General features: G+C 68.4%; 99 protein-coding genes, 1 pseudogene and 1 riboswitch (1 of these 101 only partly in view). Of the genes and pseudogenes, 31 read left to right on the top strand and 69 right to left on the bottom strand.

Annotated elements, in window-relative coordinates; genetic code table 11:
• Together ACIGHN_RS11410 and ACIGHN_RS11405 are read left to right on the top strand one after the other, a co-directional pair.
• Nucleotides 1-4,262, top strand: partial view of a PAS domain S-box protein gene (locus ACIGHN_RS11410; protein ID WP_396504446.1) — the 3' portion only. It extends 262 nt beyond the left edge of the window; 4,262 of the gene's 4,524 nt are visible here — the last part of the coding sequence; its start codon lies off the left edge, out of view; the stop codon is at nt 4,260-4,262.
• A gap of 289 nt (nt 4,263-4,551) precedes the next feature.
• Entirely contained in the window at nt 4,552-5,535 is a 984-nt protein-coding gene (locus tag ACIGHN_RS11405) for a Bug family tripartite tricarboxylate transporter substrate binding protein (RefSeq protein WP_396504445.1), read from the top strand.
• Nucleotides 5,536-5,675: 140 nt separating this feature from the next.
• On the opposite strand, the gene ACIGHN_RS11400 is transcribed toward ACIGHN_RS11405, so the two are convergent.
• The gene (locus ACIGHN_RS11400) at nt 5,676-6,545 is read right to left on the bottom strand and encodes a LysR family transcriptional regulator (RefSeq protein ID WP_396504444.1); all 870 of its coding nucleotides are present in this window, start codon (nt 6,543-6,545) and stop codon (nt 5,676-5,678) included.
• A gap of 116 nt (nt 6,546-6,661) precedes the next feature.
• On the opposite strand from ACIGHN_RS11400, the gene ACIGHN_RS11395 reads away from it, so the two are divergent.
• On the top strand, nt 6,662-7,699 hold the full coding sequence (locus ACIGHN_RS11395) for an NAD(P)H-quinone oxidoreductase (RefSeq protein ID WP_396504443.1): 1,038 nt from the start codon (nt 6,662-6,664) through the stop codon (nt 7,697-7,699).
• A 27-nt stretch (nt 7,700-7,726) separates the two neighbouring features.
• On the opposite strand, the gene ACIGHN_RS11390 is transcribed toward ACIGHN_RS11395, so the two are convergent.
• Together ACIGHN_RS11390 and ACIGHN_RS11385 are read right to left on the bottom strand one after the other, a co-directional pair.
• The gene (locus tag ACIGHN_RS11390) at nt 7,727-7,945 is read right to left on the bottom strand and encodes a hypothetical protein (RefSeq protein ID WP_396504442.1); all 219 of its coding nucleotides are present in this window, start codon (nt 7,943-7,945) and stop codon (nt 7,727-7,729) included.
• Nucleotides 7,946-8,060: 115 nt separating this feature from the next.
• The gene (locus ACIGHN_RS11385; protein WP_396504441.1) at nt 8,061-9,551 is read right to left on the bottom strand and encodes a carotenoid oxygenase family protein; all 1,491 of its coding nucleotides are present in this window, start codon (nt 9,549-9,551) and stop codon (nt 8,061-8,063) included.
• Nucleotides 9,552-9,959: 408 nt separating this feature from the next.
• Between ACIGHN_RS11385 and phnD the strand changes: the two genes are divergently transcribed.
• Nucleotides 9,960-11,006 carry a phosphate/phosphite/phosphonate ABC transporter substrate-binding protein gene (gene phnD / locus ACIGHN_RS11380; RefSeq protein WP_396504440.1) on the top strand — a complete coding sequence of 349 codons (1,047 nt, stop codon included), beginning with the start codon at nt 9,960-9,962 and terminating at the stop codon, nt 11,004-11,006.
• A gap of 131 nt (nt 11,007-11,137) precedes the next feature.
• The gene (gene serB / locus ACIGHN_RS11375) at nt 11,138-11,851 is read left to right on the top strand and encodes a phosphoserine phosphatase SerB (protein ID WP_056418443.1); all 714 of its coding nucleotides are present in this window, start codon (nt 11,138-11,140) and stop codon (nt 11,849-11,851) included.
• Between the two features lie 140 nt (nt 11,852-11,991).
• Here serB and ACIGHN_RS11370 read toward each other — a convergent pair whose 3' ends face one another.
• Complete coding sequence (locus tag ACIGHN_RS11370) at nt 11,992-12,168, bottom strand: LiaI-LiaF-like domain-containing protein (protein WP_200912439.1); 177 nt, start codon at nt 12,166-12,168, stop codon at nt 11,992-11,994.
• Between the two features lie 66 nt (nt 12,169-12,234).
• Complete coding sequence (locus tag ACIGHN_RS11365) at nt 12,235-12,468, bottom strand: DUF3820 family protein (RefSeq protein ID WP_396504584.1); 234 nt, start codon at nt 12,466-12,468, stop codon at nt 12,235-12,237.
• Between the two features lie 300 nt (nt 12,469-12,768).
• Here ACIGHN_RS11365 and ACIGHN_RS11360 point away from each other — a divergent pair, with 300 nt between their 5' ends.
• The 3 genes from ACIGHN_RS11360 to ACIGHN_RS11350 are packed head-to-tail and all read left to right on the top strand — an operon-like array spanning nt 12,769 to nt 18,025.
• Entirely contained in the window at nt 12,769-14,985 is a 2,217-nt protein-coding gene (locus tag ACIGHN_RS11360; protein WP_396504439.1) for an ATP-binding protein, read from the top strand.
• Nucleotides 14,978-15,436 carry a response regulator gene (locus tag ACIGHN_RS11355; RefSeq protein WP_056169456.1) on the top strand — a complete coding sequence of 153 codons (459 nt, stop codon included), beginning with the start codon at nt 14,978-14,980 and terminating at the stop codon, nt 15,434-15,436. The genes ACIGHN_RS11360 and ACIGHN_RS11355 overlap by 8 nt, the downstream gene beginning before the upstream one ends.
• 12 nt (nt 15,437-15,448) lie before the next feature.
• Nucleotides 15,449-18,025: a response regulator gene (locus ACIGHN_RS11350; protein ID WP_396504438.1), complete on the top strand. Its 2,577-nt coding sequence runs from the start codon at nt 15,449-15,451 to the stop codon at nt 18,023-18,025.
• Between the two features lie 48 nt (nt 18,026-18,073).
• Here the strand turns inward: ACIGHN_RS11350 and ACIGHN_RS11345 are convergent, their stop codons facing one another.
• Both ACIGHN_RS11345 and ACIGHN_RS11340 read right to left on the bottom strand, forming a co-directional pair.
• The gene (locus ACIGHN_RS11345) at nt 18,074-18,436 is read right to left on the bottom strand and encodes a translation initiation factor Sui1 (protein WP_056418447.1); all 363 of its coding nucleotides are present in this window, start codon (nt 18,434-18,436) and stop codon (nt 18,074-18,076) included.
• Nucleotides 18,433-18,900, bottom strand: a complete 468-nt coding sequence (locus ACIGHN_RS11340; RefSeq protein ID WP_056169461.1) for a DUF2721 domain-containing protein — start codon at nt 18,898-18,900, stop codon at nt 18,433-18,435. The genes ACIGHN_RS11345 and ACIGHN_RS11340 overlap by 4 nt, the downstream gene beginning before the upstream one ends.
• A 183-nt stretch (nt 18,901-19,083) precedes the next feature.
• Here ACIGHN_RS11340 and ACIGHN_RS11335 point away from each other — a divergent pair, with 183 nt between their 5' ends.
• Nucleotides 19,084-20,370, top strand: a complete 1,287-nt coding sequence (locus tag ACIGHN_RS11335; protein ID WP_396504437.1) for a DEAD/DEAH box helicase — start codon at nt 19,084-19,086, stop codon at nt 20,368-20,370.
• Nucleotides 20,371-20,474: 104 nt separating this feature from the next.
• Here the strand turns inward: ACIGHN_RS11335 and ACIGHN_RS11330 are convergent, their stop codons facing one another.
• Nucleotides 20,475-20,816, bottom strand: coding sequence for a DUF6172 family protein (locus ACIGHN_RS11330; RefSeq protein ID WP_396504436.1), 342 nt, complete (start codon nt 20,814-20,816; stop codon nt 20,475-20,477).
• A gap of 90 nt (nt 20,817-20,906) precedes the next feature.
• Between ACIGHN_RS11330 and ACIGHN_RS11325 the strand changes: the two genes are divergently transcribed.
• The gene (locus ACIGHN_RS11325) at nt 20,907-22,190 is read left to right on the top strand and encodes a diguanylate cyclase (protein WP_396504435.1); all 1,284 of its coding nucleotides are present in this window, start codon (nt 20,907-20,909) and stop codon (nt 22,188-22,190) included.
• 61 nt (nt 22,191-22,251) lie between these two features.
• Here ACIGHN_RS11325 and ACIGHN_RS11320 read toward each other — a convergent pair whose 3' ends face one another.
• Both ACIGHN_RS11320 and ACIGHN_RS11315 read right to left on the bottom strand, forming a co-directional pair.
• Nucleotides 22,252-22,455 (bottom strand): hypothetical protein, encoded by a 204-nt coding sequence (locus ACIGHN_RS11320; RefSeq protein ID WP_056170610.1) that lies wholly within the window; start codon nt 22,453-22,455, stop codon nt 22,252-22,254.
• A gap of 32 nt (nt 22,456-22,487) precedes the next feature.
• Nucleotides 22,488-24,104, bottom strand: a complete 1,617-nt coding sequence (locus ACIGHN_RS11315) for a methyl-accepting chemotaxis protein (RefSeq protein WP_396504434.1) — start codon at nt 24,102-24,104, stop codon at nt 22,488-22,490.
• 319 nt (nt 24,105-24,423) lie between these two features.
• Here ACIGHN_RS11315 and ACIGHN_RS11310 point away from each other — a divergent pair, with 319 nt between their 5' ends.
• Nucleotides 24,424-26,004, top strand: coding sequence for a CYTH and CHAD domain-containing protein (locus ACIGHN_RS11310; RefSeq protein WP_396504433.1), 1,581 nt, complete (start codon nt 24,424-24,426; stop codon nt 26,002-26,004).
• Nucleotides 26,005-26,044: 40 nt separating this feature from the next.
• Complete coding sequence (locus tag ACIGHN_RS11305; protein WP_396504432.1) at nt 26,045-26,764, top strand: 3'-5' exonuclease; 720 nt, start codon at nt 26,045-26,047, stop codon at nt 26,762-26,764.
• A gap of 147 nt (nt 26,765-26,911) precedes the next feature.
• Here ACIGHN_RS11305 and ACIGHN_RS11300 read toward each other — a convergent pair whose 3' ends face one another.
• Nucleotides 26,912-29,026 (bottom strand): FAD-dependent oxidoreductase, encoded by a 2,115-nt coding sequence (locus ACIGHN_RS11300; protein ID WP_396504431.1) that lies wholly within the window; start codon nt 29,024-29,026, stop codon nt 26,912-26,914.
• 56 nt (nt 29,027-29,082) lie between these two features.
• Here ACIGHN_RS11300 and ACIGHN_RS11295 point away from each other — a divergent pair, with 56 nt between their 5' ends.
• Entirely contained in the window at nt 29,083-29,715 is a 633-nt protein-coding gene (locus ACIGHN_RS11295) for a TetR/AcrR family transcriptional regulator (protein WP_056418464.1), read from the top strand.
• Nucleotides 29,716-29,748: 33 nt separating this feature from the next.
• On the opposite strand, the gene ACIGHN_RS11290 is transcribed toward ACIGHN_RS11295, so the two are convergent.
• Genes ACIGHN_RS11290 through ACIGHN_RS11280 form a run of 3 tightly spaced genes read right to left on the bottom strand, consistent with a single transcriptional unit; the run spans nt 29,749 to nt 31,620 of the window.
• The gene (locus tag ACIGHN_RS11290) at nt 29,749-30,150 is read right to left on the bottom strand and encodes a hypothetical protein (protein ID WP_056169476.1); all 402 of its coding nucleotides are present in this window, start codon (nt 30,148-30,150) and stop codon (nt 29,749-29,751) included.
• 52 nt (nt 30,151-30,202) lie between these two features.
• Entirely contained in the window at nt 30,203-30,430 is a 228-nt protein-coding gene (locus tag ACIGHN_RS11285) for a SlyX family protein (RefSeq protein WP_396504430.1), read from the bottom strand.
• On the bottom strand, nt 30,430-31,620 hold the full coding sequence (locus ACIGHN_RS11280) for a PLP-dependent aminotransferase family protein (RefSeq protein ID WP_396504429.1): 1,191 nt from the start codon (nt 31,618-31,620) through the stop codon (nt 30,430-30,432). Before ACIGHN_RS11280 ends, ACIGHN_RS11285 begins: the two co-directional genes overlap by 1 nt.
• Before the next feature lie 132 nt (nt 31,621-31,752).
• Between ACIGHN_RS11280 and ACIGHN_RS11275 the strand changes: the two genes are divergently transcribed.
• Complete coding sequence (locus tag ACIGHN_RS11275; RefSeq protein ID WP_396504428.1) at nt 31,753-32,229, top strand: GyrI-like domain-containing protein; 477 nt, start codon at nt 31,753-31,755, stop codon at nt 32,227-32,229.
• A 37-nt stretch (nt 32,230-32,266) separates the two neighbouring features.
• On the opposite strand, the gene ACIGHN_RS11270 is transcribed toward ACIGHN_RS11275, so the two are convergent.
• Nucleotides 32,267-33,253: a Bug family tripartite tricarboxylate transporter substrate binding protein gene (locus tag ACIGHN_RS11270; protein WP_396504427.1), complete on the bottom strand. Its 987-nt coding sequence runs from the start codon at nt 33,251-33,253 to the stop codon at nt 32,267-32,269.
• Nucleotides 33,254-33,337: 84 nt separating this feature from the next.
• Entirely contained in the window at nt 33,338-34,837 is a 1,500-nt protein-coding gene (locus tag ACIGHN_RS11265; protein WP_396504426.1) for an amidase, read from the bottom strand.
• A gap of 96 nt (nt 34,838-34,933) precedes the next feature.
• Here ACIGHN_RS11265 and ACIGHN_RS11260 point away from each other — a divergent pair, with 96 nt between their 5' ends.
• Both ACIGHN_RS11260 and nth read left to right on the top strand, forming a co-directional pair.
• The gene (locus ACIGHN_RS11260) at nt 34,934-35,896 is read left to right on the top strand and encodes a LysR family transcriptional regulator (protein WP_396504425.1); all 963 of its coding nucleotides are present in this window, start codon (nt 34,934-34,936) and stop codon (nt 35,894-35,896) included.
• Nucleotides 35,893-36,531 (top strand): endonuclease III, encoded by a 639-nt coding sequence (nth, locus tag ACIGHN_RS11255; protein ID WP_396504424.1) that lies wholly within the window; start codon nt 35,893-35,895, stop codon nt 36,529-36,531. Before ACIGHN_RS11260 ends, nth begins: the two co-directional genes overlap by 4 nt.
• A gap of 104 nt (nt 36,532-36,635) precedes the next feature.
• On the opposite strand, the gene ACIGHN_RS11250 is transcribed toward nth, so the two are convergent.
• The 6 genes from ACIGHN_RS11250 to ACIGHN_RS11225 all read right to left on the bottom strand — a co-directional run bounded on the left by ACIGHN_RS11250 (nt 36,636) and on the right by ACIGHN_RS11225 (nt 42,868).
• A complete protein-coding gene (locus ACIGHN_RS11250) occupies nt 36,636-37,385 on the bottom strand; it encodes an aspartate/glutamate racemase family protein (RefSeq protein WP_396504423.1) in 750 nt (249 codons plus the stop codon).
• 36 nt (nt 37,386-37,421) lie between these two features.
• Nucleotides 37,422-38,132 carry a GntR family transcriptional regulator gene (locus ACIGHN_RS11245; protein ID WP_056418493.1) on the bottom strand — a complete coding sequence of 237 codons (711 nt, stop codon included), beginning with the start codon at nt 38,130-38,132 and terminating at the stop codon, nt 37,422-37,424.
• Nucleotides 38,133-38,262: 130 nt separating this feature from the next.
• Nucleotides 38,263-39,156, bottom strand: coding sequence for an ABC transporter permease (locus ACIGHN_RS11240; RefSeq protein WP_056418496.1), 894 nt, complete (start codon nt 39,154-39,156; stop codon nt 38,263-38,265).
• Nucleotides 39,156-40,070, bottom strand: a complete 915-nt coding sequence (locus ACIGHN_RS11235; RefSeq protein WP_056169510.1) for an ABC transporter permease — start codon at nt 40,068-40,070, stop codon at nt 39,156-39,158. Before ACIGHN_RS11235 ends, ACIGHN_RS11240 begins: the two co-directional genes overlap by 1 nt.
• A gap of 312 nt (nt 40,071-40,382) precedes the next feature.
• Nucleotides 40,383-41,690 carry a PotD/PotF family extracellular solute-binding protein gene (locus ACIGHN_RS11230; RefSeq protein WP_396504422.1) on the bottom strand — a complete coding sequence of 436 codons (1,308 nt, stop codon included), beginning with the start codon at nt 41,688-41,690 and terminating at the stop codon, nt 40,383-40,385.
• Nucleotides 41,691-41,761: 71 nt separating this feature from the next.
• Nucleotides 41,762-42,868, bottom strand: coding sequence for an ABC transporter ATP-binding protein (locus ACIGHN_RS11225; protein WP_396504421.1), 1,107 nt, complete (start codon nt 42,866-42,868; stop codon nt 41,762-41,764).
• Between the two features lie 261 nt (nt 42,869-43,129).
• On the opposite strand from ACIGHN_RS11225, the gene ACIGHN_RS11220 reads away from it, so the two are divergent.
• Complete coding sequence (locus ACIGHN_RS11220; protein WP_235507408.1) at nt 43,130-44,263, top strand: GGDEF domain-containing protein; 1,134 nt, start codon at nt 43,130-43,132, stop codon at nt 44,261-44,263.
• A gap of 13 nt (nt 44,264-44,276) precedes the next feature.
• Here ACIGHN_RS11220 and cobT read toward each other — a convergent pair whose 3' ends face one another.
• The gene (gene cobT / locus ACIGHN_RS11215) at nt 44,277-45,341 is read right to left on the bottom strand and encodes a nicotinate-nucleotide--dimethylbenzimidazole phosphoribosyltransferase (RefSeq protein WP_396504420.1); all 1,065 of its coding nucleotides are present in this window, start codon (nt 45,339-45,341) and stop codon (nt 44,277-44,279) included.
• Here cobT and ACIGHN_RS11210 point away from each other — a divergent pair.
• On the top strand, nt 45,340-46,131 hold the full coding sequence (locus ACIGHN_RS11210; RefSeq protein WP_396504419.1) for a class I SAM-dependent methyltransferase: 792 nt from the start codon (nt 45,340-45,342) through the stop codon (nt 46,129-46,131). The two genes, cobT and ACIGHN_RS11210, sit on opposite strands and share 2 nt — an antisense overlap.
• Nucleotides 46,132-46,145: 14 nt before the next feature.
• On the opposite strand, the gene ACIGHN_RS11205 is transcribed toward ACIGHN_RS11210, so the two are convergent.
• The 19 genes from ACIGHN_RS11205 to ACIGHN_RS11115 all read right to left on the bottom strand — a co-directional run bounded on the left by ACIGHN_RS11205 (nt 46,146) and on the right by ACIGHN_RS11115 (nt 68,091).
• Complete coding sequence (locus ACIGHN_RS11205) at nt 46,146-47,657, bottom strand: cobyric acid synthase (protein WP_396504583.1); 1,512 nt, start codon at nt 47,655-47,657, stop codon at nt 46,146-46,148.
• 78 nt (nt 47,658-47,735) lie between these two features.
• Nucleotides 47,736-48,140, bottom strand: coding sequence for a DUF3037 domain-containing protein (locus tag ACIGHN_RS11200; RefSeq protein WP_396504418.1), 405 nt, complete (start codon nt 48,138-48,140; stop codon nt 47,736-47,738).
• On the bottom strand, nt 48,127-48,921 hold the full coding sequence (locus ACIGHN_RS11195; RefSeq protein ID WP_396504417.1) for a HipA family kinase: 795 nt from the start codon (nt 48,919-48,921) through the stop codon (nt 48,127-48,129). The genes ACIGHN_RS11200 and ACIGHN_RS11195 overlap by 14 nt, the downstream gene beginning before the upstream one ends.
• Before the next feature lie 13 nt (nt 48,922-48,934).
• Nucleotides 48,935-50,023: an aminotransferase class I/II-fold pyridoxal phosphate-dependent enzyme gene (locus ACIGHN_RS11190; RefSeq protein ID WP_396504416.1), complete on the bottom strand. Its 1,089-nt coding sequence runs from the start codon at nt 50,021-50,023 to the stop codon at nt 48,935-48,937.
• On the bottom strand, nt 50,020-51,030 hold the full coding sequence (gene cbiB, locus ACIGHN_RS11185; protein WP_396504415.1) for an adenosylcobinamide-phosphate synthase CbiB: 1,011 nt from the start codon (nt 51,028-51,030) through the stop codon (nt 50,020-50,022). Before cbiB ends, ACIGHN_RS11190 begins: the two co-directional genes overlap by 4 nt.
• 25 nt (nt 51,031-51,055) lie before the next feature.
• Nucleotides 51,056-51,481: a DUF1636 family protein gene (locus tag ACIGHN_RS11180; RefSeq protein ID WP_396504414.1), complete on the bottom strand. Its 426-nt coding sequence runs from the start codon at nt 51,479-51,481 to the stop codon at nt 51,056-51,058.
• Between the two features lie 4 nt (nt 51,482-51,485).
• Nucleotides 51,486-52,208, bottom strand: a complete 723-nt coding sequence (locus tag ACIGHN_RS11175) for a VWA domain-containing protein (protein ID WP_396504413.1) — start codon at nt 52,206-52,208, stop codon at nt 51,486-51,488.
• Entirely contained in the window at nt 52,187-53,281 is a 1,095-nt protein-coding gene (locus tag ACIGHN_RS11170; protein ID WP_396504412.1) for an ATP-binding protein, read from the bottom strand. The genes ACIGHN_RS11175 and ACIGHN_RS11170 overlap by 22 nt, the downstream gene beginning before the upstream one ends.
• Nucleotides 53,282-53,451: 170 nt before the next feature.
• A complete protein-coding gene (gene cobN / locus ACIGHN_RS11165; protein WP_396504411.1) occupies nt 53,452-57,267 on the bottom strand; it encodes a cobaltochelatase subunit CobN in 3,816 nt (1,271 codons plus the stop codon).
• 10 nt (nt 57,268-57,277) lie between these two features.
• Nucleotides 57,278-58,348, bottom strand: a complete 1,071-nt coding sequence (gene cobW / locus ACIGHN_RS11160; RefSeq protein WP_396504410.1) for a cobalamin biosynthesis protein CobW — start codon at nt 58,346-58,348, stop codon at nt 57,278-57,280.
• Between the two features lie 43 nt (nt 58,349-58,391).
• Entirely contained in the window at nt 58,392-59,252 is an 861-nt protein-coding gene (locus ACIGHN_RS11155) for an ABC transporter substrate-binding protein (RefSeq protein ID WP_396504409.1), read from the bottom strand.
• Between the two features lie 77 nt (nt 59,253-59,329).
• Nucleotides 59,330-59,899 (bottom strand): cob(I)yrinic acid a,c-diamide adenosyltransferase, encoded by a 570-nt coding sequence (cobO, locus tag ACIGHN_RS11150; protein WP_056169549.1) that lies wholly within the window; start codon nt 59,897-59,899, stop codon nt 59,330-59,332.
• Nucleotides 59,900-60,710: 811 nt separating this feature from the next.
• On the bottom strand, nt 60,711-61,388 hold the full coding sequence (locus ACIGHN_RS11145) for an energy-coupling factor ABC transporter permease (RefSeq protein ID WP_396504408.1): 678 nt from the start codon (nt 61,386-61,388) through the stop codon (nt 60,711-60,713).
• A 55-nt stretch (nt 61,389-61,443) separates the two neighbouring features.
• Nucleotides 61,444-62,187: an ABC transporter ATP-binding protein gene (locus ACIGHN_RS11140; protein WP_396504407.1), complete on the bottom strand. Its 744-nt coding sequence runs from the start codon at nt 62,185-62,187 to the stop codon at nt 61,444-61,446.
• A gap of 26 nt (nt 62,188-62,213) precedes the next feature.
• Nucleotides 62,214-63,227, bottom strand: a complete 1,014-nt coding sequence (locus tag ACIGHN_RS11135; protein ID WP_396504406.1) for a FecCD family ABC transporter permease — start codon at nt 63,225-63,227, stop codon at nt 62,214-62,216.
• A 20-nt stretch (nt 63,228-63,247) separates the two neighbouring features.
• Complete coding sequence (locus ACIGHN_RS11130) at nt 63,248-64,150, bottom strand: ABC transporter substrate-binding protein (RefSeq protein WP_396504405.1); 903 nt, start codon at nt 64,148-64,150, stop codon at nt 63,248-63,250.
• A complete protein-coding gene (locus ACIGHN_RS11125) occupies nt 64,147-64,767 on the bottom strand; it encodes a bifunctional adenosylcobinamide kinase/adenosylcobinamide-phosphate guanylyltransferase (RefSeq protein WP_396504404.1) in 621 nt (206 codons plus the stop codon). The genes ACIGHN_RS11130 and ACIGHN_RS11125 overlap by 4 nt, the downstream gene beginning before the upstream one ends.
• Nucleotides 64,764-66,143, bottom strand: a complete 1,380-nt coding sequence (locus ACIGHN_RS11120; protein ID WP_396504403.1) for a cobyrinate a,c-diamide synthase — start codon at nt 66,141-66,143, stop codon at nt 64,764-64,766. The genes ACIGHN_RS11125 and ACIGHN_RS11120 overlap by 4 nt, the downstream gene beginning before the upstream one ends.
• A 43-nt stretch (nt 66,144-66,186) precedes the next feature.
• Nucleotides 66,187-68,091, bottom strand: coding sequence for a TonB-dependent receptor domain-containing protein (locus ACIGHN_RS11115; protein WP_396504402.1), 1,905 nt, complete (start codon nt 68,089-68,091; stop codon nt 66,187-66,189).
• 86 nt (nt 68,092-68,177) lie between these two features.
• Nucleotides 68,178-68,413, bottom strand: a riboswitch (cobalamin riboswitch).
• 36 nt (nt 68,414-68,449) lie between these two features.
• Here ACIGHN_RS11115 and ACIGHN_RS11110 point away from each other — a divergent pair.
• From ACIGHN_RS11110 to ACIGHN_RS11100, 3 genes and pseudogenes are all read left to right on the top strand, one after another.
• Nucleotides 68,450-68,674: a hypothetical protein gene (locus tag ACIGHN_RS11110; protein ID WP_056169572.1), complete on the top strand. Its 225-nt coding sequence runs from the start codon at nt 68,450-68,452 to the stop codon at nt 68,672-68,674.
• A complete protein-coding gene (locus ACIGHN_RS11105) occupies nt 68,671-69,060 on the top strand; it encodes a cell division protein ZapA (RefSeq protein WP_056418551.1) in 390 nt (129 codons plus the stop codon). Before ACIGHN_RS11110 ends, ACIGHN_RS11105 begins: the two co-directional genes overlap by 4 nt.
• A gap of 450 nt (nt 69,061-69,510) precedes the next feature.
• Nucleotides 69,511-70,293 (top strand): annotated as a pseudogene (locus ACIGHN_RS11100) (sulfite exporter TauE/SafE family protein); the annotation flags it as partial.
• A 280-nt stretch (nt 70,294-70,573) separates the two neighbouring features.
• On the opposite strand, the gene ACIGHN_RS11095 reads toward ACIGHN_RS11100, so the two are convergent.
• The 4 genes from ACIGHN_RS11095 to hemN form a co-directional block, all read right to left on the bottom strand.
• Nucleotides 70,574-73,018, bottom strand: a complete 2,445-nt coding sequence (locus ACIGHN_RS11095; RefSeq protein WP_056169579.1) for a bifunctional diguanylate cyclase/phosphodiesterase — start codon at nt 73,016-73,018, stop codon at nt 70,574-70,576.
• Nucleotides 73,015-74,313, bottom strand: a complete 1,299-nt coding sequence (locus tag ACIGHN_RS11090; protein WP_396504401.1) for an HD-GYP domain-containing protein — start codon at nt 74,311-74,313, stop codon at nt 73,015-73,017. The genes ACIGHN_RS11095 and ACIGHN_RS11090 overlap by 4 nt, the downstream gene beginning before the upstream one ends.
• 229 nt (nt 74,314-74,542) lie before the next feature.
• On the bottom strand, nt 74,543-75,265 hold the full coding sequence (locus ACIGHN_RS11085; RefSeq protein WP_396504400.1) for a sulfite exporter TauE/SafE family protein: 723 nt from the start codon (nt 75,263-75,265) through the stop codon (nt 74,543-74,545).
• Nucleotides 75,266-75,317: 52 nt separating this feature from the next.
• Nucleotides 75,318-76,700, bottom strand: a complete 1,383-nt coding sequence (hemN, locus tag ACIGHN_RS11080; RefSeq protein WP_396504399.1) for an oxygen-independent coproporphyrinogen III oxidase — start codon at nt 76,698-76,700, stop codon at nt 75,318-75,320.
• 182 nt (nt 76,701-76,882) lie between these two features.
• Here hemN and fnr point away from each other — a divergent pair, with 182 nt between their 5' ends.
• Nucleotides 76,883-77,605, top strand: coding sequence for a fumarate/nitrate reduction transcriptional regulator Fnr (gene fnr, locus ACIGHN_RS11075; RefSeq protein WP_056169593.1), 723 nt, complete (start codon nt 76,883-76,885; stop codon nt 77,603-77,605).
• 97 nt (nt 77,606-77,702) lie between these two features.
• Here the strand turns inward: fnr and ACIGHN_RS11070 are convergent, their stop codons facing one another.
• The 9 genes from ACIGHN_RS11070 to ACIGHN_RS11030 form a co-directional block, all read right to left on the bottom strand.
• A complete protein-coding gene (locus ACIGHN_RS11070; RefSeq protein WP_056169595.1) occupies nt 77,703-77,993 on the bottom strand; it encodes a hypothetical protein in 291 nt (96 codons plus the stop codon).
• A gap of 109 nt (nt 77,994-78,102) precedes the next feature.
• On the bottom strand, nt 78,103-78,423 hold the full coding sequence (locus tag ACIGHN_RS11065; RefSeq protein WP_396504398.1) for a FixH family protein: 321 nt from the start codon (nt 78,421-78,423) through the stop codon (nt 78,103-78,105).
• Between the two features lie 40 nt (nt 78,424-78,463).
• Entirely contained in the window at nt 78,464-79,912 is a 1,449-nt protein-coding gene (ccoG, locus tag ACIGHN_RS11060) for a cytochrome c oxidase accessory protein CcoG (protein WP_056169601.1), read from the bottom strand.
• A gap of 121 nt (nt 79,913-80,033) precedes the next feature.
• Nucleotides 80,034-80,951 carry a cytochrome-c oxidase, cbb3-type subunit III gene (ccoP, locus tag ACIGHN_RS11055; protein ID WP_396504397.1) on the bottom strand — a complete coding sequence of 306 codons (918 nt, stop codon included), beginning with the start codon at nt 80,949-80,951 and terminating at the stop codon, nt 80,034-80,036.
• A 24-nt stretch (nt 80,952-80,975) separates the two neighbouring features.
• Entirely contained in the window at nt 80,976-81,113 is a 138-nt protein-coding gene (locus tag ACIGHN_RS11050; RefSeq protein WP_056169607.1) for a CcoQ/FixQ family Cbb3-type cytochrome c oxidase assembly chaperone, read from the bottom strand.
• Nucleotides 81,114-81,140: 27 nt separating this feature from the next.
• Nucleotides 81,141-81,773, bottom strand: coding sequence for a cytochrome-c oxidase, cbb3-type subunit II (ccoO, locus tag ACIGHN_RS11045; protein ID WP_056169612.1), 633 nt, complete (start codon nt 81,771-81,773; stop codon nt 81,141-81,143).
• A 17-nt stretch (nt 81,774-81,790) separates the two neighbouring features.
• A complete protein-coding gene (gene ccoN / locus ACIGHN_RS11040; protein ID WP_396504396.1) occupies nt 81,791-83,230 on the bottom strand; it encodes a cytochrome-c oxidase, cbb3-type subunit I in 1,440 nt (479 codons plus the stop codon).
• A gap of 64 nt (nt 83,231-83,294) precedes the next feature.
• Nucleotides 83,295-83,432, bottom strand: coding sequence for a cbb3-type cytochrome oxidase assembly protein CcoS (gene ccoS, locus ACIGHN_RS11035; protein ID WP_056169616.1), 138 nt, complete (start codon nt 83,430-83,432; stop codon nt 83,295-83,297).
• Entirely contained in the window at nt 83,432-85,852 is a 2,421-nt protein-coding gene (locus ACIGHN_RS11030) for a heavy metal translocating P-type ATPase (protein ID WP_396504582.1), read from the bottom strand. Before ACIGHN_RS11030 ends, ccoS begins: the two co-directional genes overlap by 1 nt.
• 107 nt (nt 85,853-85,959) lie before the next feature.
• On the opposite strand from ACIGHN_RS11030, the gene ACIGHN_RS11025 reads away from it, so the two are divergent.
• Nucleotides 85,960-86,403, top strand: a complete 444-nt coding sequence (locus ACIGHN_RS11025; protein ID WP_056169621.1) for a universal stress protein — start codon at nt 85,960-85,962, stop codon at nt 86,401-86,403.
• A gap of 83 nt (nt 86,404-86,486) precedes the next feature.
• On the opposite strand, the gene ACIGHN_RS11020 is transcribed toward ACIGHN_RS11025, so the two are convergent.
• The 6 genes from ACIGHN_RS11020 to ACIGHN_RS10995 all read right to left on the bottom strand — a co-directional run bounded on the left by ACIGHN_RS11020 (nt 86,487) and on the right by ACIGHN_RS10995 (nt 92,355).
• Nucleotides 86,487-87,218 (bottom strand): ABC transporter ATP-binding protein, encoded by a 732-nt coding sequence (locus ACIGHN_RS11020; RefSeq protein ID WP_396504395.1) that lies wholly within the window; start codon nt 87,216-87,218, stop codon nt 86,487-86,489.
• Complete coding sequence (locus ACIGHN_RS11015; protein WP_396504394.1) at nt 87,215-87,976, bottom strand: ABC transporter ATP-binding protein; 762 nt, start codon at nt 87,974-87,976, stop codon at nt 87,215-87,217. The genes ACIGHN_RS11020 and ACIGHN_RS11015 overlap by 4 nt, the downstream gene beginning before the upstream one ends.
• A complete protein-coding gene (locus ACIGHN_RS11010) occupies nt 87,973-88,854 on the bottom strand; it encodes a branched-chain amino acid ABC transporter permease (protein ID WP_056418579.1) in 882 nt (293 codons plus the stop codon). Before ACIGHN_RS11010 ends, ACIGHN_RS11015 begins: the two co-directional genes overlap by 4 nt.
• 11 nt (nt 88,855-88,865) lie before the next feature.
• Nucleotides 88,866-89,741, bottom strand: coding sequence for a branched-chain amino acid ABC transporter permease (locus ACIGHN_RS11005; protein WP_396504393.1), 876 nt, complete (start codon nt 89,739-89,741; stop codon nt 88,866-88,868).
• A 104-nt stretch (nt 89,742-89,845) separates the two neighbouring features.
• Nucleotides 89,846-91,066, bottom strand: a complete 1,221-nt coding sequence (locus ACIGHN_RS11000) for an ABC transporter substrate-binding protein (RefSeq protein ID WP_396504392.1) — start codon at nt 91,064-91,066, stop codon at nt 89,846-89,848.
• A 56-nt stretch (nt 91,067-91,122) separates the two neighbouring features.
• Nucleotides 91,123-92,355 carry an amidohydrolase family protein gene (locus ACIGHN_RS10995; RefSeq protein WP_396504391.1) on the bottom strand — a complete coding sequence of 411 codons (1,233 nt, stop codon included), beginning with the start codon at nt 92,353-92,355 and terminating at the stop codon, nt 91,123-91,125.
• Nucleotides 92,356-92,572: 217 nt separating this feature from the next.
• On the opposite strand from ACIGHN_RS10995, the gene ACIGHN_RS10990 reads away from it, so the two are divergent.
• Nucleotides 92,573-93,538 (top strand): LysR substrate-binding domain-containing protein, encoded by a 966-nt coding sequence (locus ACIGHN_RS10990; protein WP_396504390.1) that lies wholly within the window; start codon nt 92,573-92,575, stop codon nt 93,536-93,538.
• A 137-nt stretch (nt 93,539-93,675) separates the two neighbouring features.
• On the opposite strand, the gene ACIGHN_RS10985 is transcribed toward ACIGHN_RS10990, so the two are convergent.
• From ACIGHN_RS10985 to ACIGHN_RS10955, 7 genes are all read right to left on the bottom strand, one after another.
• Entirely contained in the window at nt 93,676-94,641 is a 966-nt protein-coding gene (locus ACIGHN_RS10985) for an alpha/beta hydrolase family protein (protein WP_396504389.1), read from the bottom strand.
• Nucleotides 94,642-94,836: 195 nt separating this feature from the next.
• Entirely contained in the window at nt 94,837-96,402 is a 1,566-nt protein-coding gene (locus tag ACIGHN_RS10980) for a malonyl-CoA synthase (protein ID WP_056418587.1), read from the bottom strand.
• Nucleotides 96,403-96,544: 142 nt separating this feature from the next.
• Nucleotides 96,545-97,366 carry an enoyl-CoA hydratase/isomerase family protein gene (locus ACIGHN_RS10975; protein ID WP_396504388.1) on the bottom strand — a complete coding sequence of 274 codons (822 nt, stop codon included), beginning with the start codon at nt 97,364-97,366 and terminating at the stop codon, nt 96,545-96,547.
• A gap of 270 nt (nt 97,367-97,636) precedes the next feature.
• Nucleotides 97,637-98,650: a tripartite tricarboxylate transporter substrate binding protein gene (locus tag ACIGHN_RS10970; protein WP_056169651.1), complete on the bottom strand. Its 1,014-nt coding sequence runs from the start codon at nt 98,648-98,650 to the stop codon at nt 97,637-97,639.
• 172 nt (nt 98,651-98,822) lie between these two features.
• Nucleotides 98,823-100,334 (bottom strand): malonyl-CoA decarboxylase, encoded by a 1,512-nt coding sequence (locus tag ACIGHN_RS10965; protein ID WP_396504581.1) that lies wholly within the window; start codon nt 100,332-100,334, stop codon nt 98,823-98,825.
• A complete protein-coding gene (locus ACIGHN_RS10960) occupies nt 100,334-101,002 on the bottom strand; it encodes a GntR family transcriptional regulator (protein ID WP_056169658.1) in 669 nt (222 codons plus the stop codon). Before ACIGHN_RS10960 ends, ACIGHN_RS10965 begins: the two co-directional genes overlap by 1 nt.
• A gap of 361 nt (nt 101,003-101,363) precedes the next feature.
• On the bottom strand, nt 101,364-102,281 hold the full coding sequence (locus ACIGHN_RS10955; protein WP_396504387.1) for a LysR family transcriptional regulator: 918 nt from the start codon (nt 102,279-102,281) through the stop codon (nt 101,364-101,366).
• 107 nt (nt 102,282-102,388) lie between these two features.
• Between ACIGHN_RS10955 and ACIGHN_RS10950 the strand changes: the two genes are divergently transcribed.
• Together ACIGHN_RS10950 and ACIGHN_RS10945 are read left to right on the top strand one after the other, a co-directional pair.
• Entirely contained in the window at nt 102,389-103,306 is a 918-nt protein-coding gene (locus ACIGHN_RS10950; protein ID WP_396504386.1) for a DMT family transporter, read from the top strand.
• A gap of 27 nt (nt 103,307-103,333) precedes the next feature.
• Nucleotides 103,334-103,762 carry a GNAT family N-acetyltransferase gene (locus ACIGHN_RS10945; RefSeq protein WP_396504385.1) on the top strand — a complete coding sequence of 143 codons (429 nt, stop codon included), beginning with the start codon at nt 103,334-103,336 and terminating at the stop codon, nt 103,760-103,762.
• A gap of 83 nt (nt 103,763-103,845) precedes the next feature.
• Here the strand turns inward: ACIGHN_RS10945 and lgt are convergent, their stop codons facing one another.
• Nucleotides 103,846-104,673 (bottom strand): prolipoprotein diacylglyceryl transferase, encoded by an 828-nt coding sequence (gene lgt / locus ACIGHN_RS10940; RefSeq protein ID WP_396504384.1) that lies wholly within the window; start codon nt 104,671-104,673, stop codon nt 103,846-103,848.
• A gap of 182 nt (nt 104,674-104,855) precedes the next feature.
• Here lgt and ACIGHN_RS10935 point away from each other — a divergent pair, with 182 nt between their 5' ends.
• The 5 genes from ACIGHN_RS10935 to bfr all read left to right on the top strand — a co-directional run bounded on the left by ACIGHN_RS10935 (nt 104,856) and on the right by bfr (nt 112,035).
• The gene (locus ACIGHN_RS10935; protein WP_056418606.1) at nt 104,856-105,335 is read left to right on the top strand and encodes a sigma-70 family RNA polymerase sigma factor; all 480 of its coding nucleotides are present in this window, start codon (nt 104,856-104,858) and stop codon (nt 105,333-105,335) included.
• 38 nt (nt 105,336-105,373) lie between these two features.
• Complete coding sequence (locus tag ACIGHN_RS10930; protein ID WP_396504383.1) at nt 105,374-106,345, top strand: FecR domain-containing protein; 972 nt, start codon at nt 105,374-105,376, stop codon at nt 106,343-106,345.
• 184 nt (nt 106,346-106,529) lie between these two features.
• A complete protein-coding gene (locus ACIGHN_RS10925) occupies nt 106,530-109,022 on the top strand; it encodes a TonB-dependent siderophore receptor (protein WP_396504382.1) in 2,493 nt (830 codons plus the stop codon).
• Nucleotides 109,023-109,142: 120 nt separating this feature from the next.
• Nucleotides 109,143-111,356: a TonB-dependent receptor gene (locus tag ACIGHN_RS10920; protein ID WP_396504381.1), complete on the top strand. Its 2,214-nt coding sequence runs from the start codon at nt 109,143-109,145 to the stop codon at nt 111,354-111,356.
• A gap of 211 nt (nt 111,357-111,567) precedes the next feature.
• The gene (bfr, locus tag ACIGHN_RS10915; protein WP_396504380.1) at nt 111,568-112,035 is read left to right on the top strand and encodes a bacterioferritin; all 468 of its coding nucleotides are present in this window, start codon (nt 111,568-111,570) and stop codon (nt 112,033-112,035) included.
• Nucleotides 112,036-112,566 lie beyond the last annotated feature (531 nt).

Here is a 112,566-nt window from a genome sequence, read left to right as displayed (position 1 = left end):
ACCTCGACCACAAGGCCTTCATGCGCTACAGCCAGAGCCGGGACTTCGCGCGCGAGTTCCCGGGGGCCCGCGGCTTCGGGTACATCCACAGGGTCGCCAGACAGGACGAGGCCGCCTTCGTGCGCAAGGTGCGGGCAGAAGACTGGATCGATTTCAGCGTGCACCAGTTCGAGCAGCATGCTGGCGATCTCTACGTCATCCAGTACATCGAACCCCTGGAACGCAACAATCCGGTGGTGGGGCTGGACATCGCTTCAGAGCCCTTGCGCCTGGCCACCGCTGTGACGGCCATGCGCTCCGGACAGGCCACGTTGAGCGGCCCCATCACGCTGCTGCAGGACGCGGGCACACCCTCCCGAGGCCTGCTGCTCATGCTGCCGGTCTACCGGTTTGGTGCCGCAACGGACACCACCGAAAGCCGTGAGCAGGCCCTGCGGGGTTGGGTGTACGCGCCGCTGCAGATGGACGAGGTGCTGCGCGGGCTCGATGTGGAGTCGGGGCATTTCATGCTGCGCATCCGCGACCGCCTGGCACCCGAGGGCCAGTGGCTGTACAGCAGCCATGCCGAGATGCCGGCCGAGCCAGGCATTGGAAGGCTGACCGCCCTGCCCCTGTTCGGCCGCGAGTGGGAGGTCGACATGCGGCCCACTCCCGCATTCGTTGCATCGCTCAACCTCGCACCGCCGCAACGCGAAGCGGTCATGGTCGTGCTATTGGGCCTGGCCGCGACGGCGCTGGCCATCGCCGTGCTGCACCTGGTGCACCGCTCGCGCAGCCAGTTGCTGGAACAGGCCAGGCGCGCGGCCATCGTGCAGGGGTCCGACGATGCCATCATCGTGCAGACCTTGCAGGGCATCATCACCGACTGGAACGACGGGGCCAGACGGCTCTTCGGGTACGAGCCTGACGAGGTGCTGGGCCACACCGCGCAGGAGCTGCTGGTACCCGCAGGGCGCGAGGGCGAAGACGAGTCCATGCTGGCCATGGTGGCCAAGGGGCAGCGGGTCAAGGCGTACGAGACATCGCGGCGCCATCGAGACGGCACGCTGATCGATGTCTCGGTCTCCGCCAGCCCCATCGAGGACAGCCATGGCCGCATCGTGGGCCTGGCCAAGACCTTGCGCGACGTGCGTGAAGTGCGGGCTGCAGCACTGCGGGTCATTGAACTGAACGCCACCCTGGAAGACCAGGTGCGCGAGCGCACCAGCGACCTGGAATCCGCAAGGCACGCCCTGCAAACCGTGCTGGACGCCATGCCATCCCAGATCGGCTACTGGGGCCCGGACCAGCGCAACCGGGTGGCCAACCGGGCGTATGGCGAGTGGTTCGACATGGACCCCGCCCTGGTGCCGGGCATGCACCTGCGCGAGCTGATCGGCGAGAGCATGTACGAGATGTCTGCGCCCCACGTCCAGGCGGCGCTGCGGGGCGAGGCCCGCATGTTCGAGCAGACGCGTCGCGGCAACGAAGGCGAACGCCAGCGGCACTCTCTCGTGCACTATCTGCCGGACATTGCCGAGGGCCAGGTCAAGGGCTTCTACGCCTTCGTGCACGACGTGACGGAACTCACCGAGAGCCGCCTGCAGCTCGCCGCCGTCCAGCGGGACAATGCGGCGCTGCTGGAAACCCTCAACAAGCACACCATCGTGTCTGTCGCCGACCGCTGGGGCCGCATTGTGGATGTGAACGATGCGTTTTGCCGCATTTCCGGGTTCGAGCGGGACGAGCTCATGGGGCGCAACCACCGCATCGTCAACTCCGGTACGCACGCGGCATCCTTCTGGGTCGACATGTGGCGCACCATCAGCGCGGGCCACAGTTGGCGGGCAGAGGTGTGCAACCGCTCGAAAAGCGGCGCTCTGTACTGGGTGGACAGCGTCGTGGCGCCGTTTCTGGATGCCCAGGGCCGGGTCGAAAAATACGTGTCCATCCGCACCGACATCACGGACCGCAAGCGCACCGAGATGCAGTTGCAAAGCACCCTCACGCTGCTGCGCACCGTCCTGGAGGCGTCCACACAGGTCGCGATTGTGGCCACCGATGCGCAGGGCGTGGTGACGGTGTTCAATCGCGGAGCCGAACTGCTGCTGGGGGAGCCAGCGCAGCAGATCATCGGACACCGCAATGCCTCGGATTTCGTCGAGAACGGCGATCAGGCCTCGGACCCAGGACCTGCGCCGATGCGGCAAGACCCCATGGACAGCATTGCTCCCGAAGTGAGAATGGCCCTGATCCACACCGCCAGCCAAGACCCCTTGCGCCAGTGGCGCCTGGCGCGGGCCGACGGAGGCCGGGTGCCGGTATCGCTGGCGGTGACGCGCATGGCCGATGCGACGGGCTCGTTCGTCGGGTATCTGGGCATCGCCCATGATGTGAGTACGCGCCTGGAGCAAGAGAAATCTCTGCGCATTGCCATGCAACAGGCGCGGGAGGCGAGCGACGCCAAGAGCCGCTTTCTGGCGAACATGAGCCACGAGATCCGCACCCCGATGAACGCGGTGATCGGACTGTCCTACCTGCTGGCACGCACCGCGCTCGACGGCGAGCAGCAACGCATGCTGCAGCAGGTGCAGGTGGCAGGCAAAGCCCTGCTGGCCGTCATCAACGACGTGCTCGATCTGTCCAAGATCGAAGCGGGCGAAGTGACGCTGGAGACGCTTGCGCTGGACGTGGGCCAGGTGGTGCGCGATGTGTCCGCATTGATCGAGCCCCAGGCCCAAGCCAAGGGCATTGCCTATGTGGTGGATGGCGCAGGGCCGCCCGACATCGCGCTGGAGGGCGACAGCACACGCCTGCGCCAGGTCTTGATCAACCTGTTGAGCAATGCGGTGAAGTTCACCGACCAGGGTGAAGTGCGGCTCGAGGTGCGCTTTCAAGAACTGACTGCCGACACGGTGGAAGTCCGCTTTGTGGTGAGCGATACCGGCATCGGGATCTCCGAGGAATCCAGGCAGCGGCTGTTCGCGCCTTTTGTGCAGGCGGACACGTCCACCACACGCCGGTTCGGCGGCACCGGCCTGGGCCTGTCCATCGTCAAGCAGTTGGTAGAGCTCATGGACGGGCACATCGAACTGCACAGCCAGATCGGCCAGGGCAGCCAATTCATGGTGGCGCTGCCGCTGCACCGCGCGGCAGGCAGCCAGTCCGCAACGGCACCGGACGCCCCTGTGCCTGAGGGGCAAGGACTGCGCGGCATGTCACTGCTGGTCGTGGACGACAACGAGGTGAACCAGGAGGTGGCTGCCCGCATCCTGACCAGCGAGGGTGCCCAGGTGTCTGTCGCCCGGCATGGGCAGGCGGCGCTCGACCTGCTGGCACAGCATCCGGACCGCTTCGATGCAGTGCTGATGGATGTGCACATGCCGGTGCTCGACGGCCTTGATGCCACCCGCCGGATCAGGACCTCCCTGGGCCTGCTGCAACTGCCGGTCATCGGACTGACGGCCGGAGTCTCGTCGGCCGAGCGCGAAGAGGCCCTGGTCGCGGGCATGAACGCGATTGTGGGCAAGCCGTTCGATCCGCCCATGCTGGTGAGGACCATTCGCCGCCATCTGCCGGGCCACGATGATCTGGCCGTCCAGCACGCACTGCCACCTGCCGCTGAGCCCCCCGCCGACTGGCCGCGGGTGGAGGGAGTGTCCGCGCAGCTGTCCTTTTCTCGGCTTCAAGGCTCCAGCGAGCTTCTGTGGCAAATGCTGCAACGCATTTCCGCCACGCTGGACAACCTCGCCGGGGCGCTGAACACAGCCATGCCGGAGTCCGCCACCGACGCCCGTCTAGCGGCTTCCCGGAATGCGGCCGCAGTGCTGCACGACCTCAAGGGCATGTCCGGAACGGTAGGTGCCGAGCAGATGCATGCCTTGGCCTCGCAAGCGCAAGCGTCGGCGCGCCGTGGCGACACCACAGGCATTGCTGTGCTGACGGCGCAGATGCAGGACATGGCCCGTCAGTGGGCGCTGGACCCCACGATCAGCGTGCAGCGAGATTCCACAGCTGCGCACGGCCACGCGGCGGCGCTGTCGCCTGGCACCTGGGAGCAGATCATGCACCTGCAGCATCTCCTGGCCACCCAGGATCTCGACGCTCTTGACTGGACGCGCAAGCTCGAACCCGTGCTCACCGCGCAACTGGGAACGGCGTCGCTGGCCAGCCTGCAACGCCACATGGCCGACCTCGATTTCGCCAGTGCCAGCGCCTTGCTGGCTCGCGTGGCGCCACCATCCGCAGAACCGCAGCGGGGGCTTGAGCTGTCGGCCAAATGACCCACAGCCGGCCGCACCGACATCACCCCTGCATGCTGATCGAGCCCTCTCGGCGGGACCGAGCGCTCAAAGCACTGTGAGCGCGCCCCTGGAAAGCGCTGAATGCTATAAAAACAGAAGCAACTGAAGCGTGAACAGGTCGGCGACCGACGCAATGCCAGCCTCTGGTGCAGGAATTGCTTGGGAAGAAAACCCGCGGCAAGCCCGCAAGCAGCAAAGGCTTACCTGCCCAGCAGCGGCTTCACCTACTTCCCTACCGCCTCTTTGGTTCATCTTCTGGGAGTTGTTCATGCAATTTCGGCGTCTCATTCCGGCCCTGGCCTGCACCTTCCTTGCGGCCCTGTGCACCACCGCACCTGCCATCGCGCAGGGCGCCTACCCCGACCGCCCGGTCAAGGTCATCGTGGCCCTGCCCGCCGGCGGCAGCGCCGACATGATCGCGCGCGTGGTCACGCAGAAGATGGCGGCCGAGCTGGGCCAGCCATTCGTGGTGGACAACAAGGCCGGGGCATCCGGCCAGATCGGCACGCCGCTGGTCTCGCGCGCCGCGCCCGACGGCTACACGCTGATGGTCTCGCCCGCGTCCTTCCTCACCACCAACAAGAGCATCTTCAAGACCCTGCCCTACGACCCCGAGGCGGACTTCGTCCCCATCACCAAGTTCGTGAATCAGCCCATGGTGCTGGTGGTCAAGGACAAGCAGAAATTCCCCACCGTCGCCGCGGTGATCGCTGCGGCCAAGGCGGCGCCCGGCAAGCTCACCTACGCCTCGTCCGGCGACGGCAGCCCGCAGCACCTGGCGGGGCTGATGTTCACCACCCGCACCGGCACCGACCTGCTGCACGTGCCCTACAAGGGCGGCGCCCCGGCCATCAACGACGCCCTGGCGGGCACGGTGGACATGTTGTTTGCAGTGCTGCCCGAGGCCTTGCCGCACATCCAGTCCGGCAAGCTGCATGCACTGGGCCTGATGGCCGCGCAGCGCACCGGCACGCTGCCGCAGACCCCCACCATGGCCGAGGCGGGCGCGCCCGAGATGAACCTCTCGGCCTGGGTCGGCCTGCTGGCCCCGGCCAAAACGCCCCAGCCCGTCATCGACCGCCTGCAGCGCGCTGCGCATGCGGCCCTGGCCGACCCCGACACCCGTGCCAAGCTGGCCGCCAGCGGCATGGAAGTGGCGCCGGGCAGCAGCCAGCAGCTCAAGGACGCGATCTCGCACGAGATCAAGGTCCATGCAGATCTGGTGAAGGCGGCTGGGCTGGTGCCACAGTGAGCGATATTGCTGGTCGGTGGCACCACCGCGTGATCGTGATCGAAGGCACCGCTGCACGCCACGCGCCCACAGGCTGCCCCGCCCAGTGCCAACGTCCGGGCCTTTGACGCAGACCACTCAGCAGCCTTCAGCCCACCATTTCAGCGGCCACCGAAGGCTTCCGACAGAAATTCCGCCGTGGCCCGCACCCGGGCCGTGCGCTGCAGGTCGGGGTGCATGACCTGCCAGACCTCGTGGTCGCTGGCGCGGCGGCGCTGCGGCCATACCCGCACCAAGCCTTCGCGTTCTCCCAGGTGCACGGGCATCTCGCCCAGGCCGATGCCCGCCGCCACCGCCTTGCGCAGCAGCAGGCTGGAATTGACGGCCATGGCAATCCTGGCCTGGCGGGCTGGCACCTCCACCACCGTGGGAAACGGGCTCTGGTCCAGGTACGGGCGGTAGGCCACCAGCAGGTGGGCGCGCAGCTCGTCATCGGGCACGGGCTCGCCGAAGCGCGCCAGGTATGCGGCGCTGGCAAACAGGCCCACCGGCCAGGCGGCGACCCGGCGCACCACCAGGTCCGGCGACTCAGGGCGGACGTTGCGAAACGCGATGTCGGCCTGCCGTCGCGTCAGGCTGAGCACCTGGGTCGAAATCTCCAGGTCCACGCGGATGGTGGGCCAGCGCTGCTGCAGCCGCTCCACCGCCGGCAGCAGGAATTCGATGGCGATCGAATCGGAACTGGTGACGCGCACCAGCCCGCCGGGGTTGTCGTCCTGGCCTTCGATCTTGGTGCGCAGGTCGAGCGCCGCGCTTTCCATGCGCCGCGCTGCGGCCAAAGCGGTCTCGCCCGCGGCCGTCAGCAGGTAGCCGTCTTTGGCACGCAAGAACAGCTTGGCGCCCAACTCGGCCTCCAGCGCGTTCAGTCGCCGCCCCACGGTGGCCTGGTCGATGCCCAGGCCGCGGGCCGCGGCGCGCAACGAGGGTGCGCGGGTCAGCGCCAGAAAGATGCGGGTGTCATCCCAGTTCATGGTGGTTTTGGTGATGCAAATTTGCATCACTGTAGAGCGAAATCGCTGCATTTCAAAGGTGTCGTGGCGACTTAACCTTGAGGCATCGACATCCATCCAACGCAAGGAGCCTCCATATGCCAGCACCCACCCTGCCCCCTGCAGCAAGCCAGCCCACCATGCAGGCCATCGTGTTCGACGACTTCGGCGGGCCCGAGGTGCTGGTGGCCCGCCAGATCACAGCCCCCGAGGTGCGCCCCCACGACCTGCTAGTGCGCAACGCCGCCATCGGCGTCAACCGCGCCGACCTGTCGCACCGCAAGGGCGCCTATGGCCGCGCCTACTTCGGCGATGCGGACACCATGGGCCTGGAGATCGCCGGCACGGTGGTCGAGGTCGGGCCGCAAGTGCGCGGCTTCAGCGTGGGCGACCGGGTGATGGGCATCGTGGGCGGCGGCGCCTACGCCGAGCTCTCGCGCATCGACCACCGCATGGCGATGCACGTGCCCGCGGGCCTGGATCTGATCGCTGCGGGCGCGGTGGCCGAGGTCTTTGTGACCGCGCACGAAGCACTGTTCCACCTGGCCCGCCTGCAGCCCGGCGAGTCGGTGCTGATCCACGCCGCCGCCGGTGGCGTCGGCTCGGCGGCGGTGCAGTTGGCCCACGCAGCCGGTGCCCGCGTGTTCGCCACGGCCGGGGGCGACAAGCGCGGCGCGGTCGAAGGCTTCGGGGCGGATGTCTGCATCGACTACCGCAGCGAGGACTTCGCGGCCGTGGTTGCCGAGACAACGGGTGACCAAGGCGTCGATGTGGTGATCGACTTCATCGGCGCGCCGTACCTGGAGCGCAACGTGCGCTCGCTGGCCGTGGGCGGGCGCCTGGTGGCCGTGGGCCTGCTGGGCGGCGCGCAAGGGGCCGCACTGCCGATGGACGCGGTGCTGTACCGCCACCTGCAGATTTTTGGCACGGTGATGAAGTCGCGCCCGCCCGAGGTCAAGCAGGCCATGGTCCAGCGCTTTGCCCAGCGGTGGCTGCCGGCGCTGGCGGACGGCAGGATCCGGCCCGTGATCGACAGCACCTACCCGCTGGCGGAGGCCGCGCAGGCGCACCGGCGCATGGAGTCGGGCCTCAGCGTGGGCAAGATCCTGTTGCTGCCGGGTGGCACCGGCCCATGACATGCACCCAGGCCTGCATTGCGCGCCCTAGCCCAGGGCCAGGCTGTCGGCATCGAAGGACGGGGGACGCAACAGGTCCTCGTCGATGCCCATCACCTTGCTGGCGCGCTCCAGCGCCTGCCACAGGGGCGCAGGCATCTGCAGGATGTCGTCGGGAGAGGCGGAACGCGCAATCCACGCGCTGATGTCCACGTGCTGCTCGGCGGTGAGCAAGTCCAGGTGCAGCATTTCGTCAATGGTCTTCATCTGTGGCCTATCGGTGGAGGGTCTTGCCGGCGAATGCCCAAGGCTACCTGACAAACCTCCACATGCGGCCAAAACCGCCCATGTCAACCGCAGGCCACGTGAGCTGCACCGGTGCTCATCCGCGCTTCCACGCCGCATGAAAGCCGAACGGCACCACCTGCGGCAGGTGCAGCGTGGCCAAGCACTGCATGCTGGCCGGGTCGATCACGCCGATCACCGTGCCCTCGTCCCCCTCGGCCAGGGTCGGCACCAGCAGCACGCCATCGTCCTCGGCGGTCGAGCCGGGGCGGTCCACGAACAGGGGCTCCAGCTGCACGGCCGCCTTGCGCTGCCAGGTGCCGGCAATGCGCCCGGCGTCCAGGTCCAGCTTCACCGTGCGGTCGAACAGGGGTGCCTGGCCCTCAGGGTCGAAACCTGCGAACCACGCGTGGCGCGACCGCTGGCGCCCCCAGTACGCGCCGTGCACCGAGGGCAGCTCCACGCTGGCCCCGTCCACCAGCGTCTGCGGCTGCGCGCCGCTGTGGCCGGGCTGCAGCCGGTAGCGCTGCACGCGGTGTGTCACACCCACGGGCTCGCCGGCACGCAGGCGCGCCAGGCCCAGAGCGCTGAAGATCTCGGGGCCATCGGTGGTGCACAGGTCCAGCACCAGCGTCGCGGGTGAGCGCCCGTCGGGGCTCGGCTCCTCCCAGGCCTGCACCGCGTGGAAGCTGGCCATCGCGGGTCCCGCCCAGCTGCGCACGCTGCCATCCACCAGCGAGATGGCATCGATGCGCGAGCCTGCGGCAGCGTTCCACTTGAAGTTGTCGATGAAGCCCTTGCCCGACAGCGCCAGCTGGATGGCATGGACCCGCAGGGCCGGCTGCCACACCAGCGCGTGCGTGGGCGTCATCGCAAATGCGTGCAGGTAGCCGGCCTGGCGCACGGCCCAGCGCGCAATCACCTCGCGCGTGCGGCTGCCCGCCACGATCTTGAACAGCTTGTAGGTGCACTGGGGGCCCATCTCCACACCCACGTTCCAGTAGGTGCCTTGCGCATCCGTCAAGCCATGGGCCGACATCACGTGGATCACCTCGGCGTCGTCGTACTCGATGCGCCCGGTGGTCCTGAGCGTGTCGGGGTCGAAGCTGGTCAGCAGCGGCGTCTCGGTCTGCGCCACCCACTGCGAGCCGATGCGCGCCATCACCACCGCGCCGTTGTCGGTGACCACGGGGTGCCGCAGATGACGCAGCCGCTGGAAGAAGCCCCTTGGGTCCGGGGTGCCAAAGGCTGCGCGCGCCGGCTTGCGCGCGGCCAGGCTCTCGCGCAGGTCATCGGTCTGCAGATAGCGGCTGCGGTAGGTTGCACTGGCGCCGCCCATGTCGCCCGGCGCGAACCGGATGCGGTGCAGCATGGCCAGCCCGTCGAACCAATGCTGGTAGCTGCCGTGCGGCAGGTCCCACAGCGCAGGGCCGTTGAGCAGCAGGCTGCCGCCCAGCAGCCAGGGCGGTATGTGCCCGCGGATTTCCACGGGGGCGTCGGTGAGTTCGCGGGCATCGGACTGCAGGCCGCGCAGGCGGGTGGCCAACCCCGCGGGCGCGGCGCGAACAGCCGTGGAGGCAGTGGTCATGGGGCGTTTCAAGCAACAGGCAGACGGCCTCCATCATGACCCAGGTCCCGCCATCGCCCCAGCGCTGTTTGGCCACTGACAACGGCCAAGGACGACCGCGCCGCGCCGCAAAGCAGTTCAAACAACCCTGTGGGCGCGTCTCCATGACGACCCGCCATGAAATCCGGCAGCGGGTGTTCATTATTTGCAGAATCAACTGCACAGGGTATTAACACCCACCATTATTGAAAGCCAAACGAAAGTCAATTGAAAGGATTCTCAATTCCCAGGGTTCCTACCGATCTTCACCTGCAAAATCACGACGAACATATTCCATCCAATGCATTAACCTTGCACCCACCGAATACTTCCAGGCGAATCAGCCTGCAAAGCATTCCAGTTTGCAAAAATAATGACAGGAGATATTGAATGGTGAATATGAACGCTGCGCACAGCCGCCGGCAGTGGCTGGCCGCCGGCGGCCTGCTGCTGGCACAAGCCCATGGCCTGGCCGCACCGCCTGCTGCGCAGGCGCAGGGCGGCAACCGCAAATCGCCGCTGGTCTTTGCCGTGATCACGCCGCGCGGGGCCGATGCCGCGGTGGCTTCGTGGAGTTCATTCATCCAGCGGATTGCGCAGGAACTGGGGCAGCCGATCACCCTGCGCACGTGGGAATCGCCGGACTCCAGCGCCCTGGCGAGCGCATTTGCCAGCGGGGAGATCGACCTCGCCTGGGTGGGCAATTCCACCGCGCTGGCCGTGGTCGAGCGCGGAGTCGGCGAGGTCTTCGCGCAGATGGTGACCGACACCGGCAGCACCGGCTACCACGCCATCATCGTCACCCACAAGGACAGCGGCCTGAAGACTCTGGACGCTGCCCAGCAGCCCGGCAAGGGACTGGTCTTCGCCGACGGCGAAACCAAGAGCTTCTCGGGCCACCTGGTGCCGCTGTACTACGCGTTCGTCAAGCGGGGCATCAACGACCCGGCCAGCCTGTTCAGGGAAGTGCGCCGTGGCAGCCATGTCGAGAACCTCACCCTGGCAGCGCAGCGCAAGGTGGATATCGCCACGGCCAACGACGAAGAACTGGCCATGTTCAAAGCAAAGAATCCCGCACTGGCCGGCCAGCTCGGCATCTTGTGGACATCGCCGCTGATACCGCAGTCTCCGCTGGTATGGTCCACCGCACTCCCCCTGGACCTGCGCCGCAGGCTCCAACACATCGTCACCTCGTTCGGCAAGGACAACGCCCTGGACGGGCAGATTCTCAAACAGGTCAACAACCTCTCGGCGTTCAGAAAATCCAGAAACTCGCAGCTCATCACCGCCGGAGACATCGACATGTTCGTGGCCTGGCAGCAGGTCAACCGCAGCAAGGACCTGTCGGACGCAGACAAGGCGCGGCGCATACGGGCCATCAGCGAGCGGGCGTCGCGGCTGGAACTGCGCCTGAAGCTGCCGCCGAGCGTCTCATAGGCACCGGGGCAACGTGCGCGTGAAGCGCAGGGGCGTGGGGGCGTGGGGGCGTGGGGGCGTGGGGGCGTGGGGGCGTGGGCGATACCATTGCGGGTTTGCGGCCACGCCCAGCACCTTCTTTCTTCCAAGCCATGACCCACGCCACCGAATTCGCCCCCGGCCTTGTTGTCCAGGGCATCGAGCCCCCGCTGTCCCTGTCGAGCTACAAGCTCATCGCCTTCGACATGGACTCCACCCTCATCAACATCGAATGCGTGGACGAGATCGCCGACGCCGCGGGCCGCAAGGCCGAAGTGGCCGCCATCACCGAAGCCGCGATGCAGGGCGTGATCACCGACTACAAGGAAAGCCTGCGCCAGCGCGTGGCCCTGCTCAAGGGCGTGACGGTGCAGCACATGGAGCAGGTGTTCACCGAGCGCCTGCGCTTCAACCCCGGCGCCAAAGAACTCATCACCGCCGCCAAGGCAGCGGGCCTGACCACGCTGCTGGTCTCCGGCGGCTTCACCTTTTTTGCCGACCGCGTGAAGGCGGGGCTCGGCATCGACTTCGCCCGCTCCAACATGCTGGAAGTGGACGCCGGCCTGCTCACCGGCCGCATGGTGGACCAGCCCTGGGGCGACATCTGCGACGGTGCCGAAAAGCGCCGCACCTTGCTGGAAGTGGCGTCGCTCATGGGCATTGCCCCATCGCAGGCCATTGCCGTGGGTGATGGCGCCAACGACCTGCCCATGATGGGCGCCGCCGGCCTGTCCGTGGCCTACCACGCCAAGCCCGCCGTGCGCGCGCAGGCCAAGGTGGCCATCAACGAGGGCGGGCTCGACCGGCTGCTGGAAGTGCTGCGCTGAGCAACGCCTGCTGAAGGCCCTGGATGGGGTATGCGACAGCCTGCCTCGGGTGTTTGCAGGACACCGAAAATACGCTGCAGCCAGGAGCGCCAAACCGCCCCGGTCGCGCTGACGCTGCTGCAGCCTGCCGCTGTGCGCGGCTACTTGTCCTTCTTGGTGCCGGGCGTGAAGAACAGCGCCACGCCCACCGCAATCAGCGCCACCGGCCACCACACCCGCAGCAGCTCGCGCAGGCTGATGCTGATGAGCCCCAGGTTGGTCAGCAGAAAAAACACGCCCAGCACGACCAGAACGATCGCAGCAATATTGCCCTTCATGTGCATTCCCTCGGAGTTGTTGGTGTGGTCTGAGCGCGATTATGGCGGGACTGGAAAGCGCCGCGCCTACGGTGCAGGCCGACCTGCGGCGCCGGCGCGCAGCGGCGTGAGCAGATCGGACAGGCCGTTGTGGTCGATCTCTCGCATCAGCGCCAGCAACTGCCCGAGCTCACCCTGGGGAAAGCCCTCGCGCGCAAACCAGTGCAGGTAGTTGCCGGGCAGGTCGGCCAGCAGCGTGCCTTTGTACTTGCCGTAGGGCATCTGCACGGTGACCAGGCGGTGCAGCTTGTCGGGGTCAATGGCCTGCATCGCTCACCTCGTGGGGTTGTTGTGCACGTGTTGCTGCAATCGGCCTCGCGCATTCTGCGCGCCGCGCCAGGAGATATGGGTAGCTTGCCATGAGGGAAGTGAGGCGTTGGTCAGCTTTCAAGATTAACGCCCGCAGGCGAGGAATCTCGCACTTATGTCGAGAGCGGCAAGGCGGCGCGCGCAAAGAGCTGGCCGCAACGCGCGTGATCAAATAGGCATGGGCTGGAAAATGCTACAAGAAATTCCCCGCCGGTCTATTACAGCCGACCCTCCGCGTTCTCAGATCTCGCCATGAATACTCCTTCGGACCTCACGCTCTGTGACCAAGAGCCCATTCGCATCCCCGGCGCCATCCAGCCGCATGGCCGTATGCTGGTTCTTGACGGTGAAACGCTGGCCCTGCAAGCCTGGAGCGCCAACTGGTTCGATGCAGCTGCCGATGCCCTGGCTGCCATGGACCATCAGGCCCTGCATGCCACACCACCCGGCGGCGTGTCCATGCAGGTGGGTGTGCTCCACATCGATGCCCAGATGCACTCCTGCTGGGCGCATCGCAACGCCACACAGCTGATTCTGGAGTGCGAGCCCACCCCTCCCCAACAGCGGCCGGAGGAGCCCATCTATGGCGTGGCTCGCGATTTTCTGCCCCGTCTTCAAGAGGCCGACACGGTCCAGGCACTGGCCCAGCTGGCCGCGGAAGAATTGCAGCGCCTGACGGGATTCGGTCGCACCCTCGTCTACCGGTTCGACGCAGACGGCCATGGCGAGGTGCTGGGTGAGGCCGTAGCGCCGGGGTACGACAGCTATCTGGGGCTGCACTTCCCCGCGACGGACATTCCGCAGCAGGCCCGAGCGCTCTATCTGTCCAACCGGTTCCGGCTGATTCCGGACGCCAACTACCAGGCGGTCCCCCTGCTGGCCGTGCCCGATGGGCCGACGGCACACGACATCGATCTGTCCCAAGCGTTCCTTCGCAGCGTGTCGCCCGTGCACCTGGAGTACATGCGCAACATGGGCACCCTGGCGTCGATGTCGGTATCCATCGTGGTGGACGGCAAGTTGTGGGGCCTGGCCTCGTGCCACGACCACGCGCCCCGGTATCTGGACTCCGGCATGCGGGCGGCCTGCTCGCTGCTCGGCCAATTCCTCTCCATGCAGATCGATGCCAAACAGGCCACCGCAGAAGTGGCGGCACGGCTGGAGCTGCGAAAGCTGACCCTGCAGCTGGTGGCGCACCTGTCGGACAGCGATGCCAGCCTGCGCCGCATCGTGGACGAGCCGTCGCTCCTGCTGCGCCTGGCCCGTGCCACGGGTGCGGCCGTGGTGCTGGACGACCAGGCCTGGACCGCGGGCGAGACGCCGCCCACCGATGCGTTGCTGGATCTGGCGAACTGGGTCGCGGGCATGGGCCATGAGGTCTATGAAAGTTCGCAGCTCACCGCCCACTACCCGCAGGCAGCCGAATGGCAGACCACCGCTTCAGGCGTCTTGGCCATTTCCATTTCGCAGGTGCATCGCCACGTCATCTTGTGGTTCAGGCCCGAGCTGGTTCAGACGGTGACGTGGGCGGGCGATCCGCGCAAAAGTCGCCAGCCCGATGCGACAGGGCGGATCCACCCCCGCCACAGCTTTGCAAGCTGGGTGGAGCAAATCGGCGGCCATTGCCTCCCCTGGTCCGCGGCAGAGATCGGCACGGCCGGTGAACTGCGCCAGGCGCTGATCGGGGTCGTGCTGCGCCGCGCAGAGGAGTTGGCCGCCATCGCCAGCGAACTGGGCCGCGTGAACAAGGAGCTGGAGGCTTTTTCGTACACCGTATCGCACGACCTGCGGGCGCCCATGCGCCATATCGCTGGCTATGTGGACCTGGTGATGGAAACCGAAGGCACGGCGCTCACCGCCCGTGCACACCGCTACATGGGCCATGTCAAGGATGCGGCGGCATTCGCCGGCCAGTTGGTGGATGCCTTGCTGGATTTTTCCCGCATGGGCCGCACGGCGCTCAAAATCAAGCGGGTGGACTGCAACAGCCTGGTGGAAGGGTTGGTGCGCGAAATCTCCCGCCACGAACGCGATCGGACCATTGAATGGCGTGTGGACCCGCACCTTCCCGTGCTGATGGCCGACCCGCTGCTGCTGCAAGTGGCGGTGCGCAACCTCATGGGCAACGCCGTCAAATACAGCCGCGACAGCAATCCCTGCGTGGTCACGGTGCGGGCCGTTCGCAACGCCGAAGGACAGGGCCTGGAGGTACAGGACAACGGCGTCGGCTTTCAGATGCAATATGCAGCCAAACTGTTCCAGGTATTCCAGCGCCTGCACCAGGCCGAAGAGTTCGAGGGCACGGGCATCGGGCTGGCCAACGTGAAACGCATTGTGGAGCGGCACGGAGGCCGCGTGTGGGCCCACAGCGACGTAGGACATGGCGCCACTTTTGGGTTCGAGATCCCCGAGCCCGGGCACAATGCTGCCAATTTTCAATCTGTCGGGAACGAGTCCGATCATGCTTAAGCCGATTCTTCTGGTCGAGGACGACCTGCGCGACCAGGAACTGACGCTCCTGGCCCTGGAGCGAAGCCAGCTGGCCAACGACGTCGTGGTGCTGCGCGATGGCGCCGCAGCGCTCGACTACCTGCGCCGCGAAGGCGAATATGCCGACCGCGCCGAAGGCAACCCGGCGGTGATCCTGCTCGATCTGAAGCTGCCCAAGGTCAACGGACTGGAGGTGCTGGAAGCGGTCCGCCAGAGTCCGGCACTGCGCAGTGTTCCGGTGGTGATGTTGACCTCTTCGCAGGAAGAAAGCGACCTGTTGCGCAGCTACGAACTGGGTGTCAACGCGTACGTGGTCAAGCCTGTCGAATTCAAGCAGTTCGTGTCTGCCATCGCCGATCTGGGCGTGTTTTGGGCAGTGCTCAATGAGCCGCCCCCAGGGTCCCTGCGCACCAACCGCAGGTACGAGTAGATCTTGGGCACCATGGTCCGATCGGAGCACCCGCTGAGGGTCGTGTTGCTGGAGGATTCCGCGTTCGACGCTGAACTGCTCCAGGAATTCTTGCTGGGTATCTACCCCCGCGCCCACATCGAATGGGTTCGCAATGCCCAGGGCTTTGCGGGCGCGCTGGAGCGCGGCGGTTTCGACGTCATCCTGTCCGACCACGAACTGGGCGGCTTTACCGGCACCGAGGCGCTGGACCTGGCCCGCGAGCGGATGCCGCTGGTTCCCTTCATTTTTGTATCCGGGGTGATCGGCGAGGACAACGCGGTAGAACTGCTCAAGCGCGGCGCGACCGACTATGTGAGCAAGTCGAGGTTGCCACGGCTCGCGTCCGTGCTGGACCGCGCGCTGCGCGAGGTGGCAGAGCGGTCAGCCCGCATCGCGGCAGTGGCCGAGATGCAGACCGCCAAGGAAGAAGCCGAACGGTTGACGGTGGAGCTGGCCCAGCGCGTGCGCGAAGTGGAAACAGGGCAGGCGCGGCTGCGGGCCGCCACCGATGCTGGCGAGCTGGGCGTATGGCAACTGGACCTGGCGCGGCAAGAGCTCATGGCCTCAGGCCACTGCAAGGCCAACTTCGGCCGCGACGAATCCCTGCCGTTTACCTACGCCGAACTGCTGGGCGCCGTGCACCCCGATGACCTGGCGCGCATGCAAGCCTCGGTCGCCCACACGATCGCGACCGGCGAGGACTACCGCATCGAGTACCGGATCGTGCGACCGGATGGCCAGTTGGCGTGGGTGCGGATCATGGGCCGCCTGGAGCGTGACGCGGAGGGACAACCCGCCTACATGGCCGGCATCTCGCAGGAGATCACCGACATCGTGCTGGCCGGCCGGCGTGCGCAGCTGATGGAGCTTCTGGAACGCGATGTCTATGGCGTCCCGCACGAGCCGCATGAAATCGCCTACCGCGCCGCCGAGGCCCTGGGCCGGGTGCTGGACGTGAGCCGTGCTGGCTACGGCTTGATCGACCGCGAGGCAGAGACGATCACCATCGACCGCGACTGGAACGCGCCGGGCATTGAGACCTTGGCAGGCACGCTTCATTTTCGGGACTTCGGCAGCTACATCGAAGACCTCAAGCGGGGGGAGACGGTGGTATTTGCCGATGCCCGCACCGACCCGCGCACGCGCGATACGGCTGATGCGCTGATCGCCATCAGTGCGCAGTCGGTCATCAACATGCCGGTGAATGAGGAAGGCGGCTTGGTGGCATTGCTTTACCTGAACCATGCCACTCTGCGCCATTGGACGGCGGACGAAATGAGCCTCATCCGCGAGGTGGCGCACAGAACCCGCCACGCGGTGGAGCGCCGGCGCGCCGAACAAAACCTGCATGCGCTGGCGAACTCGCTCGAACGCAAGGTCAAGGAGCGCACCGCTGAACTCATGCGGACCGAAGCCGCACTGCGGCAGTCTCAGAAGATGGAAGCCGTGGGCCAGCTGACCGGCGGCCTGGCGCATGATTTCAACAACCTGCTCGGTGCGATCTCGGGCAGCCTGGAGCTGCTCAAACGCCAGGCCGGCAAGGAATCTCCATCCTTGCGCTACATCGAGATGGGCCAGACCGCGACCAAACGGGCAGCCGCGCTCACGCACCGTCTGTTGGCCTTCTCCCGCCAGCAGACGCTCGAGCCCAAGGTCGTGCAGGTCAATCAATTGATCGGCGGGTTCGAGGACCTGATTCGCCGCTCCATAGGACCGCAGGTTGCGCTGGAAGTACTTGCCGGGACCGGCGTGTGGCCGGTGCTCGCCGACCCCGGACAGCTCGAAAATGCGCTGCTGAACCTGTGCATCAATGCCCGCGATGCCATGCCCGATGGTGGCCGCCTGGTGGTGGAGACCACCAACCGGTCCATCGATGAACGCACCGCCAGCGACGAAGGCATGCGGCCGGGCCAGTACGTGTCGATTGCCGTGACCGACGACGGTACCGGCATGCCTGCCGAAGTGATCGCCCGCGCGTTCGACCCCTTTTTCACGACGAAACCCCTGGGAATGGGAACCGGCCTGGGTCTTTCCATGGTCTACGGCTTCGCGCGCCAGTCAGGGGGGCAGGCCAGGATCCACTCGGAAGTGGGCGCAGGCACCACCGTGTGCATCTTCTTGCCGCGGCACCTGGGTGAAGACACTGTCCGCAGTGAGCACACCGCGCAGACGCCACCGCTCGGTAACACCGGGCTGGGCGAGACCATTCTGGTGGTCGATGATGAAGCCTCGGTCCGCGCGTTGATGGCGGAGGTCCTGCGTGAGATGGGCTACCGCGTGCTGGAGGCAGAGGACGGGCTTGGCGCGGTCGAGCTGCTGCAGCACGACCCCTCCGTGACGCTGCTCGTCACCGACGTGGGCTTGCCCGGCGGAATGAATGGCCGCCAGGTGGCCGATGCGGCCCGCACGACGCATCCGGCGCTCAAGGTGCTGTTCGTGACCGGGTATGCCGAAAATGCGGTGCTCAGCCACGGACACCTGCCCACCGGCATGCAGGTGCTGACCAAGCCTTTCGAGTTGCATGTGTTCGGCCAGAAGGTGCAGACGCTGGTCAAGGCTGCGTTCTAGTCGCCGCGCCCCGTCGCCCCCGCCGACCCGGCGGTCGGCGGCGCGGCCTTAACCGCCCGCGCGCTTGACCTTGTGGCCCAGCTTCTGCAGCGCGGCCATCACGCGGTCCACATGGTCGCCCTGCACTTCGATCACGCCGTCCTTCACCGTGCCGCCGCTGCCGCAGGCGGCCTTGAGCTGCTTGCCCAGCTGCTCCAGCGCGGCGTCGTCCACCAGCACACCCTTGACCAGGGTCACGGCCTTGCCGCCGCGGCCCTTGGTCTCGCGCGACACGCGCACGATGCCGTCGCCCGTGGGCAGCGGCTTGTTCTGGTGGCAGACGCACTGCGCCACAGGCTGGCGGCAGCCCGGGCACATGCGCCCCGCGTCGGTGGAGTACACCAGCCCGCCCAGGTCCGCGAACGACTTCATCGCTTGTGCTCCACTTCGTTCTGCAGCATGTGAAAGTCCAGCAGGCGCGTGGCCAGCAGCGTTTCGGTCAGAAAGCACACGAGCGCGAGCAGGAATGAGGCCACCCCTGCCAGGAAGCCCGCCACCGCCAGCCGGTTGGACTGGAAGTTCGTCGTCTCGCCCAGGAACAGCAGGATGATGGTGATGCCGATCAGGAAAGCGCAGAACGTGAGCAGCCCGATGCAGCCATTGGCCAGCCGCCCGCGCAGCCGCAGGTCGGCCAGTTCCTTGTAGGCACGGGCCAGGAATTCGGGCTCGGTGTTGGCGCGTGCGCGGTCTTCCACCACACGCGCCCGGTCGATGATGCGGGCCAGGCGGCCGGCCACGGCGCCGATCATCCCGGAGACGGCGGTGAGCAGGAACACCGGCGCCACCGCGAGCTGGATGCCATGGGTGATGTTGGACGGATCGAGGGTCAGGGCCATGGTTGCGAAGAAGAAGTGACGAAAAAGCAGGCGGCCTGATTATCGGTGCCACCGCCCGAACCCGGGCAGCCCCTGTGCCGCAGCCGCAACTGCGGCGACAATGGCGCCTTCCCTTCCTCCACGCGCAGCGCCCTTCGGCCCCTTCCGGATGTGCCTTGAGTGCGCCCGCCCTGCCCCCTGCCCATGCCCTTTGCTTCCCTCGGCCTGTCCCCGGCCCTCGTCCATGCCGCCACCCAGCTGGGGTTCACTGCGCCCACGCCCATCCAGGCCGAGGCCATACCGGCCATTTTGCAAGGCTCGGACGTGCTGGGCGCCGCGCAGACCGGCTCGGGCAAGACCGCCGCCTTTGCCCTGCCGCTGCTGCAGCTGCTGCCCCTGAGCGCCACCTCCGGGCCGCGCCGCGTGCGCGCCCTGGTGCTGGTGCCCACGCGCGAGCTGGCCGCTCAGGTGGGCGAGGTGCTGCGCAGCCTGGCCCAGCACCTGCAGCAGCCGCTGAAGGTGGCCATCGTGTTCGGCGGGGTGTCGATCAACCCCCAGATGCTGGGCCTGCGCGGCGGCGCCGACATCGTGGTGGCCACGCCCGGGCGCCTGCTGGACCTGGTGGAGCACAACGCGCTGCGCCTGTCCGCCGTGGCGCACCTGGTGCTGGACGAAGCCGACCGCCTGCTGGACCTGGGCTTTGCCGAGGAACTGCAACGCGTGCTGGCGCTGCTGCCCACGCAGCGGCAGAACCTGTTTTTCTCGGCCACCTTCCCGGCCGCGGTGCAGGCGCTGGCCGATGCACTGCTCAAGAGCCCCGTGCGGGTCGAAGTACCCCACACGCCGGGCAACGAGCCTTCCATCGAGCAGCGCGCCATTGCGGTGGATGCTGCCCGCCGCACCCAGCTGCTGCGCCACCTGGTCAAAGAGCACGGCTGGTCGCGCGTGCTGGTGTTCGTGGCCACCCAGTACGCGGCCGAGCATGTGGCTGAAAAGCTCTACAAGGCCGGCATCTTCGCCTCGCCGTTCCATGGCGGGCTGAGCCAGGGCGCCCGCAACCAGGTGCTGCAGGAGTTCAAGGATGAACGCTGGCAGGTGGTGGTGACCACCGACCTGGCCGCACGCGGCATCGACATTGCGCAGTTGCCCGCAGTGGTCAACTACGACCTGCCGCGCTCGGCCGTGGACTACGTGCACCGCATCGGCCGCACGGGCCGCGCGGGCGAAAGCGGCGTGGCCGTGAGCTTTGTGACGGCCGAGGCCGAGGCGCACTTCCGGCTGATCGAAAAGCGCCAGCACCTGGCCCTGCCGCTGGAGCAGCTCGCAGGCTTCGAGCGCACCGAAACGGCCCCGACGGCTGCGCCCGATGCGCAGTCACCCGCCGGCACGGGCGGAATCAAGGGCAGGCGCCCGAGCAAGAAGGACAAGCTGCGGGCTGCTGCAGCGGCGGCCGCAGCCGCTGGCGCAGAACCAGAGCCCGGAAAGGGATAGACCCCGGCAGCAACAAAAAAGCGCCGGGGTATGCCTCCAGCGCTTCGTGGTGTGACCTCGTCACCCAGCGACCGGGCCGCCCCGCTGTCACCGGGTCGGCTGGGTCAGGCCTCTTCGTCGCCCATCCCCTCATCGCCCTCGCCATGAGGCTCTGCGCCAGCGGGCCGCGCCTTGCGCTGGCCGGGCTTGGCGAAGATCTCGACGTAGAACTGCGGGCCACCCTCGGCCGCCACCGCATTGATGCGCTCGGTCAGCGCGGACAGGTGCACCACCTCGGCCGCGTCCTGGGTGCTGCCGAAGCGGCAATCGAAGTCCCAGTAGTCGGCGCCTGGGGGCAGATCGCGGCGGCGTTCGCGCTTGATGTACTTGCGGATTTCGTGTTTGACGGCGTCCAGGATGCGGTCCGGATGCTTGCCTTCGGCGTGGAGTTGGAAAGTTTTTCTCATGGGTGATGGTAGCGCCCCTGACATTCACCCATTCCCACACCAAAAAGCAGGTGCCACAATGGGGCACAACCTCCGGTGACAACCACACCCATGCACCACCCCATCGATCTGCTGCAAGCGCTGCCGGCGGCGGTACTGGTCACCCAGGACGGGGCCGTCCGTTTTGCCAATGCGGCGGGTGCGCAGCTGCTGGGGTTCGACAGCCCGGAGCTGCTGGTCGGCCGGGTGCTCGCCGAGTTCGTGCACCCGCTGGACCAGCGCCGCTCCAACCGGCGCGTGCGGCAGGTGGCGGGGCCCGAGCAGGCCCGCCGGCCCAACAAATCCTCCGAATTCCGCGTGCGCACGCAGCAGGGCCAGCTGCGCATGGTGCTGGTGAGCAGCGTCGCCATCGACTGGGAGGGCGCCCCCGCCGTGCTGATGACCGGCCTGGACATGACGCACCAGAGCGAGATCGAGGCCGAGCTGCGCGAGAGCGAGCAGAGCTATCGCCGCCTGTTCGAGAACATGCAGGACGTGTACTACCGCACCAATGCGCAGGGCGTGGTGCAGCACGTGGGCCCGGCCGTGCGGCGCGTGCTGGGCTACGAGCCGCACGAGATCGAGGGCCGCACGGCCGAGTCGTACTACCCGCAAAGCTCCGACCGCGATGCGTTCAAGGCGGCCATCCTCGCGCAGGGCGAGGTCTCGGACTTCCCCGGCCAGATGGTGCGCCGCGACGGCCAGGTGATCGATATCTCCATCAGCAGCCACGCGCTGTACGACCACGCCGGCCATTTTGCGGGTGTGGAGGGCATCTACCGCGACGTGACGCAGCGCAAGAACCTGGAGCGCGAGCTGCAGCGCCTGGCCACCACCGACATGCTGACCGGCATGGCCAACCGGCGCGCGTTCCTGGAATGCGCCGAGTCGGTGTACGCGCATTCGCTGCGCAATGGCGAGCCCATCACCCTGCTGATGCTGGACCTGGACCACTTCAAGTCCATCAACGACCGCTTCGGCCACCTGGAGGGCGACCGCGCCCTGGCGGCGTTTGCCCAGGCCGTCAAAAGCCAGCTGCGCGCGAGCGACGTCGTGGGCCGCCTGGGCGGCGAGGAATTCGGCGTGCTGCTGCCGCTCACCGCCATCGACGAGGGGCTGGAGGTGGCCACGCGCATCCTCGCCAGCATCCGGGCGCTGCAACTGAGCGACGATGCAGGCCAGCCCTACGGCATCACCGCCAGCATGGGCCTGGGGGCCTTTCGGCAGACCGACCGCAGCCTGCGCGATGCGCTCGACCGTGCGGACCAGGCGCTGTACCTGGCCAAGCACCGGGGGCGCAACCAGATCGCATCGCTGGAGCCCACCGGTCCGCAGCCAGAAACGCCGGGCCACTGACCGCGCCCTCCGGCCGCGCGGCCATCGCCGCCGGGCCACGGCGGGCCACCGCGGGCCCCGGTCAGATCCGCATCCGCTCCTGCTGCAGGTTCCACAGGCAGGCCGCGATGCGCAGCAGCATCTCCATCACGTGCTCGGCGCCGCCGTGCGACAGCTCCAGGTCGTCGATGATCATGGCCAGTTGCGCGATGGCGTCTTCGGGCGTGGCCGCGCCGCCCGTGTGGGCGATCTCTGCAATGGCGATGAGGACGTCCGTCCGGTTCATGGGGATGGGCACGGGGTGGTCGGCGCGGGTGTTCACCGGGGCGCCATGGACAGCCGGGGCTGTACTGCGGTGTCCGCGCCGGCCAGGCGCAGCGGCTCGTCGCCGGCCGCCGCGGCCTGCGGGCCCAGCTGGAACTGGCGGATCACATCCAGCAGGCGCCGGGCCTGGTTCTTCATGCCGGTGGAGGCCGACGAGCTGTCGTCCACCAGCGCCGCATTCTGCTGCGTGGCCACATCGAGCTGGCGCACGGCCTCGCCGATCTGCGCGATGCCGCGCGCCTGCTCCTGGCCCGCGCCCTGGATCTCGCTGATCAGCTCCACCACCTGGTCCACATGGCGCACGGTGTTGGCCACGCGCTCGCCCGCCTGGCCGACCAGGGTGGAGCCGCGCTCCACACCCCGCACGCTGGCGGTGATGAGGCCGCGGATCTCACGCGCCGCGGTGCTGCTGCGCTGCGACAGACCCCGCACCTCGCCCGCCACCACCGCAAAGCCGCGCCCCTGCTCGCCCGCCCGGGCCGCCTCCACCGCGGCATTCAGCGCCAGCAGGTTGGTCTGGAAGGCGATGTCGTCGATGACCTTGATGATGTCGTTGATCTTGCGCGACTGGGCGTTGATCTCCTGCATGGTGGCGATGACGTCCTGCATCACGCTGCCGCCTTCGTTGGCGACCTTGCTGGCCTCTTGCGCCAGCCGCGTGGCGCGGCCTGCGTTGTCGGTGTTGTGCTGCACGGTGGCGGTCAGCTGTTCCATCGATGCGGCCGTCTCCTGCAGGCTCGATGCCTGCACCTCGGTGCGGCGGGCCAGGTCTTCGGCACCGCCCGCGATCTGCACCGCGTCGCGCGCCACGGTCTCGGTGCTGTCGCGCACCTCGGTGATCACGCGCACCAGCTGGCCGTTCATCTCGCGCAGGGCGCCCAGCAGCTCGGCGGTCTCGTCGGTGCCGCGCACCTCGATGCACGCGCTCAGGTCGCCCCCGGCCACCGTGCGCGCCACGGCCACGGCCTGCTGCAGCGGCCGCGAGATGGACCGGGTGATGACCACCGCCATCGCCGCACCTGCCAGCAGCGCCAGCGCGGTGGCGGCCAGCATCCACACGTGGATGGTCTCGCTCATGGCGCGTGCGGCGCCGAATTCATCGGCCGCCACGCGCACCTGCAGTTCCACCAGCCGCTGCACGGCGTCCTGCACCTTGGCGGCGTGGGGCCGGATCTGGTTGATGTACAGCTCGGAGCCGTCGTCGTACTTGCCGCCCACCAGCGCGGCGGCGGCGGGGATCAGCCCCTGGTCTAGGTAGGTGGCATTGGCCTGTGCGAACGCGCGGGCCAGTGCGCCTTCTTCGGCACCGAGCGGCTGGGCGGTGTAGGTCTTCCACAGCGTGCGGATGCGCTCCACGTTCGCCGTGAGCGCCGCGTGGGTGGCCTGGTTGGCAGTGCCCGGGTCCATGAGCATGTCCATCACCAGCACGCGGTTGCGCTGCGTGAGGTGGCTGATCTCCGCCAGCACGCCCAGCGGCACCGTGCGGTCGCCATACAGCGCCGCGCTGCGCTCGGTCAGGCGCTTGGCGCCGCTGATGCCGCCTGCGGCCAGTGCCGATAACAAGAGCAAAAGCACCGCGAACGCCAAGGCCAGGCGGGTGCCGATTTTCATGGTCTGGAGCATGTGAACTTTCTGGTCGACCCGGCGGACTGGCAGCCTTGGGAAGCGGCTGCCTGTGCGACATATCCGCCGGTGTTCAGATACTATTTGTTTCAAGTGACAAAATCATGACTTGGTATTCATTCGCCCCTTGATAATCCATTCACGATAATTTCATTATCTTGAAATTGATTATCTGCAACAAAGCAATGCACCGTACCTGGCATCTACGCCATGTAGCATGACTGCACAGGCAGCGGTTCCATCGCCAACGCCCGGCCAGCACCGCACTCCACGATAATTCGCACTCACAGAAAATATCCCGGGCACCATGGAAATCGAATTCAAGTTCTGCATTCCCCCAGCGCAACTGGCCGCCGTCACCGCCGCCGTTCGCCGCGGCCGGCACACGCCCATTCGCATGGAGGCGCGCTATTTCGACACGCCCGATGCCGCCCTGTCGTCCCGCGGCATCGCGCTGCGCCTGCGGCGGGAAGGCGACCGCTGGGTGCAGACCGTGAAGGCCCTGGGCGAGGGCCCGCTGGACCGCCACGAGCACAACGTGGAGCGCGGCGCGGCCAGCCCGGCTGGCGCACCCGCGCTGCAGCCCGACCTGCATGCGGGATCGCCGGCCGGAGACATCCTGATGCGCGCGCTGCAGGGCGCGGCCGGCCCCCTGGCAGAGACGTACGGCACCGAGATGGACCGCATCACCCGCGACATCCGCTTTGCCGGGGGCATGGCCGAGCTGGCGCTCGACACCGGCCGCGTGGTGGCCCGCCGCGGCACCCCGCAGCAGCAGGAGGCCCGCATCTGCGAGCTGGAGCTCGAACTTAAAACAGGCCCCGTGGCCGGCCTGGCCCGGCTGGCCGACACCTGGGCACGCCAGCACGGCCTGGTGCTGAGCACCATTTCCAAGGCTGAACGCGGGGAGCGGCTGCTGGCCCCGCAGTGGGTGCGCCCGGCGGTGTCGGCCCGCCCGCTGCGCGCGGGCAGCGCCGCGCCGTTGTTTCTGGATGCGGCCCACCTGCAGCGCACCGTGCTGTCCCACTGCTTGGTGCAGATCCTGGCCAATGCCAGCGAAATCGTCGAAACCACGCTGCCCACCACCGACCTGGCCGAGCATGTCCACCAGCTGCGCATCGGCATCCGCCGCCTGCGCACCGCGCTGCGCGAGCTGGACGCCCTGGCCCCCGGGCGCTTTGCCCCGCACTGGGAGCCTGCGCTGCGGGACGTGTTCCAGCGCCTGGGCAGCCTGCGCGACCGCGAGCAGATCCTGCGCGCCTTCAACGCCGAACTGCGCGATGCGGGCGCACCGGCCTCGCTGCTGATGCCGCTGGGCGACGCCCCAGGCCATGCCGCGGCGGACATCGTGCGCACGCCGGCCTTTCAGTCCGCGCTGGTCGAGCTCATGGGCTTCACCGCCGACAAGGCGGAGCCCACCGACGGCGCACAGGCCCTGCCCCCGAAGGACGTGCGCCGCACACTCCAGAAGAAGCTGCAGTCGCTGCGCACCCAGGTGCTCGCCGACGGGCGCCGCATCGACACGCTGGCCGCGCCCGCGCAGCACCGCCTGCGCAAACGCTTGAAGCGCCTGCGCTACCTGGCGGAGTTTCTGGTGCCCGCCTTCGATGGCGACGAGGGCGATGCCTTTCTGCAGAGCTTGCGCCCCGCCCTGGCCGCGCTGGGCCGGCTGCACGACGAACGCGTGGCCAGCGACCTGTACACCGAGATCGCCACCCGGGACGCCCGCGCCTGGTTCGGCGTGGGCTGGCTGGCCGCCCGGCGCCAGCGCACCACCACGGCCAGCCGCAAGGCCCTGGAGCGCATTGGCGAGGTGCCGCGCCTGCACAAGCCCAAGACCCCGAAGGTCCCTAAGGCAGCAAAGGCAGCAAAGGCGCGCAGGCCCTGACCCCGCCGCCGGGCACCGGGCACCGGGCACAATCCCCAGCATGACGGCCCCCACCCCACCCCGGCGCGCACTCGCGCACGGGCAGACCCAGACCCCTTCCCCCACCACCGCCACCACCGCCGACACCGCCCCCCACGGCCGCGCGCACCCATCGCACCACCAGGCCATCCCCGGCAAGGAGCAGATCGCCCTGCTCGACGCCTTCGAGCGGCTGGGCATGGACAGCATCACGCTGGTGCGCACGCAGGAGCAGGCCGACCGCGCGCGCGACGCGCTGTGCAAAGCCACGGCCTGGGGGTTCGACACCGAATCCAAGCCCACCTTCGTGCAGGGGGAGGCGTCGGACGGCCCGCACATCGTGCAGCTGGCCACGCTGGAGCACGCCTGGGTCTTTCAGCTGCAGGATGCCGGATGCCGCGCGCGAGTCGCCGAGCTGCTGGCCCTGCGCGGCGTGACCAAGGCAGGCTTCGGGCTGGGGGACGACACCAAGCGCATCAAGGCCAAGCTGGGCGTGGAGCCCGCCGATGTGCTGGAGCTCAACACCGTGTTCCGCCAACGCGGCTACCGCAAGGACATGGGCGTGAAGGCCGCCGTGGCCGTGCTGTTCAACCGGCGCTTTCTCAAATCCAAGAAGGCCGCGACGTCCAACTGGGCCAACGACCGGCTGACCGAAGCGCAGGTGCTCTACGCCGCCAACGATGCCTGGGCAGCGCTGCGGGTGTTCCATGCGCTGCAGGTGCCTGCCGCACCCGCTGCGTAAGGCGCGGTCGATTCAATTGCTATAAAAACAATAGCTGCTAGCGCTTGACTATCAAGCGGTAGGGCCTTTTTTTATATCAAATCCGCTGCCTGAATCGCTCGCGGCGTCACCTACTGGTGCAGCGTGGTGTGGTGTGTGCTGCGCCCATCACAACCGCGCAGCCAGCCGCGCCGCCTGGTCGATGGCGCGCTTGGCATCCAGCTCCCCCGCCTCCAGCGCGCCGCCGATCAGGTGCGGCTTGCGGCCCTGGGCCTCCAGCGCCTGCGCGAGGCTGGCCAGCGGCACCTGGCCCGCGCACAGCACCACGGTGTCGCAGGCGATCCAGGTGGGGTCCTCGCGCTTCTCGCCGTACGACACCAGCAGGCCTTCGTCGGCAATGCGCTCGTAGTTCACGCCACCCACCATCTGCACGTCCTTCATCTTGAGCACCGTGCGGTGGATCCAGCCCGTGGTCTTGCCCAGGCCGCCACCGAGCTTGCCCTTCTTGCGCTGCAGCAGCGTCACCTGGCGCGCCGGCGGCGTGGCGTGCGGCCCGGCGGGTGCCAGGCCACCGCGCGCTGCGGCCGGGTCGGTGATGCCCCATTCGGCCTGCCACGCGCTCACGTCGAGCGTGGTGGATGGGTGCTCGCCGTGGGTCAGAAACTCGGCCACGTCAAAGCCGATGCCGCCCGCGCCGATGATGGCCACGCGCTCGCCCACCGGCTTGCGGTGCCGCAGCACGTCGATGTAGCTCAGCACCTTGGGGTGGTCCTGTCCGGGGATCTGCGGGTCGCGCGGCAGCACGCCCGTGGCCACCACCACCTCGTCGAAGCCCGCCAGGTCCGCCGCCTCCACCACGCGGTTCAGGTGCAACTGCACGCCGGTGTCCTCCACCCGCGTGGTCAGGTAGCGCAGCATCTCGTGGAACTCCTCCTTGCCCGGGATCACCTTGGCCATGTTGAGCTGGCCGCCGATGGCGGGCGCCGCGTCGAACAGGTGCACCTCGTGCCCCCGCTCGGCCGCCACCGTGGCCGCCGTCAGGCCCGCAGGCCCGGCGCCCACCACGGCGATGCGCTTGCGGGCCGACGGTGTGGCGATGGGGCGGTAGACCAGTTCGGTCTCGTGGCAGGCGCGCGGGTTGACCAGGCAGCTGCTGGTCTTGTTCTGGAACACATGGTCCAGGCAGGCCTGGTTGCAGGCGATGCAGGTGTTGATGCGGTCGGCCCGGCCCTGGGCGGCCTTCTTCACAAAGGCGGCGTCGGCCAGCAGCGGGCGGGCCATCGACACCATGTCGGCGCAGCCGTCGGCCAGCACGGCTTCAGCCACCTCGGGCGTGTTGATGCGGTTGGAGGTGACCAGCGGCGTGGCAATGCCTGCCGCCGCGAACTCGGCCTTCATCTTCTGCGTGACCCAGGCAAACGCCGCGCGCGGCACGCTGGTGGCAATGGTGGGCACCCGCGCCTCGTGCCAGCCGATGCCGGTGTTGACGATGTTCGCACCGCCCGTGGCCACGGCCTTGCCCAGGGTGACGATCTCGTCCCAGCTGCTGCCGCCGGGCACCAGGTCGATCATCGACAGGCGGTAGATGATGATGAAGTCCGGCCCCACGGCCTCGCGCATGCGGGCCAGAATCTCTACCGGCAGGCGCATGCGATGGCTGTAGTCGCCGCCCCAGGCGTCCTGGCGCAGGTTGGTGGTCTGCGACAGGAACTGGTTGATGAAGTAGCCCTCCGAGCCCATCAACTCCACGCCGTCGTAGCCCGCCTCGCGCGCCTTCACGGCGCAGTTGACGAACGCGCGGATCTGTCGCTCCACCCCGCGGGCCGACAGTGCGAACGGCGTGAACGGCGAAATGGGCGACTGCAGGCGCGAGGGCGCCACCGCCAGCGGGTGGTAGGCGTAGCGGCCCGTGTGCAGGATCTGCAGCGCGATCTTGCCGCCCGCCTCGTGCACGGCCCGCGTGACCACCTGGTGGCGCCGCGCCGCGCCCGACGTGGACAACGTGCCCGCAAAAGGCTTGGCCCAGCCCGCGATGTTGGGCGCAAAACCGCCGGTCACGATCAGGCCCACATCGCCCTCGGCCCGCTCGCGAAAATACGCCGCCATGCGCGACAGGTCGCGACCGTCCTCCAGCCCCGTGTGCATGGAGCCCATGAGCACGCGGTTCTTGAGCGTGGTGAAGCCCAGATCCAGTGGCGCGAGCAGGTGCGGGTACAAGGCTGCGCCGGGCGTGGCGGCGGCGGCTGCAGGGAAGGCTGTGGGAGCGGCGAAAGAAGACTGCATGGGCACCATCGTGGACTAGAAATATTTTCTAGAACTTTATTCTAGAATTACATGCCATGGCAAGCCGCACTTCCCCCAACCCGCCCGCCCCTCCGACCGAAGCCACCGCAGACCGCCGCCAGGACATCCTGAACGCCGCCCTCGCCTGCGCGGCCGAAGGCGGCGTGGACGCGGTCACCATCGACGGCGTGCGGGCCCGCTGCGGGGCCAGCGTGGGCAGCATTTATCACCACTTCGGCAACCGCGACGGCATCGTGGCGGCGCTGTTCTTCGACATCTTTCACGACCAGTCGCGCAGCGTGCAGGCGCAGCTCGATGCCTCGCGCGGCGTGGAAGCTGGCGTGCGCGCCCTGGTCACCGGGTACCTCGACTGGGTGGTGGCGCAGCCCGAGCGGGCGCGCTTCTTGTTCCAGGCCCGGGGCGCCGTGGCGGCGGGCCCGCGCTCGCCCGACCTGGCCGAGGCGGCCCGCCGCCGCAACCAGGCGCTGGTGGCCTGGTTCGAGCCGCAGCGCCGCGCCGGTGCGGTGCTGGACTTGCCGTGCGAGCTGATGCCCTCGCTGGTGATGGGGCCGGTGCAGAGCTATTGCCGGGCCTGGCTCTCGGACCGCGCCGGGCCGGGCACGCTGCCGTCGCCCGAAACCTACCGCAGCGAGCTGGCCGCGGCAGCGTGGCGCTCGGTCAAGGCGTGACAGCGCGGCCCTGGCGGCTGTTGCGACTGCCGGTCAGCCCGCTGCGCCCGCCTTGCGGCGCCAGGCCCAATGCACAGCCCCGGCCAGCAATGCTCCCGCCGGGCCGATGATGACAAGGTTCCACAGCGGCATGAACAGCAGGCCGAGCGCGGCGGTGGAGCCCGCCGGGGCCACGAAGACGCTGTAGTGCATGTACAGGTCTGCCACCAGGCACGCGGCAGCCGCCCCCAGGGCCCACGCCGCCCAGCGGCCCCGTGCCAGCCAGGCAGAGATGGCGTACGGCGCGCACGAGAAGACCCACAGGCCGATGAGAAATGCGCTGGCACCCGCGCCCTCCTCGCCGCCCGCTGCCTTGAACACTACCGTGTAGAGGTGCAGCGCGGCGCCTGCGCCGCACAGGGCCAGGGCCGATTGGGTGAGCGTGGAGGATGGCATGGGCAGCCTTTCGACGCGGAGCGCGGTGTACGGCGGGGTGGGCCTTTTATCGTCAATAGTGCGGCGGCAGCTCGTCGCGCGGGTTGCGCGGCGCCGCGGCGCCACCGCCCTCCGGCGCTTGCTGGCGCAGCTGGATCACCTCGCGCGCCAGCCGGTCGATCAGCTCTTGCTGGCGGTAGATGGTCATGTTGAGCTGGTCCAGCAGGTCTTCGGTGAAGCTGGCCTTGATCTCCAGGCTCTCCAGCCGCTCGATGATCTGCTGGTGCGCGTGGTCGTCCATCACACCGCCTGCCCCAGGCGGGCGACGCCTTCGCGGATCTTCTCCACATCGGCCGTCGCGAACGACAGGCGCAGCGTGGCGTGGTCGGGGTTGGCGCAGAAGAACGGCGTGCCGGGCACGAAGGCCACGCCCTTTTCGATGGCGCGCTTGGCCAGCACATTGCCGTCGGCCACCTTGCCGCCCGCGCCGGTCAGGCGTGCCCACACGAACAGGCCGCCCTGGGGCTGCACGAACTCGATGGCGTCGCCCAGTTCCTTGCGCAGCGCATCGCCCATGGCCTGGGCGCGCTCGGCATACACCTTGCGCACGTTGGCCAGCGTGGCGGGCATGCGGCCGGCCTTGAGGTACTGGGCGGCCGTGGCCTGGGCGAAGGTGCTGGTGTGCGCATCGCTGAACTGCTTGCACATGGTGGCCTTGGCCAGCAGCTCGGCCGGGGCGATCATCCAGCCCACGCGCAGGCCGGGCGACAGCACCTTGCTCAAGCTGCCGCAGTGCACCAGCAGCTCGCGGCTGCCGGGCACGCTGGCCGACAGGTTGAGCAGGCTGGGGGGTGGCGCGTCGCCAAAATACAGGTCGCCGTAGGGGTCGTCCTCGACGATCAGGGTGTTGTGCTTCACGGCCATCTCCAGCACGGCCTTGCGACGCGCGGCGCTCAGCATCACGCCGCTGGGGTTGCCGAAGGTGGGGATGAGGTAGACGAACTTGGGCTTGTGCTCGGCGATCAGCGCCTCCAGCTCGTCGGTCTTCACGCCGTTGGCGTCTATGGGTGCGCTGATGAGTTCGGCGCCGTACAGGCGAAAGCACTGGATGGTGGCCAGGAAGGTCGGGCCTTCCACGATGACCTTGTCGCCGGGGCTGATGAGCGTCTTGCCCAGCAGGTCCAGCGCCTGCTGGCTGCCGGTGGTGACGATGAGGTTGTCGGCCGCGACCGACGTGGCACCCTTGGATGCCATGAAGGCGGCCAGTTGCTCGCGCAGCGGGTTGTAGCCCTCGGTGGCGCCGTACTGCAGCGCGGCGCCGGGTTCTTCGGCCAGCGCGGCGTTGCTGGCAGCGCGGATGCCATCCACGTCGAACATCGCGCTGTCCGGGAAGCCGCCCGCGAAGCTGATGATGCCGGGCTTGCCCAGCAGCTTGAAAAGCTCGCGGATGGCGGAGGTTTCTACATTGTTCAGGCGGTCGGCGAATTGCATGGCGTCAACAAGGTGGGTGGCGAAGAATCTGCCATTGTCGCCAATTGCCGAGCAGGTTTCCTGCGACGGGCAAGGTGTTTACGATGCAAGGCGCCGCGTTGTCGGCCATCACCCGACTGAAAGACCTGCCCCATGCCCCTCGAAATCCGCCAATTGCCCCGCATGCGCCTGGCCTACATGCGCCAGACCGGCTCCTACGGCCCGTCGCTCACGCACCTGTGGGACCGCTTTGGCCGGTGGTGCCAGGCCCATGGCCTGGCCGAGCCGCGCCCCAAGTACTACGGGATCAGCCTGGACAACCCCGCCTGCACCCCGCCCGAGCAGTGCCGCTACGACGCCTGCGTGCAGGTGGGCGTGGGCTTGCGCACGGGCACCGAGGCGATGGTGCAGGACTTTGCGGGCGGCGACTACGCCTGCCTGCAGTTCGTGGGCACCGGGCCCGAGATCGGCGCGGCCTGGGCGGGCATGATGGCCCCGGGGCAAATCCCCGCCGGCTGGGAAGTGGCCGCGCAGCCCGCCGTCGAGGTCTATGACGAGCACTTTGCCGTCAACCCCGCCACCGGCGCGTTTGCCTGCTGGCTGTGCCTGGCGGTGCAGCGCACGGCCTGAGCACGCCCCCCGCGCCCCAGCGCGCCCGCCTTCTTGGTCAATCGACGCGGATGTCCGCCCGCGCCGCCACGGCGCGCATCAGCGGCAGTTCGCGCTCGATGCGGGCGCGCAGCGCGTCGCCGTTGCCCCAGGCCGGGGTCATGCCGATGTCCACCAGCTTCTTCTTGAATTCGGCAGACGCCATGGTGTCCGCCAGGGCCTTCTCCAGCTTTTTCTGCACCGGCGCGGGCAGGCCGGCGGGCGCGACGAACGCGAACCACGAGCCCATGTCGAAGCCCGGGTAGCCGCTCTCGGCCACCGTGGGCACGTTGGGCAGCAACGCCAGGCGCTGCGGGCTGAGCACGGCGATGGGCTTGATCTTGCCGGCCTTGATGAGCGGGGTGGAGGCCACCACCGTGTCCACCGCCAGCTGCACCTGCCCGCCCATCAGCGCAGTCAGGTTGGGCGAGCTGCCGTTGAAGGGCACGTGCAGCATCGGAAAGCCCGCGGTGGCCTTGAGCATCTCGGCGCCGAAGTGCACCGACGAGCCCGTGCCGTAGGACCCGTACGAGAACTTGTCCGGCGCGGCCTTGGCCTGCGCCACGATGTCCTTGAGCGTGCTGCCCTGCACATCGTTGTGGGCCACCAGCAGCAGCCCCATGTCCGCCACCAGGCCGATGGGCGTGAAGCTGCGCACCGGGTCGTACGGCAGGTTGGTGCGGATGGCGGGGTTCATGGTGAGCGTGGTGTTGGCGCCCAGCAGCAGGGTGTAGCCGTCGGCCGGTGCCTTGGCCACCAGCGATGCGGCCACCACCGTGCCCGCGCCCGGCCTGTTTTCAACCACCATCGGCTGGCCCAGCCGCTCGCCCATCGCCGTGGCCAGCAGGCGCCCCAGGATGTCCGTGGCGCCGCCGGGCGCGAACGGGACGACCAGCTTCACGGGCCGGTCGGGAAAGGTCTGCTGCGCCCAGGACACGGCGGGCGCCGCCAGCACGAATGCGCTGGCCAGGAGACACGATACGAAGCGGGAGCGCGGCAGGGACATGGTGGGTTCTCCGGTCAAAAAAGCGGCAAGGGCAGGATGGCGGTAAGGGCGGGATGGCGAAACAATGGAAAAAAACAGCGCGCATCAACCCAGCAACGGGCTCGGCACCCGGGCATGGCCGCTGGCCTGGTCGTACGCATGGCCGATCTGCAGCACGGCCGCATCGGCCTGCGCCGGGCCGATGATCTGCAGCCCCGCCGGCAAGCCGCCGGGCCCGAAGCCCGCAGGCGCAGCCAAGGCAGGCAGGCCGGCCATGGTGGCGGGCACCACGGCCTCCATCCAGCGGTGGTAGGTGTCCATGGTGCGCCCGCCGACCTCGTGCGGCCAGTCCAGGTCGGCATTGAACGGGAAGACTTGCGCGGCCGGCAGCACCAAAAAATCGAACTGCTCGAACAGGCCGCGCAGCACCTGGTACCAGGCACTGCGCACGCGGGCGGCGTCGTACACCTGCAGGGCCGACAGGCGCATGCCGCGCTCGATCTCCCACACCGCCTCGGCCTTGAGCAGTGCGTGCGTGGCCGGGTTGCGGTACAGGGCCGCGTTGGCCCCCGCCACGCTGAAGCTGCGCAGGTCGATCCAGGCGTTCCACAGCTGGGCCATGTCGAACGCAGGCACCACGGATTCCACCGTGCAGCCCACCGTGCGAAAGTGCGCAAGCGACTGCTCGCAGGTGGCCAGCACGCCGGGCTCGGTGGGCAGGTGCCCGCCCAGGTCGCCCAGCCAGCCGATGCGTGCACCGCGGAAGTCGCGCTCCAGCGGCCGCCCCAGCAAGGCAATGTCCTCGTGCCGGCGGGTGAGCGGCAGCCGCGCATCGAAGCCCGCCTGCACCGACAGCAGCAGCGCCAGGTCCGGGATGTTGCGCGCCATGGGGCCGGCCACGCTGAACTGCTGGAAGAACACCTCTTCCGTCGGGCCGTGCGGCACCAGGCCGAACGAGGTGCGCAGCCCGTACACGTTGTTGAACGCCGCCGGCGTGCGCAGCGATCCCATCATGTCCGAGCCGTCGGCCACCGGCAGCATGTGCAGGGCCACGGCCACCGCTGCCCCGCCGCTGCTCCCGCCCGCCGACACGGCCGGATCGAACGCATTGCGCGTGGTGCCATACACGGGGTTGTAGGTGTGCCCGCCCAGACCGAACTCGGGCGAGTTGCTGCGGCCGACGAACAGCGCACCGCCCGCGCGCATGCGCTCGAACACCACGGCGTCGGTGGTGGACACCTGCCCCGCAAAGATGGGTGAGCCGCGCGTGGTGACCATGCCGGCCGCGGGCATGATGTCCTTGGGTGCCTGCGGAAAGCCGTGCAGCGGCCCCAGGCTCTCGCCGCGCGCCAGCTGCGCATCGCGCTCGGCGGCCTGCGCACGCAGCACGTCGCGGTCTGCCAGGGCCACCAGCGCATTGACCACGGGGTTCAGGCGGTCGACCTGCGCCAGGTAGGCGTCGAGCACCTCGGCACACGACACGTCGCGGGCGTGGATGGCGCGCGACAGGCTGGTTGCCGTGTGGCCGACGATGCCGCCCGGTGCCCTGCCCTGGGCAGGCTGCGCGGGTGTGGCGGATGTGGCTAAGCTGGAGGATTGTGTCATTTGCAAGTCAGCATAAGCAGCCCCTTGCGTTTCGACAATCGACGATTTCTGAGGTTATCGTTGCGTTTTATGCAACCCACACCCCAAGGCGGCCCCATGCTTTCGACCCGGCTTCAGGACACGGCACTGCGCTACTTTCTGGAGGTCGTGCGCAGCGGCTCGGTCAGCGAGGCCGCCACACGCCTGAACGTGTCGCCCTCGGCCGTCAGCCGGCAGGTGGCCGCGCTCGAAGACCTGCTCTCCGTACCGCTGTTTGAGCGGCGCCCGCGCGGCATGGCGCCCAGCGCCGCCGGCGAGCTGCTGGCGGCCTACGCCCGGCGCGGCGCGCTGGAGGCGGACCGTGTGGTCTCGGACATTGCGGCGCTGCAGGGCCTGCACACCGGGCTGGTGCGCGTGTGCAGCTCGGCCGGCTTTGCCATCGAATTCCTTCCCCGGGTGATGGCGCAGTTCCGCACGCAATACCCCGGCATCCAGTTCCACCTGCGGGTGGTCAGCCCCGCGGCCGTGACCACCGCCGTGCTCAACGGCGATGCCGACATCGGCCTGACCTACAGCCGCTCGGCCGAGCGCGACATCACCGTGGAGCACCGGCAGGCATCCCCCGTCATCGCCATCATGCGCAAGGACCACACGCTCGCGCGCTTCGCGTCGGTCACGCTGGCGCAGATGCATGGCTACCCCATCGCCCTGCCCGAGCGCGACAACACCGTGCGCCAGCTGTTCGACATCGGCTGCAGCCAGCGCGGCCTGGTGTTCGAGCCCGCGCTGGTGTGCAACCACTTCGAGACCCTGATGCACTTCGTGCTGCACGGCGGGGGGCTGTCGATCTCGGGCGAGGTCACAGTGCGCGACCGCGTGCAGCGCGGCGAGCTGCACGCCGCACAGATCCGCGAGCCTGGCATGGGCGCGCGCCATACCGAACTGCAGACCCTGCACGGCCGCACCCTGCCGGCCGCCGTGCGCATGTTCCTCGAGTTCCTGCGCGGCCAGCTGCGGGACAATGCGGCGGCACCACCCGTGCCTTCCAGAAAAAAGACATCCCCACCCAAGTCCAGATGAAGACCTCCGACATCGAGCCCTTCTTCGCCACCCTCAAGGCGGCCAACCCCATGCCCAACACGGAGCTGGAGTACACCACCCCGTTCGAGCTGCTGGCCGCCGTGCTGCTGTCGGCCCAGGCCACCGACGTGGGCGTGAACAAGGCCACGCGCAAGCTGTTCCCGGTGGCGGGCACGCCCCAGGCCATCTGGGACCTGGGGTTGGAGGGCCTGGAGGGCTACATCAAGACCATCGGCCTGTACAAGAGCAAGGCCCGCCATCTGCTGCAGACCTGCCAGATCCTGGTGGAGCAGCACGAAAGCCAGGTCCCCCGCACCCGTGAAGCCCTGGAGGCCCTGCCCGGCGTGGGCCGCAAGACGGCCAACGTGGTGCTCAACGTGGCGTTCGGCCAGCCCACCATGGCGGTGGACACCCACATCTTCCGCGTGAGCAACCGCACCGGCCTGGCCCCGGGCAAGAACCCGCTGGCCGTGGAGCTGCAGCTGATGAAGCGCGTGCCCGATGAATACGCCGTGGACTCGCACCACTGGCTCATCCTGCACGGCCGCTACGTGTGCCAGGCGCGCAAGCCGCACTGCTGGGAGTGCGTGGTGGCACGGTATTGCGATTTCGAGCCGAAGGTGATGGCGCCTTGAACCATAGGGCCCGCCGCTACAAATTCGATAGCTGCTGGCACTTACCAGTCAAGCGGTAGAGGCCAAAAACTCTTGAAGCCCCGGCGCGCAAGCACCGAACATGGTCAAGCCGCCGCAGCCAATGCCGCCATGTCCGCCGAGACTCCGCTCCACGCGACATCGAACCCCGCCACCCGCCGCTCCGGCGGCACCGGGTGCACCCGCAGTGCCCAGGTCGCGCCCGCCACCACGCTGTCGATCACCGGTACGCCCACCTGCGGCTGCACGGCGGAGGCCATGCCGGCCAGGCCTGCACCGCCCAGGATGACGGCCTGCACACCCATCTGGCGCACGACATCGCGGCAGGCCTGGGCCAGCAAGGCGCGGGCGGCGTCCGGGTCGGCGGCCAGTTGGGCCCCTGTGGGCGCCACGGTGTGGATGCCTGCCAGCCCGTGCGCATGCCCCAGGGCCTGCGCCAGGCGCTGCAGCATGGGGCCCCAGCGTTCGCCACCGGTGACGATGGCAAAGCGGCCGTGGCGGGCGGCTTCGATGAAGGACGCTTCGGCCAGGCCGGTCACGGGCACGGGGCTGCTTTCGCGCAGCGCCATCAGGCCCGGGTCGCCGAAGCAGCCGATCAGCACGGCATCAGCCGGCTGCTGCCTGCCCTGTGGCTGGGCCAGGTCATGGGCCCAGGCGTCGAGCGCGGCGTGCGCGGCCACGGCGTAGCTGGCCTCGCAGGCGATGTAGGGCGCACCGAAACGCGCCGTGGCGGTGCGCACCGCCACGTGCGAGCCCGCAGCGGCCTGCACGTGGTGCTGCAGCAGCGCGCTCACGCTGGCAGAGGTGTTGGGGTTGATGACCAGCAGTTGGCGCACGGTGTGGAGAAGGTGGTGGAAGGCGGGTCAATGCGCTCAGGCCGCGCGGCCCAGCAGCAGGCCGATGAGGTCGGGTGCATCGCTGGCAGGCGGCGTGAACTCCAACTGGGACTCGATGCGTTTCAAATGGTCCAGCATCAGCCGCGCCGCCTCGCGCGCGTCGCGCAGGCGGATGGCGTCGATCAGCGCGCGGTGCTCACGGCAGCCGCAGGCGGTGGCCTCCTCGCGCTCGCGGGCATGGCTCGGGCTGTAGGTCATGAGGATGAGCGAAGTGCGCGAGACCAGTTCGCGCAGGATGCGCCCCAGCGTCTGGTGGCCCGCGGCCTGGGCGATGTGCAGGTGAAAGTCGCCCGACAGGCGGATGGCCCGGCGCATGTCGCCACCGGCGCGCGCAGCCTCTTCGTCGTCGATGCAGGTGCGCAGCGCGGCGATGTCGGCGTCGGTGGCGTTGGCGATGAAAAGCTCTACCAGGCGCGGCTCCAGCAGGCGGCGGACCTCGAACACCTCGAGCGCCTCTTGCGGTGTCGGCTGGGCGATGGACGCGCCCCGGTTGGGCGTGAGCGTGACCACCTGCTCGTTGGCCAGCCGCACCAGCAGCGGCCGCACGCGCGTGCGCGACACGCCGAAGGCCGCTGCCAGCTTGTCTTCGACCAGCTTGGTGCCGGGCGGCAGGCGGTGGTCCAGGATGGCCGACACCATGCGGTCGTACATGTCGTTGTCGCTCAGCTGGCCCGGGACGTCGGCCATGGGCGGCGGAACAGGCGCCGGGACGGGCGACTGAACGGGCGATTCAGCGTGCGCGGAGGCGGGGACAGAAGCGGCAGCCTGGGCTGCGCGCCGGGGTTTCTTGGCAGTCGTGGTCATAGATGTGCCGTTTTTACCCCGAACGGCCCTTGCGCCCGCGGCCCAATGCCCACACCAGGGCGAGCGTGATGCCCATCACCACGAACGACACCACCGTGGTGAGGGTGCCCAGCGCGTAGATCGACGGCGTGGTGACCGTGCTGGTCAGGCCCTGCAGCTCCAGCGGCAGCGTGTTCACATCACCGATGGCCTGCGAGGTGCGGGCGATCTCGTCCCAGCTGAGCGTGAAGCCGAACATGCCGATGCCCACGACCGAGGGCGCGATCAGCGGCAGCACCACATGGGCAAAGCCCTGCCAGGGCGTGGCGCCCAGGTCGCGCGCGGCCTCTTCGTACGCCGGGTTGAAGCGGTTGAACACCGCGAACATGATCAGCAGGCCGAACGGCAGCGTCCAGGTCAGGTGCGCGCCCAGGGCCGAGGTGAACAGGCCGAGCGACGTGCCGTAGCCCTCGAGCGCGCTCTCCATGCCCAGCCATTCGAGCGCGGCCTTGATGCCGTTGTCGATGAGCCGGAACTCCAGGCCGATGCCCAGCGACACGATGATGGACGGCATGATCAGGCTGGCCACAACGATGAAGAACAGCGTGTTGCCGCCCGCCAGCCGCTTGCGAAAGGCCAGGCCCGCCAGCACCGACAGCACCACCGTGCACAGCATCACCGCCACACCCAGGCCCAGCGAGCGCCACAGCGCCGCGCCGATGTCCACCACGCCCAGGCCTTCGGCCAGCTTGTGGAACCAGTGCAGCGACACGCCGCGCATCGGAAAGGTCAGCCCGCCTTCGGGGCCCTGGAAGCTCAGGATGAAGATGACGAACATGGGCCCGTACATGAACAGCACGAACAGGCTGAACACGATGGCCAGCAGCCAGAAGCTGGCGGGGCGGGATTCGCGGATGCGGTTTGCCATCACAGTTCCTTACGGATGTCCACGAGGCGCGTGAGGCCCCAGATGATCATGAGCACCACCGCGAGCAGGATCACGGCATTGGCCGCGGCCAGCGGGAATTGCAGGTACGACGTCTGCACCTGGATGATCTTTCCGATGGAGGCGATCTGCTGGCCGCCCATCACGCCGATGGTGACGAAGTCGCCCATGACGATGGTGATCACGAAAATGGACCCGATGATGATGCCGGTGCGCGACAGCGGCACGATCACGTTCCACAGCGTCTGCCAGCCGCTGGCCCCGCTGTCGCTGGCGGCCTCGATGAGGCTGCGGTCGATGCGCATCATGCTGTTGAAGATGGGCACGATCATGAACATGGTGTACAGGTGCACGAAGGCCAGCACCACCGAGAAGTCCGAGAACAGCAGCCATTCGACGGGCTGATCGACGAGCCCCGCCCCCACCAGGGTCTGGTTGACCAACCCGTTGCGCCCCAGCAGCGGCACCCACGAGATCATGCGGATCACGTTCGACGTCCAGAACGGAATGGTGCACAGCACGAACAGCAGCGTCTGCATGCCCGACGAGCGCACATGAAAGGCCAGGAAATAGGCCACCGTGAAGCCGATCACCAGCGTGATCAGCCACACGAGAAAACTGAACTTGAGCGTGGACCAGTACGTCTTGAGCGTGACGCACAGGCCGTCTGACGCATCGCCACACCCCGCGAAGATCGACACGTAGTTCTTGAACGTGAAGCCGGGCAGCAATTCGTACTCGTTGAAGTCCCAGAAGCTGACCATCACGATCAGCGCGAGCGGCACCAGGAAGAACAGCACGAACACCAGCGTGAACGGCGCGGCCTGCCACCAGGCGGCAATGCCGCGCCCGGGGGCGGCGCTGGCAGGCAAGGTCGGAGTGTGGGTGGTGCTCATGGTGGTGCGGTTCAGCCAAATTAGCGCAAGAGAACGTGACTATTCACAAGGATTCGCGTTCGATCGATCCGAGCCGTTCGGGCTGAGCCTGTCGAAGCCTCGTGCGGCGCTTCGACAGGCTCAGCGTGAACGGGTTGGGAGTTTTCCAATGACGGATCGGCACAAAAAGTCATGCTGAGCCCTCACTTCGACAAGCTCAGTGCGAACGGTTGGGGGTGGATTGGGGTCGGATTGGGGGTTGCGGTGAACACCCGCCCTCCCCCAAACCGTTCGGGCTGAGCCTGTCGAAGCCAGGCCCCGCCCTTCACTCCGTCAGGCCGCGACGAATTCATTCCACTTCTGGACCATGTAGTTGTTCTCGTCCATCAGCGCGTTCCAGCAGGCGATGCCACCCATGCGCGACTCATAACTGCCGCCGTCGCGCACCGCGCCGGACTTGGCCAGCACGTCGCCGTTGGGGCTCTTGATGTCCTGCGTGGCGGGCTTGCCTTCCATCCAGTAGGCCCACTCGTAGGCTTCCATCTTGGACTTGGCGGTTTCCAGCACGGCGCTGTAGTAGCCCTGGCGGTTCAGGTACGCACCGGCCCAGCCGTCCAGGAACCAGTTGATGAACTCGTACGCGCCGTCGAGCTTGCGGCCGCTCAATGTGGCCGGCAGGCCGAAGCCGGCGGCCCAGGCGCGGTAGCCTTCCTTGAGCGGCTGGAAGTTGCAGGCGATGCCCTTGGTGCGCACGGCGGTGACGGCCGGGCTCCACATCGACTGGATCACCACCTCGCCCGATGCCATCAGGTTGACCGACTCGTTGAAGTCCTTCCACAGCGCGCGGAACTGGCCCTGCTTCTTGGCTTCGATCAGGGTCTTGATCGTGAGGTCGATCTCCTTCTTGGTCATGTTGCCCTTGTCGGGATACTTGTAGATGCCCATGGCCTCCACCACCATGGCGGCGTCCATGATGCCGATCGAAGGAATGTTCAGGATCGCGGTCTTGCCCTTGAACTCGGGGTTCAGAAGCTCGGCCCAGGAGCTGATGGGGCGCTTGATCAAATCGGGGCGGATGCCCAGCGTGTCGGCGTTGTACACGGTGGGGATCAGCGACATGAACTGCGTGGGCGCGGTCGCGAACTTCTTGGACTTTTCGCCTTCCAGGTAGATCACCTTCTTGGGCGCCGTGCCCTGGTCGCCCACGGCCTTGCCGGCCACCATGCCGGTGGTGAACAGCGTGGTGATCTTGTCGGCGTTCTTGATGCGCTTGGTGTCGATGCCCTTCAAGTTGCCCGTGGGCACGATCTTTTTCAGCGAGAAGTACTCGGTGTCGATCAGGTCGAAACTGTTGGGCGCGGTCACGGCGCGCTTGGTCACGTCGTCCGTGGTCACGGCCACGTACTGGATCTCGATGCCGGTGTCGGCCTTGAACTTCTCGGCAATGGCCTTGTCCTGGTTCACCGCCGTGCCCAGGTAGCGCAGCACGATCTTCTCCTGCGAATGGACGGCCGGGAACACGCCAGCGGCCAGGATGCCCGCCGTGCCCTTGAGCAGCGAGCGGCGCTGCATGCCGCCGGTGGTGTCGGAGGCGGCGGCAGCAACAACAGCGGGGGAATCAGCACGAGAGTCGTCGGACATGGGAAAGCTCCTTGGTTGGCGAAGTGGCAGGGGGTTGGAAACGAGAGGACGAACGATCAAACGAAAAAGGGTCAGGCCGGCACGGCCTGCGCAGTGGCCGCATCAGCAGCAGCAGGCGCGGATACCGGCACCGTGCGGGGCGACAGCGGGTGGGCCTGCTCCGGCGTCCAGTGCAGTTGCACGCCCTGGCCCACCGCATACGGCTGGGTGGCAAAGGCGGCCTCGGACACCATCACCGAATACGCCGCCGTAGCGTTGGCCGACAGGGCCACGCCCTGCTTTTGCAGGCCCAGCAGCACATAGGTGCCCTGGTACTCCACGTCGGTCACCACGGCCTGCATGCGCTGGGCGCCCCAGGGCAGCTCGGCACTGGCGGGGGCGATCTGCAGGTGGTCGGTGCGCACGCCGACCTTGCCGTCCAGCGTATCGATCACGTTGTGGCCGCCCATGAAGCGCGCCACGAACTCGCTGGCCGGCCGGTTGTAGACCTCGTGCGGGCTGCCCACCTGCTCGATCACGCCGTGGTTCATCACCACCATGGTGTCGGCCAGGGCCATGGCTTCTTCCTGCGAGTGGGTCACGTGGATGAAGGTCAGGCCCAGCTCCTTTTGCCAGCGGCGCAGCTCGGCGCGCATCTGGATGCGCAGGAAAGGGTCCAGCGCGGAAAGCGGTTCGTCCAGCAGCAGCACGCGCGGCTGGGTGATGAGCGCGCGCGCCAGCGCCACACGCTGCTGCTGCCCGCCCGACAGCTCGGCCGGCTTGCGATCGGCCAGGTGGCCCATGGCCACGCGCTCGAGCAGGTCGCGCGCCTTGGCCTGCCGCTCGGCCCGGGCCACGCCCTTCATCTTCAAACTGAAGGCCACGTTGTCCAGCGCCGACAGGTGCGGGAACAGCGCGAAGCTCTGGAACATCATGGCCGTGCCGCGCGCCGCGGCGGGCAGGTCGGTGATGTTGCGGTTCTCCAGCAGGATGTCGCCGCTGGTGACCGACTCGTGCCCGGCGATCATGCGCAAGGTCGTGCTCTTGCCGCAGCCCGAAGGGCCCAGCAGGCAGCAATAGCTGCCGCTCGCAATGCGCAGGTTGATCGCGTCCACCGCGGGTTTGCCGTGGGCATACCGCTTGGTGAGTGCGACGATTTCGATGGCGGCCGGGGCCTTGGCAGGGGCTGGGACTTGCATGCACTGCCTATTGCAAGCGCCGTGCCAGTTTTGTACACAATCTTTTATTCACTTTGAGTACAAAATGCACCAGCATCGTGCGCACAGCGCACCAGTTGCACGAACCGCCGGCACCGCGCCCGCACGGTGCAGCCTTTTATTGGTGCGAAAACGTTTGCGCGGCGCGCCTTGCTGGTGAGCCGCTTGGCGCATGGCTATACTGAAACCGAGGCAGACACAAATACTTACCTTTACAAGAGGCGCCACCTCCCCCCACGCCGGATGACGCACCTCGACCCGCGCTCCATGATCGCCATGGCGGGCTTCATGTCCGCGGTCATGGCCATCGTGCTCCTGTTCATGCGGCGGCACTACCCGCCATCGATCCGTGGCGTGGGCGCCTGGGCGGTGGCCCCGCTGCTGTGGCTGGCCTCCACCGTGCTCTTCAGCGTGCGCGGTTTCGTTCCCGACTGGCTGAGCCTGGTGCTCGCCAACGAACTGCTGGTGCTGGGCACCGTCACCTACTACATGGGCACGCGCAGCTTCATGGGGGCGCCCAGCACCTGGCGCGTGTGGGCCTGGGTCATGGCCGCCAGCACGCTGGTGTTCATCGTGCTCACCTACTGGGTCCCGCACTACGCGCTGCGGGTGGCCTTCTTCTCGGCCATGATGGGTTTCATCTACGCCGCGCAGCTGCGCTTCATGCTGCGCCATGGCGAGCAGACCTTTCCGGTGCGCCTGGTGGAGGCGGTGCTGGCCCTGCACATGGCCGTGCTCGCCCTGCGGCTCGTCTCCATCGCCATCGGGCATGCGGGGGCCAACCTGATGGAGCCCTCGATGTTCCAGACCTTCTACATCGGCGCCTACGTGCTGACGGTGCTCATGCTGTCCATCGGCGCGGTGCTGATGGCCACCGACCGGCTGCGCACCGAGCTGGAACACCTGGCCACGCACGACTCGCTGACCAACACGCTCAACCGCCGCGCGCTGCTGCAGCGCTGCGAGGACGAACTGGAGCGCGCCCACCGCTACGGCCAGGGCCCGTCCATCATGATGCTGGACCTGGACAACTTCAAGGCCGTGAACGACACCCACGGCCACCAGCACGGCGATGCGGTGCTGGTGCACTTTGCCGACAGCACACGGCAGGTGCTGCGCCGGCAAGACCGCCTGGGCCGCTACGGCGGGGAGGAATTCATGGTGCTGCTGCCCGGTGCCGATGCCGCAGCCGCCGCGCAGGTGGCCCAGCGCATCCACGCCGCCCTGGCCGCGGGCCACGCCCTCGACTGCCAGGTCAGCATCGGCGTGACCAGCTGGCAGGGGCCGGACGAGACGCTGGACGCGATGCTCTCGCGCGCCGATGCGGCGCTGTACCGCGCCAAGGAACAGGGCCGTAACCGCACCGTGGCGGCCTGACGCAGGCAGCCCGTCAGGCCGTCTGCGTGGCCACGCCGGCCGACTCGAAGCTCGCCATCTCACCCAGCACCGCGCAGGCCGACTGCAGCAGCGGCCAGGCCAGCGCCGCGCCCGAGCCCTCGCCCAGGCGCAGGCCCAGGTCCAGCAGCGGCTCGGCCTGCATCTGCGCCAGCATGAGGCTGTGGCCCCGTTCGCCCGAGCGGTGGGCGAACACGCAGCGCTGCAGCACATGCGGCTGCAGGCGGCTGGCCACCAGCACGGCGGCACTGGTGATGAAGCCGTCCACCACGATCACGCGGCGCTCGGCCGCCGCCTGCAGCACCGCGCCGACCAGTGTGGCCACCTCGAAGCCGCCCAGGGCAGCCAGTGCATGGAGCGCACTGGTGGACTCGGCGTTCACATCCAGTGCCTGCTGCAGCACGGCGCGCTTGCGCTCGATGCCGGCGGCGTCGAGCCCGGTGCCCGCACCCGTCACCTCGGCCAGCGGCAGGCCGGCCAGGCGCGCCAGCAGCAGCGACGCCACCGACGTGTTGCCGATGCCCATCTCGCCCAGCAGCAGCGCATTGCCGGGCAGGCCGCGCACCACCTCTGCGCCATTCGCCAGGGCCTCGCTGCACTGCGCTGCGGTCATCGCAGGGCCCACGGACGCATCTTGCGTGCCCAGCGCCACCTTGCGCAGCAGCAGTTGCGGCTGGCCCGGCGCGGCATCACGCGCCGCGATGGGCTTGGCCACGCCGCAGTCCACCACCGTGAGGCCCAGGCCGTGCTGGCGCGCCAGCACGCTCACGGCGGCGCCACCGGACAGAAAATTCTCGACCATCTGCCACGTCACGTCGCTCGGAAACGCCGACACGCCCCTTGCGGCCAGCCCGTGGTCGCCCGCGCACACCAGCATCTGCGGCGCATGCAGTGCAGGCGTCTCGGTGCCCTGAATGACGCCCAGGCGCAGCGCCAGGCGCTCCAGCGCGCCCAATGAACCGAGCGGCTTGGTCTTGTAATCGATCACGTGCTGCAGGCGGGCGGCCAACGCGGCATCATGCAAATCATCAACGGACGGTAGAACGAAAGGTGCAGTCATGGTGGTAGTGAACACAAAGAATGACGCTGTGCACGCTGCGGCACAGCAGGGTTACGCGAAAGAGGCCCAGGCCTACGCGCGCGGCCGGCCGGACTACCCGGCGGCGCTGTCGGACTGGCTGGCGCACACCCTGGGCCTGGGCCCGGGGCGGCAGGTGGCCGATGTGGGTGCGGGCACGGGCAAGTTCACCGCGCTGCTGGCGACCACCGGGGCCGATGTGGTGGGCGTGGAGCCGGTGGACGCGATGCGCGCCAAGATCGACGCGCTGCAGTTGCCCACGGTGCGCACGCTGGCAGGCACGGCGCAGGCCATCCCGCTGCCCGATGCCACGCTCGACGCGGTGGTCTGCGCGCAGTCGTTCCACTGGTTCGCGGGCACCGACGCGCTGGACGAGTTCCACCGCGTGCTGCGCCCCGGCGGCAAGCTCGGCCTGATCTGGAATGTGCGCGACGAATCCGTGGACTGGGTGGCCGAGCTGACCACCATCATCACGCCGTTCGAAGGCGATGCCCCGCGGTTCTACAAGGGCGACTGGAAGAAGCCGTTCCCCCACCCCGGCTTCAGCGCACTGGCCGAGACACGGCTGCAGCACGAACACGTGGGCCCGCCAGAGCAGGTCATCATCGACCGATTCATGTCGGTGAGCTTCATCGCCGCGCTGCCCGATGCCGAGCGCCAGCAGGTGCGTGCGCAGATCGACGAACTCATCGCCCGCCACCCCGCGCTGCGCGGGCAAGACACCGTGCGCTTCCCGTACACCACGCTCGCATACCACTGCGAGCGGCTCTGAGGCGGCGCGCACCGTCATGCCGCAGCAGGCGTAGTGCCGGGCGCCGGGCGCGCTATCAACGCCGCCAGCACGCCGGGCGCAAAGCAGGCCTCGGCGGACCGCGCCAGGCCGTCGAACACACTGTCGAGCGTGGGGGCGCGCGTGCCGAACAGCGCGTGCAGCACCGCCGTATCTTCGAACAGGCCGTGCAGGTACACCCCCAGCACATTGCCCGCCGCATTGGTCCAGGCCAGGCCCGGCATCACCTCGCGAGCCACATCGCCCCCGGCGGCCATGGCCGGGTGCTGCGCGGTCTGCCCGTGGTGGATCTCGTAGCCTGACACTTCCACCCTTGACAACGCGCTCCATGCCCCCGCCAGCGTGCCCCAACAGGTATGCGTGAGCCGCACCGTCTTGTCGCGCGCAAAGGCGGTCACCAGCGGCAGCAGGCCCAGGCCCGGCGCATTGCCGTCGATGCCGTCGGTGTCGATCAGCGCCTCGCCCAGCATCTGCAGGCCGCCGCACACACCCAGCACCCGCCCGCCGCGCGCGGCATGCGTGGCGATGGCCCCGTCGAGCCCCTGTGCACGCAGCCAGGCCAGGTCCGACGCGGTGGCCTTGGAGCCGGGCAGCACCACCCAGTCCGCAGCGCCCAGCGCCGCCAGGTCGGCCGGGCTGCGCACCCACTGCAGGCGCACGCCGGGCACGTTCTTCAAAGGCTGGAACTCATCCAGGTTGCTGATGCGCGGGTAGGCGATGACGGCCACGGTCGTCTGCACCGCACCCGCTGCGGTGCTGCGGTCGTCGAATACGCCGTCCTCTTCCGGCAGCCCGTGGTGCCACTGCATTGGGATGGTGGCGACCGTAGGCACGCCGGTCAGGTCCTGCAGCATCTGCGGCGCGGGCGCAAGCAGGCTGGCATCCCCGCGAAATTTGTTGAGTACAAAGCCGTGGATGAGCGCGCGCTCGTCTTCGGGCAACAGCGCCCAGGTGCCGTACAGGTGCGCAAACGCGCCGCCCCGGTCGATGTCGGTCACCAGCAGGCAGCGCGCATCGCTGTGGCGGGCCACGCGCATGTTCACGATGTCGCTGGCGTGCAGGTTGATCTCCGCGGGCGAGCCCGCGCCTTCGATCACCACCACGTCGTTCTCGGCGCGCAGGGCGTCCAGCGCGGCGGCGATCTGCGGCCACACCCGCTCGCTGCGGCCGCGCCAGGGCAGCGCGGTCAGCTCGGCGCTCACCTGCCCCATCAGCACCACCTGGCTCTTGGTGTCGGCCTCGGGCTTGAGCAGCAGCGGGTTCATGCGCACCTCGGGCACGGCGCGGGCCGCCAGGGCCTGGAAGTACTGCGCGCTGCCGATCTCGCCCCAGGCACCAAAGCCACCCGCATCGGCGCCCGTGCCGCCGGGGCCGGGCACCACGCGTGCGTTGTTGCTCATGTTCTGCGCCTTGAAGGGCGCCACCTTCAGGCCCTGGTTGCTGTACCAGCGGCACAGGGCGGTGGTGAGCCAGCTTTTGCCGGCGCCGCTGGTGGTGCCCAGCACCATCACACAGCGGGCCAGTGGAGGATGTGTCGAAGACTCGGTCATGAAAGATGGGGACGGCAGGCCGCGGTCAGCGCAGGGTCAGCGCGGTGGCAAAGGCCGCACCATGCGGTCCATGATGTGGTCGAGCGCCGCCGCCGCATCGGTGCAGCGGCCGGTGTGCACCGGAGACGTCTGGATGATCGCGCTGCGCCGCGCCGTCAGCCAGTGAAAGCGCGAGCGGAAGGGCAGCTGCGCAATCGGCCCGCAACCCGCCTCGCCCGCGCAGATGGCAACGATGGCCGACAGGTGGCGGCGCACGGTGTCGATGTCCACCTGCGGGTCCATGGCCAGCAGGCGCGCCTCGTCGAGCGCGATCGCCGCTTGCAGGAAGCCGCTGCGATGGCACGACAGGATCACGCCGGCGTTGATGAATTCTTCGCGCTCCACACGCGGCACCACGCGCACGACGGCGTAGTCGTACACGTCCATCTCAGCGCTGCGCATCGAAGGCTCCCTTCAACGCGTCCACCCAGGCGGCACGGCCTTCCAGGCGCGCGCAGAAATGGTCCACATAGGCCTGGCGGTGGCTGGCCGGTGCCGACAGCGGGCCCTCGGTGTGCTCGGCCCCGGCAAGGGCCAGGAACTCGTCGGGCACATCTGCCAGGATGGCAGTCAGCACATCGCGCGTGAGCAATGCGGCCAGCTCGCCATCGACCTGCGCAATGGCGGTGGCGCGGTGCAGCAGCACGTGGTCGGCCATGGGTGCAAACGGCTTGGCCGGTTGCGCCACCGCGCCGTTCCACGCGTGGTGAAAGGTCAGCGATGCGCCGTGGTCGATGAGCCAGGGCTTGCGGTGCCACATCAGCAGGTTGGTGTTGCGGGCGGTGCGGTCCACATTGGCCACCAGGGCGTCGAACCACACCAGGCGCGAGGCGAAGTCGTCGGTCACCTCATCGACCGCCGGGTCGAAGTTGAGCGCACCCGACAGGTAATCGAGCCCCACGTTGAGGCCGCCGCTGGCGCGCACCAGGTCCTGGATCTCGGGGTCGGGCTCGGTCTGCGCGAGCGCCGGGTCCAGGTCGGCCAGCACGATCTCGGGCACCGGCAGTTGCAGGGCGCGCGCGATGCCGCCCGCGATAAGCTCGGCCAGCAAGGCGCGCACGCCCTGCCCTGCCCCGCGGAACTTGAGCACGTACAGGCCCAGGTCGTCGCCTTCGACCACGGCGGGCATGGAGCCGCCTTCACGCAGCGGCGTGACATAGCGGGTGACGGTGATGGTTCGCACGACGTGGCGCTCCTCAGAGATTGGGTGAATCGGGCATGGTAGCGGCGGCGCGCTGCACATCGTGGAAGGCGCGGGCCAGCGCCTGCTGCGCAGCGGGCGCGAGCACCCCCAGCCGCACGTGGCCGGGCAGGCCGAACGAGCTGCAATCGCGCAGCTTGATGCCGTGGGCGCGCAAGCCGTGCAGGACACGCTCCGTCTGCTCCGCGTGGGCGAAAGGCCACTGCGCCACGACATAGTTGGCCAGGCTGCCGGCCACCACACGCCAGCCCAGGGCGGTGCACAGCGCCTGCTGGGCAGACTTCCACCCGCGCAGCGTGTCCAGGCTGTGCTGCAGCCATTGCTGCACGGCGGGCTGCGCCCAGGCGGCGAGCATGGCCACGCCATGCGCGCCCACGGGCCACGACGGCGCCAGGCCCTGCAGCGCGGCGATGCGCCCGGGCGTCTCGTGCGCCGGGGCTATCGCGTAAGCGGCGCGCACGCCGGTCAGGCCCAGCGCCTTGTTGGGCGTCCACAGCTGCCAGGCCGACGGGGGCGCGTGGGTGGGCTGGCCGTCCAGGCGCAGCGGCGCGTAGGCGCAGTCCAGCACCTGCAGGGCGACTGCCGTTCCGCAGCCGTGTGCGTGCCACAGGGCCAGCGCCGGGTCCACCTGGCCCAGCGGGCTCGACGGCTCGCACGCCCAGTGCAGGCCTGCAGCGGCCTGCAAGCCGCCGGCTGCGGCATGCAGCACCTGCAGGCCCCAGGCCTGCGCCGCGTGCGCGTAGTCGCCGTAGCTGTGCGCCGGCACGGCCACGCGGGTGGCACCCTGGCGCGCTGCCCAGGCCGTGGCGCGGTGAATGAATTCGCTGGCGCTGCCAGCCAGCACGATGCGGCCCGGGTCCACGGCATGCAGGGCGGCCAGTTGGACCCGCAGCGCCGTGTACGCAGGGTCGGGATAGCGGCTGGCATCGGCCGCCTGCACGCTGCGCAGCGCCTGCGGGCACGGGCCGCAGGCGTTGCTGTTGGTCGAAAAATCGTGCAGCGGGACGCCCCCAGCGTCCGGCCCGCCGTGCAGCGGCAAGCCTGCGACAGCGGTGTCGATCTCCATGGGCGCGATCACGTTCATGACCTGGCCCCGCCCATCAGCGCCATGGCCGCCAACGCCACCAGCACCTGCAGGGCCACCACCACCGGCACCAGCATCAGCACGACCTTGTCGCCCTGGCGCGCAGCGCGGCGCGTGTCCAGCGGCCCGGGGGAGCGTGCCGCGCCGTTGAGCGCATACACACCGGGCTTGGCCAGCCGCACGTTCAGCGACAGCGCCATGGCCGCCATGGGCCAGCCGCTGTTGGGCGACGGCGTCTTGCGCGCCTGCCGCACCAGCGTGCGCAGCGGCAGGCCCCCGGCGGCCAGCGCCAGCAGCAGCGCCGCGATGCGGGCAGGCACCCACGACAGCCCGTCGTCCGCCCGCGCCGCCCACTTGCCGGCCCATTGCCAATACCGCCCGCCGCGCATGCCCGGGTAGCCCCACATCGCATCCGCCGTGTTGGCCATGCGGTACAGCGCGGCGCCCGGCAGCCCCAGCAGCGCAAACCAGAACAGCGGCGCCACTACCGAATCGTTGAGGTTTTCAGCCAGCGACTCGATGGCCGACTCGCGCACCTCGTCGGCCGTCAACGCGCTCACATCGCGGCTCACCAGCCGCGACAGGCGCTCGCGCCCTGCGGGCAGCGACTGGCCCAGCGCGACCTCCACCGCCAGCACCTCATCGCGCAGCATGCGCCAGGCCAGCAGGGGCTTGAGCAGCAGCCCCAGCAGGGCCATGGCCAGCAGCCCATACAGCGCCAGCGCCGCATGCTGCGCCAGGCCAGACACTATCAAAACAATAGCTGCCAGCGCACACCAGAAGAGCGCTGCTAGCCAAAAACGCTTCCAATCCGCTGCCACGGGGGCGGTGGGCGCAACCTGGTCGCCACCGTACTGCAGCGCCTTGCCCATCCACACCACAGGGTGCCAGGCCGCGGGCGGCTCCCCCAGCCACCCGTCGATGGCCAGGGCCAGCACGGGCACCCAGACCAACACGCGCAGGGCGTCCCACTGCGTGGCAGGAAGAAGCAAGACCAAAACGTCCATGGAATGTGCGGGCGAGCAAAAAGGCTCAGGATACCGACGGCGGCAGGCGCACCACGATGCCGCTGCGCAGGCGCTCGGGGCGTTCGTTGCGGTGGAGCATGCCGTCCACGGCCGTGGCATGCATCGCGCCGCAGTCCAGCACGTGGCGGGCGGTTTCCTCGTCGGGCTTCAGGTCGCCGAACACGAAGGTGTGCTTGCCGGCCGCCTGGAAGGCCACCGAGCAGGCGCGCGAGCAACTGCTCAGGCAGGCCACGCCGCGCACGCGCACCTGGGCCCAAGTGCCGGCATCGTCGCCCAGCTGTGCGGCCTGCACGGCTTCGAACAGCAGTTCGCCGTCGGCGGGCAGATCACGCGATGCGCCCGCCGGGCGGCAGGTGGTGCAGACGATCACGTCGGTGGTGTGGGAAGGCGTCAAGGCAGCAGCGTCGGACATCGGAAAAAGCTCGTTCATGGATCTAGGAAGAAAGGGGTTCAGGCAGGCGGTGCTCGGCCTGCCAGCGTGCGGCCCAGGCCGCGCAGCGGCCCACGGGGCGCAGCGGGTCGTCGAAATCCACCACCACGACGTGCGCGGCAGCGCCCGGCGCGGCAGGCTGCTCGAGCGTGCGGCCATCGGTCAGCAGCCACAGGCACGAGGGCGCGCCAGCGCCCCGCCGGCGGCGCGCCATGCGCAGCAGCCGTTCGGCCTCGGCCAGGCCTGCCACCAGGGGCGTGCCACCACCGCCGCCCAGCGGGCGCACGCGGGCCGTGCCAGCCGTGCGCGCAGCGCCGGGGGGCAGCAGCAGCTCCACCCCCTGGCCGCCAAAACACAGCAGGGCCACGTGGTCGCCGGCGCGCGCGGCCTGCTCGATCAGGCGCGCGGCATAGCCCTTGGCCCAGGCCAGGCGCCCGCCCTGGCGCATGGAGCCCGAGGTGTCGAGCGCGATCAGGTGCAAACAGGGCTGCACGGCGCTGGCAGGGCGGCGGCGCAGGTGCGCAGGCTGCAGGCGCGCAGTGCCCTTGGCCGCCAACGTGCGCAGCCAATCGACGCTGGCGCCTTGTGGGTCAGCGGGCCGGGCCATGGCCTGCGGCGTGCGCAACCAGGCATTGCGGGGGGCTTGCCACCGCCAGCCTGCGCTCGCCTTGTTTGTGGCCTGGGGCGAGCGCGGGCCGGGGTGGCTCAGGCTTTTTTTGGTGGCCACGCTCCGGTGCTGCGCACGCGCGCCATGGTTTGGGGTTCGGGCGGTAGCGCGCCCCAGTCGCCCTCGGGCGTATTCTGCGCAGAGCCCGCGCCCTGCCCGCTGGCGGGCGAGGGTTTGGACGGTGACGGCGATGAAAGCGAAGGAGGCTGTGCGGCGCCCGAGGGCGGTGCCGTGCCGGCCGCGCCTGCCGGGCCTGCCGAATTCTCACCGCGGCGGTGCGACAGCGCCAGTTCGGCCACGGCATCCACATGCTCCACGCGCACGCTGGTTTGCTGATCCAGCGCCGCCAGGGCCCGCGCGGCGCGCAGCATCACCAGGTCGGCACGGATGCCGTCCACGCCTGCGGCCAGGGCCAGGTGGGCGGCGTGCTGCACCACGGCGTCGGTCCACTCCAGGCCCGCCAGCGCTGCACGCGCACGCACCACGGACGCCACCAGCACAGCCTGTGCAGCGGCATGCCGCGCTACCACGGCAGCCGGGTCGGCCTCGAACGCCAGCCTCGCCCGCACGATGGCCTGGCGTGTGCCGGCGTCGGCCGGGTTGTGCAGCGCCACCGACAGGCCGAAGCGGTCGAGCAGCTGCGGGCGCAGCTCGCCCTCCTCCGGGTTCATGGTGCCCACGAGCACGAAGCGCGCGGCATGCTGGTGCGACACGCCATCGCGCTCCACCGTGTTCACGCCGCTGGAAGCCACGTCCAGCAGCGAATCCACCAGCGCATCGGGCAGCAGGTTGACCTCGTCCACATACAGCACACCGCCGTGCGCGCGCGCCACCAGGCCGGGCGCCAGGCGTACCTGGCCATCGCGCAGCACGTCTTCGATGTTCAGCGTGCCCACCAGTTGCTCCAGGCTGGCGGCCAGGGGCAGCGTGACGAAGGGCGCATCGGGCAACAAGGCCGCCAGCGCGCGCGCCGAGGTCGACTTGGCCGTGCCCCGCGGGCCGGTGATCAGCACGCCGCCCATGCCGGGGTCGATGGCAGCCAACAGCAGCGCGCGCTGCAAGGCTTCGTGGCCGACCAGCGCGGTGAAGGGGAATGTGGTGGTTGGCACCGGGGCCAAAGAGACAGGAGTCATGTCAGTTATCCATAGCTATGTGAGCCGCCCAAGGTCCTTGAACCCGGCGCGGCCGAGGCCAGCGCCCCCGCGCAAGGGCCGCCCCGCCGCGCTGGGGGCGTCCCCCTCCCGACTCGCGCAGCGAGACGAGAGAGGGGGAAGGCGCGAAGCGACTCAGGGGGTGCTTCACTTCAGCGTCCTTCGCCCTGGGTTTCGAGGCGGTGTTCGAGCTCCAGCAGGTGCTCTTCGATGCGCTCGCGGTGCTCGCCGGGCTCGGCCCACAGGCCGCGCTGCATGGCTTCGAGCAAACGCTCGCCGATGCTGCGCAAGGCCAGCGGGTTGTGTTGTTGCAGAAAATCGCGCGTGGCGTCGTCGTGCAGGTAGGCGTCGGCCACCAGCGCGTACTGGTGGTCGCCCACCACGCCGGTGGTCGCGTCGAAGGCGAACAGGTAGTCCACCGTGGCTGCGATCTCGAAAGCGCCCTTGTAGCCGTGGCGCTTCACGCCGTCGATCCACTTGGGGTTGACGGCGCGGGCGCGCACCACGCGGGCGACCTCTTCGCTCAGCGTGCGGATGCGCGGCGCGCCGGGCGTGCTGAAGTCGCCGTGGTACAGCGCGGCCGGCGCGCCGGCCAGGTGCTGCACGGCCGCGGCCATGCCGCCCTGGAACTGGTAGTAGTCGTCCGAGTCGAGGATGTCGTGTTCGCGGTTGTCCTGGTTGTGCAGCACCGCGTCCACCGCAGCCAGGCGCTGCTCGAAGGCGGCGCGCGCGGCCTCGCCGTGGCCGCCCTGCCCGTAGGCGAAGGCGCCCGCGCGCAGGTAGGCCTGGGCCAGGTCGTCCGACGTGCTCCAGCGGCCGCTGGCCATGATCTCTTGCAGCCCTGCACCATAACCGCCGGGGCGCGGGCCGAACACGCGCCAGGTGGCGCGGCGCTCGGCGTCGTCGGCGGCCATGCCCTGGGCCTGGGCCTCGGCGGCCTCACGCTGCACGCGAACGCGGATAGGGTTCACGTCGTCGGGCTCATCGTCTGCGGAAATGGCGGCCACCGCACGCACGGCGGTGTCGAACAGGTCGATCACGCCCGGGAAGGCATCGCGAAAGAACCCCGACACGCGCAGCGTCACGTCGATGCGCGGGCGGTTGCGGATCGCCATGGGCAGCACTTCGATGTCCACCACGCGGCTGCTGCCGGGCGCCCATCGGGGCCGCACCCCCAGCAACGCAAAGGCCTGCCCGATGTCCTCGCCCCCCGTGCGCATGGTGCTGGTGCCCCAGACCGACAGGCCCACCGCGGTGGGAAAGCTGCCATGGTCCTGCAGATGCCGCTCCACCACGCGGTCGGCCGCCAGCGCGCCCATGCCATAGGCCGTGGGCGTGGGCACCGCGCGCGTGTCCACCGAGTAGAAGTTGCGGCCCGTGGGCAGCACATCGGGCCGGCCGCGCGATGGTGCGCCGCTGGGGCCGGGCGGTACGAACCTGCCCGTCAGGCCGCGCAGCAGCTGGCCCATCTCGTTGGGGCCGCAGGCATCGAGCCGGGGGGCCAGCACCGTGCGCATGCGCGCCAGCACCGGGGCGCTGTGCGGCCACTGCGTGGCGTCCATGGGCAGGCCCACGATGTGCCCTTCATCGTCCACCGCCAGGTGCTGCTGCACGCACTGCACGGCCAGCTTTTCGAGCCGCTCGCGCGTGTGGCCCACGTGGCGCCAGGGCTCGTCGCTCAGGGCCTGCAGCGCCGCGGGGCGCGGTCCGGTCCACGGTGCGGCCCACTCGGGGTTCAGCGGGTCGAAATCGCCCAGCTCCAGGTCGCGCGCCAGCGCCACCAGCAGGCTGCCCTGCCCTGGCGCCGAGCCGCCCGGAAAGCGCGCCAGCGCCACCAGCGTGTCGGTGCGCTGGCGATCCCGCGGCGAGCGGCCCAGGATGTGCAGGCCGTCGCGGATCTGCGACTCCTTGATCTCGCACAGGTAGGCGTCGAGCCGGCCGAGCAGCGCCTCGCGCTGCGCATCGTCGGCCGGCGGGGCGAAGCCCAGTTCCTGGTGCAGGCCGTTCTTCAGCACTTGGTCGAGGATGCTCTGGCGCAGCAGCTTGGCGCGGCGCGGGTCGAGCGACAGCGCCTCGTAGTACTCGTCCATGGAGCGTTCGAGCTGCTGCAGCGGGCCGTAGGTCTCCGCGCGCGTGAGCGCGGGCATCAGGTGGTCGATGATGACCGCCTGCGTGCGGCGCTTGGCCTGGCTGCCCTCGCCCGGGTCGTTGACGATGAACGGATACAGGTGCGGCAGCGGGCCCAGGATGGCATCGGGCCAGCACGCGGCGCCCAGCGCCACGCTCTTGCCCGGCAGCCATTCGAGGTTGCCGTGCTTGCCCACGTGCACCACCGCGTCCACCGCGAACGCGCGGCGCAGCCAGAAGTAGAAGGCCAGGTAGCCGTGCGTGGGCACCAGGTCGGCATCGTGGTACGTGGCCACCAGGTCCAGGTCGCGCCCCCGAGCGGGCTGGATGCCCACGAAGACGTTGCCCAGGCGAACACCCGGCACCATGAAGCGCCCGCTGCGCACGATGGGGTCTGCGCCGGGCGATCCCCACAGGGCGTTGACCGCGTCCTGGCTGGCCTTCGGCAGCGCGCCGAAGTCGGCCAGGTAGTCGGCCATGGCCAGGCTCTGGCCCGCGGGGCGGTCGGCGTTGGCGTCAAGGTTGTTGGTCACGCCCGCCACCAGCTGCGCGATCAGCGCATCGCCGCCCTCGGGCAGATCGCCCGTGGTGTAGCCCGCGTCGCGCAGCGCCTGCAAGATCAGCACGGTGGAGGCCGGTGTATCCAGGCCCACGCCGTTGGCCAGGCGTGCATCGTCGTTGGGGTAGTTGGCCAGGATGAGCGCCACGCGCTTGTCCACCTGCGGCTTGCTGCGCAGCACGCACCAGCGGCGCGCGAGCTCGGCCACGAAGGCGATGCGCTCGGGCTCGGGCTGGTAGCGCACCACATCGACCTCGGTGCGCTCGCAGCGCCAGGCCAGGCCCTTGAAGCTGATGGCGCGCGCGCCGATGCGCCCGTCCACCTCGGGCAGCACCACCTGCATGGCCAGGTCGCGCGGCGCCAGGCCATGCGGGTCGTCCTGCCATTGCTCCAGCGAGCAGCCGGCGGTGATGACCTGCAGCACCGGCGCATCGCCCGCCAGGGTGATGGCCTGCGCGTCGTCGTCGTCACTGCCGTCGATGGAGGCCACGGCAAAGCTCGTGGCGTTGAGCACGATGCCCACGCCCTGCGCGGCGGCCATGGCCTGCAGCGCGGCCAGGCTCTCGGGGTTCTTGAGCGAGTCCACGCCCACGGCCAGGGTGTTGAGCCCGACGTCTGCCAGCGCCGCATGCACCGCATCGAACACCGCCGTGTTGCCCGACTGAATGTGCGCGCGGTAGAACACCAGCATCGCCACCGGCGCGTCGGGAATCCACGGCGCTGCGGCGGCCGGGGTGTAGGCCATCACCGGCGGCAGCGCCCGGGGTGGCGCCGGGCGCGGGCCGATGCCGAAGGCCGCATGGCCGATGAGCGCAAAGAACGCCAGCGCGTTGTCGCGCCCACCCTCGCGCAGGCAGCGCCACAGCTGGTGGCAGTCCTCGGGGCTGGCGGTACTGCGCATCAGAAGCTGAGGGTCTTCGATGTTGTCGCCCGAGAACAGGGCCAGCCACTGGCGGTGCTTGCCGGCCAGCGACATCGCCTGCTCCACCACATAGGCCCAGTCGCTGGGGCTGCCCAGGTGGTCGATGACGATCACGCGTGCATGGCGCAGCACGTCGTCCACGTACATGTCGGTGGACGCGGGCTGGCGCAGCCACATCAGGTTGGCCAGGCGCACGCTGGGGAATCCATCGCCCAGGCTGGCCGCCGCATCGGACAGCAGCGACAGCGTGGTGTCGGCCGCGCTCAGGATGACGATGTCGCCGGGCGTCTGCTCCACGCGCACCAGGCCCTGGCCCCCGTCCTCGACGTAGCCACCCGGGCGTGTGGAAAGCAGATGCATGGGTGTCGCCTCAGACGGTGGTGGCAGCGGGTTCGGACAATGCCGATTGCAGTTCGGCCTGCAGGGCCGCAGCGTCCAGGTGGTCGCCGATCACGACCAGGCGTGTGGCGCGCGCATCGCCTGCGCGCCAAGCGCGGTCGAAGTGGCTGTCGAAGCGCTGGCCCACGCCTTGCACCACCAGGCGCATGGCCGCACCCGGCAGGGCCACGAAGCCCTTGATGCGGTAGATCTCGTGGCGCTGCACCAGGGCGACCAAGGCCTCCACCAGGCGGGCGCGGTCGGTCACGTCGAGCGTGACGTGCACCGATTCGAACTCGTCGTGGTCGTGGTCTTCTTCCTCGTCGTGGTGGGTCTTGCGGTCATCGATCACGTCTTCCACCGCATGGCCCAGGCCCAGCAGCACGCTGGGGTCGATGCGGCCGTGCTGGGCGTGCACGAACTTCACGCCCGGCAGAGTCTCGCCGCGCACGATGGCTTCGACGCGGGCCAGGGCTTCGGCGTCCAGCCCGTCGGTCTTGTGCAGCACCACCAGGTCGGCGGTGGCGAGCTGGTCTTCGAACAGTTCGTGCAGGGGCGATTCGTGGTCCAGGTTGTCGTCGGCGCGGCGCTGGGCGTCCACGGCCACCGGGTCATCGGCGAACTGGCCGGCGGCCACGGCGGGCGCATCGACCACGGTGATCACCGAGTCCACGGTGAACACGTTGCGCAGCGCGGGCCACTGGAAGGCCTGCACCAGCGGCTTGGGCAGTGCCAGGCCCGAGGTCTCGATGACCAGGTGGTCGATCTGGTCGCGGCGCGCGGCCAGTTGCTCCATCACGGGCGCGAACTCTTCCTGCACGGTGCAGCACAGGCAGCCGTTGGCCAGCTCGAACAGCTGGCCGTTCTCCACCCCGTTCTCGTCGCAGCCGATGCCGCAGCTGCGCAGCAGCTCGCCGTCGATACCGAGCTCGCCGAACTCGTTGACGATGACGGCGATGCGCTTGCCTTGCGCGTGGGTCAGCAGGTGGCGCAGCAGCGTGGTCTTGCCGCTGCCCAGAAAGCCGGTGACGATGGTGGCGGGGATCTTGTGGACTTGTTGCATGGAGGTCTCCAGTCAGAAAATGGTGGGAGTCAGGATGTGTGGATCAACGCAAGGCTTGCGGCAACCCTGAAAGGCAATCGACCAGCATGTGCGCCGCCTCGCCCAGGCGCGGGCCGGGGCGTGAGAGCAGGTCCATGCGGTCGGCATCGAGCTGGCAGACCTGGTGCTGGCGCAGCGCTCTCATGCCCGACCAGCCGGGCCGCTCCGCCAGGTTCATGAGGGATGCCGCCGGGCCGATGACGAGGTCGGGCGCGCCGCGCACCACCATCTCGGCGTTGACGCGCGGGAACAGCCCCAGGTCGCCGGGCACGATGTTGACCAAGCCCAGCCGCGCGATGGTCTCGCCGATGAAGCTGGCAGCGCTGGCCGCAGTCGGCCCCACGCCCACCTCGACATACACGCTGCGCCCGCGCAGGTGGGCCGGCATGCGGCGCGCGGCAGCGTCGAGCTCGCGGTCGATGCGCGCCACCAGTTCGGCGGCACGGGCCGATTCGCCGAGCGATTGGCCGACGCTGAGCAGCATGCGCTGGAGGTCGGCATGGGTGCGCGCATCGAACACCTGCACGGGTACGCCCAGGGCCGACAGCCGATCCCCTGCCCTGCTGCGCGGGCCCAGCAGCACCATGTCGGGCCTGAGGGCCACGATGCGTTCGATCTGCGCATCCTGCAGGCCGCCGACCTTGGGCAGCTTGGCGACGGTGCCGGGCCAGCTGGAGTAGCGGTCGGTACCGACCAGCTCGGCGCAGTGGCCGAGGGCGCAGACGGTTTCGGTGAGCGAGGGGGACAGGGTGATGATGCGGTGTTGTTGCTGTTGCGCGTGCGCCAGGGGTGCTGCGAGACCACTGAGCAGGCCGAGCACCGCCAGTGCCGGCACGGTGGGGTGCAGCAGGCGGGTGCGGGTCATGGGCAGGGATATCGGCATGGGTGCGTGCACGGCGTTCGGCATCAAATCAGATCAAATCAGATCAGATCAATGCTTCATCAGTCCTCGATGCCGCGCTGGGCGGGCACGCCGGCCTTGAAGTGGTGCTTGATGAGGGTCATCTCGGTGACGGTGTCGGCCAGCTCGATCAGCTCGGCCGGTGCGTTGCGGCCGGTGAGCACGACGTGCACGTGCGACGGGCGTTCGCGCAGGCAGGTGAGGATGGATTCGAGCGGGATCCAGCCGTAGCGCAGGGGGTACATGATCTCGTCGAGCACGACCATGAAGTGCGCGCCTGCGCGGATGGTGGTTTCGGCCTTGGCCCAGCCGTCGAGCGCGAGTTGTGCGGAGTGGTCGAGGTCGCGGCTCTTCCAGCTGAAGCCGTCGCCCAGGCCTTCGATGGGGACGCCGAGTTGTTCGAACAGGCGGTGTTCGCCGAAGCGGGCGGTGGGGACCTTCATGAACTGGTAGACCTTGATGGTCTTGCCACGGCCGTGGGCGCGCAGGGCGAGGCCGAAGGCGGCTGTGCTTTTGCCTTTGCCGGTGCCGGTGTGGACAAGGATCAGGCCTCGGCGTTCGCCTTGGGGTTTGGGGGTGTCGCGGAGGATGGGGGGGGATTCGATTTGCATGGGGTCTCGTTATTGACCTGGGGCCATGGTTACTTCGGTTGCGGCTTTGAGGCGGAGGCCGGGGTGTGCGCCCGGCGGCGCAGTAACTTTCTCTTGCTTCGCCAAGAGAAAGTCACCAAAGAGAAGGCGACCCCGCTGCCCGTGTCCCCCTCGCCGATGGCGAGGGGGCAACCTGCGATGCTCGGTCCTGGGGTGCGCCGAAGAACTCCCTGCGCTGCCTCTGCGAGGCAGCTCCGGTCAAACAGCTTCGGCGAGCCAGACAACGATGCGCGTGTCCTTCGGCACGCGCTCACCCCAGGCCCTGTGCTTCTCGGCACGGTCAGAAGGGGATGGGAGCGGGCTCCACTCGGGCCATTGCTTCGCTCGGCCCCAACTGCCTCGCTACGCTTCGGCCTGAGCAGAGCGATCGTGCCCAGGCGTCGGCAGCGCGCACCGCGCGCGCACCCGACCTGAGGCGTCACTGCGAAGCAGCAGCCGTTTTGTACCCGTTCCCCACCCCTGCTGGCTGCGCCGAGAAGCGCAGGAGCTGGGGTGGGCGTGTGTGCCGCAGGACACACACGCTTCGTGATCTGACTTGCCGCAGCTGTTTGAGCGGAGTTCGAAGAACGCAGCGAGTTCTGCGGCACCACCCCAGTTCCGAGCATCGCAGGTTGCCCCCATCGCCCACCGGGCGATGGGGGACGCAGACTGGGGGTCGCCTTTTCTTTGGTGACTTTCTTTTGGCGACGCAAAAGAAAGTTACTGCGCCGCCGGGCGCACACCCCGGCCCCCGCCCACAAACCAACCCAAGAAGCGACCATGACCACCAGACTCAAGCCGCTTGATGCAACCGACGCTCAACGAACGCAGAGCCCTCGAAACGACGCAAAGCCTTGGCCCCCGCCAACACACCCAGGTCCACCAGAGGCTCCAACAACACCACAGTCATGTAAGCAGCACCAAAAGTACCAATGCTCTCCAGATTCGCAGACCCAACGCCCGCGCCATAAATAGCCCAGAACGCCACCCAGGCCACGATCCCCCCCTGGTAAGCCACAGACAACTTGAACGTCTGCGCATACGTCATGTCCACATACGCCATGCTCTCCGGCACGATGCGCTTGGCAATCGCAGACGTGGCAAACAACGGCACCAGCAACGTCGTCACATTCATCCCGTACTGCGGCAAATCCTGCTGCGCAAAAAACACGCTCTGGATCAGCAACCCCGCGGCCAACCCGATGCACGCAGGCGCAGCCCCAAACAGCAACAGCAACGTAGTGCCCAAAATCAAATGCACCTCCGACACCCCCACCGGGTGGTGCGGCAGCAGCTCGAAGAACGCAAACACCAGCGCCGTGGTGAACACCGAGCGCAACAGCAAAGCCACCACGCCCTCCTGCTTCACCATGTCCACCGCCAGCTTGCCCGCATACAGCAGTGCCGTGGCCCCCGTCGCGTAGCTCAGGAAGATCTTGGTGGTATCCACCAGCCCGGGTTCGATGTGCATGTCACGACTCCTTGGTTGAAACAAAAACAAAACAAAAGCCAAACAGAAAAAATCATCAGCGCGGCAACGCCACCCACTGCCCCAGCAGCGCGTGCACCGCGATGCGGTCGTCAAACACCGCCTCCAGCGCGCGGTGCGTGGCGGGCTCATCACAGCCACCCTGATGCGTGACGCGGCCCTTGGCCATCACCACCATCTCATCGGCCTGCAGCGCCAGCGACACCTCGTGCAGCACGCTGACCACCGTGGCACCACCGGCCACCAGGGCGCGCACCGTGTGCAGCCAGTCCGTCTGGTGCGGCGGGTCCAGATTGGCCAGGGGTTCGTCCATCAGCAGCACCTGCGCCTGCACTGCCAGCGCACGCGCCAGCAGCACGCGCTGGCGCTCGCCGCCCGACAGCTGCGACAAGGGGCGGTCGCGCCAGTCCCAGGCCTGCGTGGTGCGCAGCGCCTGCTCCACGGCGGCGTGGTCGGCGGGCGATGGTGGGGCCAGCCAGGGCTGGTGCGGCAGGCGGCCCAGCATGGCCACGTCGTAACTCGTGAGGTCGTCGGCCGAGCCTTCGTTCTGGCCCAGCCAGGACAGTGTTCGCGCCCGCTCGCGCGCCGGCACCTGGGTGAGCGGGCGGCCGAGCAGCGCCACCTGGCCGTCCACCTGGCCGCGTGGCAGCAGGCCCGCCAGCACCTTGAGCAGCGTGGACTTGCCCGCGCCGTTGGGCCCGACGATGCTGGTCCAGCGGCCCGCGGGCAGGTGCAGGTCGATGCCGTGCAGCACCTCGGCGCCGCCTACGCGCGCGGTCATGCCGTGGGCGCTCAATGCCGCGCCCGTCACAGGCTGCCTCCGCGTGCGGTGCGCCGGTGCATCAGCCACAGCAGGTAGGTCCCGCCCAGCGCGGCGGTGAGCACACCGACGGGCAGCTCCTGCGGTGCCAGCATCCAGCGCGCGAGGATGTCGGCGGCCAGCAGCAGCACCGCGCCCATGAGGCTGGACAACAGGATGTGCCGCTCGTGCGTCACGCGCACGATGGAGCGCACCAGGTGCGGCGCGGCCAGGCCGACGAAAGCGATCAGCCCGGTCTGCGCCACGGCCGTGCCGGTGGCCAGCGCCATCGCGGCCACCAGGCCGGCGCGCATGGGGCCGAGCGGCAGGCCCAGGCTGGCGGCGGTGGATTCGCCCAAGGTCAGGCCGTCCAGCGCGCGCGCCAGCACCCAGGCCAGCAGTGCGCACAGGGCCCAGGCGGCCAGCATCAGGGTGCAGGCGATCCAGCCGACGAAGGCCGTGCTGCCCAGGATGAAGGCCTGCATGGCCTGCAGGATGTCGGGCGAGGCCAGCTCCACCAGGTCGCGCACGGCGCCCAGCACCACGCCCACGATCACACCGGCCAGCAGCAGCCGCAGCGTGTGCTGCACGCCCTGGGCCAGCACCAGCGTCAGCACCACGGCCCCGGCGGCGCCCAGGAAGGCCATGCCGGTGATGCCGATGCGTGCGATCCACTGCGCGGCCACCGGCGACACGCCGAACATCGCCATGGCCACCGCGCCGCCCAGCGCTGCGCCCGAGGCGCTGCCCAGCAGGTACGGGTCGGCCAGCGGGTTGCGGAACAGGCCCTGCGCCACAGCGCCAGCCAGGCCCAGCAGCGCGCCGGCCAGCCACGCGCCCAGGGTACGCGGCAGGCGGATATCCCACACGATCTGGCGGGCCACGGGGTCGTCGCCCATGTGCACCAGGCTCTCCAGCCCGGTGCTGCCGACGGCGGTGCCCAGCACCAGCAGCAGCGCGCTGGCCAAACCCAACCACAGCGCGCACCACGCTGCACGGCGGGCGCCTGCGGCAGTGGGCATGGTCGGGTGCGGGGAAGGCGTCACCGGGCCTTCTCCACAAGGCACCTGGCCATGATGCGGGCGGCCTCCGCCATGCGCGGGCCAGGACGCACGACCACTTCGGCGTCGCCGGGGCCGAACACGCACACGCGGTTTTCGCGCACGGCGCGCATCGTGGACCAGCCGGGGTACGGCACCATGGTCTGCATGCTGCTGTTGCCGATCATCAGCACGTCGGGGTTGGCGCGCACCACGTATTCGGGGTTCAGGCGCGGAAAGGGGCCGAGCGATGCGGGCACCACATTGCGCACACCCAGGCGTGTGAGCGACTCGCCGATGAAGGACGACTCGCTGGCCGCATACGGGCCGCGGCTCACTTCGAAGTACACGCGCAGGTTGCGTGCCTTCGGCGGCAACGACTGGGCTGCGGCCTGCACGGCGGCGTCGATGGTGCGCCACTGCCGGTCGGAGCCTTGCGCCCGGGGCACGCCCAGCAGGTCGCTGATGGTGCCCAAGACGCGGCGCACGTCCGCATGGGTTTTGGGTTCGAGCTGCACGACGGTGAGGCCCAGCGCCTGCAGCCTGTCGCTGGCGCGGGAGCTGACGGACATGAGCACCACGTCGGGCTTGAGGGCCACGATGGCTTCGATGCTGGGGTCCAGGCCGCCGCCCACCTTGGGCAGCTTGCCGATCACCGCCTCGGGCCAGTTGGAATAGCGGTCCGTACCCACGATGCGGTGGCACTGGTCCAGCTCGCACACGCTTTCGGTCAGCGATGGCAGCAGGCTCACGATGCGCTGGGGCGGCTGAGGCAGCGTGATCTCGCGGCCCCGGTCGTCCTGGATGCGCACCGGCTGTGCTCGCGCCAGCCCGGCCATCAGCAGGCCCAGCGCGATGACGATGGCAATCACCCACAGGATGCGGCGCACGGGGGTCGGCTTCATGCGGCGGGCTCCTTCAAGGTGAGGGGAAGGCCCGCGGCCATGAGCGTGACGCGGGGGCACACCTGGGCCACCTGCTGGTTGAGTGCGCCCAGCGCATCGACAAACGCGCGCACCTCGCGGCCCAGGGGGATGACGCCCAGGCCGATTTCGTTGCCCACCAGGATGACGGGGCCGGGGGAGGCGGCCATTGCTACTAAAAACATAGCTGCTTGCGCTTGCCAGTTGCGCGACAGGGCCTGTTTTTGCTCCAAATTCATGCTCTCGGCGCCCAGGGGCATCGTCCACTGGGTGAGCCACAGCGTGAGGCAGTCCACCACCAGCAGGGTGTGCGCGGTGCTGCGCCGCGCGATGGCGGACGCCACATCGAGCGGCTCCTCCACCGTCACGAGGCCCGGCACGCGCTCCGCGCGGTCGCGCTGGTGGCGTGCGATGCGCTCGCGCATCTCGTCGTCCCAGGGCTGGCCGGTGGCGATCAGTACCGCGCGGTGGTCGGCGGACTGCGCCAGCCAGTCGCGCGCCAGCAGTTCGGCGCGGCGGGACTTGCCGCTTTTTTGGCCACCCAGGATGAGCTCGGTGGTGATGGCTTGCGAAGGGTGCGGTGCGGACATGGCCGTCATGATGCCTGCGCGCCCAGCAGTTGCGCCACGGCCTCGGGGCTGGAGGGGAACCAGGCGTGGAAGTAGCTGGCGTGGATGCTGCCCTGGTAGTAGAGCGCCTCGCCGGCATCCGCCGCCACGACCTCGCCGGATCGGGCCGTGCGCGCCACCACCGGCGCAGTGCTGGCGGCGGTCGAATAGTGAAAGGTGTGCCCGCGCAGCGTGAGCCGCCCGGCGACGGTCAGGTGCTGCGGCCCCAGCGCGGCCAGGCGCTTGTGCATGGTGACGTGGCCGGGCAGCAGGCCCCACAGCGGCGCCGTGCTGCCATCGGCCAGCGTGATGGCGTCGAACAGCGCCATCATGCCGCCGCATTCGGCCCACAGCGGCTTGCCGGCCGCGACGTGCGCGCGCAGGCTGGCCTGCATGGCGGTGTTGGCGGCGATCTGCGCGGTGTGCAGCTCGGGGTAGCCGCCGGGCAGCCACACCGCGTCGCAGTCGGGCACTGCGGCATCGTGCAGCGGCGAGAAATGCACCACGCGCGCGCCCAGTTGCGCCAGCGTGTGCAGGTTGGCCTCGTAGATGAAGCAGAACGCCGCATCGCGCGCCACGGCCACCGTGCGGCCTTGCAGCAGCAGCGGCGGCACGGCAGGCGGCTGCGCGGGGGGCGCAAAGTCCGTCACCCACCGCTGCAGGTCGGATGCCGTCATCTGGCCCAGCGGTGTCGCCGCCAGCGCGTCGGCCGCGGCGTCCAGCCGCGCCAGGCTGTCGGGCAGTTCATGCGCCGCGATCAGGCCCAGGTGGCGCTCGGGCAGCAGCGCGCCGGGCTTGCCGGTGCCCGCGTTGGCTGCCGCTGTGCCGGGCTGCACGCGCATCACCGCGCCCATCCAGTCGGCGTCATCGCGCAGACCCTTGCGCAGCATGTCCGCATGGCGGGCGCTGCCCACGCGGTTGGCCAGCACGCCAGCCCAGCGCAGGCCCGCCCGGTAGTGTTGCAGGCCAAACGCCAGCGCGCCGAAGGTGCCCGCCATGGCCGATGCGTCGATGACGGCCAGCACGGGCAGGCCGAAGCGCTGGGCCAGGTCGGCCGCGCTCGGGTCGCCGTCGAACAGGCCCATCACGCCTTCGATCAGGATCAGGTCGGCCTCTTGCGCCGCGGCATGCAGGCGCTGCGCGCAGTCGTCCGCGCCGTTCATCCACAGGTCCAGCTGGTGCACCGGCGCGCCGCTGGCCAGGCGGTGCCAGTGCGGGTCCAGAAAGTCGGGCCCGCACTTGAAGACCCGCACCCGCCGGCCCTGGCGCGCATGCAGGCGCGCCAGGGCCGCGGTGACGGTGGTCTTGCCCTGGCCTGATGCAGGGGCGGCGATCAATATCGCCGGACAGCGTGCCGGGGTGACCATTCTTCGGGCTTCTCTCTCTGCTCTCTCTCGTTGATGTTTGGGCTTACTGCGGCGCCCACTTCACGCCTACGTACGCGGTGCGTCCGGCTGTGGCGTAGGTGCGAGCCAGCTCGTAGTGCTTGTCACCCACGTTGTCCACGCGCGCCACCAGCGTGAAGTCGCGTGCGATGCGGGTGCTGGCGTACAGGTTGACCAGCGTGTAGCCGCCCAGCACGTTGGTGTTGGCCACCGTGTCGAAGCGGCGGCCCGAGGCCTGCACCTCGGCGCCTACGGTCCAGCCCGCGAGCTGCGTGTCGGCGCCCAGCGTGCCGTGGCGCTTGGCGCGGCGGGCCAGTTGCTTGCCGGTGTCCAGGTCGCGCGGGTCCTGCAGGTCGAGCGAGCCGCGCAGCTGCACGCCGCCGAGCACACCTGCCAGGCGGTACGAGCCTGCAAAGGTCACGCCCTTGTACTCGGCGCGCGCGGTGTTCACGTAGCAGCCGAAGGGCGATGGGCACGGGCCGGGCGCGCCGAAGGAGATCAGGTCCTGCACGCGGTTGCGGTACACGGTGGCCGAGAAGCTGTTGCTGCCCTGCGCCCAGCGCAGGCCCACCTCGGCATTGCGGCTGCTTTCGGGCTTGAGCGAGCCCACGCCGTATTCGCTGAAGCGCTGGTACAGCGTGGGCGCGCGGAACGCCGTGCCCACCGACGCGGTGGCGCGCCACTGCGGCGCAAAGGTGTAGCCATAGGCCAGGCTGCCGGTGCCCTTGCCGCCGAACTCGCTGTCGGAGTCATGGCGCACATTGGCCTGCAGCGTGTGGCCGCCGGCGGTGTAGCCGTAGCCCAGGGCGATGGCGTCCTGCGAGCGCGAGCGGTCGATGGGGGCGTTCTGGAGGTTGTCTTCGCGCCGCTCCAGCGCGGCCGTGACCAGGTGCGCACCCTGGCGCCATTCGTTCTGGAACAGGTAGCCGCGCAGGTGCGTCTCGCTCAGGTACACCGAGGGCGTGGTTTCGTACTGGTCGCGCGAGTCGGTGACCTGCAGGCGCGTCTTGTATGCGGTGGTCCACTGCGCCTGCCAGGTCAGGCCCAGCGCGTGCAGCTGGTGCTGGTTGCGGTCGTCCTTGCCCAGGCCGTTGTCGTAGCCGCTGTCCAGGTCGTTGGCGAGCAGCGTGGCGTCCAGGCGGTGCGCAGCATTGATCTGCAGGCCCAGGCGCGCGTTGGCCGACGTGCTCTCGTAGCCGTCGCGGTCGGGGTTTTGCGTGGCCACCGTGCGGGCGTTGAAGCCCTTGCTTTTCTCGCGCGCAATGCCGAGCGCGTAGTCGATGGTGCCGGTGGCGCCGCTCACGCCGGCTTCAATCTTCGTGGTGCTGTGGCTGCCCACGCCGATGCCCACGTACGGCGCCACACCGTTTTCACCGCGCTTGGTGAAGATCTGGATCACGCCGCCCATGGCGTCCGAGCCGTAGACCGCGCCCGCAGGGCCGCGCAGCACTTCGATGCGGTCGATCTGCGCCAGCGGAATCGCCTCCCACGCGGCGCCGCCGGTGGACTGCGAGTCGATGCGCACGCCGTCGATGTACACCGCGGTGAAGCGGGATTCCGCACCGCGCAAAAACACCCCCGTGGTCGTGCCCGGCCCGCCGTTGCGAGAGAACTCGATGCCCGGCACGCGCGCCAGCACATCGGCCAGGCCCGTGGCGCCGCTGGTCTCGATGGTGTCGCGGTCGATCACCGTCACATCGGCCACCAGGTCGGACAGCGGCTGCGGCGTGCGGGTGGCGGTCACCACCGTCTCGGTGAGCGACGGCGCGCGCAGGTTCTGCGCGATCTGCACCGGGCTGCCGGCCTCGCTGTTCGGCGCTTGCTGCGCCTGGGCCTGCGCAGAACAGGCGGCCACAACGGCCATGGCGGCCAGGGCCGGCTGCAGACACAGCGGCGCTGCAATGCGCGCACGAGGGGTACGGATTTTCATGGGGGTCATCGTCAACAAACAAAACCCGAGCCGGCCTCCCCGCCAGCAGATGGGTGATACGGCTGCGCTTTGCCCAAAAAAGGCGTGGGCGCAGCCACCGTGTTGGCCGGTATCCGGGCTGGCGGAACGCCCTCCAACGCCTTCCCACACGCTTGTTCAAGGCGCACAGTGGCTTGTGATGGAGAGAGAATCGGGTGATTCGTCCGCTGACCGTTGCGGGGGCAGCGCAGGCTCGGCGCACCATGCGTGGCACGCCTCCCTGCTTCCCGTTGAACTGCAGCATGTGAACCACACCGCGAGCACCAACCACGGGATTTTACGGCCGTTTACAAACCGCCACCCTACAATCGGGGGCTCTATGGCCACACCATCGACCACCGACCAGATCGCCGAACGCGTTGAACGCCTGCTGCTGCGCCACGCGGAACTGCAGCGCACCAACGCGCTGCTGGCAGACCAGGTGGCAGCCCTCACGCAGGAGCGCGATTCGCTCAAGTCCCGCCTGTCTGCCGCGCGGGCCCGGGTGGACGCCCTGCTGGAGCGCCTGCCCGCTGCAGCCCCCGCCACGAAAGAATCCGAATGAAGCAAATCGAGGTGCAGATCCTGCAGCAAAGCTACCTGCTGACCTGCCCCGAGGGCCACGAGAGCCGCCTGCTGGACGCCGTGGAACGCGTGGACACGGCCATGACCCGCATCCGCGATGCCGGCAAGGTGCGTGCCCGCGAGCGCATCGCCGTGCTGGCAGCCCTGAACCTCGCATTCGAAATCGCCGACCGCGAAGCAGCCGACCTGGCAGCCGCCACCGCCCGGCCCGCGGTGGACACCGCCCCCGCCCAGCCAGCGGCCACTGCCGCGGCGACGACAGCGGCCTCTTCCTCGGCCCCGCTGCCCGCCGCCGACGACCAGCGGCTGCAGTCGCTGGTGCAGCAGCTGGACCACGTGCTGGGCGAAGACGGCCGGCTTCTCTGAGCGACGTCGAACCCGCAGGCTGGCGCGCAAAGGCGGCGCGCCCGCTCCGCATCCAGGCGTTGCCGAAGCGTCGCCGCAAACCGGCCATCCAGTGCGCCGCGCAATGTGCATCGCCTTACGGTCTTTACAAAACCGTCTTTCAGCGCAGGGCCCTGGCAGCGCCTACAATGGACGTGTCTGCGATGCCGCCGGGCTTTATATTTCCTTGAACCAATGCTCATTGAGCTCGGGCTTGGTACATCGTCCGGTGAGCGTGATCATCTCGCGTCAGATGAACCCAACACTTGGCTGCCCTCGCCCACCTGAACCCCCGGTTCAGGATGAGGGTTCGGTGGCAATCGCAGACACCTTATTCCCCATGCCCCTGTCACCCCGCCGCCCGGCTGCACCGCGGCGGCGACAGGGCGCAGGCTTGGCGGCCGTGCCGCCCTCACGCTTTCCTTTTGCGCCATGCTGGACCCTCTTCTGATCGTTGAACTTGGTGTCCTGGGCCTGGCCACGGGCTTTCTCGCGGGCCTGCTGGGCATTGGCGGCGGGATGCTGCTGGTGCCGTTCCTGACCTACATCCTCGGCGCGCGGCAGGTGTCGCCCGATCTGGCGGTGAAGATGGCGATCGCCACCTCCATGGCGACGATCATGTTCACGTCGATCTCGAGCGTGCGCGCCCACCACAAGCGCGGCGCGGTGCGCTGGGACATCGCCCGGCGCCTGGCGCCCGGCATCGTGCTGGGCGGCTTCATCGCCAGCCTGGGCGTGTTCGCGCTGCTCAAGGGCTCGTTCCTGGCCATCTTCTTCGCGCTGTTCGTGAGCTTCTCGGCCACGCAGATGTTCCTGGACAAAAAGCCCGCTCCCACGCGCCAGATGCCCGGCGGCGCGGGCCAGGTGGCTGCGGGCGGCGTGATCGGCTTCCTGTCGGGCCTGGTGGGTGCCGGCGGCGGCTTTGTGAGCGTGCCCTTCATGACCTGGTGCAACGTGCCCATCCACAACGCCGTGGCCACCAGCGCTGCGCTGGGTTTTCCGATCGCGCTGGCCAACGTGGTGGGCTACGCCATCAGCGGCCAGGCGGTGGAAGGCCTGCCCCCCGCATCGCTGGGCTACATCTGGCTGCCGGCCCTGGCCGTGATCGCCACCTGCAGCGTGCTCACCGCCCCGCTGGGCGCCAAGGCAGCGCACAACCTGCCCGTCAAGCAGCTCAAGCGCGTGTTCGCCACGCTGCTGTTCGGGCTGGCGGCTTACATGCTCTGGAAGGGGCTGGCCGCGTCCTGACCGGGGCTGGGCTGGCCGCCGGGCGGCTGCGGATTACGGCGCAGCAACAGGTTACCCGCGAGAGCAGGACGCTACCATATTGATAGCTGCTTGCGCTGATCCATCAAGCGGTAGCGGCATTTTTTGCATTGAATTCACCTGCCGGACCAGGCCACAGCACCCGCATGCAACGGCGCAGTGGCACGGCGCACGACACAGCCACCCGCACAGGCCACCCCGAGCGCACTCTGCGCTCCCACGCCGATGCTCAGATCTGCAACCCGTCGCGCCGGCCCTGCGCCTTGAGCGGCAGCGGCTTGCCCAGCATGGCGCGAAACTCCGGCGCGGGCAGGCCCGGTGCGCACAGAAACCCCTGGTAGTGGTCGCACTGCATCTGCAGCAGCACGGCCTGCTGGGTTTCGGTCTCCACCCCCTCGGCCACCACCTCGATGTGCAGCGCACGGCCCATGCTGATGATGGCGCTCACGATGGCCCGGTCGCCATCGTCGTCGGGCAGGCCGCGCACGAAGGACTGGTCGATCTTGAGCTTGCTGATCGGCAGCTTCTTGAGGTACGCCAGGCTCGAATACCCCGTGCCGAAGTCATCGATGGCCAGGCCGATGCCCAGGCCCGCCAGCACACGCAGGCGCTGCTCCATCTCCAGCGCGTCCTGCAGCAAGATGGTTTCGGTCAGCTCCAGCTCCAGCAGCGTGGGCGGCAGCTGGTGCACGGCCAGCAGGCGCGTGATGCGGTCCACGAAGTCGGGCTGGCGGAACTCCAGCGCCGACACGTTCACCGAGATCACGATGGGCATGCCGCTGTGCATCCACTGCGCGGCCTCGCGCACCGCCTGCTCCATGACCCAGGCGCCCAGCGTCACGATGTAGCCCGACTCCTCGGCCAGCGGAATGAACTGCCCGGGCGACACCGCGCCGAATTCGGGGTCCGTCCAGCGGATCAGCGCCTCGGCCCCGGTGATGCGGCCGGTGGCCATGTTGACCTGCGGCTGGTAGTGCACTGCCATGCGGTCCTGCCCCAGCGCCTGGCGCATCGCGTGCTCCATCTGCATGCGCGAGAGCAGGTTGGCGTTCATCTGCGGCTGGTAGAAGCCGTAGCTGCCCCGCCCGCGCTCCTTGACGCGGTACATGGCCGTGTCCGCCTGCTTGATGAGCTCGTCGAGCGTGGTGCCGTCCTGCGGGTACAGCGCCATGCCGATGCTGCACTGGATCGAAAAGCCCATGCCGTCGAGCATGAAGGGCTTGAGCATGTCGTCCAGGATGCGGCGGGCCACGCTCTCGGCCACCACCGCGTCGCCGCCGTGCAGGTAGATCACGAACTCGTCGCCGCCCAGCCGGCACAGCATGTCCGTCTGGCGCAGGCAAGCCTGCAGGCGCTCGGCCACCAGTTGCAGCACCCGGTCGCCGAAGGGGTGGCCCAGCGAGTCGTTGATGATCTTGAAACGGTCCAGGTCCAGGAACAGGATGGCAAAGCCGGTGTCGCTCTGGCGCGCGCCCTGGATGGCCGTGTCCACGCGCTGCGACAGCAGCAGGCGGTTGGGCAGCCCGGTCAGCACGTCGCTGTAGGCCAGCTCTTCGATGCGCTTTTGCGCGGCGTGCTGCAGCGTCAAGTCGCGCATGAAGCCGATGCTCTGCACCAGCCGGCCTTCGTCGTCGCGCAGCGCCACCCACGACAGCTGCACCGCGCAGTACGCGCCGCTGTCACGGGGCAGCCACAGCTCGCCCTCCCAGAAGCCGTCGCGCGCCCAGCCCTCCAGCACCTGTTCCATGAAGGCAATATCGGTGCCTCCGCCGAACAGCGACGACGCCATGCAGCCTTCGAAGGACTTGGCCGACGGACCGACCAGGCGCTCGCACCCCGGGTTCATGCGCAGCACGCGGTGCTGGCTGTCGGCGATGAAGATAGCGTCCAGGCTGGACTCGAACACCCGGGCCGCCAGGCGCAGGCTGGCCTGGATCTCGGTCTGGCGGGTGATGTCGCGGTACGAATACACCCGGCCCACCGGACGGCCCTGGCTGAACTGCGGCACCGAGCGCAGCTCCAGCACCACGCCGCTTTTCAGCGTGAGGATGTCGGTGCTCTCCTGCATGGGCTCGCGGGCAATGGCGGCCATGCGGTCGGTGTACGCCGCGGCGTCCTGCACCTGGGCGGCCATGTGCGCGTAGACCGCGGCATCGTCGCGCTCCAGAAGCAACTCCCGCGGAATGCCCCACAGCTGCGCCAGGCGCTGGTTGAACGCACGCACCTGGCCGTGCAGATTGCACACCAGCATGCCGTCGGCGGCCGAGTCGAGCGTGGCCCGCAGCTCGGACAGCAGGGTCTCCAGCTCACGCTCGGTAGCCGCCTGGATGCTGCGGTCCAGCATGGTCACCATGAAGATCGTGCCGCCATCGGGCCCGTTGGGCACACGGCTCACCTGCCGGTTCACGGGCACCAGGCTGCCGTCGGCCCGCAAAAGGCTGGTGTGCGAATGGATGCCATCGGCCACCACCTGGGCGGGCTCGCCCCAGAAAGCGACGTCCTGCGGCGTGGATGCCAGGCCCAGCACCGACGTGCCCACCATCGCGGCCACCGGTGCGCCCGCCAGGCGTTCCGCGGCGGCGTTGGCACGCAGGATCAGCAGGGTGGATTCATCGACCAGCCACACGGCTTCCTGCAAGCCGTCGAGCCAGCCGTGGGATTGCACGACCGTCACGCGCCGGCCTCTTCGGGGCCGGGGTTGACCGCTCGCTCGAAAAAGTAGCAGATGCGCTGCCGCGGCGACAGGTAGTCCAGCGCGTCGCGCGGCAACTGCGCCGGCTTGAGGCTGCGGCGGATGCCCAGCTCCGGCACGGTTTCCAGGTCCAGGATCGGCGCTTCTTCCTTGGGGATGCGCGAGTCGTGCACGATGACCTTGGGCCGCAGCGGGCGCGACGAATTGACCGACGCGACGATGGCATACCGGTCGTTGACCAGCTGCACGATGGACCCCGGCGGGTACACGCCCATCATCCGGATGAAGGCCCCCAGCACGACGGAGTCGAACTTGGACTTGAGCTGCGCGAAGATGACCGACAGCGCCTCGTGCGGCGTGAGTGCATCCACGCCGTTGGCGGGGTTGCACATGCGGTCGTAGCGGTTGACCAGGGCCAGCACCTGGCTGGCGCGCCCGAGGTCCGGGCCCGACAGGCGCAGCGGGAACCCGCTGCCGTCGACCATTTCATGGTGCCGCGCCACGGCGGTGAGCACCGTGTCCGGAAAGCCCATGCGCATGGCGAATGCCACCGACTCCCCCACATGGGTCTCGTAGCGCGAGCGTTCCATCGGGATCATCGACGGCGTGACCTGCCGCAGGTTGGGCGGCAGCTTGAGCTTGCCCATGTCATGGATCAGCGCCGCGACGCCCAGGTCGTGCAGCTCCACGCTCTTCATGCCCAGGGCGCGGCCCAGCAGCAACGAGATGACCATGACGTTGATGGGGTGCAGGGCATTGCGCTCGCCCACGCCCTCGGACAGCAGCCGGATCACCGAGTCGCCGTTTTCCAGCAGCTCGGACACGCAGCCCGACACCAGCGCATCGCCCTTGGTGCGCGCCTGGTCCGGGTGTTCGGACACCACGCGCTCCATGGCCTGGTACTGGCGCGTGGCCTCGCCAAAGCGCTGGTCGCAGGCGGCCAGGGCGCGGTTTTGCGCCTCCAGCAATGCCCGCCTGCGCAGCGCCTCGGGGTCGGCCGCGGGGGTGCCGCCCGCCGCGTCCACCCCGGGGGCGGCGGGCGCGGGCATTTCGGGCACGCGCCAGGCCGCAGGCACCAGCTCGCGCTGGTCGGGGTCGCTCTTCTTGGGAACGTAGCGCACCTCGGTCAGGCCGAGCTCGCGCAAGGTGGCGATCTGCTCGATCGACGCCACGCGAAAACTGCTGACCGGAAACGGATGGTGCATCCAGCCCACATCGAGCTGGATGTACATGCCGACCCGCAGTTGGCTGATGTCGATGAGGATGGAAGAGTTCACTTCAAGGGCGCGAAACATGGAGACGTGAATGCCACCAATGGTTACACAGATTATCGCCCTAAGCCTGCGCGATCAATTCGTTGCTGCCGCGCAGACGCGACACCACAACACTTCATGCCGCACGCCCTGCCGCTACAGTGCAGTGATTACCCGCACGGGCCGCCGTGGGGGCCCGGCTGCCGCATCGCTCCCCCGCGGCACCTGACCCCGCAGCACTTTTCACGACTGGCTACCGGCACCAGAGGGACGGCTTGTAGACCAGATCCATCCAGAGTGCCCAGCCGGCCACCGCGCAGAGCAGGCCGCCGGCCACCCGCGTGCCCCCATCGGCGCGCCAGGTATGGAGCCGCGCCCGGAGCCGGCCCCATGCCCAGGGGCCGGCGGCCAGCCAGAGGCCGCTGCCCACGCCAAAAAGCGCCATGGCCAGCGCCCCTTGCACCGGACCGCCACTGAGCGCGGCCACCAGCAAGGCCGAATACAGCAGCCCGCAGGGCATCAGCGCCCAGAGGAAACCCGCCAGCAGCACGCCCCCCGGGGCCTGGACCAGCGGGCGCACACGCGCCCACACCGCCCGGCCCGCCTGCTCCACCCACAGCGGCTGGCGTGCCTGCACCATGAGCATCAGGCCCCAGGCCATCACCGCCACATGGGCCAGGGTCCAGGCGGGGCGCAGCGCCATGGTGTGCTGGGTCAGCCATGCCAGGCTGTCCATGGCCAGGGCCGCGAGGGCGCCTGCCAGGGCATAGCCCGCCAGCCGGCCCGCGTGAAACGCCGCCGTGCGCTGCACCACGCCGCCGCGCGGCAACCACCGCACCGGCTGCGCCACGGCACCCGCCGCAGGCCCGCCCCCCTGCCCCACCAGCGCCCCACAGGGCGCCGCACACATGGCCAGGCAATGGGACCCGCCGGCAAGGCCCATGAGCAGAGCGGTCGAAGCTACCGTGAGCAGCATGGTGGGCAAGCGCCTGAAGGCACCCCGTGGGCGCGGGCGGTGAGGCCGGGCATCAGATGATGCGCGAGAACCGCGCCCGGTTGCGGTCGGCCTGCAGATAGCGGTCGAACACCATCGCGATGCCGCGCACGAAGAACCAGCCCATGGCGGTCACCGCGATGCCGTCCTGGCGGATCTGCACCAGCCCCTGGTCCGCCATCTCCTCCAACTGTTCGATCTCGGCCGCGAAGTAACGCCGAAAGTCGACGAGCCACGCCTGCTCCAGCGGCTCGAACAGCAGCTCGCCCTGGCACATCAGCGCCATGATCACGGCGCGGCGCACCAGGTCGTCGCGCGTCAGCGCCAGGCCGCGCACCACGGGCAGCCGGCCCTGGTTCAAGAAGTCGTAGTACTCGTCCAGGGTCTTGGCGTTCTGGCTGTAGGTGGCACCCACCCGGCCGATGGCGGATACCCCGAGGCCAATGAGGTCGCAGTCGGGCTGGGTGCTGTAGCCCTGGAAGTTGCGGTGCAGCCGGCCCTGGCGCTTGGCCACGGCCAGCGCGTCGTCGGGCAGCGCAAAGTGGTCCATGCCCACGTACACGTAGCCTGCGGCCATGAAGGCATCGAGCGAGCGCGACAGCATCGACACCTTGGCGCCGCCCATGGGCAGCTCGGCCGGGACGATGCGGCGCTGCGGCTTGAAGCGCTCGGGCAGGTGCGCGTAGGCATACAGCGCAATGCGGTCGGGCCGCAGTTGCACCACCTGGGCCAGCGTGCGGTCGAACGACTCGGGCGTCTGGCGCGGCAGGCCGTAGATGAGGTCGACGTTGATCGACTCGAAGCCCAGCGCGCGCGCCGACTCCACCAGCGAGAACACCTGCTCCGCAGGCTGGATGCGGTGCACGGCCTTCTGCACCTCGGGGTCGAAGTCCTGCACGCCGAAGCTCAGCCGGTTGAAGCCCAGCTCGGCCAGCACCGCCAGGCGACTGGCATCCACCGTGCGCGGGTCCACCTCGATCGAGTACTCGCCGCCCGGCGCGAGCGTGAAGCTGCGCTTGAGCATGGCCATGAGCTCGCGCAGCCCGTCGTCGGACAGGAACGTGGGCGAACCCCCGCCCAGGTGCAGCTGGCTCACCACCTGCCCGGTACCACAGTGGGCGGTGTGCAGGTCGATCTCGCGGCTCAGGTAGCGCAGGTAGACATCGGCGCGGTCATGGTGCTTGGTGATGATCTTGTTGCACGCACAGTAGTAGCACAGCGATTCGCAAAACGGAATGTGCACGTACAGGGACAGCGGCAGCGCCTTGGCCCCGGTGCCCGCGCGGCGCTGCTCCAGCGCAAGCACGTAGTCGTCCTGCCCGAAGGCCTCGACGAAGCGGTCGGCCGTGGGGTAGGAGGTATAGCGGGGCCCTGGCACATCGAAGCGGCGCAGCAGCTCGGGCGAAACAGCAGTCATTGGAAGCATCCTTGCGTACGTTGCCACTGTGCCGTAAGCTGTTCCTCACGTCCTTGATCTACGTCAAGTGATGCCACCAGCCGACCAGCGACAATTTGATGCATGTCAGTCGCCCACCCCCGGTCCGCAGCGAAACCTCGCCACCACGGGGTGAAACGCCCGAACCCCAACCTGCTGTACCTATGAACCCGCTCACCATGAAAGTCGCCTGCTCCAACTGCAATCTGCGGGAGCTGTGCATGCCTGTCGGCCTGAGCGATGAGCAGTTGCAGCGCATCGACGAGGTCGTGGCCACCCGCCGCAAGGTCAAGCGCGGCACCACGCTGTTCCGCAACGGCGAGACCTTCACCTCGCTGTACGCCATCCGCACCGGCTTCTTCAAGACCTGCGTGGCGACCGAAGACGGCCGCGACCAGGTCACCGGTTTCCAGATGGCCGGGGAGATCATCGGCCTCGACGGCATCGTGAACGACCAGCACACCTGCGATGCCGTGGCGCTGGAAGACGCCGAAGTCTGCGTGATGCCGTTCGACCGCATCGAAGAACTCTCGCGCGAGGTCACGGCGCTGCAGCACCACGTGCACAAGATCATGAGCCGCGAGATCGTGCGCGAGCATGGCGTGATGCTGCTGTTGGGCAGCATGCGCGCCGAAGAGCGGCTGGCCGCATTCCTGCTGAACCTGGTGCAGCGCCTGCACGCACGGGGCTTCTCGCAGTCCGAGCTGGTGCTGCGCATGACGCGCGAAGAGATCGGCAGCTACCTGGGCCTCAAGCTCGAGACCGTGAGCCGCACGTTCTCCAAGTTCGTCGAAGAAGGCATCGTCGAGGTCAAGCAGCGCCATGTGCGCATCCTCGATACCGACGCGCTCAAGCGCATCGTGAACAGCCAGCAAGCCTGCCACTGAGCACCACAGGCCAGGACTTCGGCGCCGGCCTCGAGCCGGCGTTGTCGTTTTCAAAACGCCGTTTTCACCGCCCGCAGTCTCCGCACACCTCGGCACATCAGGAGCACGACGTCTTGCGGCAATCGTCAGGGCGCTCCCCCGGCGGCACGGGACAGCGGTTCAGCTCGAACGGCGACATCGCCAGCAGCGTGGTCAGCGCGCTCGACGCCATCGTGACGGCCCAGAACGCGAAGAACGCGAGGGTATAGACCCCCTCGCGCGACAGTGCCAGGGGCTGGCCGAACCAGTGCAGGTCGTGCGGATCGACCAGGGCAAAGACCAGCATCTCCATCACGCCGGCCATCAAAAAAGCGGGCCAGGCAATCCACATCAGGCGTTGCGTCCACATACTTGCAGTCTCCTTCGCGGAGCGAGCGGGCACGGCGGTACCGCAGGGGCCGCCGGTGCTCGCCGGTGTTGTTGTTGTCGTCGTCGCAGCCGGTCAGCCGGTGGGCGACTCAACGCGGCTGGTCCTGCACCGGCGTGGCGGCGTGGTTGCGGCCCTTGACCGCGGGCGCCAGGCTCTTGGCGGGGTTTTCCAGCGTCTTGTTGATCTCGATGCCCTGGCGGTAGTAGTCCTCCGCCACCACCGGGTCGGGGCGCGAGATGGCCAGCCACAGCGTGGCGAAGCCGGCCACGATCACGATGGCGGGCCCGGCGATGACCAGCCAGACGTGGCCGAACTTCCACCACGGGGCGGCGGCGGGCGCGGCGCCCGGACCTGTGGAACTGGCAGAGATGGCTGGGCCGTTGCGGCCGATGGCGGGATTCGATGGCATGTCAGTACTCCTTGCAAATCTTCTCGGGCGGTGCAGCGCCTCAGCGCGGCACCAGGAAAACGGATTTCTCGGTCACATGGGCGGCTCGGTCCACCGCCTGCACGTCGAACTGCACCGCGTGCGAGCCCGGCGCGGCCGATCCGTACGGAATCTGCAGCCGCACCGCCACCCAGCGGGATTCCGCGGCACCGATGTCCACCTCGGCCTCCGAGGCCACTTCGAGCGCGGTCAGCCCGCGGGCGGCGATGCGGTAGCGCTGCGGCCCCTCGGTCGCATTCATGATCTGCAGGCGGTAGATGTTCTCGAGCTTGCCCCCGGCCACGATGCGTGACAGGGCCGCACGGTCGCGCACCACGTCCACCTTCAGCGGTGTGCGCGTGACCAGGCTGGCCAGCATGGCAAGACACAGCGCTGCCAGGATCGCGGTGTAGATCAGCACGCGGGGGCGCAGCACCCGGCGCAGCATCTGCGACTGGCTCCACCGGTTGGCCACGCCGTTCTGCGTGGAGTAGCGGATGAGCCCGCGCGGGTACTGCATCTTGTCCATCACGGTGTTGCAGGCGTCCACGCACAGCCCGCAGCCGATGCACTCGTACTGCAGCCCGTTGCGGATGTCGATGCCCACGGGGCAGACCTGCACGCACAGCGAGCAGTCGATGCAGTCGCCCAGGCCCTGGGCCTTGTAGTCGATGCCCTTCTTGCGCGGGCCGCGCTGCTCGCCCCGCTCGGGGTCGTAGCTCACCACCAGCGTGTCCTTGTCGAACATCGCGCTTTGAAAGCGCGCATAGGGGCACATGTACTTGCAGACCTGCTCGCGCATGTAGCCCGCGTTGCCGTAGGTGGCAAAGCCGTAGAACAGCACCCAGAACATCTGCCACCCGCCCGAGAAGGCCAGCAGCTCGCTGCCCAGCGTGCGGATGGGCACGAAGTAGCCCACGAAGGTAAAACCCGTCCACAGCGCCACCGACATCCACGCCAGCTGCTTGAGCGACTTCTTCACCGCCTTCTCTGCCGTCCACGGCCCCTTGTCCAGCCGCAGCCGCGCGCTGCGGTCCCCCTCGATCCTGTGCTCGATCCACATGAACATCTCGGTGTAGACCGTCTGCGGGCACGCAAAGCCGCACCACAGCCGCCCCGCCACTGCGGTGAACAGGAACAGCGACATCGCCGAGATGATGAGCAGGCCCGTGAGGTAGATGAAGTCTTGCGGGTACAGCACCAGGCCGAAGATGTAAAAGCGCCGCGCCCCCAGGTCGAACAGCACCATCTGGCGCTGCCCCCACTCGAACCATGGCAGCCCGTAGAACACGAGCTGCGTGAGGAACACCATGGCCCAGCGCCAGCGCGCGAACACGCCGCTGATGGAGCGGGGGTAGATCTTCTTTTGCGCCTCGTACAGCGAGACGATCTCGCCCTGGGACGACGACGCATCGGCCGCGACCGGCGCGATGGGGATGACCTTGCGGGCAGGCCCGCTGGGTGGCTTCATGGTGTGGCTCGTGGTGCTGGCTTTTGAAACGGTGAGGCCCTGGCTGGCGGGAGGGATGCGCGGTGCGGACCGCAGGGCGGCGCTGGCTGTCGCGCCGCCCGGCGTGGTCAGGTGCCCGGGCCTACCTGGCCGCCGCCAACTGCTTGCCCGACAGGCTCCACACGTAGGCCGACAGCACGCCGATCTGCGCTTCGGTCAGCTTGTCCGCCTGCGCGGGCATCTGGTTGGTCTTGCCGTTGTTGATCATGGCGGTGATGGCGGCTTCGCCCCAGCCGTGCAGCCAGATGTCATCGGTCAGGTTGGGCGCACCCAGGGCCTGGTTGCCCTTGCCATCCATGCCGTGGCAGGCCGCGCAGGCACCGAACTTGGACTTGCCCAGCGATGCACGCAGCGAGTCGTGCGGGCTGCCCGACAGGCTCAGCACGTAGTGCGACAGGTTGCGCACGTCCTCGGGCGTGCCCACGGCGGCGGCCATCGGGGGCATGGTGCCGATGCGGCCCTGCGTGATGGTCTCGCGGATCTTCTCGGGCGTGCCGCCGTGCAGCCAGTCGGCATCGGCCAGGTTCGGAAAGCCCTTGCTGCCGCGTGCGTCGGAGCCGTGGCACTGGGCGCAGTTGTTCATGAACAGGCGCTCGCCGATGGCCTGGGCCTGCGGGTCCTTGGCCACGTCCTCGGGCTTCATGGATGCAAAGCGGGCGTACAGCGGGTCGAGCGCGGCCTTGGCCTTGGCCATCTCGGCGTCGTACTCGCCCTTCTGCGTCCAGTTCAACTTGCCGTTGAAGCTGCCCAGGCCCGGGTAGGCGGCCAGGTAGGCCAGGCCGAACACGATGGTGATGACGAACAGCCACACCCACCAGCGCGGCAGGGGGTTGTTCATCTCGACCAGGTCCTCGTCCCAGACGTGGCCGGTGGTGTTGTCGGCGGTGGCCACGACCTTCTTGCGGCCCGCCATCCACAGCAGGATGCCGCAGGCAACGATGCCGACCAGGGTCAGCGTGGTCACAAAGACCGACCAGAAATTGCTGGTGAAGTCACTCATGGGGTGTTCTCGTTCTGGTGAAAGTCAATCTTGTTCGAACGGCAGCTGTGCGGCCTCGTCGAACCGGGACTTGTTGCGGCCCATGTACGCCCAGACCCAGATACCGATGAAGCAAACCATCGATGCCAGGGTGGCGACGATGCGCATGGTGGTGATGTCCATGGCGGATCTCCTAAGGTTCTGTGTTGCTTACTTGAGCGCGCGGCCCATGACCTGCAGGTAGGCGATGAGGGCATCCAGCTCGGTCTTGCCCTTGACGTCTTCGGCCGCGGCCTGGATCTGCTCGTCGGTATAGGGCACGCCCACGGTGCGCAGGGCCTTCATGCGGGGCGCCACGCCGGCGGGGTCCACAGCGTTCTTTTCCAGCCAGGGGTAGGCAGGCATGTTCGACTCGGGCACCACGTCGCGCGGGTTGTTCAGGTGGATGCGGTGCCATTCGTCGCTGTACTTGCCGCCCACGCGGTGCAGGTCGGGGCCGGTGCGCTTGCTGCCCCACTGGAAGGGGTGGTCGTACACGAACTCGCCCGCCACCGAATAGTGGCCGTAGCGCAGCGTCTCGGCGCGGAAGGGGCGGATCATCTGCGAGTGGCAGTTGTAGCAACCCTCGCGGATGTAGATGTCGCGCCCCACCAGTTGCGTGGCGGTGTAGGGCTCCACGCCCTTGACGGCCTCGGTGGTGGACTTCTGGAAGAACAGCGGCACAATCTCCACCATGCCGCCAATGGCGATCACGAGCAGGATCAGCACGATCATCAGGAAGTTGTTGGTCTCGATCTTCTCGTGGGAGAAGCCGGTCGAAGGGTTGGTGTTGTTGTTGGACATGAATGGACTCCTTCGGCTCAGGCGTGCGCCGCAGTCACTGCAGGGATGGTCACCTTGACCGAACGGCCGGAGATGGCGGTCATCCAGACGTTCCAGGCCATCACCACCATGCCGCCCAGGTACAGCAGGCCACCGGCCACGCGGATCACGTAGAACGGATAGGTCGCCTTGACGCTCTCGACAAAGGTGTAGGTGAGCGTGCCGTCAGGGTTGATGGCGCGCCACATCAGGCCCTGCATCACGCCGGCGATCCACATTGCGGCGATGTACAGCACGATGCCGATGGTGGCCATCCAGAAGTGCAGCTCGATCGCCTTGATGGAGTGCATCTTGTCGCGGCCGAACAGGCGCGGCACCAGGTAGTACAGCGAGCCCATCGAGATCAGCCCCACCCAGCCCAACGCGCCGGAGTGCACGTGGCCGATGGTCCAGTCGGTGTAGTGGGAGAGCGCGTTGACGGTCTTGATGGACATCATCGGCCCCTCGAACGTGGACATGCCGTAGAACGACAGCGACACGATCAGAAAGCGCAAGATGGGGTCGTCGCGCAGCTTGTGCCAGGCGCCCGACAGCGTCATCACGCCGTTGATCATCCCGCCCCAGCTGGGAGCCAGCAGGATCAGCGAGAACACCATGCCCACCGATTGCGTCCAGTCCGGCAGCGCGGTGTAGTGCAGGTGGTGCGGGCCGGCCCACATGTAGGTGAAGATCAGTGCCCAGAAGTGCACGATGGACAGGCGATAGCTGTACACCGGACGGCCGGCCTGCTTGGGAATGAAGTAATACATCATTCCGAGGAAGCCCGCCGTGAGGAAGAAGCCCACTGCGTTGTGCCCGTACCACCACTGCACCATCGCGTCCTGCACGCCGGCGTAGGCCGAGTAGCTCTTCATGAAGCTGACCGGAATGGCTGCGCTGTTGACCGCGTGCAGCAGTGCCACGGCCAGGATGAACGCGCCGAAGAACCAGTTGGCCACGTAGATGTGCTTGACCTTGCGCACGCCGATGGTGCCGAAGAACACGATGGCATACGACACCCACACCAGCGTGATCAGGATGTCGATGGGCCATTCGAGTTCGGCATATTCCTTGCCGGACGTGTAGCCCATCGGCAGGCTGATGGCCGCAGCCACGATGACCAGCTGCCAGCCCCAGAAGGTGAAGGCCGCCAGCGGCCCGGCGAACAGGCGGACCTGGCTCGTGCGCTGCACGACGTAGTAGCTGGTGGCAAACAGCGCGCAGCCGCCGAACGCGAAGATCACCGCGTTGGTGTGCAGCGGGCGCAGGCGCCCGTAGCTGAGCCAGGGAATGCCGAAGTTGAGCTCGGGCCAGGCCAGCTGGGCGGCGATGACCACGCCCACCAGCATGCCAACCACCCCCCAGACCACGGCCATGATCGAGAACTGCCGCACCACCGTGTCGTTGTAGTGTGCAGCCACTGTTTTTGGAGAATCCATCGGGCACCTCTTTGTATTGCGATCTGAGTTTCTTGCAGTCGGCTGCGGGGCGCATTGACACAAGTCAATCGTCCCGGAGAATCCGCTCGCCTTCTTGTTCGACGCTCTCGAACTGGCCGTGGTGCACGGCCCACCACAGCCCCGCCAGCACCATCAGCACCAGCACGACGGACAACGGGATCAGCAGGTACAGGATGTCCATCAGGCAGGCTCCAGGGGGTGGGTTGGCACGGGCGTTGCGACCGGGCCCTGCGCCAGCGGCGCGGCGTGGTCGGCCCCGCCCAGCGCCGGCAGCTCGCGCGCCAGGCGCGACGCGTTGAGCACCACCAGCAGCGAGCTCAGCGCCATGCCCAGCCCCGCCAGCCACGCGGGCATCCAGCCCGCCACGGCCAGGGGCACGCACAGCGCGTTGTAGAGCGCGGCCCACCACAGGTTCTGGCGCACCACGCGCAGGGTGCGGCGCGCCAACAGCACCGTCTGCGGCACCAGCGCCAGGCTGTCGCCCAGCACCACGAAGTCGGCGCGCGACTGCGCGAGCGGCACGGCGCGGCCAAATGCCAACGAGGCGTGGGCGCCCGCGAGCACCGGGCCGTCGTTGAGCCCGTCGCCCACCATGGCCACGTGGCGGCCCTGCGCCTGCAATGCCTGCAGCGCGGCCAGCTTGCCCTGGGGCGTGCACTCGCCCCGGGCCTGCGCAATGCCGGCCTGCGCGGCCACGCGCTGGACCGCGCCACCGCGGTCGCCCGACAGCAACTGCACAGCCACGCCCGCCTGCTCCAGGGCGCGCACCACCGGTGCGGCCTCGCTGCGCAGGTCCTCGGTCAGATCGAAGCGTGCCAGCTCGCGCAGCGCCCCGTCCGACCCCTGCTGTGACAGCACCACCTGCAGCCCGTTGCCATCGCCCTCGCTCGCCATGCCCGCATGCAGGGCCGAGCCCAGGCGCAGGCGGCGTGTGGCCTGCCCGGCCCCCACGCGCTGCACCGTGGCGGTGAGGCCGAGGCCCGCGTCCTCCTGCAGGTCCGTCACGGCCCACTGCAGGGTGCTTGTCGGCATGCGGGCGGCGGCCGCCACCAGCGCACGCGATGCGGGGTGCACCGACTGCACCGCCAGGGCGGCGGCAAGCGCCAGCGCCTCGCCGGCCGCCATGTCGCCGGACGTGCGCGTGGCCGACAGCGCCATGCCGTCGCGCGTGAGCGTGCCGGTCTTGTCGAACACGATGGTGTCCACCGCCGCGAGCGCTTCCAGCCCCTGCAGGTTGCGCACCAGCACGCCGTGGCGCGCCAGCGTGCCCGCGGCGGTGAGCATGGCGACCGGCGTGGCCAGCGACAGCGCGCAGGGGCAGGTCACGATCAGCACGGCCACGCCCACCATCAGCGCATGGCCGGGGTCGGACGGCCACCACCACGCCACCGCCAGCGCGGCAGCCAATAGCACGGCGACGAGAAACGGCCGGGCGATGCGGTCTGCCAGCTGGGCCAGGCGCGGCTTTTGCAGCGAGGCGCTTTCCATCAGCGCGACGATCTGCGCAAAGCGCGTCTGGGCGCCGGTGCCCTGCACCAGCACTTCCACCGGCGACTGCAGGTTGTAGCTGCCCGCGGTGACCGTGCTGCCCAGCGGGCGCGCCACGGGCGTGGACTCGCCGGTGAGCAGGGCCTCGTCGGCCTGCGTGTTGCCGCGTGTGATGCGGCCATCGGCCGGAAAAGCCTCGCCCGGCAATACGCGGATGGTGTCGCCGGGCACCAGGCGGCGCGTGGCCACGCGGGTGAAATGTCCCTCTGCTCCGCGACGCTCCACGCTGTCGGGCAGCCGGTTCATCACCGCCTCCAGCGCGCCCGCGGTGCGGTCGCGCAGGCGCAGCTCCAGCCAGCGCCCGGTGAGCAAAAAGAACACGAACATGGTGAGCGAGTCGTAGTACACCTCGCGGCCGAAGAGGCCCGTGGGCTCGAACGTGCCCGCCGTGCTGACCACGAAGGTGATGGCCATGCCCAGGGCCACCGGCAGGTCCATGCTCACGCGGCGCAGGCGCACGTCGCGCAGGGCACTGGCAAAGAAGGGCCCGCACGAGAACACCACCATGGGCAGCGTGATCACCCACGACGCCCAGCGCAGCAGCTGCTCCATCTCGAGCGTCAAGTCGCCCGGCTGCGCCACGTACGCGGGCCATGCGTACATCATCACCTGCATCATGCAAAAGCCGGCCACCAGCCAGCGCCACAGCGCGCGGCGGCTCTCGCGCTGGCGCTGCTCGCGGGCCAGGGCGTCCATGGCGGGCATGGCGCGGTAGCCGGCCCGGTGCACCGCCGCCATCCACTGCGAGGGCAGCACCTGCCCGGGGTGCCACACCACACGCGCCCGGCGGGTGGCCGCACTCACGTCGGCCTGCTGCACGCCAGGCACGGCGCGCAGGGCGTCTTCGATGGTCAGGGCGCAGGCCGCGCAGTGCATGCCTTCGAGCACCACCTGCGAGTCCCAGCCGCAGGTGGCGGGGTCCTGCGGAATGCTGCCGGTCGGCGTGAGCGGCCGACCGAAGGCCGACCACTCCTGCGGGTCGTCCAGCAGCAGGGCCTGCGCGGCGGCAGGGGCATCCGCCGGCGGCAGAACCGGGGCGTCGGCTTGAAACATTGACATGGTTCAAGGCTATCGCCCTGCCCCGCACGCCACATTGACCTGGATCAAGTCGCGGAACATGATCGGTCCTAAGCTGATGGCGTCACTTCAAGGAGCACACCATGTACAAGCGTATCCTGATCCCCACAGACGGCTCGCCGCTGTCGGACAAGGCAGTCAACCACGGCCTGGCGCTGGCGGCCCTGTCGGGCGCCACGGTGGTGGCGCTGAAGGTGGTGCCGCGCTACCCGCGCAGCTACTTCGAAGGCGGCATGTCGGTGGACCTGAACGATGCCCAGCGCATCGAGGCGCAGTGGGCGGCCGAAGCCCAGGCCATGGTCGACAAGGTAAAGGCCGAGGGCGGCGCCCAGGGCGTCACGGTGAAGGCCGTGGTCGCCAAGTCAGACCTGGTGGCCGAAGCCGTGATCTCGGCCGCCAAGAAGCACAAGTGCGACCTGATCGTCATGGCGTCGCACGGCCGCAAGGGCCTCAAGCGCCTGCTGCTGGGCAGCGAGACGCAGCACGTGCTGACGCACTCGCACATCCCGGTGCTGGTGCTGCGCTAAGGCCCCAAAGTGCTGCTACCGCTTGATGGAAAAGCGCTAGCAGCTATCAAATCAGTAGCAAAGCTCCACTGGCCGACATCCGGTCAGTGGTTGCCCAGGTAGAGCTGCGCCATGCGCTGGTCCTCCAGCAGGCCCTGCGCGGGGCCGTCCAGCACGCAGCGGCCCTGGTCCAGGATGTAGCCCTGCTGGCTGATGGTGAGCGCCTGGCGCGCGCGCTGCTCCACCATCAGCACCGCCACGCCCGCGGCGGGGAGCTTTCGCACCATGTCGAACACTTTGCCGACCAGCGATGGCGCGAGCGCCGCAGTGGGCTCGTCCAGCACCATGATGCGCGGCGAAGGCATCAGCGCGCGGGCGAAGGCCAGTTGCTGGCGCTCGCCGCCCGACAGGTCGCTGGCCGGTTGCGACAGGCGCTCCACCAGCGCCGGGAAGTCGGCCAGCACCTCGTCCATGCGGCGCTTGACGTGCGGCACGCGGCGCACCACCAGCAGGTTGTCGCGCACGGTGAGCGACGGGAACACGTTGGCCACCTGCGGCACGTAGGCCAGGCCCGCGTCGAACCGGTCTTCGGCCGACAGCGTCGTGATGTCGCGGCCATCCAGATGGATGCTGCCCGTGACCCGCGGCAACAGGCCCAGCAGCGCCTTGACCAGCGTGGACTTGCCGGCCCCGTTGGTGCCCGCGATGGTGACGATCTGCCCCGGCGCCACGGCCAGGTCGATGCCGTGGATGATGTCCACGTCCGAGTAGCCGCCGCGCAGCTGCTCGATCTGCAGCAGATTGGTCTTATTGGTTTTGTTGTTCGCCTCGCTCATACCACCCCTCCCATGTAGGCTTCCTGCACGCGGGGATCGTCCAGTACCGTGTGCGGATCGCCCTCGGCCAGGATGCGCCCGCGGTCCATCACGATCATGCGGTTGGACAGCGCCTTGAGCGCCTGCAGGTGGTGCTCGATCACGATGAATGCGATGCCCTGGGCATGCAGCTCGCGCACGCGGTCGCAGATTTCTTCGATCAGCACCGGGTTCACCCCGGCGAAGGGCTCGTCCAGCAGGATGCAGCGCGGGTCCAGCATGAGCACGCGGCCCAGCTCCACCAGCTTCTTCTGCCCGCCCGACAAGCCGCCCGCCTGCACGTCGCGCACGCGGGCCAGGTTCAAAAATTTCAGGATGCCGTCGGCCTTGGCGGCCAGTTGCTGCTCGTGTTCGCGCAGGCGGCGCGTCTGAAAGAAGGCGTTGACCAGCCGCTCGCCCTGCGGGTTGGCGGCCGCGGCCAGCAGGTTCTCGTGCACGGTGAGGCTCTTGAACTCGCGCGGGATCTGGAAGGTGCGCACCAGGCCCAGGCGGGCGCGGCGGTACGGCGGCACGCGGGTGATGTCCTGCCCGTCGAAGGTGATGCGGCCGACGTCGGCCGGCTGCTGGCCCGCGATGGCGGCGAACAAGGTGCTCTTGCCCGCGCCGTTGGTGCCGGCAATGCCCAGAATCTCGCGGTCGGCCAGTTGCAGCGAGACATCGTCCACCGCCTTGAAGCCACCGAACAGCCGCGTCACGGCCTCTACGTTGAGGAGTGTCATTTCGAAGGCCCTCCAAAAAGACCGTTCGGCCGGTACAGCGTCACCAGGATCAGCGCCAGGCCCACTGCGGCCAGGCGCAGGCTGGCCATGCCCACTTCGGACACGCCCGGCACCCAGTCCTTGGCAAAGCGCGAGCCTTCCAGGAACACCATCAGCAGCAGCGAGCCGAACATGGCGCCGCGCACCGAGCCCGAGCCGCCCATGACCAGCCCCATCCACACATAGAAGGTGATGAGCGGAATGAACTGCTCCGGCGTGATGAAGGTGATGAAGTGCGCGTAGAACGCGCCCGCCACGCCGGCCAGCGCCGCGCCCACCATGAACACCTGCACCTTGAACCAGGCCGGGTCCTTGCCCAGGGCCGACAGCGCCGCCTCGTCGTCGCCGATGGCTTTGAGCAGCCGGCCGAACGGGCTGCGCGTGAGCCGCACCGTGCCCCAGCACACCAGGCCCACGATCACGGCCAGCACGGTGAAGATCGCCACGTCGGACATGCCGCCGGCCAGATGGGCAAACAGCTTGGGCAGGCCCGGCAGACCCTGCACGCCGTTCGTGAGCCAGCTTTCCTGCTGGATGGTGATGCGCACGGCTTCCGAAAAACCCAGCGTCACGATGGCCAGGTAGTCGTCGCGCAGCCTGAGCGACAGCAGGCCGATGGGCAGCGCGAGCAGCCCCGACAGCACACCCGCCGCGATGAAGCACACCACCAGCGGCACGCCCTGCAGCGACAGCAGCCCCGACGTGTAGGCGCCCACGGCGAAGAACGCCACGACGCCGAAGTTGACCAGCCGCGTAAGGCCGAACTGCAGGTTCAGCCCCAGCGCGAGCAGGCAGTAGATGAGGGCGATGATGCCGATGGCACAGAGATAAGCGATCATGGTCCGTCCCCTTAGCGCACCAGTTGCACGCGGCCCATGATGCCGGCCGGGCGCAGCAGCAGCACCAGCGCCAGCACCACGAACGACAGCACCAGCTTGTACGACGGCCCCAGCAGCGGCACCGACAGCTCTTGCACCATGCACAGCAGCAGCGCGCCCAGCACCGCACCCAGCGGGCTGCCGATGCCGCCCAGCACCATGGCGGCGAAGGCGGGGATCAGGCTCTCCCAGCCCATCTCGGGCGTGACCACGGCCTTCATGCCCAGCAGCACCCCGCCGATGGACGACAGCGCGCCCACCAGCAGCCACAGGCTCAGCATGAGGCCACCCGCGCGGATGCCGCTGGCGCGCGCCAGGTCGGCACTGTCGGACACGGCGCGCAGCTGGCGGCCGAAGCTGGTGCGGTAGATGAGCACGAACACCACCAGCAGGCACACCGCGGCGATGGCGGCGATGAGCAGGTCGGTGGGCAGGATGCGGATGCCGCCGAAGTTCCACGCGCGCACCAGCGGCATGTCGAAGGTGCGCTGGTCGTGCCCGGCAAAGAACGAGATCAGGCTGCGCAGCAAAAACCCGAGCCCGATGGCCGCGAGCATCGACGCGACCATGGGCCGCCCCACCAGCTTGCGAAAGATCAGCTGGTACGACCCGGCCGACACCACCGCGGTGATGGCCACGCTGGCAATGGCCGCCAGCCACAGCGGCACGCCGCCCAGCATCTGCACGGCCACCGCGGCGTACGCGCCGGTCGTCAGGAAGTCGCCGGTGGCGGCATTGGGAAAGCGGTTGACGCCCATCACCAGGGTCATGGCCAGCGCGGGCAGCGCCACCACCAGGCCTTCGATCAATCCGTTGATCAAGAGGTTTGTGAAATCGATCCAGGTCATTGCGTCATCTCGTTCTTGCTCTCGTTCTTACCCTTGCGTTGCCAGAAAGCCCCCTGTGCCGCGACGACCGCAGCCGCCGGGGACGAACAGGGGGATGATGGCCGTCACGCGGCGATGGACACCACGTCGCGGCGCACCAGCTGGCCCTTTTCGATGATGAACACACCGAAGTCGGGGGTGGCGTCGCCGAACTTGTCGAAGTCGAGCTTGCTGGACGCGCCTTCGTAGTTGACCTTCGCCTTCTTGCCCAGCTGGACCTTGCCTTCGGCGAAGGAGTACACGGCGGTGCCGGGGGCGTTGGACACCTCGCGCAGCTTGGCGTTGACCTGCTCCACCGTGGCCTTGGGGCCCGCGGCTTCCATGGCCAGGGCCAGCGAGATCACCATGTCGTACGCCATGGCGGCATAGATGTTGGTGGACGCGGCCTTGCCCGTGGCCTTGGTGAAGGCGGCATCGAACTGCGCGTACGAAGTGCTCTTTTCGTTGGAGACCGTCTCCACCGAAATGATGCCTTCGCACACTTCGGGGCCCAGGGCCTTGACCAGGTCGGGGTTGGCCGCCCAGCCGGGGATGATCCACTTGTTGTCGGCACCGGACTGGAACCATTCGCGCAGGATGATGGTGGTGTCGGGCAGGTACGAGCCCATCACGATCACATCGGGCTTGGCCGCCAGGATCTTCTGCAGCTCGCTGCGGTAGCTGGGGCGGCTGGGCTCGTAGGTGACGTGTGCGGCCACCTTGCCGCCGCGCTTTTCCCACACCTTGGTGAAGCCTTCGACATTGCCCAGGCCCGAGGCGTTGTTGAATGCCATGGTGGCCGGGCGCTTGAAGCCGCGCTTGGCGCAGATCTCGGCAAAGGCCGCGCCGAAGCGGTCGTTGGTGGCCTGAAAGCGCCACACCAGGTCCTTGGTGTCCTGCGTGGAGATGGCGGGCGCACCCGAGACGTTCATTTGGATGATGCCGGCCGCGTCGGTCAGCGGCATCACCGCCAGCGTCACGCCCGAAGCCCAGGTGCCCAGCACGGCCTGCACCTTGTTCACTTCGATCAACTTCTTGGCGGCCAGCACGGCGGCGTCGGGCTTGGTCTGGTCGTCTTCGGTGAAGAGTTCGAGCTTGCGGCCGCCCGCGCCACCGGCGGCATTGACCTCGTCCACCGCGAGGCGGATGGCCTGCTGCATGCCCGGGCCGTACGGGCTGCCCGCGCCGGTGATGGGCGTGAGCGAGCCGATGCGGAAGACCTCGCCCTGCTGGCTGAAGCCGATGGAGGGAAGGCACTGCAGGGCGGCTGCTGCGCCGCCGAGCTTGACGAAATTTCTACGTTGCATGGTGTTCTCCGGTCAGGTCAGATCAAGTCAGGTCAGGGGGAATGGAGGGGTCGGGGTCACAGGGTGTTCTTGGCGAACGCGCCGTCCTTGACGATCGCGCGGATGTGCTCGCCCTGGTTCAACAAGCAGGTGATGTCGGTGAGCGGGTTGCCATCGACCAGCAGCAGGTCGGCGATGGCGCCCGCCGTGACTTCCCCCAGCTGGCCTTGCTGGCCCAGGATCTCGGCGCCGATCAGCGTGGCCTGCTGCAGCACCGGGCCGTTGCCCAGCACGTCGGCACGCAGGCGCAACTCGTCGGCCTGCAGGTAGTGCGTTTCGGCCAGCAGGTCGCTGCCCAGGCCCATTTTCACGCCGGCCTTGGCCAGGATCTCGATGGCCGCCTTGCCCTGGCCACGCACCGAGTCGATCTTGGCGATGGACACGGCCGGCAGGCCGTAGCGCTCGCCCTCGTTGGCCAGGCCTTCGTAGGTGATGAGCGTGGGCACCATGAAGGCACCCAGTTCGGCCATCAGCTCGGCCGTGGGGGCATCGACCAGGTTGCCGTGTTCGATGGTGCGCACGCCGCAGCGCACGGCGCGGGCGATGGCGCGGGGCGTGTAGGCGTGGGCCATCACGTAGGTGTTGGCGTTGGTGGCCTCTTCGACGATGGCGCGCAGCTCGGCCTCGGAATAGCCCAGGTTGTTGATCGGATCGTTGGGCGAGGCCACGCCGCCCGAGGCCATGACCTTGATCTGCGTAGCGCCCTTCAGGATCTCTTCGCGCACCGCCAGGCGGCAGGCGTCCACGCCATCGACCACGCGGCCGATGTTGCCCAGCTTGTACGCGCACGAGCACACGTCCAGGTTGTCGTTGCGCTCACGAAAGTCCGCATGCCCGCCGGTTTGCGACAGGGCCTTGCCCGAGGGGAAGATGCGCGGGCCCTGCACCAGGCCCGTGCGCACCGCTTCGGCCAGCGACCAGTCGCCGCCGCCCGCGTCGCGCACCGAGGTGAAGCCGCGCGCGAGCATGCCCTTCATGATGGGCAGCGAGCGCAGCATGGTGAACACATTGGGCATCCGCGCCACGCTGCCCAGGTTGAACGAGGAGGCCACGACGTGCACGTGGCAGTCGATCAGGCCGGGCATGAGCGTCATGCCGCGCGCGTCGATGCGGTGCGTGCCCTCGGGCGCCTGCACGTCGGCACCGACGGCGGCAATGCGCCCGTCCTGCACCAGCACCGAGAGACCGTCGCGCAAGCTCAGGCCATGGACATCCAGCACGCGGCTGTTTTCTATCAACAAGGTGTTCATGAAATCGATGAAGAGGTCAAAACGGGGGGTTCTCAAATACTCATGCCCAGCAGGCCGTCTGCATGGGCGGGCCGAACATCCCAAAATGGTGCATCGCATCACTTCCCGAAGGAGGAATCTGTCACGCTGCCGTCACGGGTTGCATTTAACGGGCCAACCGGGTGCCACTGCAACACCTAAAATCTCACCATCCCATGACCTGTACTCATACCCCCACATGCGCCGCCTGTGCCCGACCATCTCTGAGCTGAACGCCTTTCACTCCGCGGCCAAGCACCAGGCCTTCACCATGGCCGCCAAGGAGCTGTGCGTGACGCAAAGCGCCATCAGCCGCCACATCGCCGCGCTGGAGGACTACCTGGGCCAGAAGCTGTTCATCCGCAAGGCGAGCGGGCTGGAGCTGACCGATGCGGGCGCCACCTATCTCAACGCCACGCGGCCGGCGATGGCCGCGCTGGAATCGGCCACCTCGCAGCTCATGTCGTACGGTGGCAGCGGCGGCGCGCTGAACCTGTCGGTGCCGCCCACGTTCGCGGCGCAATGGCTCTTTCCGCGGCTGGGCCACTTCAAGCGCACGCTGCCCCAGGTGTCGCTGAACTTCGTGCGCTACCAGCACGCGCACGACTTTGCGGTGCCGTACGAGTTCGACGCGGCGATCCAGTATGGCTACGGCAACTGGCCCAGCGCCAATGCGCGCTACCTGATCGGCAAGGAGACGAGCATCGTCTGCAGCCCTCAACTGCGCGACGCCCTGCCCCTGCGCACGCCCGCCGATTTGCAGCAGGCCACGCTCTTGCAGCACATCGAGGTGCCCCTGGCATGGCATGACTGGATGGAGGCGAACCAGTGCGACACCAGCGGCAGCCGCTTCGGGCCCGGGTTCAACCTGTACTCGCTGATCATCCGCGCCGCGGTGTCAGGGTTCGGCGTGGGCATCGTGCCGACCTGCCTGGTGGAAGACGAGCTGCAGGCGGGGTCACTGGTGGAGCCGCTGGGCGAGCGTTTTCAAAGCCCGCTGGGCTACTACCTGTGCGCCCCCACCGCACGCACCAATCTGTCGGTCTACAAACTGGTGGCCGCGTGGCTGGAGCATTGCTGCAGCCATGGGGCGGTGGAGAGCGGCGGCATTGCAGCGCCCGCCGCAGCTTGCATTTTTTGCGCCGACGAACCCAAGGCGGCGTGAGGGCACAGGGGGTTGATAGCGACCGCGACAGCAGGCGCTGCGCAACCCCGCCGAAGTAGCCGTTGTGGCCCTCACGCCCGGTGGAGGCCGGTGTGAGTTCGACCGGTGCAGGTCGTCCGTGTGTCCGGTGTCCGGTGTCAATCCTCACCGTTGTCCTGAGGGGGCGCTGTCTTTTCCGGCTGCAGCTGAGCAGCAGGCGCCCGTGCCGAAGGCGCCGGTGCAGGAAAGCCGTTGCGGTCCAGAAAGTCAGCCACGCGCGGCTGCCACAGTTGCGGTGCGCGGGAGAAGACCATATGCCCATCCTCGCCGTGCGGAGGGAATTGGATGAACTCGCCCGTTCCCCCCGCTGCGCGAAAGGCGGCGAACCACTCCCGGGGGTGCGTGGCGCCCATGTAGAGATCGTTTTCCGTGTAGACCCAGAGCGAAGGGATGCGCAGCGTGGCGCCGTACCGCGCGAACATCTGCTCCAGCTGCTGCGGTGCACAAGGCCTGCCGGGCTGCGTCTCCGGGTTGCCGCCGCCACCGCCTGCAAAGTTGATCACGGCCTGCACCCCGGCGGGTTGCAGGGCGCCCACCGCAATGGCGGTAGCCCCACCGTAGGACTGGCCCATCACCACCGCTTTGTCCTTGGCGGCGTCCGGCCTCTGGCGCACCACCTGCAGCACTTGCAGTGTCTGCTGCGCGGCAGCGGCGTACCCGGGTGAGTAGCGTTTGCTCTGGCACGGGCCGCTGTTTTCGATGTCTTCACCGCCGCTGACGCCATAGCCCACGCGGGTGGGCACAGCCACGATGAAGCCGCGGCGTACGAAAAATGCCGATTCCTTGGACAAGCGTGCGCGGCCCAGGCCGGCGCGCTTTTCGGGCTGGGCCGATCGGCCATGGCCCAGCACCATCACGGGTGCCGGGGTCGGGTTGGCGTCGTCCGACCACACGGTGACGCGGATCGGTTGCGCGATGCGCTTGCCGTAGCCATCGACCACCTCGACGGGCACGTCGATCTGCGACTCCTGCAGCCGCGCGTGCACCGGCTGTGCAGTCAGCACCACCGTGAGCAGTGCCACCGCGGCCAGGCTAAGGGGCGGGGACGGGTCTGGGCTGGGCATGGTGGCGGCTCGATCAAATGGTGGTGCGGTGCGCGCCACTGTAGAGCACCGTCAGCGAAACGCCGATGCAAAAAACGGCGCCGTGCGAGTCATTCGCAGCGACGCCGTTCCTTCTTCAGCACACCACGCTGCCCGCAGCGTGGTAGGCCAGGCCGCCTGGTGCGGCGTCAGCGGGCTGCCTGGCGGATCAGCCGATCAGGCGAACAGCCCCTTGTGCTGATCGCGCAGCAAGTTCTTCTGCACCTTGCCCATGGTGTTGCGCGGCAGCTCGGTGGCGACGAAGCAGCGCTTGGGGATCTTGAAGTTGGCCAGTTGGGTCTTGAGCTTGGCCACGATGGCGTCGCCATCGAGCTGCGCGCCGGGCTTGGCGATCACCACCGCCACGCCCACCTCGCCGAAGTCCGGGTGGGGCACGCCGACCAGGGCGCTTTCGGCCACGCCGGGCATGTCGTTGATGTAGCCCTCGATCTCGGCGGGGTAGACGTTGTAGCCGCCGCTGATGATCAGGTCCTTGCTGCGGCCGACGATGCTGATGTAGCCTCGTTCGTCCACCTTGCCCACGTCGCCGGTCTTGAACCACTTGCCGCCCTGTTCATCGGCGGTGAATTCCTCGGCCGTCTTCTCGGGCATGCGCCAGTAGCCCTTGAACACGTTGGGCCCCTGCACCTGAATGGCGCCGATCTCGCCCACGGGCAACGGCTGGTTGGCGTCGTCCACCACGCGCAGGCCCACGCCGGGCAGCGCAAAGCCCACGGTGGCTCCGCGCCGCTCGCTCTGGCCGCCGTGGCGGGCGTCGGCCGCATACGGGTTGGAGGTGAGCATGATGGTCTCGCTCATGCCGTAGCGCTCCAGGATGGTGTGGCCGGTGCGCTGCTGCCATTCGTTGAAGGTCTCGATGAGCAGCGGCGCGGAGCCCGCGACGAACAGGCGCATGTTCTTGGCCGCCTCTTTCGTCAGGCCCGGCTCGGCCAACAGGCGCACGTACAGCGTGGGCACGCCCATGAAGACGGTGGCGCGGCGCATGGCGGCCAGCACCGCCTTGGGGTCGAACTTGGCGAACCAGATCATCTTGCTGCCGTTGATGAGCGCGCCGTGGATGGCCACGAACAGGCCGTGCACGTGGAAGATGGGCAGCGCGTGGATGAGCACGTCACCAGACTTCCAGCCCCAGTACTCCTTGAGCACCTGCGCGTTGGACAGCAGGTTGCCGTGCGTGAGCATCGCGCCCTTGCTGCGGCCGGTGGTGCCGCTGGTGTACAGGATGGCGGCCAGGTCGTCGGCCGACCGGGTCACCGGCGTGTGAACGTCGCTGTGGTGCGCGGCGCGCTCCAGCAGGCTGCCCGTGCGGTCATCGCCCAGCGTGAACACATGGCCCGTGCCCTGGGTGAACGCGATCTTGCTGACCCAGCCGAAGTTGCCGGGCGTGCAGACCACCACGGCGGGCTCGGCGTTGCCGATGAAGTATTCGATCTCGGCGCTTTGGTAGGCAGTGTTGAGCGGCAGGAACACGTAGCCCGCGCGCAGCGTGGCGAGGTACAGCAGCATGGCCTCGACCGATTTTTCGACCTGCACGGCCACGCGGCTGCCCTCGGGCAGCTTCAGCGATGCGAGCAGGTTGGCGATGCGGGCGCTGGCGCGCTCCAGGTCGTCCCAGCTGTAGACCAGCTCGGTGCCGTCCGGCGCCGTGGTTTCCACGGCGGCGCTGGCCAGGTCGGAGGGAAAGGCGGCGCGCAGCGCGCTGAAAAGGTTGTGTTGGCTCATGGCAGTCAGGCGAGGTTGTTGGATTGAATCGGTCGAGTTGTCAAATCGTAAATTCAGGCAGTTCAGGCAGTTCAGGCAGTTCAGGCAAGTCTGGTCTGGTCAGAAAAACTTGTGGGACGCATGCGGGCCGACAGTGCTGCCTTCAGAACGCGGGCGGGCGTTTTTCAAGAAAGGCGGTGATGCCCTCGCGGTGCTCGGCACTGTCGGCATAGGCATACGGTCCAGGCAGGGAATTCACTATATTTTCGATAGCTGGTGGCGCTTGTCCATCCAGCGGTAGCGGCGTTTTCAATGCCCGAAACGTCTGCTTGTTCATGCGCGCGGCGCGTGGCGCCAGGGCGGCGACGCGCACCGCACTGGCCAGGGCCTCGGTGGCTACCGCGTCATCGGCCACCACGCGGCTCAGAAAGCCGCGCGCGAGCATGTCGCTGGCGTTGAAGGTGGCGGCCTCCAGCAGCATCTGGCGTGCCGTCACATCGCCCACCGCGCCGGCCACCAGCTGCGCCTCGCGCGGGGCCATCGGAAACCCCAGCTTGGCAATCGGCGCCCCGAAGCGCGCGGCCTGGCCGGCAATGCGGATGTCGCAGCAGGCGGCAATCTCCACCCCCGCCCCCATGCACGCCCCGTCGATGCGCGCCACGATGGGCACGTCGCACGCCAGCATGGCGGCCAGACCGCCCCATACATCGTTCTCGTGAAAGTCGCGCAAGGCAGCGGCATCAAAACGGAACGCGGGGTACTCGGAGATATCGCCCCCCGCACAGAACGCCCCGCCCTCCCCCGCCACGATCACGCAGCGCACGCTGTCGTCACCCCCGTCGGACCGCTGCTGGATGCCTGTGAATACCTCGCGCAACTGCCGCCACATCGCGCGCGACATCGCATTCAGGCGCCCGGTGTGCCGCAGCGTGACCTGTACCACGCCGCGCTCATCCGCATCCGCTACTACCACTTCACCCGACATAGTGCCCATCCATCACTTTATGCACGTCCGCTGAACGTCGAAGCACGTCCGCTGAACGTCGAAACCGGCGCGTGCCATCGCGAGCGCCGCCGTGGAAACCGGCGCGGCGCCATCGCCAGGGCCACCGTGGAACCGGCTTCGCCGGGCCACGGGTGGCGTCCCCCTTCAGGGGATGAGGCCTGCGGCTCCAAGCCTGCCTGCGCAGGCTTGGACAGGCCGAAGAGGCTGTGCCTCTGGCACTGCCGCCGAGGCGCGCAGCGCCACCGGGGGTCAATCTAGTTTCGCGCCGGAGGCCTTCACCACCGCCGCCCAGCGCTTGACCTCGCTGCTGACCATCGCCGCGAACTGCTGCTGCGACAGCCCGCCGTAGTCGGCACCGTTGTTCGCCCAGATGGTTTTCAGCTCGTCGGCCATGCCCAGTTTGCGCACCTCGTCCACGATGCGGGCCTGCAGGTCGGCGGGCGTGCCCTTGGGGGCCCACAGGCCGTACCAGGTGGTCACGGTGTAGTCGGGCAGGCCGACCTCAGCGGCGCAGGGCACGTCGGGGAAGGCGGGGTTGCGCTTGGTGCCGGACACCATCAGCGCCTTCACCCGGCCGCCCTTGATGTGGTTGGCCGAGGAACCCAGGCCGTCGAACATCATGTCCACCTGGCCGCCGATCAGGTCCTGCAGCGCAGGGCCGGCACCGCGGTAGGGGATGTGCGTGATGAAGGTGTTGGTCTGCTGCTTGAACAGCTCGCCCGCCAGGTGGTGCGAGGTGCCCGCGCCGGCCGAGCCGTAGTTGAGCTTGGCGGGGTTGCGCTTGACGTATTCCATGAACTGCTGGAAGTTGCTCACCGGCACGTTCTTGGGGTTGACCACCAGCACCTGGGGCACGTTGGCCAGCAGGAACAGCGGGACGAAGTCTTTCTCGATGTCGTAGTCGAGCTTGGGGTACATCGACGGCGCGATGGCATGGTGCACGGCGCCCATGAAGAGCGTGTAGCCATCGGGCGCGCCCTTGGCGGCAAAGCTGGCGCCCACGGTGCCGCCCGCGCCGCCGCGGTTGTCGATCACCAGCGTCTTGCCGGTGGCCTTGGCGAACTGGGCCGCCAGCGGCCGTGCAAACGCGTCGGTGCCCCCGCCGGCCGGAAACGGCACCACCAGGTTGACGGGCTTGGTGGGCCAGGCCGATGCCTGGGCCCAGCTGCCGCCACTGGCCAGGCCCAGCCCTGCGGCGGCGGCGCCCACCAGCAGGCTGCGGCGTTGCACCGCTCGGTCGTGGAATTGCGTTGTCTGAGTCATGTCTTGTCTCCTGTCGTCGTTGTTGAAATGGAAAGCCGGCACCGCGCACGCCGTGGGTGTCGCCGCCGTCCGCAGCCTGCACTTCTACCAGAACCGTGCCTTGCGGCGCGGGCCATCGGGTCGATGTGCAGGCGGTGGGCGGCAGTTGGGCCCCACGTTGTCCAGCGTGGTGTCAGCCGCGGCACAAGGTGTCGATGTCCCCCGACACCGGCACCTTGCCCTGCGCCAGCAAGCTGCGATGCTTGTCGATGCGCTTCAAGTCGTACAGGTAGTTGACCATCAACCCGTACGATTGTTTGACGCCCTTGGTGGACGGATCGCCCGCCCAGTTCAGCCGCTCCACGCGGGCGCCGTTGCCCAGGTGAAAACGTGCCACCGGGTCCACGGGCTTGCCCTCCAGCAGCTCGCGTCCCAGGTAGTGCGCGGCGCATTCGAGCAGCATCTGGCGCACGGGCGACTTGGCGTCCAGCTCCAGTGCCTTGTCGATGGCGGCCAGCAGGTGGGTGGGCTGCGGCGGCTCGAAGCCCACCGCGCGGCCCAGCTCGGCGCGGCGCTTGTCGTCCAGGCGCTCCAGCATCGCACCGGCGTGCTTGCCCAGCCAGGCGCGAAAGCCGGGGATGGGCGACAGCGTGGCAAAGGTGCGCAGGCGCGGGAACTCGGCGTTCAGCGTCTCCACCACGTGCTTGATGAGCGAGTCGCCAAAGCTCACACCTCGCAGGCCCGTCTGGGTGTTGCTGATGGAGTAGAAGATGGCGGTGGTGGCGCGGGTGATGTCCGCAGGCGCCGCCGCTTCGTCCAGCAGCGGCGTGATGCTGGACGAGATCTTGTCCAGCAGCGCCACCTCGACAAAGATCAGCGGTTCGTCGGGCAGGCGCGGGTGGAAGAAGCCGTAGCAGCGGCGGTCGCTGTCCAGCCGGTTCTTCAAGTCAGCCCAGCTGCGGATGTCGTGCACGGCTTCGTACTTGATGAGCTTTTCGAGCAGCGAGGCGGGCGAGTCCCACGACAGGCGGCGCAGCTGCAAAAACGCCACGTCGAACCAGGTGGAGAACAAATGCTCCATCTCGGCATCGAGCGCCAGCAGGCGCTTGTCGGCCTTGAGCAGCGGCAGCAGCTCGGCCCGCATGTCCACCAGGAAGCGCATGCCTTCGGGAAACACCGCAAAGCGCTGCAGCAGCCGTGTGCGCGGCGTGACCATGGCGCGGCGCAGGCTGATCTCGGCCTGGCCCTCTTCGGCGGTGCCGGCCGCGGCCTCGTAGCGCTGGCGGGCCGACTTGAAGCGCGTGGCGTCGGGCGCGAACTGCTCGCACATCAGCAGCCACATGTCGCGGCGCTCTTCGGGCTCGGCCTTGGCATACCACTCGGCCACGGCCTGGGCGCGGCGCCCGCCTTCGATCTCGCTCACCTGCGGGGCGATGACCTCCTGCAGGTCGGCCAGCAGGCGGCGCAGCGCGCGCGGCGACAGGGACTCCTGCCCGCGCCGCAGCGTGGCCTGCAGCCGCTCGTGCGTGGACCGCGGCGGCGCAACCTTGGCGACCACGTCGGTCACGGTCTTGTCGATCGCGGCCTTGGATGTGGTCTTGTCGGCAGCCTTGTCGGCGGCCTTGTCAGTGGGCTTGTCGGCCGCAGGTGCTGCGGTGCGCAGGCGCGAGACGCTGCGGGCAATCCATTCAGGGGTGGTGTTCATCATGGTGTCAGCCTCGATTGCTGGTTGCGGGCTACGTCGCGCAGCGCATCGCGCTGGCGCAACAGATGGGTGCGCATGGCCTCTTCGGCGGCGTCGCAGTCGCGGGCCTTGAGTGCAGCGAATACGGCCAGGTGCTCGGCCAGGCTTTGCTGCAGGCGGCCGGGCGCGTGCAGCGTCTGCAGCCGTGCCAGGCGCAGGATCTTGCGCAGGTCGCCGATCACCTGGGCCAGCCAGCGGTTGTCCGCGAGCGTGATGAAGGCCTCGTGGATGGCGTAGTTGGCTTCGTAGTAGTCGGTGATGAGGCCGTCGGCTGCGCACTGCTGCAGGCGCTGGTGCAGCGCCTCGAGCGCCGCCACGTCGGCGGCGCCGGCCTTACGCGTGGCCTCGTGGGCGGCACGGCCTTCGAGCAGCGCGATGACGGGGAACAGGTCGTCCAGGTCGCGCTCGGTGATCTGGGCCACAAAGCAGCCCCGGCGCGGCTCGTGGCGCAGCAGCCCTTCGGCCACCAGCACCTTGAGCGCCTCGCGCAGCGGGGTGCGCGAGATCTCGAGCCGCTCGCACAGCGCAGCTTCGTCCAGAAAGCTGCCGGGAGGCAACGCACCCGCAAAAATCTGCTCCCGCAGCCGCGCCGCGGCTTCGTCGTGCAGGGAATTGGGAATGGGGCGCATGGTGAAAACACCTAAATGGTGGGAGCAAGCGGTTGAACCGTGGGTTTCTACCTAGTGGCGCTGTCGGCATCTGGAAGCCATCGTTGTTTAAAAAACAGCCAACCGGATGGTTCCTTCGACAACTCGCATAATTTTCCATAATTATGAGAACGGTTGCGAAAAAACACCAGCACAGAATGCTGTGCACCGTCAAAAACCTGTTTTGGGGTGAAAACGCGACATCCGCAGTCCCCATTCGCACTGCAGTGACGCCCGCCTATATGGCCGGCTGCTGTCGGGCTGTCTGCCCGCTGGACTCCCACTGCATAGGTCCCGCGCCAGCTGACACCTTGCTCTCTTGCCAGGTGCGCACGGGCCCACGTCACACAACGTCTTCGAAGCCTTGCACCAGGTGGTCGATCCACACCCGCAGCTTGGCCGGCAAGAAGCGGTTGGGTGGGTACAGCAGCCAGGCCATGCCGGCATACGCTGTCTTGTGATCCCAATCGTGCAGTACCTGCACCAGGGCGCCGCAGTCCAGCGCCGCGCGCGCTGCAAAGCCCGGCAGGCTGGCAATGCCCAGGTGGTGCAGCGCGGCCTCCAGCCGCACTTCGCTGTGGTTGGCCACATAGCGCCCGCGCACGGCCACCGTGGCCGCTTCGGTGCCGCGCTCAAAGCGCCAGTGCCGGTCGCGCTCGTCTTCGCCCAGGTAGATGCACGCATGCTGTTCCAGGTCGCGCGGGTGCACTGGGTGGCCGTGCGCCGCCAGGTACTGGGGGCTGGCGCACACGATGTGCGGCAGCGGGGCCAGGGGCCGGCCCGCCAGGCCGGGGGGCGGTGTGTCGGTCACGCGCAGGGCCAGGTCGATGGGGTCTTGGAACAGATCCACCACCCGGTCGGTGATGAGCAGTTGCACATCCACCTGCGGATACTTCTGCAGAAACGACAGCACCAGCGGGTGTACCAGTTGCCGCCCCACGGCCTTGGGCATGCTCATGCGCACCATGCCGGCGGGCTCGCCGGTGTGGGTGTCGCTCAGCGCCCACACCTCGCGGGCGGCGGCCACCATCGACTGGCAGCGGCTGTAGGCTGCCGCGCCTCCGTCGGTGAGCTTGAGCTTGCGGGTGGTGCGCTCCAGCAGCCGCACGCGCAGCGCGCCCTCCAGCCGGGCCACCTGGCGGCTGACGGCCGATGGTGTGATGCCCAGTTGCCGGGCCGCGGCGGAGAAGCTTCCGGCCTCGACCACTCGCGCGAACACGGCCATGTCGGCGAGGCTGTCGAGGGGTTGATTGATGCTCATGGCGCACAAGTGATGTTCCGTAGCAGCAATTATCAATGTGCAGGCGCAAATGAATAATCGCCCGAGCGTCTTATTGATCTGCCCCGCCTGCGTAGGCACCCAGCCCCATGACCACCGTGACCACCCTTGCCGCCCCCACCCGTTCCTCCCTCGCGCCCCGGCTGGCCGATGCCGCACTGCTGCTGGTCGCCGTGGTCTGGGGCACCAGCTACGGCGTGGCCAAGGGGGCCCTGGTGTTCTACCCGGTGCTGGGCTTTCTGGCGGTGCGGTTCGGGCTGACCTTTGTGCTGCTGCTGCCGGCGCTGCTGCGCGCCAGCCGCGCGGAGCAGCGGGACGCGCTGGCGGCGGGGCTGCCACTGGGCGGTTTGCTGATGGGCATCTTTGTGTGCGAGACCTTTGGCTTGGCGCTCACGCAGGCCAGCAACGCGGCGTTCCTCATCAGCCTGTGCGTGGTGTTCACGCCGTTTGCCGAATGGGCCCTGCTGGGCCAGCGGCCCGCGCGGGCGATGTTCGTATTTGCCGGGGTGTCGCTGGTGGGCGCTGCGCTGCTCAGCGGCGGCCTCAGCGGCCACTGGGGCTGGGGCGACGCCCTGATGCTGGCCGCCGCCGTGCTGCGCGCCATCACCGTGTGCCAGACCAGCCGCCTTACCCGCCGCCGCAACGCACCGGTGCTGGCCCTGACAGCCGTGCAGGCCGGCGTCATTGCGCTGGGCAGCGTGGCGCTGGCCTTGGCCCTGCCCGGCGGCCTGCCACCGCTGCCTGGCGACGCAGGGTTCTGGCTCGCCTGCGTCTATCTGGTGCTGGGCTGCACGGTGTTCGCCTTCGTGGTGCAGAACTGGGCCCTGCGCCACAGCTCGCCGTCGCGCGTCGGCCTGCTGATGGGCAGCGAGCCTGCGTTCGGTGCGCTGTTCGCCGTGCTGTGGCTGGGCGAGAGCCTCAGCATCGCAGGCTGGGCCGGGGGGGCGTTGATTGTGGCGGCGGCGTTGTGGACGATGCTGCGGCGCGCGGCGACTGCACCGAACTGATCACCTACCGCGCGCATACTCGCGCCGATGCTCTCCCACCTGACCTTTGCACCGCCGACCGACGACGATCTGCGCGACGGCACACTGGGCCGCCAACTGCGCCAGTACAACTATCGCTTCGTCGGCGAATACCCTGCCCAGCAGCCCGTGCGCCTGGATGCACGCGATGCGCAAGGGCGACTGGTGGGCGGCATCCGTGGCTTCGTGTTCGTGTATTGGCTGAACATCGACGTGCTGTGGGTCGCCGACGACCACCGCGGTCAAGGCCTGGGCACTCACCTGCTGGGCTGGGCAGAGGCGCAAGGGCGCACGCTCGGTGCGCACCACGCCAGGCTCGACTCCTTCGAATGGCAGGCGCGGGGCTTCTACATCCAGCAGGGGTACACAGAGTTCGCCCGCATCGAGGACTACCTTCCGGGGCAGTACCTGGCCTTCATGAAAAAGCCGCTGGCCTGATGAGGGCCCAGCGGCTTTGTTTTCGAATTTGCTATTTAATTGATAGCTTCTGGCGCTTTACCATCAATCGGTAGAGGCCATTTTTACCTTGCACCCAGCGCCCCCACAGGCTGGCGCTGCGCCCACAGCCACAGCGCAATACCGCCCACGATCATCGGCACGCACAGCCACTGGCCCATGCTCATGCCCAGCGACAGCACGCCCAGGAAGGCGTCCGGCTCGCGGAAGTACTCGGCGATGAAGCGGAAGACCCCGTAGCCGAACAGGAAGGCGGCGGCCACCTGGCCTTGGCGGCGTTCCTTGCGGGCATACAGCCACAGCAGCACGAACAGCAGCAAGCCTTCCAGCAAGAACTGGTAGACCTGTGACGGGTGGCGCGGCTGCATCGATCCGCTGTGCGCGAAGACCATGCCCCAGGGCAGGTCGGGGCTGGAAAAGCGCCCCCAGAGTTCGCCGTTGATGAAATTGCCCACCCGCCCGGCCGCCAGGCCCGTGGGCACGCAGGGCGCCACGAAGTCGGCGACCTGCAGCCAGGGGCGCTTGCGCGAGTGTGCGAACCAGATCATCGCCACGATGACGCCCAGCAGCCCGCCGTGAAAGGCCATGCCGCCCTGCCACACGGCAAAGATCTCCAGCGGGTGGGTGAGGTAGTAGCCCGGCTTGTAGAACAGGCAGTAGCCGAGCCGGCCGCCCACCACCACGCCCGCCACACCGAGGAAGAGGATGTCCTCGACATCCTTGCGCGTCCAGGCGCCCGGGCCGGTGATGGAGGCAAAGGGCTCGTGGCGCAGGCGCCGGATGCCCAGGAACATGAACAGGCCGAAAGCCGCCAGGTAAGTCAGCCCATACCAGTGAATGGCCAGCGGGCCGAGCTGCAGGGCGACGGGGTCGATGTGGGGGTAGGTCAGCATGGTGGCCGGTATTGTGCCCGCCCGCGCAGGGGCTCCGCGCGAATGGCAACCCCGTGGGGCGTGGGGACAGGCATAATTGATACTGATAGTAGTTCTCATTACCATCCCGCAATGCCAACGGCCCCGTGCCGGCTGGTATTGCCGCCCTGTTTCGACCCTCCCCTGTCCCACGCGCCCGTACCTTGCAGAGCCTTTACCTGGACCACCACACCTGGCTGCAGAGCCTGCTGAGAAAGCGGCTGGGCAACCGTGACGATGCCGCAGACCTGGCGCACGATACCTTCGTGCGCGTGCTGCGGTCCGACACGCCGGTGGAGGAGATCCGCGAGCCGCAGCGCTACCTGGCCACGGTGGCGCGCGGGCTGGTGGCCGACTTTTTTCGGCGCCGCTCGCTGGAGCAGGCCTACCTGGACTACCTGGCCGTGCTGCCCGAAGACATGGCGCCCTCGCCCGAGGAGCAGGCCATCATGCAGCAGACCCTGATCAACGTGGACCGCATGCTCGGCAGCCTGCCGCCCAAGGTGCGCGAGGCCTTTGTGCTGGCGCAATTCGAGGAGCTGACCTACCCCGAGATCGCCCAGCGCCTGGGCATATCGCTGCGCAGCGTGAGCAACTACCTCACGCGGGCCATGGAGCACTGCGCCCTGGTGTTGGAAGATTGAGTGCCCCCGCGACCGAAAGATCGAAGGGTGCCAGCGCCGTGAGCCGCCAGCCCACCAACACCGAGCGCCGCGCGCTGCGAGAGGCCGCCGCCTGGCACACACGCCTGCGCGACCACACCGCGGCTGCCGCCGACGACGACCACCGTGCCTGGCAGGACTGGCACGCGGCCGACCCTGCCCACCAGCGCGCCTGGCAAAGGGTGCAGGCCGTGGGCGCGCAGCTGGGCCGCATCCCCGCGCCGCTGGCGCGGCAGGCGCTGGGCGAGCGCAGCCGGCCGCCCCGGCGCGCCGTGCTGCGCAGCTTGGCCGCGGGGGTGGGCGTGGGCTCGGCGGCGCTGCTGTCGTGGCGCACCCTGCCCTGGCAGGAATGGCAGGCCACACACCGCACCGCCGTGGGCGAGCGGCGCGACATCACCCTACCCGATGGGTCGCTGCTGGCGCTGGACACCGGCACGGCGGTGGATGTGGACTTCAACGACCGCGAACGCCTGCTGCGCCTGCACACCGGGCGCATCCTGGTGGCCACGCAGCCCGATGCACAGGGCCGCCGCTTCAGCGTGGTGACGAACCAAGGCCGCGTCGTGGCGCTGGGCACGCGCTTTTCCGTGCAGCTGCAGGGCGACGGCCTGTGCCAGGTGAGCGTTCAGGAAAAAGCCGTGCGTGTGCTGCCGGCAGAGGGCAGGCCGCGCGAGCTGCACGCCGGCGAGCAGACACGCTTCACCCCGCTGGCGGCAGAGCCCCCTGTGGCCGCCGACCCGTTCGACGCCAGCTGGCGCGACGGCGGGCTGATCGCGGTGGACATGCCGCTGGGCACCCTGATCGCGGCGCTGGCCCGCTACCGCCCCGGCCACCTGGGCTGCGCGCCGGAGGTGGCGGCCCTGCGGGTGTCGGGCGCCTTCCCGGTGAACGACACCGACCGCGCACTGGCGGCATTGGTCAGCCGGTTTCCGCTGCAGTTACGCAGCCACACGCGCTACTGGGTGCGGGTGGAGGCGCTGGAACGGCTTTGACCGCCTGGCGCCTACGAACGGAACCGCTACAAAAATAGTAGCAAAAAAGCATTGCCAGTCCAGCGGCAGGCACCCCAAACGCCATTGACTGCATCCATCGCGAACTTTTTTTGACCCCGGGTTTGCAGGTTTGGCGTGCCTTGAGCGGCATACCAATGAACCCGCTGAGCGCCCAGAAGAATCCATGCCATCCGCCACCCCTGCCTGCCTGGCCCGTGCCGCGCTGCTGAGCGCTGCGCTGTGCGTGGCCGTGGCCGGCCCGGTGGCACAGGCCCAGCCTGCCCAGGCCGCAACCGCAGCCCAGGCGTCGGGTGATGACACGGCGCGCGCTTATGCCATTGCCCCCGGCCCGCTGGCCGTGGTGGTGAGCCAGTTTGCCAATGCTGCTGGGGTGGCGCTGTCGTTCGACGCCGCCCAGCTGGGGCCACAGCGATCGCCCGGGCTGCAGGGCCAGTACACGGTGCAGGCCGGCTTTGCCCGGCTGCTGGAGGGCAGCGCCCTGCAGGCCGTGCGCGCATCGAGCGGCGTCTACACCCTGCGCGCCATCCCCAGAGCAGTTGCGCCCGAGGCCAGCGGCGCGCAAGTGCTGGCCCCGGTCACGGTGACGGCCACCGCGCCCACCGCCCGCACCGAGCAGTCGGGCTCGTACACCGCCAGCTTGGCCACAGTCTTTGCGGGCCCGCAACCGGTGCGCGGCATAGCGCAGCCAGTCACCGTGCTAACGCGCCAGTGGCTGGACGACCGCGCCCTGGTGGACCTGCACGCGGTGATGCAGCACACCCCTGGCATCACGGTGGACTACACCGACAGCGAACGGGTGAACTACTACGCCCGGGGCCACCAGATCGACGCGCTGCAGGTGGACGGCATGGCGCTGAGCCAGAACACCTCGGCCTCGATCTTCATCCAGCCCGACACCGCAGTGCTCGACCGGGTGGAAGTGCTGCGCGGTGCGGCGGGCTTGCTGCGCGGCGCGGGCAACCCTTCGGCCACCGTCAACATGGTGCGCAAGCGCCCCGCGCGCGGATTCGAGTCCTCTGCAGGTGTGACGCTGGGCACATGGAGCCGCCGCCGTATCGACGCCGACATTTCCACCCCGCTCAACGAGGCGGGCAGCGTACGCGGCCGGCTGGTGGCCGTGGCCGATAGCAAGAAGTTCTTCCAGCAGGCCCGTGCCGAGGACCGCAAGCTGCTCTACGGCGTGGTCGAGGCAGACCTGGCCCCAGGCACCACGCTCACGGCCAGCCTGCAGCACACCGAACTGGATGCGACCGGCGCCTGGGGCGGCCTGCCCGCAGGCATCGACGGCACGCAGCTGCACCTGCCGCGCAACACTTACCTGGGCACCGACTGGAACCGGTGGGACCGGCACAACGATCAGGCCTTCGTCGAGCTGGCACACCGCGCCAGCAACGGCTGGAGCACGCGCCTGAGCGCTGCCCACAACCGCCTGCGCAGCGACGGTTTCAAGCAAACCTCGTTCACCAGCGCGAGCAGCACCGACCCGTACCTGGTCGACGTGAGCACCTCCATCTACGGCGCAGAAGCCAGCGACCAGAGCGCCCTGGCCCTGTCGGCCACCGGCCCGTTCGAGCTGCTGGGCCGCACCCACACCTTGAGCCTGGGCGCCGACACCCTGCACATCCGCACCATCGGCACCAGCGGCCACTGGGGCGTGAGCCCGCTGCAGAGCGTGGACCTGCGCACCTGGAACCCCGCCACCAGCTACCCTGAGCCCTTCTACAGCCCCGGCAACGGCACGGCCTACACCGCGCCGTCGTCGCGCACAGGGCAGCAGGGCGCATACGCCATGGCCCGCCTGTCGCTGGCCGACCCGCTCACCGCCATCGCCGGCGCGCGCATCAGCGGCTGGCGCTACCGCGTGCCTGCCGCCCCCGCCAGCGACTACAGCGTGGCGCACGAAGTCACGCCCTACGCAGGCCTGGTCTACGACCTGGGCGATCACTTCAGCCTGTACGGCAGCTACGCCGAAACCTTCACGCCGCAGGACGCCAAGGGCGCGGACGGACGGCTGCTGGCGCCCATACGGGGCCAGGATGTCGAGGCGGGCGTGAAGGGCGAGTTCATGGACGGCCGGCTCGCGGCGTCGCTGTCGCTGTTTCGCATCCACCAGGTGGGCCGGGCCATGGACGACCTGGGCAGCCCGCAAGGCTGCCCCAGCAACCCCGCCGGCCACTGCCAAGTGGCGGGCGGCAAAACACGCAGCCAGGGCCTGGAGCTGGAGGTGTCCGGCGAGCCACGGCCCGGCTGGCAGGTGCTGGCGGGCTACACCCACACCCGCGCCCGGTACCTGCGCGATGCGGACCCTGCCAATGCCGGCCAGCCACTGCGCAGCATCGACCCGCGCCACGCGCTGCGGCTGTTCGCCAAGCACCGGCTGGACGGCGCACTGCGGGGCTGGAGCATCGGCGCCGGCGCGCGGGTGCAGAGCGATGGCTATGTGACCGCTGGCGACGTCACGTCGCGCCAGGGCGGGTATGCGGTGATCGACGCCATGCTGGGCTACCGCATCGACGCCAGGTACTCGGTGCAGGTCAACGTGAACAACCTGCTGGACAAGGCGTACTACGCCAAGTTCGCGCCCAACGCCCGCTACTTCAACAACTACTACGGCGACCCGCGCAACGTGGTGGTGTCGCTGCGCGCCAACTTCTGACATGGGGACTGTAGACCACCACCCTCCCCCTCCCCCCGCATCCGTCATCCCGGTTGCCGCTCTGACACCTCTGACCGCGGCCGTCCCCATTCCGTTTTCTTCAACCCAACCATGACTGTCATGAACCACCCTTCACACGTCCGCCACGCCCGCCGTGCCGACTTGCACTTCGCGCCCACCCGCCTTACCCGCCTGGTCCGGCAATGCCTGGGCGCGGGCTTTGCCATCGCCGCGGTCGGCGTGGGCGCGCAGACCGCCAGCAAGACGGCGCTGGACGAGGTGGTCGTCTCCGACCAGGCCGAGGCCATCGGCGGCCTGCAAAAGACCTACTCCGGCGGCCAGCTCGCGCGCGGCGGCGACCTGGGCCTGCTGGGCAAAGTCGATCTGATGAACGTGCCCTTCAGCACCACCAACTACACGTCCGAACTGATCCAGAACCAGCAGGCACAAAGCGTCTCCGACGTGGTGATGAACGATGCCTCGGTGCGCCCCATGGCGTCGCGCGGCGGCTTCGGCGACGATTTTCAAGTGCGCGGCTTCACCGTGGGCAATGGCGACCTCGCCATCAACGGCCTGTACGGCCTGGCCCCGTCCACGCGCATTCCTCTCGAAATGATCGAGCGCGTGGAAGTGCTGAAGGGCCCCGGCGCGCTGACGAGCGGGGTCGGCCCCAATGGCAGCGTGGGCGGGAGCATCAACACCGTGCTCAAACGCGCGGGCGACGCGCCGCTCACGCGCCTGACCAGCACCTACATGAGCAAGTCCAACTTTGCAGCCCACCTGGACGTGGGCCGCCGCTTCGGCGAAGACAACGAATGGGGCGTGCGCCTCAACGGCCTGGTGCGCGGTGGTGAAGGCACCACCGACAACGGCAAGCAGAACCTCAACCTCGGCTCCATCGCGCTGGACTACGCGGGCGCACGCACCCGCTGGTCGCTCGACGCCACCGCCACGCGCGGAGAGACCGACAACTTCCGCAACCACATCACGCTGCCCACCGCCGGCGGCATCCCTGCCGTGCCCGACACGCGCTCGGTCTGGTACCCAGGCACCGAACTCAAGGACAACTTCAAGCTCGTGACCTCACGCCTGGAGCACGACCTCAACGACAGCACCACGGTCTACGGCAGCGTGGGCTGGTCCAAGCTGGATTACATGCAGGACTTCCCCGGCGGATCAGGGCTGGCCGCCAACGGCAACTTCAGTGTGCGCAACGCGTGGTACGACCAGTACACCGACTCCAAGGCCGCCGATGTGGGCCTGCGCAAGCGCTTCAACACCGGCGCCGTCAAGCACACCGTGGCCATAGGCATGAACTACATGGCGCAGGAGACCGGGTATTTCTATGCCACCTCGGCCGGCACCAATCCGTCCAACCTGTACAACCCCGTTCCCGCCCCGGCCATGACGGGCGTGCGCGGCGCACCGGCCAAGAGCGTTGACAACCACCAGCACAGCTTCGCCATCGCCGACACCATGGGCTTCTTCAACGACAGCCTGCTCGTGACCGTGGGCCTGCGCCGGCAGACGATGGACTACGAAGGTTTCAACGTGGCAACGGGCGCATCGACCAGCCAATACAAGGCCAGCAGCACCACGCCGTTGGCAGGCGTGGTGTTCAAACCCGCCAAGAACATCTCTGTCTACGCCAACTACACGGCCGGCCTCTCGCGCGGCAGCAAGGTGTCCGAGACAGCCACCCCCGCCTACGACAACGCAGGACAGACCATTCCCCCCTTCAAGTCCAAGCAGATCGAAATGGGCGTGAAGGCGGACTGGGGCCGCATCACCACGCAGGCCGCGGTCTACGAAATCAAGCGACCCAGCGCCTACACCACGACGTCGGCCATCGACCCGAGCCTGAACCACTACGGCTTTGACGGCGAGCAGCGCAACCGCGGCCTGGAACTGACGGCTTATGGTGAAGTGCAGCGCGGCCTGCGCCTGATGGCCAGCGTCGCCTTCACCGACGCCAAGCTCACCCGCACGCAAGGCGGCGTCAACCAGGGCAAGAAGGTCTCGGGTGTGCCTGAGCACAACTTCAACCTGGGCCTGGACTGGGACACGCCCTGGATGCAGGGCCTGAGCCTCAATGGCCGTGTCGTCAGTTCCTCGTCCGTATACCGCAACGCCGACAACACGCTCAGCACGCCGTCCTGGACGCGGCTGGACATCGGCGCACGCTACACCACCAAGCTGTCGGGCAAGCCGCTCGTGCTGCGCGCCAATCTGGAAAACGTGAGTGAAAAGGCGTACTGGATCACCGGCATCAACGGTTACTCGACCACCGGCCTGCCGCGCACGCTGACACTGTCGGCCCAGATGGACTTCTGATCTGCGAGCATCGACAAAAGGCGGCGGCCCCGCTGGGTGAGACTGCAGCCTGACTTGGCGATCGGTCGCCGCCGCCAGACCGGAGCCAAGCCCGCAGTCCAATGCGAACACTTCTGATCCCCGTACGCATGCAATGCGCAGGTACGGGGACATTGCGTGCGAAGAGGGTCTGCAGCCGCGATACTCCCTGCCTTAACAGAAAGACAACAACATGCAGGGCCACCCTCAAGTCATCAACTATTTCAAGGATCTGCTGCGCGGCGAACTGGCCGCGCGCGACCAGTACTTCGCGCATTCGCGCATCTACGAAGACCAGGGCTTCACCAAGCTCTTCACCCGCCTCGACCACGAGATGCAGGAAGAAACCCAGCACGCAGACGCCCTGCTGCGCCGCATCCTGATGCTGGGCGGCCGCCCCGACATGCGCCCCAAGGAATTCACGCCCGGCGAAACGGTGCCCGAGATGCTGCGCAAGGACCTGGCCACCGAATACGAAGTCCGCGCCGCCCTGCAGCAGGGCATTGCACTGTGCGAAAGCGTGCGTGACTACGTGAGCCGTGATTTGCTGCTGGTGCAACTGCGTGACACGGAAGAGGACCACGCCTACTGGCTGGAGAAGCAGATTGGCCTGATCGAGAAGGTGGGCTTGCAGAACTATCTGCAATCGCAAACGGGTTGATCTGCCGCCGGGCGCATGCACCTTCCGATGATGGACCCAGGGGAGCGATGACATCGATTTTTTGGGAAATTCATCAACACCCAAACTGAGGAAGCGCCCGAGCTTCCGACATTGAAAGTTCGATTCGCGCGCCATTGCAGATGCGTTTGTGCAGATTGCTCCACTGATCTTCAGGCCCTGTTGGAGGTTGGGCGTGGGTCTTGAACAAACAGCAATGCCGACGCCGATGCGATGACTCAGATCGGCAAGCGCACACAGCAAAAGACTGTCCAAATTGGACGCCAAGGGCGATCCTCTCTCCACCACCGAGCGAGTACCATTTGCCCTCAAGCAGTCATTGACTGGATAGGTCTCGCATGTCGGTCGCCTGGTCTTCGCTCACATTTACTCCTCCGCTCGAGGCCCTCCAAGAACTCGCAGCGTCGTGGGGCTGGCTCTGAATCGCCCCGGCTGAACTAGACACCTTCGAGCCTCAAACCTGAGGCCCAATAGGAGGTGCCATGACAAAGCAGCCATATCCCGAAGAGTTCA

The sequence above is a fragment of the Acidovorax sp. NPDC077693 genome (genome assembly GCF_044542805.1).
Lineage (GTDB): Bacteria > Pseudomonadota > Gammaproteobacteria > Burkholderiales > Burkholderiaceae_C > Acidovorax.
This window is presented reverse-complemented; position numbering and strand designations above follow the sequence as displayed.

Excerpts from the sequence above, each read along its gene's own strand:
- ACIGHN_RS11405 (WP_396504445.1), top strand. The coding sequence starts at position 4,552 with ATGCAATTTCGGCGTCTCATTCCGGCCCTGGCCTGCACCTTCCTTGCG.
- ACIGHN_RS11400 (WP_396504444.1), bottom strand. The coding sequence starts at position 6,545 with ATGAACTGGGATGACACCCGCATCTTTCTGGCGCTGACCCGCGCACCC.
- ACIGHN_RS11395 (WP_396504443.1), top strand. The coding sequence starts at position 6,662 with ATGCCAGCACCCACCCTGCCCCCTGCAGCAAGCCAGCCCACCATGCAG.
- ACIGHN_RS11390 (WP_396504442.1), bottom strand. The coding sequence starts at position 7,945 with ATGAAGACCATTGACGAAATGCTGCACCTGGACTTGCTCACCGCCGAG.
- ACIGHN_RS11385 (WP_396504441.1), bottom strand. The coding sequence starts at position 9,551 with ATGACCACTGCCTCCACGGCTGTTCGCGCCGCGCCCGCGGGGTTGGCC.
- phnD (WP_396504440.1), top strand. The coding sequence starts at position 9,960 with ATGGTGAATATGAACGCTGCGCACAGCCGCCGGCAGTGGCTGGCCGCC.
- serB (WP_056418443.1), top strand. The coding sequence starts at position 11,138 with ATGACCCACGCCACCGAATTCGCCCCCGGCCTTGTTGTCCAGGGCATC.
- ACIGHN_RS11370 (WP_200912439.1), bottom strand. The coding sequence starts at position 12,168 with ATGAAGGGCAATATTGCTGCGATCGTTCTGGTCGTGCTGGGCGTGTTT.
- ACIGHN_RS11360 (WP_396504439.1), top strand. The coding sequence starts at position 12,769 with ATGAATACTCCTTCGGACCTCACGCTCTGTGACCAAGAGCCCATTCGC.
- ACIGHN_RS11355 (WP_056169456.1), top strand. The coding sequence starts at position 14,978 with ATGCTTAAGCCGATTCTTCTGGTCGAGGACGACCTGCGCGACCAGGAA.
- ACIGHN_RS11350 (WP_396504438.1), top strand. The coding sequence starts at position 15,449 with ATGGTCCGATCGGAGCACCCGCTGAGGGTCGTGTTGCTGGAGGATTCC.
- ACIGHN_RS11345 (WP_056418447.1), bottom strand. The coding sequence starts at position 18,436 with ATGAAGTCGTTCGCGGACCTGGGCGGGCTGGTGTACTCCACCGACGCG.
- ACIGHN_RS11340 (WP_056169461.1), bottom strand. The coding sequence starts at position 18,900 with ATGGCCCTGACCCTCGATCCGTCCAACATCACCCATGGCATCCAGCTC.
- ACIGHN_RS11335 (WP_396504437.1), top strand. The coding sequence starts at position 19,084 with ATGCCCTTTGCTTCCCTCGGCCTGTCCCCGGCCCTCGTCCATGCCGCC.
- ACIGHN_RS11330 (WP_396504436.1), bottom strand. The coding sequence starts at position 20,816 with ATGAGAAAAACTTTCCAACTCCACGCCGAAGGCAAGCATCCGGACCGC.
- ACIGHN_RS11325 (WP_396504435.1), top strand. The coding sequence starts at position 20,907 with ATGCACCACCCCATCGATCTGCTGCAAGCGCTGCCGGCGGCGGTACTG.
- ACIGHN_RS11320 (WP_056170610.1), bottom strand. The coding sequence starts at position 22,455 with ATGAACCGGACGGACGTCCTCATCGCCATTGCAGAGATCGCCCACACG.
- ACIGHN_RS11315 (WP_396504434.1), bottom strand. The coding sequence starts at position 24,104 with ATGAAAATCGGCACCCGCCTGGCCTTGGCGTTCGCGGTGCTTTTGCTC.
- ACIGHN_RS11310 (WP_396504433.1), top strand. The coding sequence starts at position 24,424 with ATGGAAATCGAATTCAAGTTCTGCATTCCCCCAGCGCAACTGGCCGCC.
- ACIGHN_RS11305 (WP_396504432.1), top strand. The coding sequence starts at position 26,045 with ATGACGGCCCCCACCCCACCCCGGCGCGCACTCGCGCACGGGCAGACC.
- ACIGHN_RS11300 (WP_396504431.1), bottom strand. The coding sequence starts at position 29,026 with ATGCAGTCTTCTTTCGCCGCTCCCACAGCCTTCCCTGCAGCCGCCGCC.
- ACIGHN_RS11295 (WP_056418464.1), top strand. The coding sequence starts at position 29,083 with ATGGCAAGCCGCACTTCCCCCAACCCGCCCGCCCCTCCGACCGAAGCC.
- ACIGHN_RS11290 (WP_056169476.1), bottom strand. The coding sequence starts at position 30,150 with ATGCCATCCTCCACGCTCACCCAATCGGCCCTGGCCCTGTGCGGCGCA.
- ACIGHN_RS11285 (WP_396504430.1), bottom strand. The coding sequence starts at position 30,430 with ATGGACGACCACGCGCACCAGCAGATCATCGAGCGGCTGGAGAGCCTG.
- ACIGHN_RS11280 (WP_396504429.1), bottom strand. The coding sequence starts at position 31,620 with ATGCAATTCGCCGACCGCCTGAACAATGTAGAAACCTCCGCCATCCGC.
- ACIGHN_RS11275 (WP_396504428.1), top strand. The coding sequence starts at position 31,753 with ATGCCCCTCGAAATCCGCCAATTGCCCCGCATGCGCCTGGCCTACATG.
- ACIGHN_RS11270 (WP_396504427.1), bottom strand. The coding sequence starts at position 33,253 with ATGTCCCTGCCGCGCTCCCGCTTCGTATCGTGTCTCCTGGCCAGCGCA.
- ACIGHN_RS11265 (WP_396504426.1), bottom strand. The coding sequence starts at position 34,837 with ATGACACAATCCTCCAGCTTAGCCACATCCGCCACACCCGCGCAGCCT.
- ACIGHN_RS11260 (WP_396504425.1), top strand. The coding sequence starts at position 34,934 with ATGCTTTCGACCCGGCTTCAGGACACGGCACTGCGCTACTTTCTGGAG.
- nth (WP_396504424.1), top strand. The coding sequence starts at position 35,893 with ATGAAGACCTCCGACATCGAGCCCTTCTTCGCCACCCTCAAGGCGGCC.
- ACIGHN_RS11245 (WP_056418493.1), bottom strand. The coding sequence starts at position 38,132 with ATGGCCGACGTCCCGGGCCAGCTGAGCGACAACGACATGTACGACCGC.
- ACIGHN_RS11240 (WP_056418496.1), bottom strand. The coding sequence starts at position 39,156 with ATGGCAAACCGCATCCGCGAATCCCGCCCCGCCAGCTTCTGGCTGCTG.
- ACIGHN_RS11235 (WP_056169510.1), bottom strand. The coding sequence starts at position 40,070 with ATGAGCACCACCCACACTCCGACCTTGCCTGCCAGCGCCGCCCCCGGG.
- ACIGHN_RS11230 (WP_396504422.1), bottom strand. The coding sequence starts at position 41,690 with ATGTCCGACGACTCTCGTGCTGATTCCCCCGCTGTTGTTGCTGCCGCC.
- ACIGHN_RS11225 (WP_396504421.1), bottom strand. The coding sequence starts at position 42,868 with ATGCAAGTCCCAGCCCCTGCCAAGGCCCCGGCCGCCATCGAAATCGTC.
- ACIGHN_RS11220 (WP_235507408.1), top strand. The coding sequence starts at position 43,130 with ATGACGCACCTCGACCCGCGCTCCATGATCGCCATGGCGGGCTTCATG.
- ACIGHN_RS11210 (WP_396504419.1), top strand. The coding sequence starts at position 45,340 with ATGGTGGTAGTGAACACAAAGAATGACGCTGTGCACGCTGCGGCACAG.
- cobT (WP_396504420.1), bottom strand. The coding sequence starts at position 45,341 with ATGACTGCACCTTTCGTTCTACCGTCCGTTGATGATTTGCATGATGCC.
- ACIGHN_RS11205 (WP_396504583.1), bottom strand. The coding sequence starts at position 47,657 with ATGGTGCTGGGCACCACCAGCGGCGCCGGCAAAAGCTGGCTCACCACC.
- ACIGHN_RS11200 (WP_396504418.1), bottom strand. The coding sequence starts at position 48,140 with ATGCGCAGCGCTGAGATGGACGTGTACGACTACGCCGTCGTGCGCGTG.
- ACIGHN_RS11190 (WP_396504416.1), bottom strand. The coding sequence starts at position 50,023 with ATGAACGTGATCGCGCCCATGGAGATCGACACCGCTGTCGCAGGCTTG.
- cbiB (WP_396504415.1), bottom strand. The coding sequence starts at position 51,030 with ATGGACGTTTTGGTCTTGCTTCTTCCTGCCACGCAGTGGGACGCCCTG.
- ACIGHN_RS11180 (WP_396504414.1), bottom strand. The coding sequence starts at position 51,481 with ATGAACGAGCTTTTTCCGATGTCCGACGCTGCTGCCTTGACGCCTTCC.
- ACIGHN_RS11170 (WP_396504412.1), bottom strand. The coding sequence starts at position 53,281 with ATGACTCCTGTCTCTTTGGCCCCGGTGCCAACCACCACATTCCCCTTC.
- cobN (WP_396504411.1), bottom strand. The coding sequence starts at position 57,267 with ATGCATCTGCTTTCCACACGCCCGGGTGGCTACGTCGAGGACGGGGGC.
- cobW (WP_396504410.1), bottom strand. The coding sequence starts at position 58,348 with ATGCAACAAGTCCACAAGATCCCCGCCACCATCGTCACCGGCTTTCTG.
- ACIGHN_RS11155 (WP_396504409.1), bottom strand. The coding sequence starts at position 59,252 with ATGACCCGCACCCGCCTGCTGCACCCCACCGTGCCGGCACTGGCGGTG.
- cobO (WP_056169549.1), bottom strand. The coding sequence starts at position 59,899 with ATGCAAATCGAATCCCCCCCCATCCTCCGCGACACCCCCAAACCCCAA.
- ACIGHN_RS11145 (WP_396504408.1), bottom strand. The coding sequence starts at position 61,388 with ATGCACATCGAACCCGGGCTGGTGGATACCACCAAGATCTTCCTGAGC.
- ACIGHN_RS11140 (WP_396504407.1), bottom strand. The coding sequence starts at position 62,187 with ATGACCGCGCGCGTAGGCGGCGCCGAGGTGCTGCACGGCATCGACCTG.
- ACIGHN_RS11135 (WP_396504406.1), bottom strand. The coding sequence starts at position 63,227 with ATGCCCACTGCCGCAGGCGCCCGCCGTGCAGCGTGGTGCGCGCTGTGG.
- ACIGHN_RS11130 (WP_396504405.1), bottom strand. The coding sequence starts at position 64,150 with ATGAAGCCGACCCCCGTGCGCCGCATCCTGTGGGTGATTGCCATCGTC.
- ACIGHN_RS11125 (WP_396504404.1), bottom strand. The coding sequence starts at position 64,767 with ATGACGGCCATGTCCGCACCGCACCCTTCGCAAGCCATCACCACCGAG.
- ACIGHN_RS11120 (WP_396504403.1), bottom strand. The coding sequence starts at position 66,143 with ATGGTCACCCCGGCACGCTGTCCGGCGATATTGATCGCCGCCCCTGCA.
- ACIGHN_RS11115 (WP_396504402.1), bottom strand. The coding sequence starts at position 68,091 with ATGAAAATCCGTACCCCTCGTGCGCGCATTGCAGCGCCGCTGTGTCTG.
- ACIGHN_RS11110 (WP_056169572.1), top strand. The coding sequence starts at position 68,450 with ATGGCCACACCATCGACCACCGACCAGATCGCCGAACGCGTTGAACGC.
- ACIGHN_RS11105 (WP_056418551.1), top strand. The coding sequence starts at position 68,671 with ATGAAGCAAATCGAGGTGCAGATCCTGCAGCAAAGCTACCTGCTGACC.
- ACIGHN_RS11085 (WP_396504400.1), bottom strand. The coding sequence starts at position 75,265 with ATGCTGCTCACGGTAGCTTCGACCGCTCTGCTCATGGGCCTTGCCGGC.
- hemN (WP_396504399.1), bottom strand. The coding sequence starts at position 76,700 with ATGACTGCTGTTTCGCCCGAGCTGCTGCGCCGCTTCGATGTGCCAGGG.
- fnr (WP_056169593.1), top strand. The coding sequence starts at position 76,883 with ATGAACCCGCTCACCATGAAAGTCGCCTGCTCCAACTGCAATCTGCGG.
- ACIGHN_RS11070 (WP_056169595.1), bottom strand. The coding sequence starts at position 77,993 with ATGTGGACGCAACGCCTGATGTGGATTGCCTGGCCCGCTTTTTTGATG.
- ACIGHN_RS11065 (WP_396504398.1), bottom strand. The coding sequence starts at position 78,423 with ATGCCATCGAATCCCGCCATCGGCCGCAACGGCCCAGCCATCTCTGCC.
- ccoG (WP_056169601.1), bottom strand. The coding sequence starts at position 79,912 with ATGAAGCCACCCAGCGGGCCTGCCCGCAAGGTCATCCCCATCGCGCCG.
- ccoP (WP_396504397.1), bottom strand. The coding sequence starts at position 80,951 with ATGAGTGACTTCACCAGCAATTTCTGGTCGGTCTTTGTGACCACGCTG.
- ACIGHN_RS11050 (WP_056169607.1), bottom strand. The coding sequence starts at position 81,113 with ATGGACATCACCACCATGCGCATCGTCGCCACCCTGGCATCGATGGTT.
- ccoO (WP_056169612.1), bottom strand. The coding sequence starts at position 81,773 with ATGTCCAACAACAACACCAACCCTTCGACCGGCTTCTCCCACGAGAAG.
- ccoN (WP_396504396.1), bottom strand. The coding sequence starts at position 83,230 with ATGGATTCTCCAAAAACAGTGGCTGCACACTACAACGACACGGTGGTG.
- ccoS (WP_056169616.1), bottom strand. The coding sequence starts at position 83,432 with ATGGACATCCTGTACCTGCTGATCCCGTTGTCCGTCGTGCTGGTGCTG.
- ACIGHN_RS11030 (WP_396504582.1), bottom strand. The coding sequence starts at position 85,852 with ATGTTTCAAGCCGACGCCCCGGTTCTGCCGCCGGCGGATGCCCCTGCC.
- ACIGHN_RS11025 (WP_056169621.1), top strand. The coding sequence starts at position 85,960 with ATGTACAAGCGTATCCTGATCCCCACAGACGGCTCGCCGCTGTCGGAC.
- ACIGHN_RS11020 (WP_396504395.1), bottom strand. The coding sequence starts at position 87,218 with ATGAGCGAGGCGAACAACAAAACCAATAAGACCAATCTGCTGCAGATC.
- ACIGHN_RS11015 (WP_396504394.1), bottom strand. The coding sequence starts at position 87,976 with ATGACACTCCTCAACGTAGAGGCCGTGACGCGGCTGTTCGGTGGCTTC.
- ACIGHN_RS11010 (WP_056418579.1), bottom strand. The coding sequence starts at position 88,854 with ATGATCGCTTATCTCTGTGCCATCGGCATCATCGCCCTCATCTACTGC.
- ACIGHN_RS11005 (WP_396504393.1), bottom strand. The coding sequence starts at position 89,741 with ATGACCTGGATCGATTTCACAAACCTCTTGATCAACGGATTGATCGAA.
- ACIGHN_RS11000 (WP_396504392.1), bottom strand. The coding sequence starts at position 91,066 with ATGCAACGTAGAAATTTCGTCAAGCTCGGCGGCGCAGCAGCCGCCCTG.
- ACIGHN_RS10995 (WP_396504391.1), bottom strand. The coding sequence starts at position 92,355 with ATGAACACCTTGTTGATAGAAAACAGCCGCGTGCTGGATGTCCATGGC.
- ACIGHN_RS10990 (WP_396504390.1), top strand. The coding sequence starts at position 92,573 with ATGCGCCGCCTGTGCCCGACCATCTCTGAGCTGAACGCCTTTCACTCC.
- ACIGHN_RS10985 (WP_396504389.1), bottom strand. The coding sequence starts at position 94,641 with ATGCCCAGCCCAGACCCGTCCCCGCCCCTTAGCCTGGCCGCGGTGGCA.
- ACIGHN_RS10980 (WP_056418587.1), bottom strand. The coding sequence starts at position 96,402 with ATGAGCCAACACAACCTTTTCAGCGCGCTGCGCGCCGCCTTTCCCTCC.
- ACIGHN_RS10975 (WP_396504388.1), bottom strand. The coding sequence starts at position 97,366 with ATGTCGGGTGAAGTGGTAGTAGCGGATGCGGATGAGCGCGGCGTGGTA.
- ACIGHN_RS10970 (WP_056169651.1), bottom strand. The coding sequence starts at position 98,650 with ATGACTCAGACAACGCAATTCCACGACCGAGCGGTGCAACGCCGCAGC.
- ACIGHN_RS10965 (WP_396504581.1), bottom strand. The coding sequence starts at position 100,334 with ATGAACACCACCCCTGAATGGATTGCCCGCAGCGTCTCGCGCCTGCGC.
- ACIGHN_RS10960 (WP_056169658.1), bottom strand. The coding sequence starts at position 101,002 with ATGCGCCCCATTCCCAATTCCCTGCACGACGAAGCCGCGGCGCGGCTG.
- ACIGHN_RS10955 (WP_396504387.1), bottom strand. The coding sequence starts at position 102,281 with ATGAGCATCAATCAACCCCTCGACAGCCTCGCCGACATGGCCGTGTTC.
- ACIGHN_RS10950 (WP_396504386.1), top strand. The coding sequence starts at position 102,389 with ATGACCACCGTGACCACCCTTGCCGCCCCCACCCGTTCCTCCCTCGCG.
- ACIGHN_RS10945 (WP_396504385.1), top strand. The coding sequence starts at position 103,334 with ATGCTCTCCCACCTGACCTTTGCACCGCCGACCGACGACGATCTGCGC.
- lgt (WP_396504384.1), bottom strand. The coding sequence starts at position 104,673 with ATGCTGACCTACCCCCACATCGACCCCGTCGCCCTGCAGCTCGGCCCG.
- ACIGHN_RS10925 (WP_396504382.1), top strand. The coding sequence starts at position 106,530 with ATGCCATCCGCCACCCCTGCCTGCCTGGCCCGTGCCGCGCTGCTGAGC.
- ACIGHN_RS10920 (WP_396504381.1), top strand. The coding sequence starts at position 109,143 with ATGAACCACCCTTCACACGTCCGCCACGCCCGCCGTGCCGACTTGCAC.
- bfr (WP_396504380.1), top strand. The coding sequence starts at position 111,568 with ATGCAGGGCCACCCTCAAGTCATCAACTATTTCAAGGATCTGCTGCGC.